The organism is Hymenobacter montanus, assembly GCF_014699115.1.
GTDB classification, from domain to species: Bacteria; Bacteroidota; Bacteroidia; order Cytophagales; family Hymenobacteraceae; genus Hymenobacter; species Hymenobacter montanus.
In genome coordinates this window covers 56,546-160,650 of the sequence record NZ_JACXAD010000011.1, presented here as the reverse complement: position 1 = coordinate 160,650, position 104,105 = coordinate 56,546, and the positions used below count along the sequence as shown (strand labels likewise).

Sequence of the window (104,105 nt, the reverse complement as noted above, 5' to 3'; positions counted from 1 at the left end):
CCCACTGCGCATCCGTTAATTCGTATCGTGCTGCCATCCCCTAAGTTAAGCTCCAGCACTTTTCAGACACTGCCTAATCACTCGAAATTTTGCTCGTGTTACTTACACGCCAAAAGAGTATGTAGAAGGATAAATGGAGGGCAGGGGCGGGCACACCAGCGATATGCAAATTCGGCATCACCGCAAAGGAAACGCCCCGCCACCCTCGCATGGGCCTGCTGCTTCTACGGGTTGTTTGTGCCAGCGGCCGTGCGCGGAACGGGTGAGGCAGGGTTTCTTACAGGGCTCACTGACCCGAGGTGAGGCGGCCGCCCGCTGGGGGTGCATGGGGCAGTGGCTGCCGGCAGGGCCCGTACCTGAACGTGAGGTACGACTCGTAGTAAGTACGCGAAACGCTGGCCACTCTGGGCTGCACGGCCGCCCACAGCCGCCCCCGTCGAAGAAATCCAAGCGAAAAAAGCCGACCAGAAAGCCCGCACTGGGTCGTCGAGCGCACCATAGCCGCCCCAACGGCTTCGTCACTTATCCGAATGTACCAACGGGGCCCAAAACTACCTGCCTCTGCGCTATTTTAGTCTCTACCCAAATCGCCGGGAACCGTTGCCTATTTGGATAGAATTTAGGTTGCCTGGGGTTGCCGAGGAGTAGAAAAGAGCGAAATGAGATCGTTCGTGATTCTGACCCGAATAGGTCGTCAGCTTTTCCGGTACCTGGCATGGGGCCGGCGCAATTTGCGCTATCAGTCAGTTTATCAGATAATAAGCATTTTCCGGCAGTTTCATTTGCCCCCGAAAACGTTGGGCCGGACCAATGTTACGGGTACTTTTCCAGGCTGCCGGAGCGTTGATATTTCGGAATCGATTGCTAAATTGTATGTTTACCTTTTATAACTCTTTGCGCCATGCCTGCTGTCGTTCGCGCCACCACCGATTTCTTCGACCAACTGACCAACGACTTGTTATTGTTGCGGGTCACGGCTCAGCAGCGTTTTCGGCCCCTGAGTGCGGAAGAGTTAAACCGCCGCCCGGGGCCCAGCCGCTGGAGTGCCGGCCAGTGTCTGGAGCACCTTAACATTGTCGGGGGCTACTATCTACCCAGCATTGCCCGGCGCATTGCGCAGGCCCAGGCCCGCGGGTCCAAGCCACCACCTACCATTAAGCAGGGCTTTTTTGGCCGGCGCATCGTCAACGCCATGCGCACGCCGGTGAGTACTAAGGCTTACACCACGCCCCAGCGCTACGCCCCCACCGGTAACCGTCTGCCCCGCACCGTAGCCGAGGTTTTCAGCCGTCAACTCGACGAACTGCTGCGGCTGGTGCTGCTGGCCCGGCAGGTAAATGCCAACGCCGTGCTGATTCCTAACGCCGGGTTCCCACTGCTGTTCCTGCGCCTGGCCGATCTGCTCGAAATCCTGGTGGCCCACATTCAACGCCACGTAGCCCAGGCCGAAGGCGTGCTGGCGGGTAACAGCGTGGGCGCCAAAGCATCCGCCGCCTAGTTGTATTGTCCCTCTCGGCTCAGCCATAAAAAACCCGCCCTGTAGGGCAGGGCGGGTTTTTACGGTGTTACCAGCGTTGGGAGATGGTGGGCAAAAAAGTGGTCCTGCTAAGCGCGGCAAATCATCTGGTGCCCTACCGGGGGCAGCGAAAGCGGAGCCGCGGTAGCACGGCAGAACTGCTTCGTTAAGCTAGTTAGCCAACCCAACCGCTACAGTCCCCGCGCTGGGAGAAGCAGCTAATTGCTACGCTTACTTGCCACTAAGGAAGTAGTTGGCCGACAGCTGGAAAACGCGGTGGTGACTTTGGGTATCCGTAGCATTGCCGTTAGAGTCGTTGGGTTCGAAATCAGTCAGGCCCAAGCCGTAGCCCAGGTGGGCCTGGAACGGACCTACCCGATAGCCTACCCCAGCATTAAGGCCAAGATCAATCCGGCGGGCAGTTGTGGTTATCGTGGGAAGGGAGCCGCCACCACCATTGACGCTTAAGTTATTATTGGTGCTCTGCCTGTCGCCGTACTCTACGATTAATGAGCCAGAGTAACGGTTATTAAGATAGGCTAATCTCGGGTTGGTGCTATTGAACTCTACGCTATACGAGCCGCTACCGCCTACTCCAGCGGCCACGTACGGCCCGGCAAACAACTGGAATCCTTCTGCTCCACCCAGGGTGTACACCATGTTCAGAGGCAACTCAAGGTAATTGAGCTTGGTGGTGGTAGTAATCGTAGCGGTATTTACGTAGGGGAGGTCACTGTAATCGCGCAAGGACACTTCTGATTCCACGCCTTTTTGCGAAAAAAGCAGCGAGGGTTGAAAGGAAAGCTTTTCAGTCAGGCCGATGCTCAGGGTGCCGCCTGCCTGAACGCCCACAAGGGATTTGTTTTTCAAATTGAACCCACTGGGCACGCCAGTGATCGATACCGAAGATACGTTCAGCCCCAAGCGGGGGCTAAACTGGACTGACTGGGCTCGGGAGGAAATAGTGGTCCCAGCAGTAACTAGCGCTGTTAGCAGCAGTGCAGAGGAAAAGTGCTTCACAGTAAAAAAGAGGTGCTTGTTAAAAAAGAAAGATTTTTTTGTGCTATTAATCGAAGGGCAGCAACAGCCAAAATTGGGCCAATCTGGTATGAGGTTCGATTTATCAGCCCTTCGTTTTTAAATTTGCAACCTTGCTCCCGACCTCCGCGTGCTAGCCACGCTGGACGAAACTACCGACTCGGGCGGCACCAATGGCCCGGGGCATCCCCTTGCCTGGTACCAAGCCTGCGCCGGAGGGCAGGCCTTTTACACCGCCGGTGGCCATACCGACGACAGCTACCGGGAGCCGCTATTTCTGCAGCACCTGCCAGGGGCATCCGGTATGCCTTGGGGGAGTAGAGCCTGAGACAGTAGGACGTTCGCGCCAAAGCGGGGCTGGGTGTGCAATAAAAGCTGATTCGGCATCTTTGAGACGTCAACCTAGCCCAAAGCTTAGCCCATGCGTTTTTTCCTGCTTGCCTGTCTGTTGCTGACGCTCATTTTTGGCGCCGATTCGGCGGCCCCCGCGCCTCCCACGCCCTACCAGGCCCAGTGGAAAAAGATTGACGAGCTTCTGGCCAAAAGCCAAACCACTACGGCCGCTCCGCTGGTGGAGGCCCTTTATCGGCAGGCCCGCAAAGAGCAGAACACCCCCGCTTACGTGCGGGCCCTGCTCTACAAGATCCGCCTGCTGCAAGCCAAAGAGGAAGATGAAAGCGAGAAATCCATTGCCCTGCTCGAGCGGGAGCTGCCCACGGCTAGCTTTCCGGCCCGGCCCATTCTGCACTCGCTGCTGGCCGGGCTGTACACCAGCTACCTGAACCAGAACCGGTATCGTCTCTACCAGCGCACCGCCGGAGCTGGCGCCACTACCGGCCCCAACCCGGCCGCCGATGGCGGCACCGGCCTGGCCACCTGGGACATGAGTAAGCTGGGAGCCGCCATTGTGCGGCACTACTACCAATCGGTGGAGGATTTGCCGCCGCGGCAGCTTACGACGCCGCTGGCCGCCCTCGGCGACCTGGCCCTGGGCGGCGATGCCGAAGGCCGCTCTCTACGTCCTACGCTCTACGATTTGCTGGCCCAGCGCGCCATCGAGGGCTTGAAAAACCAGGAGCTGTACGTGACCCGGCCCGAGCAGCAGTTCCAGCTCACCGACCCTGGGCTGTTCGGCTCGGCGCAGGAATTCGCGGCCCTGCGCCTGCTGGCGCCGGATGCCGACTCGCTGAACGGCCAGGTGCACGCCCTGCACCTGTTGCAGCGCCTCACGGCCTCGCGCCAACAGCTGGCGCCCGCCGACCAGGCGGCCCTGGCCGATGTAGACTTAGCGCGCATCGACTACCTGCGCAGCCTCACCCAAGGCAGCGACTTGGCCGAACAGTACGAGCCGGCCCTGGTGCGCCTGGCCGAAACGTACCGGGCGCTGCCCATCAGCACGGAGTTCATGGCGCGCCGGGCCGAGCTGCGCCGCGAATCCGATGCCGTGGCCGCCGTGCAGCTGGCGCGGGAGGCCGAGGCTCGGTTCCCGAAGTCGCGCGGGGCGGCGCGGGCCCGCGCGCTACGGGAGGATATTGAACGGCCGGAGCTGTCGTTTTCGGCCGCCGAGGTGGTAATTCCCAACCAGCCCTGGCGGTTAGACCTGGTAACTCGCAACGTGACCGCCCTGCACGCCTGGGCGTATCCGGTTTCGCTGTCGGAGTGGGAGAGCCTGCAAAGCCACGGCCCCGCCGAGCGCGACAAGCAGCAGCGCCGAATTGCCAGCCGTCCGCCCGCGGCAGCCTGGGCCATTCCACTGCCCGCGCACCCCTTAGATTATCGGGAGCAGAAGCAGGCGGTGGCCGGAAACGCGCTGCCAGCCGGGCGCTACCTGATTTTGATCAGCAACCAAGCCGGGCAAGCCCTGGTGCGCCGCCCGGACCTGGTTACCAGCTTCGGCCTGCTGCAAGCCAGCGAGCTGAGTGGCATAACTCAGCGCGACCATGCCACGGGGGCCTTGCGGCTGCTGCTTCTGCACCGGCAGAGTGGCGCGCCGCTCGCGGGCGTGCCGGCCCGAGCCAGCTATTCCTTCTACAATGAGGCCAAGCGCCAACAGCAGAGCCGCCGGGGACCGATAGCGCAGACGGACGCGACGGGTGAAGTGCAGCTGGACGGCGATAACCCCGGGGGCTACAGCCCGGGGTCGGCGCGCCTGGCGGCCGTCTGGGCGTGGCGCGGCACTGATACCCTGGTAATGAATCAAATAGATGGCTACTACCGCCCCGCTGGCAACGAGGCGGAGGTACCCCAGCGCCGCCCGTTTCTCTTTACCGACCGCGCCATTTACCGGCCCGGCCAAACGCTGTACTTCAAAGGAATACTGACTGAGAGCCTGGGTGGCAAGGCCCGCCTGTTGGCGGGCCAGGCGCTGAGCGTACGGCTGGTCGACGTAAATGGCCAGACGGTGCAGACGCTGTCCTTTACCACCTCGGAGTTCGGGTCGTTCCACGGGTCGCTGGTGCTGCCCACGGGGCTGCTCAACGGCGAAATGAGCCTGCAAACCGACCAGGGAGAAGTGCGCTTCGCGGTGGAAGACTACAAGCGCCCGACCTTTTTGGTGACCATCGATCCGGTGCCTGGTCAGCCCCAGCTCGGCCAGCCGCTCGCCGTGGCAGGCAGCGCCCGCGCCTACGCCGGGCAAGCCACCGATGGCGCCAAAGTAAGCTACCGCGTGACGCGCCGCGCCCTGTGGCCCGTGTTCGAGTACGGCCTGCGAGGTGGCTTCTACCCTCCTAATGGAGGCGAAACGCGCGAGATTGCCCACGGCCTCACCACCACCGATGCCGAGGGGCGCTTCAGCCTCAGCTTTACGCCGCCCCGGGCGCCTAAGCCGCCGGGCTACCGCGGCTGGGAGCCGGGCTATTTATTTGAAGTAACGGCCGACGTAACCGACGCGGCCGGCGAAACCCGCACGGGCACCCGCAGCTTCGTCGTTGGCCCCAACCCGCTCAGCTTGCAGCTCAGCGGCCCCCACGAGGTTGATAAGCAGCACTTGCCCACCTTCACGCTGTTGAGCAGCAACGCTACGGGCGAGCCCGTGGCCGCCGCCGGCACGCTGCGCCTGCTGGCCCGCCGCTACCGCCCCAACCCGCCGGGCGTACCCGGCCCGGCCCCCGAAACCGAAGAAGATGAAGCCGCACCGGAGCTGGTCGCCACCTTGCCCTTCGATACCCGAAGCGGCCGGGACCTGAACCTGGCGGCCACCCTGCGGGCGCTGCCCCTGGGCCGCTACCGCCTCGAAGCCCGGACTGCCGGAACGGACTCGGCCCGCACCAGGCACGACTTCACCCTCTACGATTCGCAGGCGACCACCATTCCCTACTCCACGCCCGACTGGTTTGTGGCCCTCGCGGATACAGTAGCTCCCGGCCAGCCCGCCACGGTGCTGCTGGGCAGCAGTGCGACGGGCGCCCGCCTGCTGCTCGAAGTGGAGCGCGGGGGCAAGCTCCTGCGCAAAGAATGGCTGACGCTCCAGCCGGGCGAGCAACGGCGGCTTACCGTGGAAAGCGGCCCCGCCGCGGCTAGTGGGCCGCTCTATGTGCACACCCTGCAAGTGCACGACAACCAGCTGTACCGCCACCAGGCTACGGTGGAGGTGGCCGAAAAGCCCCAGCCGCTGAAGGTGGCCATCAGTACCTTTCGCGATAAGCTCCAGCCCGGCCAAAAGGAAACCTGGCGCGTGACTATCCAGCAGGCCAACGGCCAGGCGGCCGAGGCCGAGCTGCTGGCCACGCTGTACGACCAGAGCCTGGATATTTTCCGCCCTCATCAATTTCCAGGCTTGGAGTTTGGTGCCGGCTACCATCCCGCGTGGTTTGGCTGGCAGGGCGAGTTCACCCGGGTGGGGGCCCAGCCCTTGTTCGAACCAGGGTATTCGGGACCCGCCATGGTGGTTTATCCAGCCCTGAACACCTGGGACGGGCTGCAAGACAACTTTGTCGGGTATGGCGGCGGCCGGCGGGGGCCCTTGAGGCGGGCCATGGTCGGGCGAGCGGCCGGCGCCCAGCTCAGTGAAGTGATGGTCGCTGATGCAAATGCGGCCCCCGCGCCAATGGCTTCCGCCGCGGGAGCTACTTCGTCCGCCTTGCGAAAGGGGCTAGACGACGCGCGAACTATTGCGGGGGGTAATGCAGTCCGCCCGCCCGCGCCCGACCTGACTACCGTGCCTACGCGCACTGACTTCCGCGAGACGGCTTTCTGGCAGCCGGCCTTGCACACCGACAAAAACGGTGACATCGTGCTCGAGTTTCAAATGCCGGAGGCCGTGACGCGCTGGCAACTGCTGGCCCTGGCCCACGACAAGAGCCTGCACACCGGTCGACTCGCCCGGCAGCTCGTTACCCAGAAAGAAATTCAGATTACTCCCAACGCGCCGCGCTTTTTTCGGCCGGGCGACACCTTCACCTTTCCGGCCAAGTTCTCCAACCTGACCGACCATCCCACTACCGGCAGCGCGCAGCTATTTCTGCTCGACGCCGCGACTGGCCAGGACCTTAGCCGCCAGCTATTGAAAAGCCCGGCCCAGCAAGCCGTGTCGGCCGACGCGCACCAGAGTACCGCCCTGGGCTGGGAAATCAGCCTGCCCGCCGATTTTGCCCCGGCCGCCGTGACCTATCGGGTAGTGGCGAGCACTTCGTTTCCGGCTGGCGGGCTGAAGTCCGTGGAAGGAAGTAAGGCCCAGAAAGGCAAAAAAGGCCTGGGCACCGACGCCGGACCAGCGGCCACCAGTTATACCGACGGCGAGGAAAGCACCCTGGCCGTGCTGCCCAACCGCCTGCTTATTACCGAGCGCCTGCCGCTGCCCATCGTGGGCCCCGGCTCCCGCACATTTGAGCTGAGCAAGCTCACGGGCCCCGGCAGCCCCACGCGCCGCAACTACAGCCTCACGCTGGAGATGACGGCCAACCCCGCTTGGTACGCCGTGCAGAGCTTGCCCTACCTGGTAGAGTACCCCTACGAGGGCTCCGAGCAGGTATTGAGCCGCCTGTACGCCAACCTGGTAGCGGCGCAGATTCTGAAGTCCAACCCCCGCTTCAAAGCCGTACTGGCGGAATGGACCCGGCAGGCACAAAGCGGCACTGCGGCCCAGAAGAACGCCCTCGCCAGCAAGCTAGCCCAAAACCAGGAGCTGAAAAACCTCTTGCTGCAAGAAACGCCCTGGGTGCGCGACGCCCAGGGCGAGACCGAGCGTCTGGCCCGCCTCACCGGGCTGTTCGATGAAGTGCGGCTGAAGGCTGAAACCAGCCGCGCCTTGCTCCAGCTGCAGCGCATGCAGCGGCCCAATGGGGCATTCCCCTGGTTTGAGAAGATGCCGGACGACCGCTACATCACGCAGCTTATCGTGGCCGGCTTTGGCCGGCTGAAGAAGTTGAATGCCTTCGATGCCGGCCAGGATGATACTGCCCGCGGCATCTTGCAGAATGCCCTGCGCTACCTCGATGAAGCCACCGCCTTCGACTACGCCGAGCTGCGCCGCCAAAAAAACGTGAGGCTGGCCGACAACCACCTCAGCGACCTGGCCATTCAGGCCCTGTACGCCCGCAGCTTTTGGCGGGAGCAGCCTATCGCGGTGGCAGCCCGCCCGGCGTATGCCTACTACCGCGAGCAGGCCGCTAGGTTCTGGCCCAGCCAGCCGCGCTACCTGCAAGCTCAGCTGGCCCTGGCGCTGTTCCGCGAAAGCCCCGCCGCTCCGGCGGTCTCGGACATCCTGCGGGCCCTGGCCGAGAATGCCCTGCACTCGCCCGAGCTGGGTATGTATTGGAAGGAAGTGCGCGGCGGCTACTACTGGCGCGAGGCGCCCACCGAAACCCAGGCCACTCTTATCGAAGCGTTCGACGAAATAAAAAACGACCAGAAAGCTGTGGACGAGATGAAGCTCTGGCTGCTCAAGCATAAGCAGACGCATCACTGGGAAAGCACCCGTGCCACCGCCGATGCTTGCTACGCCCTGCTGCTGCGGGGCTCCGACTGGCTGGCTCCCACCCAGCCGCTGCAGGTCACCGTTGGCGGCCAGCCCGTGCAGGCCGAGGCGGCGCAGGCGGGCACCGGCTATTTCAAAACCAGTTGGTCGGCCGCCGAGGTCCAGCCCGCCCTGGGCAAGGTTACCATTACCAAGCCCGACGCGGGCGTGGCGTGGGGGGGCCTGTACTGGCAGTACTTCGAAGACATCGACCAGGTGACTCCCGCCGCTACGCCGCTCAGCCTGGAGCGTCAGCTCTACCGCGAAACCCGCACGGCCGGGGGGCCGGTGCTGGAGAAAATCAGCGCGGCCACGCCGCTCAAAGTCGGCGAAGCGCTGGTGGTGCGCCTGGTGCTGCGCACCGACCGCGACCTGGAATACGTGCAGTTGAAAGACCAGCGCGCTGCCGGCTTAGAGCCCATCGGCCCAACCAGTGGCTACCGCTACCAGAATGGGTTGGGCTATTACGAGTCGCCGCGCGAGGCGGCGACCAATTTCTTTTTGAGCGCCGTGCCGCGTGGCACGCACGTGCTGGAGTACCGGTTGCGCGCCGCCCAGGCCGGTAACTTTTCGGGGGGGCTGAGTGAGGTGCAGTGCCTGTATGCGCCGGAGTTTGGCGCGCATTCGGCGGGCTCGCGGCTGCAGGTTGCCCGGTAGCCAAAAGAGTACTAAATATCCACTTAGGCTGTTTAAAGGGCCTTCTGAGCGTTTAAAACAGCCTCGGCCTTGCATTTAACCAGGGGAAGCTGTAGCTTTGTCTTATGTTCGGTTTATAATTATCACTTATGAAGCACCTATTTGTTCTCTTTTCGCTGCTCCTAACCTGGAGCACTGCCCAGGCTCAAACCGAGAAACAAACGCCGGTTTCAAAGCTGCCCGGTGAAGAAAATCTGAGCTTGCGGGAGCGGGCCGAGCGGGATTTTCTGATGCCGGTGCGCCGCAAAAAGATCGTAGTTGAAGCACCTAAAGGCAGCATCGAGGACAATACGGCCGCTCCCGAATCGGACGCCACGGCCCACTACAGCGACGTGGCCGATGAGGCCACCATGCCGGTCCATACTACTCGCAGCTACGAAGCTCGCCACACCGAGGCCCTGGCCGCTCGCCGCGAAGAGGCCCGCGCCGAAGCCCGGGTAGAAGCCCGTGCCGCTCGGTACAGTCGGGCGGCCCGCTACAGCCGCAGCACCAGAGCCAGCTCCCACAAAGCGGCTGCGCGTCGCAGCAAGGCGAAGGCTGGGGCTCACGCAAAGACCAGCAAAGCAAAAGCATCTAAGAAAGCCAAGCACACCGCCGCCAAGAGCAAGAAGCGTAGCACGACTCATAGCAAGGCTAAGAAAAGCGCCACGCATAAATCGACGAAGAAAAGCGCTTCCGCAAAATCCAAAAGGAAAGCCAGGCACCGCCGCTAACCAGCGTGCTTGATCGACAAACAGCAACGCCCGGTACTTACGTGCCGGGCGTTGTTGTTTGTCCGTACGCGGCTGTTTGGCGAATGCATCTGCCCATCGCCCCTACTTAGCTTGCCAGCCCACGTGGTTTAAGTAGCCGGTCACAAGTCCTGGTCTAGCAAAAGGCGGTCCTGCTCATCTGGCGTCCGCGGAGCCGAAGCAGCTCTCCCGCTTCGTAGAACAACGCTGGCCAAATGGGAGAGCTTCGGTTCGGCTCAGCAGGGTGTTCTGGTAGAGGCCGCTGACAGCGCCACACGGCCTTAAGCCGCCTGAGTCGCCATCGGCGACGGGTGCGAAAGCCCTGTGCTGAACGAATACTTCGGGCATCGTACGCAAAAAAGCCAGGCTACCCCAATGGGCAGCCTGGCTTTTTTGCGCAGAAATTAAGGGTCTTACCGGTGGTTGCGGACGATGAAGTTGTTGAAGGTGGCGCTGTTGCCCTCGGCCCCTTGGGCCACCAGCGCTATGCGCACGCCCCGGTCCCACGGCGGCAGGTAGGTACCGTTGAGGCTGAAGCTGTCGGTTGGCAGGGGCTGCCAGGTGGCGCCGTCGGTGCTGTAGGCGAAGCGGTAGCGCTGACCACCCCACACCTCCAGGCGCAGGGTAATGGTATCGCAGGGATCCACAAAGACCTGCACGAGGCACTGCTGCTTACCGCTTTTCACGTGCCAGATTTGCACCTGGCCGTTGCCGGCCATTAGGGCCAGGGCGTTGTACGGGTCACCGACGGCGGCCAGGCCCGCGAAGGTATCGGTGGGCAGGTTGGCAAAATCGAGGGTGGTGGCGGCTTTGTAGGTAGCCACGTGCGTGCGGCGGGCAACCAGCGCCCCGAGGCGCGAAGCGCCGGCCTGCAAGTGCAGCTGGCCGTCGCGGACCTTGGTGGTGGGCTGCTGACCAATGGGCCACTGCCACTCCAGGCCCAGGCGGTCGCCTTCGAACTCTTCGGCAATGTTGAGCTCACTCACGTTGGTAAGTGGAGCGGCCTGCGGGCTGCGGCGCTCAAACTCGGGCCAGCCTTCGGCATTCCAGGTGAACTCGCTGAGGAGGCCCTGCCGGCCCACGAACTCGTGGCTGGCGGCGAGGTAGGCGTGGTGCAGCAAGAACCAGCGGCCATCCATTTCGGCGACGGTGCCGTGGCCGGGGCATTTCCAAACCTCGTTGCGGTCGAGGATGGGGTTCTGGTCGTACTTCTCCCAGGGGCCGAGCAGGTTGCGGGACCGGGCTACCCCGGTGGCATAGTTGCAGCCCTTTCCGCAGCAGCTGTTACCAGCGTAGAACATGTAGAAGTAGCCGTTGTGCCGCACCAGGGCCGAACCCTCGACCAGGGGCCCTTCCCAACGCACGTCGTTGCCGAACAGCTCAGTGGCTTCACCAATCAGGGCCGTGCGCTCGTCGTTCAGGCGCTGCGCCCAGATTGGGGTATCCTGGTGGCAGGAGTTGCCGTCCTCTTTCCAGATGAGGTAGAGGTCGCCATTCTCATCGGGCATGGCAAAGCCGTCGATGGAGCCGGCCTCCTGGCCTACCAGCGGGCCATGGTCGTGGTAAGGGCCTTCGGGAGAGTCGGCACTGGCGACGGCCACGCAGAGCATGCCCCCTTTTTTGCGGGCAGTGTAATACACGTAAGTGCGCCCGTTTTCCTGGTAGAACTCCGGCGCCCAGAAGTTGGAGCCGGCCCAATCGGGCAGCTTATCGGGGAAAACGTGGCCCACCAGCTCCCAATCGAGCAGATTTTTAGAGGTAAACAGTGGAAACACCGCCCCCCACTCCGCCGAGGTCGCGCTGGCCCAGTAAGTGTCGCCAATCTTGGTGACAGTGGGGTCGGGAAAGTCGCCGGGCAACACTACCTGGTCGTAGGACCGACGGGTTACGGGAGCGATTTCCGGGGAGACGCTGCTGGCGAGGCGGGTTGCCAATTCTAGTTCGATGGACACGGGTGGAGGTACAAAGAGGTTAGGCAAAAAAGCTGATTCTGGAATAACTCAGCATTCCAGACTGAAAGGTAAGGAACCGAAACAAAAAGGCGGGCAAAAATGTGACTTTTCTGGATGAACCCCCTAAAGCAATCGGTGAATGAATAATTCCACCGGGCGAAAGATACCAGGGTAAATACGTAGACTTTTCTTCGCTCAGCGGCCTGGTACGAGCCAAATTCACTATGTTCAAATGTAGGCAGAGCAGCTAAGCACGGAAGCATAATTCAGGCCAACCTGGTTTTATGGCGAAGAGGAAGAGAGTAAAGAATTTGACTATTTCAAGAAAGTTCAGGTAGGGCAATAGTGTCCGAAACTTAACGAGAACACTAAGTAATGGAAAGCCGAATAAATAATCACGCTTTGGCCGTCGCGGAGCAACAAATCCCGTAGCTGGTCATTCGGATAAGCTGGACATTAAAGAAAATAGGCATCTCTAAGAGAAGCAGAAAATCGCATGAAGGCGCCAGCTATAGAAATTGGGTTGCCAAGTGATGTTTTAGCCAACCAGCGGGTATTTCAGAGGGTGAGGGTAGGGGAGTGAGGTAGAATTTGCCGAGTACTAGCAAACTGTACTTTACAAGCAGTAAGCGTAGCTAACGACATCTAGTGGAGTGCTACAGCTATCTAGCGCGGTCTTAAGGCAGCAAGGGCGTGTCGGCGCTGCTCAATCAACGGTGAGGCGCTGACCAGCCCGACCGATGAGGACGCGTGGAGCTGGCCCTGGCTTGCAGTACACTGTCCGTGGTGAGTGTTTTACCAATTATTAAGCAAAAAGCCTCAATACGCAATGTATTGAGGCTTTTTGCTTCAATTATGTAGCCGCGACGGGAATCGAATTACCTAATAAAAGCACCTTGTTTACAAGGTGTTACCCTCATCTGTTCATCAGCTGGGGCAGAAACGGGGCCACTTTCCATCAAATGCCACCGCACCTCTCCCTTATCGAAGCCCCGCGCCTCCAAAGCCTCGGCTGGTGGAATGATCGGGGCTTTGTCGTGAATTACTTGTGCTGAACTTGAAAACTGAGCGCTGTTATCGCTAGTAGGTTTCGGTTTACGATAAGTACGCCCGCGACAAGTATCCCTTAACCTCGCCCGTCGTTGTGCTCACCTTCCCCATTCCGCATTGGTGAGTTCCTGCACTGTTACCACATCATTGCGTTCCAGGACTCGAACAATGGTAGACTCAGCGGATGAAGCCGCCCGCAGGTTGAGCGTTGTAGCGGCACTAGCCATGTCTCCTCATTGGATGCCTAACAAAATGGGGGCTGGTGCTACTTCGGCTAGCCGCCTCAGAAAGACCTCTCCGATTAGCTTTTAGGTTTTCATAAGCTACTGATTTGATGTATAAGTTTGAGTTTTCGTACCTCCTTTTCTGTGTCACAAGCGAACATGCAAGCACTGTTACGCCTCAAGGCTTGGCAACTTTTTCTTCTTTTGTTTGGGGTTCCAATGGTGCTCCAAGCAGTGGTTATTTCGGCGCTTTTTACAGAAAGTGAAATTCTGGACCCCTGGGCTGTGGTGGGCCTCCTGTTCGTCGCATTCCTGACCTTAGGACTGCTGCTGGTGTGGGTGTATGCTCTGGGTTCCCACCTCTACCGCCGGCTGCCGGCCACGACAGTGATGAGCCTGACCCGGTTTCGAATCGCCGTCGTGCTCCCAGTCGCATATGTATTCCTGCTCCTGCTATACGCTGGAAACGTCTTCCGCGAGGGGTCACAGGTCAGTGTGAATGGGTTTATTACTCTGTTTGTGTTGCTTCACTTGTCGTCCATGGCGTGTCTGTTCTACTGCCTCTACTTCACCGCTAAAGCCTTAAAGACGGTGGAAAGAAATGCTCCCGTACCCGTAAGTGAGTACTTGGGAGAGTTTTTCCTGCTGTGGTTTTTCCCGGTTGGTATCTGGGTCCTACAGCCACGCGTCAACCGCTTGTTTGCCGCACCTCCGTCGCAAACGCCCGGCTAAATAAGCTGGGTTTGGTTGTTCGCTTCCTGTTCACAAAGAAGGTGCTTTTGCTTATCCTAATACTGAACGGGGGAATAGCGTCAAATACTGACAGGTATTGTGGGTCACCTTGCTTTTCTTTTTGACGTAGCTACGCACAAAGCTTATCCAGTCTCCATTAATCATTGGCTTGGTTAAAAGGGTAGTCTAAAAGGTGCTAGCAATTGCGGTAGCGGGCGGTAGTGTGGCGCATGAGGTGGGTAGAGCTGACAAGCTACGAAAAGGCTTCACGTCATCGACTGAGAAACTCATGGCCAATAACCTGAATTTGTCCCATAAACTGTCCTACAAACGAAAGAAAAGGCCGTTTGCAATCTGCAAACGGCCTTTTATGTAGCCGCGACGGGAATCGAACCCATATCAAGCGTTTAGGAAACGCCTATTCTATCCGTTGAACTACGCAGCCTGCAGTCAGCTGCCGCAAAGATAAGCCATTGAGAGCGGAGGCAAGATTCCCTTTAGTTATTGAAATAAAAAGAGCAAGTAGCGGTAAGCAGTCATTCTGAACGAAGCCATGGCTTCGGGTTCGCCCATAAGAGCCCGGCGTCCCACGAATAAAGTTGAGAGCCCTTGTAACAGTGGGCCAACACTCCTTACCGACCATCCTGATAGCTCAGCAAGCAGATAATCCACTCCTGGCATTGCTGCCAAGCCGGTGTCGCACGAGCTTTCTGGTCGGCAACCGGGCTGTTCGAACGATACCTCAACGCCTTTATTATGCATTACTACTCTACTTGCTGGCCTTTTGTCACGCTGATGGCGCGCTACCTCGAACAAACTGCAAGCGGTCATGCCCGTGAGTGGGGCCGTCAACGGCGACGTATTTCGCTTGCCTGCGCCACGTGCTGGAGCCGACGTTGCGGGTGGGCGACGTGGTCGTGCTCGACAACTTCCCCACCCACAAAGTGGCCGGTTTGGCTAAACTCATCGCAGCCCGTGGGGCCCGCCTGCGGTAGCGGCCGTCCTATTCGTCCGATTTTAACTCTATCGGATTGGTCTTCAGCAAGCTCAAAACCTGGCTGCACACGGCCCAGGCCTACATTCGGGAGGTCCTAGAGGACGTCATCGTGGCCTCCGACGGCTGGCTAACCAAGCAGGACGCCAAAACCCGGTTTGGCCATCATGGCTAGTATGTACACTAACCTGACGCTCTAGTTAGTCTTATAATATTTATTGCTTATCCACTTGCCCCGATAGGTGTATCGTACGATGTAAAACCCTTCTTGCATCTGGTCCAAGATGTGCTCCAAATCTTGCTTTGAGATGCGCTCAAAGTTCTTGATTATCTGCAATGAGGAATTTAGGACATTGACATTGGTCAGTTCGGCAGATTCGGGTATCTCCAATGCCTGATTCTCTTTAGCAACGGTTTGTTGATGAGCAATGTCAGTACCAGGCGCCGGTCGGCAAATATTGCATACATTTATATGTATGGGTATTAGGCCGCTGTTCTCATTGTTGCAGGGCGGATCCAGCCTCACTGGGTTTATCCAATGTGTGAGACCGATAGAATGAGTTATGACGTTAGGGTTGGTGGGGTTGATATCAGAAGTCTTGTAGCAAATAAATTTTCCTGGCTTACCTACTCCAGACTGGCCAAGTATTTCAAGATTTGAATCGTCAGCAACTTCAGTACCCGAGAATATCTCATCAGGAACTATTAGACTAGTGTTAATAATGGGTCGGTCTGCCCCTCGCCATTTTACAACCTGAATATTCCATTTGTTATTCTGCCAGAAAATACGATATATTTTGTTTTTAGGCCCAGTGAAGAATAGCGAAGACTCATCATCACTCCATTTCATACCGCCGGTTACGAAGGTATTATTCGCGTACCAAGAGCCAGGCTGTTCTGTCATTCTAGTATACATGGAGATATCAGATGGAGCCGGGAAGCCAAGTTTTGCGTATTTCCAAATCCAGTGAGATGGGTTTGTCCAACTATCCATGTAAATATGTGATATCTCGTTGTCGGTGTCTTTATAAAACAAAACGTTACGCGTTTCGCTCCATTCTAATTCTCCAGCAACGTTGGCCGGGGCCGTTTCTGGATTGACGGTTACGACAGGGCCCCAGGCCCATTGTGCAGTAGGGAACGACCAGGTGTCGCGGAAAATATGATGTATCTTATTATCAGTGGTCTTGTAGAACAATGCTTGCCGATTTTCACTCCAGGTTAATTCGCCATCCACATTAGTAGGCGCAATTTGATAAGGCGAACTAGCCGCATTTTGAAAGGGGGAGCTTTCGTAGTTCCATCGACCATTCTGGTAAATGGAAATCGCGGAAATTCCGCCGCTGGTATTCTTATAAAACAATCGATTGCCAGCGGCATTCGTTACCAAACTACCTGCGACATTGTTTGGGGCATCAGCTGATAGCGGCGCGTTGACCCAGCCATGCGTAGGGCTCCAGTCGTCATAATAAAAATGGGAAATTCCGCCGGTGGTATTTTTGTAAAATAAAACCTGACGAGTCTCATTCCAGACCAAGTCTCCGTCCACATTACTCACGCCGGCAACAAAGTTCTGTTGATAAGCCCATTGGCCAGGGCTCTGCTGGTACATGGTAGATACCCCACTGCTCGTATTCCTGTAAAATAACCGGTCCATTGAGCCATTTGCTACCAGATTACCTGCTACATTAGCAGGAGACGTATTTGTTAGCTTGATAGCTCGCTTAGGTTTAAAAACTTTGATATATTCAATATCCAAATTGGCAGCTAAGCCAGGCGATGCATTACTATGAACTCCTAAATTAGTAATAAGCTCCATAGCATTAAAGGTCGCGTCGTTGTTATAGGGGCTAGTCAAGGTATATAGCTCCGTGCCATCCAGATAAAACGTGATAGTCGTGGGAGTCCAGATGCAGGTCCAGGTATGAGAAGCTAAAGCAAAGTAACCGGGGTAATCAGCTTGAAAATGGATTCCGCAGTTTTGCGGATTCGAATTGTTGCCATAATGGACACTTGAAAACATTTTGCTCTTATCAATTGAATATATCTCGAATATATCTAATTCCGGGGGCCAGGCATGTGTACCATTCAGCCAGAAAGCCGGTGTTGTGCCAACTTCAGGAGGTAGTTTACACCGTATCTCAAACATTCCATTTAAGAAGCCTCTATCATTGCCTGTTGTATAAAAGTTGTCGCGATAGGCATCTTTACTCCTTAGCATTCCGGAACTGTATCTATATCTATCCCCCGTCAACTCACACGTATGGTCTTGCTCACTGGCTGATATTCTGAGACCACTAGGAAATGTGTTAAGCAATGACATCGCATTTGTGCCGTTATACCATTCCCTGATGGTGCTATTCGAATTGGGAATTGCGTTTGCACAATAGGTGCTGGTAGGATGATATTCTGTTTCCCAATGATTTGTTGTGATACTACTAGTAGATGGATAATTAAAATAGTCTTCAAATAATATTTCCCAGTCATCATAACGTAGAACGACAGGAGCATCAATGTGTAAGCTTTGGCTTCGGCTTATTTGAATTGCACCGAACGTGAGCAGGGCGAAACAAAGAGATGTTTTCATTAAAATGAGAAAAAGGGGTGTCGCTGAATATATAGAGCTTTTATGAGTTGGTAGAAAATATTAAGCATTATATTGCAATCATAATGCTTTTCGCACTAGGGAAATTTTGATAGTAAAATTCACCATAAAGAAAAATGCATTCTCGCTCAGGCCCGACGGAATAATAAATACACCTTATTCGTTATATAATTGAACCGTTAGGTGTCAAAGTTGATGTTGTCGCAGGTAAGACTCAATAACAGAGTCTCTGGAAAAAGCAAAAGCCGTTTCATGAATGAAAACAGCTTTTATAGTAGTCAGGACAGGAATCGAACCCATATCAAGCGTTTAGGAAACGCCTATTCTATCCGTTGAACTACGCAGCCAGTAGTCAGCTGCCGCAAGGATAAGCCATTGAGAGCGGAGGCAAGATCCTGGCCCCTCTGCTACCGCTATGCGGCTCTGGGTTAGCAAAGTGGTAAACACTCTACTAACCCAGAGCCGTTATTTCTACGACTTACGTAGCTTAACAGCGACAAATTACAAAAAAAAACGCTTGTAATACAAAAATATTTCTACGACTTGTACAGCAGCGCGATGGCGAACGACAGCGCGGTCAGGATTAGCCCGACCATGAAAATGGTGTAGCTGGTGCGCAGCAGGTTGTATTTGCGCGATAACACCTCGCCGAGGTAGTACACGTCGGTTATCATGTTGGTGTAGATGGCTTCCTTCTGCCGCATGATCTCGCGCATGCCGCCCTGGAAATTATCGAGGCTGAGCTTGGTGAAGTTGCCGAAGAACAGCAGGTTTACGCGGCGGTTGGTGGCAATCTGGGGGCTTTTCTTCAGCCACTTGAAAGCCGTCACGTCGGGCTGGGCCGAGAGGATGGCCGTCGTGACCGACCCCAGGGCCGTGGCCAGCAGGATGCTCACCGGAATGCTGAGCACGGGGTTGTTGCCCATCAGGGGGGCCAGGGCGCCGGTTTTGCCCATCTTGGCGCCTAGGTAGGTGATGATGACCGAAATCAGCACGGCGTTGAGCTGAATCATCATGCTGGCCTTCTTGTCGGCCATATCACTCAGCTTCATGTGGTTGCCATACATGGTCCGGAACATGGTCTCGATGCCGCGCTTGGGCTCGGCAAAGGTTTCGTTCTGGGCCTGGGCCTTCTTTTTCCCCTTCTTCTTGGTCTTTTTCAGCTCGTCGTGCTGCCGGGCCACGTTGGCCTTGAAGGCCTTCCGGTAGCGGGCCTTGCCGGCTGTGGACTGGTACTTGTGGGCCAGCATGAAGTCGAGCTGCTGCTCGGCCCATTCCGGGCTCGAATAGCTTTTGCCCAGCACCAGCTCCCATTCGGTGCGCAGCAGCTCGGCGCTGGCCTGGAAGTCCTCACTGGCCAGGTTGCTCATGTCGGCGTCCACGAGCAGCCGTTGCAGCTCGGTGGTGGGCGTCGCGTCGCGGTGAGTGGCTTTGATGAGGTCGTTGATGAGCTGCACGCGGCCGGGGGCCACGCCGTGCTCGGCCAGCCAGGGGGCGGCCCGCTCCGCGCTCCGGAACTCGTGGCCGTCGTATACGTCGAGGTAGCCAACGTCATGAAACCAGGCGGCCAGCAGCAGAGCCTCGGTGTCGTCGGGGCTAAGGTTGGCGGCGGGCGCCAGGCTGCGACACTCCTTGACCACGGCTTCGGTGTGGCGCAGCGAGTGATAGGTGAGCTTGGCCGACAATTCCTTCGTGAAAAGGTCGGTGACGTAGGCTTGGGCCTCTTTCACCAGGGGCGAGGCTTTGGCTTTGGGCTGCTTGTCGGCCTCGGCGGGAGAGGGCTCACTGGCCGCCGGGGGGGCGGGCGTACGGGGTTCCACCGATTCGGCCGGCGCGGCAGTTTCGACGGAATAGGGGGTGGTTTCTTTCATAATTAGGTGAAGCTACGGCCGGTGCATCGGACGGGCTTACCCACATAGAACGCGAAGCACCGGGCGGAAGTTGAAAACGGCGGCCTAACCGCACGGCGACGCTTTGCGTAACGGGCCTACGCGACTGTTTCCACGACGGTCGTACGTTTACAATACTATTCCCGCGGCGGGCTTCTGCACCCCACCCACTCCTCAGTACTATGCCCTTGTTTTTCCGCTTTCGACCCGCGCTGCTGCTATTCTGCGCGGTTTTGGCGTTTCCACTGCGTACCCTAGCCCAGGGCGAGTCCAGCCAGAACCCGCACGTTTCGCGCCCTAACTACCGGCGTGGCGGGCTCGGCTGGGAAAGTAAGCTGCCCCCCGACAGCACCCGCATCCGCTACACGGTATTTTTGATTGGTGACGTGGGCAACCCCATTCCCCGGGAAAAGGGCGGCGAGCCCTCGCTGAACTTCCTGCGCAAGAAAATTCTGGAAGCCGGGGCCAAAAGCACCACCATCTACCTCGGCGACAACGTGTACGAGTACGGCATGCCGGAGGAAGGCGCTTACGACCGCCAGGAGTCGGAGCGCCGCCTGCGCGACCAGATCGACGTGCTGCGGGGCTACCCGGGCGAGAAGTACATGATTCCCGGCAACCACGACTGGAAGCAGGGCCTGAGGGGCGGCCTGGAACAGGTGCTGCGCGAGCAGCGCTACGCCGAGTACTACCTGGCCAGCGACTCGGCGGCGTTCTCTTACACGGGCGACTTCATTACGCCCAGCAACGGCTGCCCCGGTCCCTACGAAATCCGCCTGCAAGACGACCTGGTGCTGATTACGGTGAACAGCCAGTGGTTTCTGACCCGCCGCGACGAGCGCCCCTACGGCGCCGGCAACGGCTGCGGCGTGGAGGACGAGACGGACTTCATGGCCCAACTAGAGGACATCATTGCCCGCAATAAAGACAAGAACATCATGGTGGTAGGCCACCACCCGCTGTTTAGCGACGGCATCCACGGGGGCTACTTCACGCTTAGCGACCATATTTTTCCGCTCAGCATCGTGTACAAGTACGCGTTCGTGCCGCTGCCGGTCATTGGGTCGATTTACCCCTTTGCCCGCAAGTACGGCGGGATCAGCCAGGACCTGGCTTACCCGGCGTACCAGGCCTATAAAAAAGGGCTGATGGACATTTTCGACAAGTACCCCAACATCATTTACGCGGCTGGCCACGAGCACAATCTGCAGTACTTCAAGGAGGGCACCACGCACTGCATCGTGAGTGGCTCGGGCTGTAAAACCCAGCACGTGAAGCCCGGCCCTGGCGGCCGGGCACTGTTTTCGGACAAGGAGAAGGGCTGGGCCCGTGTGAACTACTACGACGATGGCCAGGTGTGGGCCGAGTACTACGTGCCCGTGGGCAACGGCGACAAGGCCCGCCTGGTGTTCCGCACCCCGCTCTATGCCAAAACTACCCGCGACGTGGTCACGACACCGCCGGCCCCCGTCACGCCCCTTGAGAAGAAGAAAAAAAAGGAAAAGAAGGACTACGCCGTGGTTAAGCCCCCGGTGCCCGCTGCCCGACCCGACTTTCGCGACAGCAGCGTGGTGGTGGCCGTGAACCCCGGCTACAACAAGCACGGCCGCTTGCATAACTGGCTGCTGGGCCAGCACTACCGCCAGGAGTGGGCCACGCCCGTAAAGTTTCCGCTGCTGGACCTGGCCCACGACAAAGGTGGCTTGGTGCCCTACAAAACCGGCGGCGGCAAGCAAACGGCCTCGTTGAAGGTGCGCAACGAGGCCGGCCACAACTTCTCGCTGCGCGGCATCGACAAGGACCCGGCCGCCGTGCTGCCGGAAGCCTTGCGCACGGGCTTCGCCAAGGATGTTTTGCAGGACCAGGTGTCGGCCCAGCACCCGTACGCCTCGTTTGTGCTGCCGCCCCTGGCCTCGGCGGCGGGCATCCTGCACACCAACCCGGTGCCGGTCTACATTCCGCAGGACCCCCTGCTGGGCCAGTACTACAGCGCGTTCTCGAACCTGCCGGCGGCCCTGGAGGAGGATCCCAAGGACGACCAGAGCAACGTCGCCAGCCTGGGTAACGCCAAAAACCTGGTGGGCACCGAGAAAATGCTCGAACGCCTGCTCGACGACAACGACAACAAGGTCGACCAGGTGGCCTTCGCCCGCTCGCGCCTCTTCGACATGTGGATCGGCGACTGGGACCGCCACGAAGACCAGTGGCGCTGGGTCGAGGTGAAGAGCAAGGACGGCGACCGAACCTACACCGCGGTGCCCGAAGACCGCGACATTGCCTTCTTCAAGGCCGATGGGGTGCTGCCCTTTCTGATCAGCCGCAAGTTTGCGGTGCGCAACTTCCAGAACTTCGGCTACGACTACGCCGACTACAAGGGCCTGAACCAGACCGCCCTGAGCAACGACCGCACCTTTATGGGCGGCGTAACCCAGGAGCAGTGGGTGGCCCAGGCCCAGTACCTGAAGGAGCACCTGACCGACGCCGTGATTGAGCAGGCCTTCCGCGAGAAGTGGCCCAAGGAGATTTACGACCTGCACGGCGCCGAAATCGTAGCCAAGCTCAAAAGCCGGCGCGACCTGCTGCCCGACCTCGCGGCCAAGTACGCCAACGTGGTGGCTAAAATCGTGGAAGTTAGGGGCACCCGTAAAAACGAGCGCTTCACCGTGGACCGCCTGCCCAACGGCGACGCCCACGTGACGGTTCGCAAAATCACGAAGGAAGGCAAGGTGACCAAGGTGCTGTACGATCGGGTGCTGGAGCACCAGGTGACCGACGAGCTGCGCCTGTACGGCATCAGCGGCAAGGACGTGTACGAGGTGAAGGGCGACGTGAAGAAGGCCATCAAGCTACGCATCATCGCGGGCACCGGCCGCGACACCATCGTGGACCGAAGCCACGTGGCCGGCTTCCAGCACCGCACCCAGGTGTACGACGCCGACACTGGCAACGTCATCATCCCGAGCCGGGAAACCCGCCTGCGCCTCGAGCCCGGGGTGGATGTGAGCCGCTACGACCACCCGAAGCGGTTCGACCTGAAAGACTACCGCCTCAACTACACCGGGCCCGCCCTGTTCTTCGGCTATAACATCGACGACGGCGTGCTGGTGGGGGGCGGGGTTACGCACCGGCGCTACGGTTTCCGCCGCCAGCCATTCTCCTCGGAGCAAACGCTGGCGGCCAACTTTGCTCCGGCCCGCTCGGCCTATAACCTGCGGTACACGGGGCAGTTTACGCGCCTGTTTGGCCGGAACGACTTGCGCGTGGTGGCCCAGTACTACGGCCCGCAACTGCTCTATAACTTCTTCGGCCTGGGCAATAATACCGCCAACCTGGCCACCGAGGACGCTAACCGCGCCCGGGTTACCAACCAGACCGTGAACTCGGCTTACCGCGTGCGCTTCACCAAGCTCACGGTGGCACCCACGCTGGAGCGCAACCTGTTCAGCTTCCTCAAGCTGGGCGTCGGGCCACAGTACGAGCAGTTTCGGGTAGAGCAGGACCCCCTCGGCTCGGTTATCCGCGACAGCCTGACCCGGAACGGCGACCTGACGTACGAGAACCGCCATTTTGGTATTCGAGCCTCTGACTTCCAAACCAACCAGTACCTCGGCGGCCTGCTCTACCTCAACCTCGACGCCAGCTCCTCGCCCAAGAACCCGCGCATCGGCATCCGCTGGTATAACGAGTTCCAGTACAACTTTCAGCTCAATGGTGAGCAGCTGCGGTTTGGCCGCCTCAGCTCAGAGGTGCGGGCCTACCTCACGCCCAACCTCCCGTTCCAGATTACGTACGCCGGCCGCATCGGCGTGGCCCGCAACATCGGCGACTACCGCTTCTACCAGGCCAACACCTTGGGTGGCACTACCAACCTGCGGGGCTACCGCCGCACCCGCTACGCCGGCCGCAGCAGCCTGTACGGCAACTTCGAGGCGCGGCTGCAAATTCTCACGTTCAATGCCTACCTCTTTCCCGGCAAGCTGGGCATTCTGGGCTTGGCCGACGCGGCCCGCGTGTATTCCGACCAGGACATGCGCACGGGCCTCGGCGCCTTCCACACCGGAGTTGGGGGCGGGGTGTACGTCGATATTCTCAAGCAGGCCGTGATCAACGCAACGTATTCGGTCGGGGAGGAGAAGCTGGTGTTCGTGGGGTTTGACTTCCTGTTTTAGGGGGCCTCTTTTAAAGGAGCATCACGTGCTCCCTCCGGAGCTTGTTCCCGGTAAGCTGGAAGCACGAAGCCTTCAGAGAAGGGGCGCCAGCCGACTAGATAGCGCTACCGCAACTGCTGGACGGTTGGTGATGTACCAGCTACGGGTATGGGCCACCATTAAGATCGAAGAGGCAGATGGAGAGAGTAAGCTAGCCCGCCTCTTCCTTGTTGATTTGATTTTAAATCAGTCCTGTTTATTGCGTGAATCGTGATATATTTTGGCGTAAGACTTGGTGCTGACATAAAGGTGGTAAAACGGCTTATGCCCTAAGATGTGTACAATATTATGGCTTTTTAGAGGCGCGGGTATAGTGGTATGGGGTTAGCATCAACTCTGGTAATGAGTTGACTTTATTACAAATAACGCAGTGTTCGGTACTTTTTATTAGCATATAATGGTGTGGTAAGCGGTAAAGCTTAAGAAGGTACCGATGCCAGGATGTGAGGATAATTAAATTTTTTCCTAGCTTGGCCGTCGATAAATATCGTTTCTCTCTTCTCATTTTCGTTCTATTTACCACAGCTACATGAAAAAAGTATACCTCTCCGCGCTAGCCATTCTGGGCAGTGCCGGATCTTTGCTGGCGCAAAACACGATTGAGAGTCTGGCAACCAGCCAGCCCAAAGACCTGACTCCCCCGGCTATCTCCCGCCGCGCCTGCGGTGCCATGGACGTGCTGGGAGCCCAGATGGCCGCCGACCCGGCCCTGGCCCAACGCATGGAAGCCATTGAAGCCCACACCCGGCGCGTTATCGCAGCCCAGGGCCTGAACCGCTCGGTGGCGGCAACGGGCATCATCACCATTCCCGTGGTCGTACACGTGTTGTACAACACCGCTGCCCAGAACATCTCCGATGCCCAGGTGCAGTCGCAGATCGACGTGCTGAACGAAGACTTCAACAAGTTGAATGCCGACGCCGCTAACACCCCCGGCGTTTTCACCGCCGCCACCGTGGGGGTGCGGTTTGCGCTGGCCACCCGCACGCCCACCGGGGCCGCCACCAACGGCATCATTCACAAGCAAACCAAGGTGACCTCCTGGAGTACCAACGACGCCGTGAAGAGCTCGAAGCGCGGCGGCGACAACCCCTGGGACGCTTCCCAGTACCTCAACCTGTGGGCCTGTAACCTGGGCCAGGGCCTGCTGGGCTACGCGCAGTTTCCGGGCGGCTCGGCCAGTACCGACGGCGTGGTAATCCTGTACTCGGCGTTTGGGAGCCGGGCCAAGTACTCCGCTGGCACCTACACCACCACCTACGACCTGGGTCGTACCGCCACCCACGAGGTGGGCCACTGGCTGAACCTGCGCCACATCTGGGGCGACGACAACGGCGCTTGCACCGGCTCCGACCTGGTCGACGATACCCCCAACCAGGGGGCGGAGAACTACGGCTGCGCGGCCTTCCCCCACGTGTCGTGCTCGAACCAGGGCGACATGAGCATGAATTACATGGACTACACCGACGACAAGTGCATGTACATGTTCTCGCCCGGCCAGAGCGCCCGCATAAACGCCGTGCTGGCGGCCGGCGGTCCCCGCGCTTCACTGGCTACTTCGACCGGCGCGGCGCGCTCAATGGCCGCCCTTAAGTCAGTGTCGCTCTACCCCAACCCCGCCGCTGAGGCGCTCAACCTGAGCCTGCCGGCCGGAGCCGACGCCGCCCGGTACGCCGTGCGCGTGTACGACATGAGCGGCCACGAAATGACCGGAACCCGCTACAACGGCCGCGGCCAGGTGGAGGTGGGCGCCCTGCCCAAGGGCTTGTACTACCTCACCATCGGCAACGGCAGCGAAACCATCCGCCAGCGCTTCGAGAAGGAGTAATTGCTGATAGCAATGGTTTATCGGTCCGTGTACCGGGCGCAGCCGGGGAACCTCACCCCCGGCCCCTCTCCTCAGGAGAGGAGAGCCTGACGACAGGGACACGCACCGATAGACTGCTCTAGCAGCCGTTTGTTGGAGTCGGCCAGAGTACTAACATCGCCCTCAGAAAAGGCCCTGGCTGGATAGTCAGGGCCTTTTTTCGTTGGGGTGGTGGCTTCCCGCTCGTTGGGAATTAGTGCGGTGAAAGGTCCACATCGGGGCCTTCCGTAGCGGCACTCCTTTGGGAGTTTCTTATTACTGGCAACGAGCGAATCATCACAGCAGCCGTTGCTTATTGCCTGCCACTCAAGTTCTACGCTTCGCCACTGGCGCCCACTATAGAGGCCCCTGCTGCGGAAGCGGCAGGGGGTTCTCTTTGCCTTATTGCTCAATATTGGTTAAAACTTGAAGGCGTAAGTTTACCTTCGTGCCTTTACTTCCCGAGGTGATTAAATAATCTTTTTAACCGCCTTTAAGCTATGTTTTAAATGGTTCTTCCTTCCGAATCCCAACAGTTCTTAAAAGACCTGGACCGCCGCCTCTGGAACTCGGCCGACCAGCTCCGCTCCAACCTCGACGCTGCCGTGTACAAGCACATCGTGCTGGGGCTGATTTTTCTGAAATACATTTCGGATTCCTTTGAAGACCGACGGGCTGAGCTGAAGCAGCAGTTTGCCGACCCTGACAGCGACTACTTTTTGGGCGAGGAGCTTGCGCCGGAGCTACTGAAAGCAGAGCTGGAAGTGCGCGACTACTACACCGAGAAAAATATCTTTTGGGTATCCCCGCGCGGACGCTGGCAGTTTCTGCAAGCCAATGCCAAGCTGGCCCCTGGCGAGCCGGTAATTGTGCTGGATGGACCGCCTCTGATTGAACCCGGTAGTGTGACCAAAGACAACCCAAAGGGTGAACCGGAAAAATTCAAGGGCCTCGACATTCTGCTCGACCGGGCCATGCAGGCCATTGAAGACGACAATCCGAAGAAGCTGAGAAACGTTCTGAACAAGGATTTTGCCCGCTTGCAGCTTGATCCCGATAAGTTGGGTCGCCTGCTTGACTTGGTGGCCGGCATCCCATTCAACCACGGCGAGTTGCGTGCCAAGGATATTCTGGGGCACGTGTATGAATTTTTCCTGGGTGAGTTTGCCAGCGCCGAGGGCAAGAAGGGCGGGCAGTACTACACGCCGCAGTCGGTGGTGTCGCTGATTGTGGAGCTGCTAGAGCCTTACTCGGGGCGGGTGTACGACCCGTGCTGCGGCTCGGGGGGATTTTTTGTGCAAAGCGAAAAGTTCATCGAGCAGCACGCCGACAAGCAAACCTTCAATCACAAGGAGCGCAAGAAGGCGGTAGAAGAGCGCAAGCGGCAAATCGCGGTGTATGGGCAGGAAAGTAACCCCACCACCTGGCGGCTGGCCCAGATGAACCTGGTGATTCGCAACATCGAGGCCGACATTCAGTTGGGCGATACGCTGCTTAGTGACAAGTTTCCGGACCTGAAGGCCGACTTCGTAATGGCCAACCCGCCTTTCAACCTCAAGGACTGGGGCATGGAGCAGGTGCGCGACGACCGCCGCTGGGCCGACTACGCCACGCCGCCCAACGCCAACGCCAACTTTGCCTGGATACTGCACATGCTACACAAGCTGAATGCGACGGGGCGCATGGGCTTGCTGTTGTCCAACGGCTCGATGTCGTCGAACACCAACACGGAGGGTGACATCCGGCGCGAGCTCATCAAGGACGACCGCATCGAGTGCATGGTGGCCCTGCCCGGCCAGCTCTTCACCAATACCCAGATTCCGGCCTGCATCTGGGTGCTCAGCAAAAGCAAGGTAGCCCGCGATGGCCGCCGCGACCGGCGCGGCGAAGTCCTGTTTATCGATGCCCGCGAGGTGGGCTACATGAAGGACCGGGTGCTGCGCGACTTCACCCAAGCCGACATTGAGCGCGTGGCCGAAACCTTCCACCACTGGCAGCGCGGCACCGGGTACGCCGACACGCCCGGCTTTTGCAAGAGCGCCACCCTAGCTGAAATCGAAGCCCACGACTACGTGCTGACGCCAGGTCGCTACGTGGGGGCCGAAGCCAAGGAGCGCGAAGGCGAGTCGTTTGAAGTGGTGATGCCGCAGCTAGCGGCCCGCCTGCGCGAGCAGTTCGCAGAAAGTGCGCGGCTGCAAGGGGTTATTGAAGAGAATTTAATTGGGTTGGGTTATGGCGAATGAGTGGCCGGTAGTTACCATAGGGGATATTGCAGACACCAAAAAAAATGCCCTTGTAGGCGGCCCTTTTGGTTCTAATTTAGTATCGAAAGATTACGTCAAAGAAGGGGTGCCTGTAATTCGCGGGCAGAATATGGGTTCGCGCCAAATTGGTGGTGACTTTGTGTTTGTAACAGAAGAAAAAGCTCAAGCACTTGCAGCGAATACTGCCCGTCCAGGTGATTTAATTTTTACTCAAAGGGGCACTCTTGGACAAGTTGCATTAGTGCCTCATGGCTTATATGATACTTACATAGTATCACAAAGTCAGATGAAGCTAACACCAGACCCCCAGAAGGTAGACTCGCTTTTTCTGTATTACATTTTCAGCTCTCCGGAACAGCTAGCTTACATTGATGCTCACGCCATAAAGGTGGGTGTACCTCATACAAATTTGGGTATCCTGCGCAATACACCCGTTATTCTGCCCCCGCTGGCAGAGCAACGCCGCATTGCCCACATCCTTGGCACCCTAGACGACAAAATCGAGCTAAACAGCCAACTAAACGCCACCCTAGAACAACTGGCGCGCACCCTTTTCCAGTCATGGTTCGTGGATTTTGACCCGGTGCGGGCCAAAGCCAGCGGCGAGCCGGAAGACAGCATTTGCCGCCGCCTCGGCCTCATGCCGGAATTGCTGGCGCTGTTCCCAGCAGCGTTGGAGGATTCGGCGATGGGGGAGATTCCGGTGGGGTGGAAAATAAAAACTGTGGAGGAATTGGCTAAACGCGTCGCAATGGGCCCGTTTGGCTCATCAATTAAGGTTTCCACATTTGTACCTGAAGGAGTGCCCGTAATCAGCGGCCAGCACCTACGCACCTTTATGCTAGAGGACAGTAGCTTCAATTTTGTTACGGAGGAACACGCGCAGCAACTCAATAAAGCCGCTGTACAAAGAGGGGATATTGTGTTTACACATGCAGGTAGTATTGGTCAAGTAGCATTGATTCCGAATGCTTCACAATATGACAGATATATCCTCTCACAACGGCAATTTTTCCTTCGGCCCGACACTACGGTGACGTCAGCTAATTACTTGATTTACCATTTCAGCTCCGACGCAGGGCAGCATCAGATATTAGCAAACACTTCTTCGTCAGGGGTGCCGTCTATTGCTAGACCGGTATCCTATTTGCGCTCAATTAAGATGCTTTCACCAGATAAAAGCACTCTTGACGCGTTTGATGATTTTATAACGCCAATACATTCTTTGATTGAAACAAATAGGGCTGAGATGAAAAATCTTGCAGTCTTACGCGACGAACTCCTGCCCAAACTTCTATCCGGCGAAATTCGCCTAAACTAATGCCCCATGAAGCGGCTGATACGCGAGTTTGAGGAGCAGGTGCGGGCCGATTTGGCTGCTGATGGTGACGTGCAGATTGGTGGCGTGAAGATGAGTCCGTTGGCCATTTTGGACCCAGGCTCTCAAACTTACTATGCAGAGTACCTGCGCTGGCGTGATGAGGAATGGCTACCCGGTAGGTTTGCGCGCTTGCGCACTATTTTGGCATTAGAGCCGCCTCACAACGAAGCGCGCTTTAAACGTCTGATTAATGCACTCGAGCGGCAACAGGTAGCCGCTTTTGTAGGAGCAGGTATGTCGCTTTCGTCAGGTATGCTGTTGTGGTCCGATTTCCTGCGCAAGCTGCGTGAAGCTCCACCTGAGGCTAAGCGTTGCTCTATTGGCGAACTGGAAAATCTACTGAGCGATGCGAATATGAATTATGAGGCAGCGGCTGACCTCGTACACAAGCATATGGGGCGTCGTTTATTCATGGACCATATGCGCACTCACTTTGATGTGTCACCGGACGCTATACAAGGGCCAGTACACTTGTTGCCGCATCTATTTCACCGTTGGGTATTCACAACAAACTACGACAACATTCTGGAGGACGTTTACGCAAGTGAGGGGTATGATTTCAAATTTGTTTTGCATGGTAATCAGCAATTAGAAAATGTCCAGCAATACTATGATGATACCAAACCTGCGCTAATTAAACTGCATGGCGATGAGCGTTATCCTAGCCAACGCGTATTTCTTAGTAAAGAGTACAAGCAAGCTTACGCCGCACGAAGCTATTTGCGCCGCGAGCTAAGTCGGGTAGCTGGGGGCAAGAGTCTGTTATTTATGGGCTGTAGCTTGGCGCAAGACCGCACTATGCAGGTGTTAAAAAAAACTGCTAAAGCTGATACTGGACAGCCCGAGCATTTTGCATTTCTGCCTTTGCCTACTGATGCTGATTGGTTGCGTGAAAGGGAAAGCTTTTTGACCGACCACGGCATTTATCCTATTTGGTATGATGCACCCTCTCCGGCCGACCATGATGATGCTATTGAAGCTTTGCTGGTGGGGCTACTACGGGAGAGAAAAAAACTATAGTTTATTGCCATGGCGCTTATATCCGAAGATGCCCTCGAACAACTCGCCGGTACCTGGTTTGAAGAAACCGGCTGGCAGGTAGCGCACGGCCCCGACGTAGCCCCCCACACGCCCGACGCCCTGCGTGCCAGCTTCCATCACACCAGCCTGGCCGGCCGGCTGCTGGCTGCCCTGCGCCGCCTCAACCCCACCCTGCCTGAGGCTGTGGTGCAGGAAGTGGCCGAGCGCGTGGTGCGCGCCCAGCACCCCAACGCCACCGAAAGCAACCGCCTGCTGCACGGCTGGCTCACCGACGGCGTACCCGTGGACGTGCCCAGCCCCTCGGGCGAAATGCGCGGCGACCGCGCCTGGCTGGTGGACTTCGACGACGTGGAGCGCAACGATTGGCTAGTGATAAGCCAGTTTACCGTAGTTGCCAACCGCCGCAACCGCCGCCTCGACCTCGTCGCTTTCCTCAATGGTCTGCCCGTAGCTGTGATTGAGCTGAAAAACCCACTCGACCGCGAGGCGGACGTGTGGGCTGCCTTCGACCAATTGCAAACCTACCGCCAGGAGCTGCCCGATTTGTTTCTGGCCAATGTGGCGCTGGTGGTGTCCGATGGCAAGCACGCCCGCGTGGGCTCGCTCACGGCCGACAAAGAGCGGTTTATGCCCTGGCGTACCATCCTGGCCGAGCGGGACCAGCGCAACCTGGAATTTGAGCTGGAAACCGTAGTGCGCGGCTTTTTCAAGCCCGACTTGTTCCTGGATTACCTGCGCCACTTCGTGCTGTATGAGCCTGGCGCGGATGGGCACCTAATTAAGAAAATTGCTGCCTACCACCAATTTCACGCCGTGCGCACAGCTGTGGAGGCTACCATCCTGGCCGCCCGGCAGCCAGATATTATACTGCCGATAGTGCACGACGAGCCCGCGCCCTACGCCGGCCGGCTACCGGGCCGGGAGGCCATTGAGCCCGGCTCGCGCAAGGGCGGCATTGTGTGGCACACCCAGGGCTCGGGCAAAAGTATTTCGATGGCCTGCTTCGCGGGTAAGCTGCGCCAGCAGCCCGAAATGCGCAACCCCACACTGGTGATCGTGACTGATCGTAACGACCTCGACGATCAGCTGTTTCAGCAGTTCGTGTACGCCAAGGATGTGCTCAAGGAAATGCCCGTGCAGGCCCCAACTCGTGAGCAGCTGCGGGCGCTGCTGGACGCCCGGCCTTCGGGTGGCATCTTCTTCACCACCATCCAGAAGTTCACCCCGCTGCCGGGCGAAACCACCTTCCCCCAACTTTCCGACCGCACCAACATCGTGGTGATTGCCGACGAGGCCCACCGCTCGCAGTACGGCCTGAGTAGCAAGCTGGACCGGAAGAGCGGCAAGTACAAAACCGGCTTCGCCAAGCACCTGCGCGACGCCCTGCCGCTGGCCACCTTCGTGGGCTTTACCGGCACCCCGCTCGAAACCGACGATGTGGACACGCGCCAGGTGTTTGGCCCCTACGTGAGCATCTACGACATAGAAGATGCCGTGCGCGACAAGGCCACCGTGCCCATCTACTACGCCAGCCGCCTGCCCGACATTGAGAAAATCAAGGACGAGGAGGAAATCGTAGAGATAAACGAGGAAGCCGAAGAAATCGTGGGTACCGACGCGGCCGACATCGCCCACCGCGAAGCCGAAAAGATATACGCCACGCGCCGGGAACAAGTCTTTGGCACCCCAGCCCGCATCGACCAGATAGCAGCTGACATCGTGACGCATTTCGAACAGCGCTCGGCCGACGGCAACATCGAGGGCGGCGGCAAGGCCATGATAGTAGGTATGAGCCGCGAAATCTGCGCCCGGCTCTACACGGCCATCGTGAAGCTGCGCCCCGAGTGGCACAGCGACGATGAGAAGCTCGGAGTCATCAAGGTGGTGATAACCGGCTCAGCCGCTGATAAGGAGCCGGTGCGGTCGCACCTCTACGCACCGGGTGTGCGCAAGCTGTTTGAGAAGCGCTTCAAGAACCCAAAGGACCCGCTGCGTCTCGTCATCGTGCGCGACATGTGGCTTACGGGCTTCGACGTGCTCAGCCTACACACCATGTATATCGACAAGCCCATGCAGGCCCACAACCTTATGCAGGCCATTGCGCGGGTCAACCGGGTATTCAAGAATAAGTCGGGCGGCCTAGTTGTCGATTACATTGGCATTGCCACTGAACTAAAGCGCGCCCTAAAAACCTACACAACCGAGGGTGGCAAAACCAACCCCGGTGCCACCGGCAGTGACAAGCTGACCATCGACCTGGACCGCGCCCTGACGGAGCTAAAAGAGGCTGTGGGCGACGTGCGCCACTTGTTGCACAAAGTCGAGTACCGCAACACCTTCCTTGACGAAAGCCTGCAACGGCTGCGCGAGGTTAGCAACCACATCTTGGAACTGCCCGACGACGAACGCAAGAAATTTTTCGACAAGGTGCTAGCGGCAGGCAAAGCCTTTGCCCTATGCAGCACCCTACCGGGAGCGCAGGAGCTGCGCGACGAATTGGCCTTTTACCAGGGCGTGCGTGGCTTTATCAGCGAAAGCAGCACCCCCGAAAGCAAACTAGACCGCAACCAGAGCCGCTACCTGCTGAAGCAACTGCTCGACCGGGCCGTGCAGCCCGTAGGGATGCAAGATATCTTTACGTTAGCCGGTGTGAATTCGCCCGACGTGAGTATGCTATCAGATAACTTCTTGGCCGAGATGCGCGACCTACCCCAGCGCAACCTAGCCATTGAGCTGCTGCAAAAGCTGTTGCACGACCAGATTCATTCCCGCACCCGCACCAACATCGTGCAGCAGCAGCTTTTTACTGAGCGGCTGGACAAAACTTTGGAAAACCACCGCAACCGGGTTATCCAAAGCGCCCTGCAACTGTCTGACTTAGTAGATAGCCTAGTGTTACTCGCTCAAGAATTGAGGGATGCCGATAATCGGGGTGATGCTTTGGGCCTTAGTTCCGCCGAACTAGCCTTTTATGATGCACTGAATGACAATGGCAGCGCTGGCACGCTAGGCGATGATATTCTGCGCAAGATTGCTGCTGAGCTGCTAGATAAAATTAAGCGCAACACCGGCATCGACTGGCAGAAGCGCGAGAGCGTACGCGCCCGCTTGCGCAATCTGGTTCGCATTACGCTTCGGCGCCACAATTATCCCCCAGACAAGCAGGAAAAAGCCATTGATTTGGTGCTAGAGCAGGCTGAGCGGATGGCGGACGTAATTACTTTCTCAGAAGAGTCTGTTTAAGCATGACTACCTCGTTGCTGCGCCGCTAGATTCTTCATCCCCGGCCACCACTCCCGCCGCTGGGGTAGCCGCAGTTCCTGCCCCTCGAAGCGGCGTGCGCCGTAGTCACCGCTGCTGAGCTCGCCGAAATCTTCGGCCACGCGCACGCGGTAGTCGGCGTCAATCCAGAACAGAGAATTACTATAGTCGCGAGAGCAACTCAAATAGTGGCTGGTTGACGTAGTAATGTGACGTTACCTGTTTGTGCTTGATGAGAATGCCATCTTTGGCCAGTTGATTCAGATAGCTGGCCGCAGTGGGCCGGCTTACGTTCAGCTCCTGCTGCAAAAATTCAATACGGGTGTAGGGATGGCGAAACAAGTTGTTGAGCAGGTCCTGGCTGTAAAATTTATAGGTGCGAATCCTTTCCCTGGTGTTTTGCATCAGTTCGCGCATCTCTCTAATTAGAACGATGCTTTCGCGAGCCGTTTCTTCGACGCCGGTTAGCATATAGAGTAGCCAGGGCTCCCACGCGCCGGTGTCGCGCACGGCTTGCAAGTATTGGTAGTAATCTGCTTTGTTGTGCGTAATGAACCGGCTGAGGTACAACACCGGAATATCGAGCAAGCCTTTCAGCACCAAATACAGAATGTTGAGGATTCGTCCAGTGCGTCCGTTGCCATCGTAAAATGGGTGAATGCTTTCGAATTGAAAGTGCAACACGGCCATTTTCACTAAGTGGTCTATATCATGTAGGGAATCGTCGTTGAGGTATTGCTCAAGGTTGCCCATTAAGGTCAATATGGCGGCTGAGTCTTGTGGAGGGGTGTAAACGACTTGGCCTCGCTGATTTTTCAACGTAGTCCCTGGCAGCTTGCGTTAGCCTCCATTGTCACGTTTCAATTCTTCCTGTATTTGCGCGATGTGGTTTGTGCTCAGGAAGCCAAACTGTTTCACCAGCCGGGTGCCTAGTCGCAACGCCGAAGCGTATCGTTGCACTTCTTTGGCTGCTTGGGTCTCGCCCAGGTGCAGCTCGGCATTATACAGTTCATCGTGGGTGGTAATGATGTTTTCGATGGCTGAGCTGTCTTTGGCTTCTTGTAAGGGCAGCGTATCCAAAAGGATGCTCTCGTTAGGAATGGCCGAAACCAAGCCCTTAAGTTCAGCAAGTGCGCTGTGAGCGCCCGGTAGCTTTTTTAACACTGCCCGCGTCTCCAATTCTTCACTAGGTGGGAGCAAAGAGGGTTGCCAAATAGCTTGCATTGAATGAACTGCCAGAGGAATAGCTGCTCCAGCTTTGTAAAGAAAAGTCGTTTTTCTTTACAAAGGGTTTCACTATCTGTAAAAGAAACGCAACTTTCTTTACAGAGCTTGCTTGGCGCTAGCCTGCTGCTCCAGGTTCTCCTGCCTCGGCCACCACTCCCGCCGCTGGGGCAGCCGCAGCTCCTGCCCCTCGAAGCGGCGCACCCCGTATTCGCTGCCGCTGAGCTCGCCAAAGTCTTCGGCTACGCGCACGCGGTAGTCGGCGTCAATCCAGAACAGGTGGCGGTCGAAGGCGCGGTGCAGGTTGGGGCACAGGGCCACGCCGTTGGGCAGGGTGTCGTCGTGGCTCAGGGCCCAGGGCACGATGTGGCAGGCGTCGAGCAGGGGCACGGGGCTGCTGCGGGTGCTGAGCAGCTTCAGACCCGATACGGCGCAGGTGTGGTCGTAGGCTTCCAGCACCAGGCGCTTGAACAGGCTGCTGCGCACCGTCAGGTCGAGCTCGTCGGTGGGGCGGAGGTGGGTGCGGTAGAGGGCAGCCGGCTCCTCCAGCATCTGGCGGCGGATGGTGCCCAGGGCCTCCTGCCCAGCGCGGGGGCGGTAGCGGCCCTGAGTTTGGGGGAAGTAGCGGGTGAGTAGCGCCTGGCGCAAGGCCGCCCGGGCGGTCGGGGCTTGCAGCAGCAGCCAGAGGTCGGCGTCGAGGGCCGCGTAGGCCACCACGTCGCGCAGGTGGCGGAAGCTGCGGACGGAATTAGAGGTGGTGAGCAGGATTTCGAGGCCGGGCCAGGTGTGCAGGTGCCAGAAGCCCTCGGAGCGCAGGTGGTAGAAGGGCAGGGCGAAGTTGGCGGCCGTGAACCGGGGCGAGGTACTGAGGTCGGCGCAAATGGCTTTGAAGGCCGCGATGAGCTCGGGCGTGATTTCGATGCGGTTCTCCGTAATGGAGCCGTCGGCGATGCCTTCGAGCACAGCCAGCAGCAGGGCGGGCTTGTAGGGCGCTTCGCCGTGCTGGCGGCTGGTGGCCACGCGGAGTTTCTGGAAGCGGCGAAGGTAGGTGGGGAGCATCGCCGCCGAAGGTAATTGCCGCGCCCAAATGGACGCAACCCGAAGGCAGTTATCCTTACTCTAGAGCCGTTTCCCATTCAGCGTATGCACCATCTGGCTCCCCTCTCCTGTGGAGAGGGGCCGGGGGTGAGGTTTCACCGGCTACTTCCAGTGCAGTGATCTGAGAAGCGCTAACAGTAATATTACCAACAAGCCCTCGCCATCATGGGCTTTGGGCTTCCAGCGAACCGGGGCCGCGGATGAGGCTACTACGTTGGAGGCTGCTGCATAACCTTTTCACAACACCCGGGGTAAGCAAACTGCCGTTAGCTTCGCCGTATGAAAACCCTTTATCTTCTTCGCCACGCCAAGTCCAGCTGGAACTTCGATGAGCTAAGCGACCAGGAGCGCCCGCTCAACGACCGGGGGCGCGACGACGCCCCCACGATGGGCAAGGCCCTGGCCAAACGCAACATCCGCCCCGACCTCATCGTGAGCTCCCCCGCCGTGCGCGCCATGAGCACGGCCATGCTGGTGGCCCGCGAGATGCAGTACTCGCACGAGAAAATCGTGGTGGAGCCCGGTATCTACGGGACCGACGTCGCCGGCTTGCTCGCCATCATCCGCAACCTGCCCGACGCGGCCGACTCAGTGCTGCTGGTGGGGCACAACCCGACTATTACCGACACGGCTAACGAGCTGTCGCCCTCGGCCCTGCCCGACATGCCCACGGCCGCGGTGGTTTGCCTGCACTTCGACTGCGACCAGTGGGAAGCCGTCAGCAAGGCCAACGCCGAGTTTTACTTCTACGACTACCCGCGCAACGCGAGCTAGCCGCTTGCCGGGTAGTTGAGTGATGAAGAAGATGGGATTTTCCCTCCTCCTCACCCCATCCGGTTGTTCTCTCTTGCTCCCGCCACCCCCTTCCAATGAAAACGCTCTCCCGTGACCTGAGCTGGCTGCGCTTTAACGCCCGCGTGCTGCAAGAAGCTCAGAGCCCCACCGTGCCGCTGTTGGAGCGCCTCCGCTTCCTGGCCATCTTCAGCAGCAACCTGGACGAGTTTTTTAAGGTGCGGGTAGCCACGCTGCGGCGGCTGGTGAAGCTGAAGAAGAAAACCCGCGCCAAGCTCGGCGAGCGGCCCAAGCGGCAGCTGCGCGAGGTGCTGGCCGAGGTGTACCGACAACAGCAGGAGTTCGGCGTTACGTTTCGGGAGCTGCTGTTGCCCGCCCTCAACGTGCAGTGCATCCACCTGCTGAGCGAGGCCGAGCTGACCGACCAGCAGCGGGCGTGGACGGCCACCTACTTCCAGGAAAAGGTGCGCGACCTGCTTTCGCCCGTGGTGCTCGACGATACCCTGCACCACCTCTTCTTGAAGGACCAGACGGTATACCTCGCGTTCCACCTCCGGCAGCCCCGCGACCGGAAAGTAGCTCCCGACACCCAGCGGGTGCTGCTGATGGAGCTGCCCACCAAGCGGCACGGGGGGCGCTTCGTGCGCCTGCCCGACGAGGGCGAAGAGCGCTACGTACTGTTCCTGGACGACGTGATTCGGGTGGGTGCGCCCGCCCTTTTCCCCGCCTACCAACAGGTGGCCGTGAATGCCGTCAAGCTCTCGCGCGACGCCGAGCTGGATATCGAAGAGGAGGTGTCGGGTAACCTCATGGAGAAAATCCGCAGCAGCCTGGCCAAGCGCGCCACCGGCTTCCCGGCCCGGCTGCTTTACGACCCTGCCCTGCCCGCCGAGGCGTTGCGAGCCATCAAGCAGAAAACCGGCATCGGCGACGAGGAGCTGGTGGAGGGCGGCCGCTACCACAACTTCCGCGACTTTTTTGGCTTCCCCGATTTCGATGAGCCGAGCTTTCGCTATCCCGCTTGGCCGGCGCTGGCGCACCCCACTTTGCCCCGCACGGGCAGCCTGCTGGCCGCCATCAGCCGGCGCGACCACCTGCTGCACCTGCCTTACGAGGGCTTCGACTACGTGACGCGCCTGCTGCGCGAAGCCGCCACCGACCCGGCCGTGGGGGCCATCAGCATTACGCTCTACCGCGTGGCCAGCAAGAGCAAGGTGGTCAAGGCCCTGCTGAAAGCCGCCCGGCGCGGCAAGCAGGTAACGGCGGTGGTTGAGTTGAAAGCCCGGTTTGATGAGGACGCTAATCTGTTTTGGGCCGATAAATTGCAGCGGGCCGGGGCCCACGTCATCTTCACGCCCCCCGAGCTGAAGTGCCACGCCAAGCTGCTGCTCATTGCCCGCCGCGAGGCCGACGATACGGTGCGCGAGTACGCCTACTTCAGCACCGGCAACTTCAACGAAAGCACCAGCGGGCTCTACACCGACCACGGCCTGTTCACGGCCGACGAGCGGCTGACCCGCGAAGCCGCCCGTGTATTCGACTACCTGCGCGACCCGCGAACCGCACCCGAGTTCGCCCAGCTCCTCGTAGCGCCCTTCGGCCTGCGCACCAGCCTCAACGCCTTGATTGACTACGAAATCAAGCAGGCGAAAAAAGGCAAGGAAGCCTACGTCATCCTCAAGCTTAACGCGCTGGAAGACCGGGGCCTGATTGACCGGCTCTACGCCGCCAGCGAGGCCGGGGTCCGCGTCGAGCTTATCGTGCGGGGCATCAGCTGCCTGATCCCGGGTCAGCCGGGCTTCAGCGAGCACATCAGCCAGCGGGGCATCGTGGACCGGTACCTGGAGCACAGCCGGGTGTACGTATTCGCCCACGGCGGCCAGGAAAAGGTCTTCATTGCGTCCGCCGACTGGATGACCCGCAACCTCGACCGGCGGGTGGAGGTGGCCTTCCCCATCCTCGACGAGGCCCTGCGCGCCGAAGTGCGCCACCTGCTCGACCTGCACCGCCACGACAACGTAAAGGCCCGCGACTTTGAGAACCATTTCATCCTGCCCAAGGATGAAGAGAAGCCCCTGCGGGCTCAGGAAGCCACTTACGCCTGGCTGAAAAAGCTGAAGCGGCGTAAGTAATTCTACGGCAGCTTGAGGCTGTCGGGATGCTGACGCGTATCAAAAAACGTGATTATTTCGACGTTCTCGCCGGAAATTCGGTAGTACAGCGCCGTGAATTTATTCAGTCGGTAACAGTACGTGTTCGGGTGATCGGCCACGGCTTGGTACTGCACGGCATCGGGCGAGGAAATACGGTCGATTGCGGTGGCTATTTCGCGCAGGTAACGTAGTACGGTTCGCGCATCACGGTTTTCTTCCAGCCATTGGACCTGTTTTCGGTAATTCGCGTTTGCCCTTGGCGACCAGATTATTGCCATTACTAGCGGCCATATTTGAGCCAGATATCGGTCATAACCTGTTCGTGAGGTATGCCTTCGCCGACATCGAGCTGGCGGATTCCTTCCGCTACCGCCGCGGCTTCCTCGCCGCTGAGCACGGCGGGAGGCAAAGTAGCTGACCGTTGGGCGGCCAGCAGTGTGTAAACAGCTTGCAAAACCGATTGATTCTGGATGGTATCAATTAGCTCGTGCAATTCACTTCGCACATCAATTGGGATAGAAGTCATAACAAAGCCAGTTGTTTGAGTTTAAAGATAAGTCAATAAGTGGAAGTTCCGTATTTGGAACCCAGCATCGCGAAGGCGCAGTTGCTGGCTTAACGTGTGCCAGTAAGGAGCCAGCAGGGAAATGAAGTGCTACAATGCTCCCCATCATCTGGCTCCCCCTCTCCCCCGGAGAGGGGGCCTGCCCCGCAGGGGTCACGTGAGGCCCCCTCACACCACCGCCCCGCCGCAGCTCGAACCGCTCCCCGCCGTGCACCCGTAGCAATGCTGATTAACCACGATGGCCCGCTGCCCCAACGTGGCCGCGTCGAAGTCCCGGATGTGCCGCACGGGGCTGGCCACGGTCAGGTCGAGCATCTGGTTGAAGTCGCAGTCGTACAAACCGCCATCCCAACCCACGGAAATGGTGGTCCGGCACATCACACCCGCCGCCGCCACCGGGTTGAAGGCCGTGACCAGCTTTTCCAGGTAGCCGGCGTAGTTTTTTGACTCAATAAGGTAGTCCAGGTAGCGGCTCACCGGAAGGTTGGTGATGGCGAACAGCTCGTTGAACACGATGCCAAAATCTTTCAGTAGTACCCGTTTAAACTGGTCTTGCAGGCCCTTCTGCGCGCCCGGCAGGAAGGCGCCCGCCGGGTTGTACACCAGGTTCAGGACCAGGCCTGAATCGGGCTGCCCGTAGCCGACGGCATTCAGCATTTTCAGGGCTTTGATGGAATCGTCGAACACGCCGTCGCCGCGCTGCCGGTCGGTTTTGGCGGCGCTGTAGAACGGCAGGGAGCTGACCACTTCCACCCCGTGCCGCCGGAAAAACTCGGGCAGGTCGTAGTACTTTTTGTTCGCTACGATGATGGTGAGGTTGCAGCGCACCAGCACCTTGCGGCCCAGCTTGCGGAGTTCTTCCACCAACCAGCGGAAGTTCGGGTTCATCTCGGGGGCGCCGCCGGTCAGGTCCACCGTGGGAATGTCCGTTTGGGCCAGCGCGTCGAGGCAGAGCTGCATGGTCTCCCGGGTCATGATTTCCTGGCGGTCGGGGCCGGCGTCGACGTGGCAGTGGCGGCATACCTGGTTGCACATCTTGCCCACGTTGATTTGCAGGACGGCGGGCGCCACCGGCCGCAGCGGAAATAGGCCCGCCCCGCGCAGCTTCTCGTGAAACAGCGGCAGGTGCAGCGTTTCGGCCACTTCGGTCCGGAGTACCGTGAGCTGGAAAGCCGGGTCGGCCAATTGGTGGCCGTTGGCCTTGAGAGACTTCATGATGGGCAGGAGGGATAAGGGCGACGAGGGAATAAGAGCAGATGCGGAGCTAAAGATGGCACCGCATAGCCCCATCTTCAAATAAAGATGGACGCCCCGCTACCAAGGGACTGATCTCCTCAAGCCCGGGGCATCCTGGCTCAGCAACCGCCTCATCCGTACAAGTGACGTCGGCGCCGGACGGTTGTTAGCACTACCCAGGCGCCCAGCCGCGCGAAGCTCGCAAAGCCAGCGGCCAGGCCAGCCGGGAGCGGCTGAGCGGGCCCCCGCAGGCCTAGGTCTTCTGATCAACGCCATTCGTCATATAATCTGCCCCGGCCAGGGAAAGCCAGCGTACTTTTAGCGAATGAATCGGTGGCTGTTTCAACTTGCTGCTTGGCAGCGTAATGCGGTATTTTATGGGCTGCTTTTCCTGGTGGTAATCGGGTTTAACTGGCCGGGGCTGCAGGAGCTACTAAAGACGCAGCCTGATTTCTTATGGCGGTTCCTGGGGTTCTACACTTTCTGCTACCTGCTCTGTTGGGTGCACAATTGGGGCTTGTACGAGCGGCTTTTTCGGCGGCAGCGGTATGGTGCTTACCTGCTTGGCTGCGCGGGGACCCTTAGTCTGTGGACCGTAGCCTGTGGGCTAACGGACTGGCGCCGGCCCACTAACTGGTTGAATATCTTCTTCAGCGGCTTGCTGGTGATGTTATTTGGCTGGGGACTGTACCTGATTTACCACGTTGTTTTTCGGGCGCAACAGCAGTTGCGCAACGACTTAGCCAGCACCCACGCCGAGTTGGCCCTACTCCGGGCCCAGCTCAACCCCCACTTTCTCTTCAACGCCCTCAACAACCTCTACGGGGTGAGCGTGAGTACGCCCGACCGGGTGCCCGAGTACGTGGTGCTGCTGTCGGAGCTGCTGCGCTATCAGATTGAAAGCAGCCGGCAGCACCGGGTGAGCTTGGCGGAAGAGCTGCACTTTATCGACCAGTTCGTGCGCTACGAGCGCGAGAAGCTGGGCAACCGCGGGCAGGTGACCTGGTTGGCCGATGCTCCTCGGACGGTGCTGCGCATTGCCCCGCTGCTGCTGTCTCAGTTCGTAGAAAATGCCTTCAAATACGGGGGACAGCTGGCGCACCCCGTAGTGAGCATCGAGGCTACTCTCGCGGGCAACGAGCTGCGGTTTCATTGCCGAAACACCTTCAACGCGAGGCTGCGGGCGGCTACTACTTCCACTAAAACCGGCCTGGCCAACACTCGCCAGCGCCTGGCTTTGCAATACCCCCACCATACGCTCACCATTCAGGAATCCGATTCAGTATTCGACGTGCACCTTTGCCTAACGCTATCCCATGATGAGTCCTGAAACCCGCGTTCTGAATTGCCTGGTCGTGGACGACGAGGCCCCCGCCCACGAAGTCATGAAAAGCCATTTGGCCAAAATTGAGCAGGCCGAGCTGGTGGGGCAGTGCTACAACGGCACCGAAGCCTACCAGTTCCTCCAAACCCGTGCGGTCGACGTCATATTTCTCGACATCGACCTGCCTGAGCTCAACGGCGTGGAGCTGCTGCGCAGCGTCCCCATCCGTCCCGCCGTGGTCCTGACCACGGCCCACACGAGCTTCGCGCTCGAAGGCTACGAGCTGGGCGTGGTAGACTACCTGCTGAAACCCATTGGTTTCCCACGCTTTCTGTCGGCTTTCAACAAAGTGCTGGCCCGCGTTTCCGGGGCCTCTGCCTTACCGGCCGCGCCGTCGCACGTTACGGTGAGAGCCGATGGCCTGCCGCGACAGGTGGCGCTGGCCGACCTTCACTACCTCGAAGGCAAGGGCAACTACGTGCGGCTGCACTTGCCCGAAAGCAAGCTGGTGGTGCTGCAAACCATGCGGCAGTGGGAGGAAAGTCTACCCGCCGCGCAGTTTTGCCGGGCTCACAAGTCGTTCATCGTCAACTTAAATCATGTGGCCCGGCTGGAGGGCGACGAAGTGGTGCTCACCAATGGTTCCCGCATCCCCTTGGGCCGCAAGTTCGCCGCCCTACTGGCTGACCGCCTCCGCACCCAACGAGGTTGATCAAGTCCTTCCCCGGGCTGGACGAACGGCGTTTGTACTATTCAAATGGTTTTTGTCATTATTATGAAAACGAGGGAGAGAGAGTTCCGTTAACAGGGCCTCCACCAACCTCATTTTCTGACCTATGAAACCTAACGCCCTGTTACCCCTTGCCCTATTGGCTTTGAGCCTGATCGGCTGCAACAAGAAATCCGATGATCCTAATCCCACCCCGCCTCAACAAGAACTGAGCCCTCAACAATTAATCGAGCGGCTTTCCACAAAGGTAGTCACGCTCAATACGGTTGACCCCGCCGGCCCGACCACCGACCTGGAGGCGCTCTCGCCCCTTCTGCGAGACAAGCAGGTTATCGGCGTGGGCGAAGCGACCCACGGCACCAGCGAGTTCAACAAAATGCGGGCCCGCCTCTTCCGGTACGGCGTAGCTAACTGGGGCCTCAAAATGGTGGCCGTGGAGATCCATTTCGGCGCCGGGGTGGCTCTGGACAACTACATCCGCACGGGACAGGGCAACCTGGCCCAGATCCTGCGAAACTCGGGCTACTGGATCTACACCACCGATGAATTCGCGGCCCTCGTGGAATGGATGAAGAACTACAACGTGGGCAAGACCGAGGCCGAGCGGCTCAAGATTTACGGGGTCGACGCGCAACCTCAAGGCGCGGTGAATTCGGTGAACTGGCTGCAAGCCTACTTTACCAGCAACGCCCCTTCTTACGTCAGCGCCTTCGACCAGGCCACGGCCGGCATCCGCCAGGGATATCCGGAGTTCAACGGGTTAACCCCGGAGCAGCAGCTCGCGCAGGGTGCGGGAATTTTCCGGCAATACCAGGACCGCATCAACGGGGTGATAGCCTACCTCACCACCAACCAGGCGGCCCTAACGGCCCAAAGCGGCGTTGCCACCTACCGGTTGGCGGTGCAACACGCCCAAGTGCTGTTGCAGGGCATGACTCAGGGTGGTCTTGGCTACGCTGGGAGTGCGTACCGCGACGAGTACATGGCCCAGAACCTGAAGTGGGCTTCGGAATACGAAAACAACGCGAAAGTAATGGTGATGGCCCACAACGGGCACATTGAAAAAGGGATGTCGCCCGGCGCCGGTGGACCTCAGAAGTGGATGGGCACCAACCTGAAAGAGCTGTACGGCAACCGCTATTACGCCGTGGCCCTCTTTTTCAACGAGGGCAGCTTCCGGGCCAGCACCCCCAGTGGCAACCAAGCGTTTACGCTACGGCCCCTCCCTCAAAGCTTCACGGCGGCTTTGTCAATGATGCAGAAGCCTCTGTTTTTTATGGACATCGCCAGCGTGTCGCAGGATGCCGCGCTTCGGAGCGCCTTAGATCAGCGCTATTTATTCTACAATCCGGGCGCTATTTGGGCCAGTGGTCTTGAGGACGTCAAAGCTGCGCAGGGCATCAATTTAGTCCAGTATTGCGACGGCGTTATCTACGTCGACAAAACTACGGCTACTACCGTACTGTTGTAGCTCCGGCCAAACGGCGCCCCAGCTCGCTACCGCCGGTGACGGCGGCTCTCGGCAGGGGTAGAGAAGACAACTAAGTAGATTGAGGAGGTGCCGGGTGCGCGTCGGTGACGTGCGCCCGGCACCATCTGCTTTATGCCCAACCCAAAACCACGGCTCCCGATATGGTTTAGCGGTAGAAGCCGTGCTCCTTGTTGAGCAGTGGCGGCAGTGCCATTTAATCATGGTGGCACAAAGGCTGGCGGGCTATTTACCGCGCTGTTTGAGGGAGTAGGATACCGCTCAACTAGTTTCACCAGCTCGTTAGGGGCACTGCGCGATTCATTTTGCCGCGTGCACTGGTATCTTCATAAAATGATGAAAGCAACTACCCTTGCCACCTTCACGCTGGCTGCCTGTATGGTGGCTCTTATGGCTTCTGCCTCACCCAAGGCCATCCCCGCTGTGCCGCCGGCAGCCGTTGCAGCCTCCGCCGTGGCGTTCGACCACGGCGCGTATGATAAGCTGCTGAAAAAGTACGTCAACGAGAAAGGGCTGGTCAATTACAAGGGCTGGAAGGCCGACCAAAAGGAGCTCAACGACTACCTGGCCTTGCTGAGCAAGAACCCCCCGGCTGCCAACTGGAGCAAAGCCGAGCAGATGGCCTACTGGATCAACGCCTACAACGCCTACACCATCCGCCTCATCCTGGACCATTACCCCGTGCAGAGCATCAAAGACATTGGGCCGAAAATCCAGATTCCTTTCGTGACCACACCCTGGGCCGCCAAGTTCTTCCGCATTGGGGGCACCGCGATGAGCCTGGACAACATCGAGCACGCCATCCTGCGCAAGAAGTACGACGACCCGCGCATTCACTTCGCACTGGTGTGCGCCTCCATTTCGTGCCCTCGCCTGCGCAACGAAGCGTACACCGCCAGTCAGCTCGACCGCCAGCTCGACGACCAGGGCCGTGATTTTCTAAATAACCCGGCCAAGAACAGGCCCGGTCAAGAAGCGGCCCAACTCTCGAAGTATTTCGACTGGTACAAAGGCGACTGGACCAAGAATGGCCAGTCGGTGGTGAGCTGGGTCAATCGGTATGCCACCACCAAAATGGAGAAAAATACCAAGATCTCCTATCTGGACTACAACTGGCAGTTGAATGAGCAGTGAGGTGGACCCGACGCAACGATCATCAACAGAACCCTCTAAAGAATTTCGTCATCCGCCTGCTGCCTTAGTACCCGCAATAAAAATAGCCAGCTCGTCATACCAGGCAGGGCGTCCGGCTCGCGGCGTTGCGCGAGGGAAGTACTCGGCCACGCCGGAGGCTGCGTTCCTGGCTTGATAAGGCCCGGGCCCGACCTGGCGAACGATGGTCACGTTTCGGTCTGTTTCAGATAAGTGCTTAACGACGGACGCCCGCCTTCTCCAGCAGCTTGCGGGGGGGCGTGATGAACAGTTCCAGGCCGGCGTAGGGAGCGCCATTGAGCTTCGAATCGATGATTTTTTCGCGGTCGGCGTTGGTGCGGTCAAAGGCGTCGAAGGCGTAGTTGTAGCGGTAGCCGGCCTCGGCACCCAGCCACAGGAAACTGAACAGCTCCCGCTCCCAGCGCAGGCGGAATTTTACCTCGGTTTCGCGCAGCTCCAGGGTGCGGAGCGGGACTTTACTGACGTCGGAAGTGCCGTCGGGGTTTTTGCGTTCCAGCGGCGTACGGCTTAGGTGCACGATGTAGTTGAGGCCGTCGACGGAGTAGCCGGCGTATAAAAGTGAGTTGGAGTTGACGTTGTAGCGCAGCGTGACGCGGGCGGGTGCCAGGGCCTCCACGCCCCAGCGGGGGCTGAAGGTGCGGTTGTAAACCACGGCGGGGTATAAGCTGAGCCGCCCGAAGGTGTAGCCATACTGGAAGCCCACGCCCCACGAAAAGTTTGGGCTGCGCTTCCAGCCATAAATAGCTTCGGCCGTGAAGCGGGAGTAGTCGGATCGGGTAAGCTCCTTGGAGGTATAGTCGCCGCTCAGCTCGCCTTTTATCCGCACCAAATACCAGTGTACGTCATCGACGGGCCGGATGACCGCAATCTGGGCCGCCGTGCTTTTCAGTCCTTTGTTTTCGATGTTGTCGTAGAGCTCGTAGGAGGTGGGCAGCTGGGCAAACTGAAACTCTTCCCGCTCGTAGCTCAGGCCCACGATGACCTTCAGGTGGGGGCGGTTCCAGGCCGGAATGTAGCCCTTGATGGACAGGCGGGCATTTTTAGTGGCCTCGGTGCTGAAATCCTTGAGGCCCGCTACCTGCGCCGAGGAGGACACCCCGAAGCGCGGCATGCGCTCGTAGCGCACGACGAGCCCCTTGCTCGGCCCCATGCCCAGCACGGAGGGGTTGGCAAAGCGCCGCTGGTTGCCCAGGTTGTTGGTGGCCGTATCCGTGGCCGTGGGCGCAGGGGGCGGGTACACCTGGCCGCACGCCAATTCAGAGGCTTCCAGCAGAACGAATCCCAGCAGCCCAATGCGAATTATTGAGTGACAACGCATACGTAAAAGCGAAATGAACCAGTGCGCTCCCCTTACGCGAAAAAAACAATCGTGGCTATTCATTTTCATAAATAGCTGAGGGAAAGATATTTTATTGCCCGTCCCGCCCGGCCGCTTAGCCATTCTGCTCGTTCACCGTCTGGTAGGGGTAGCGCTGCTGGTGCAGCGCCACCACCCGCCGGGCCAGCAGCTCGCGGAGCTCTTCGAGGTTGGTGCGCTCCTGGGCCGAGATGAACACCACGGGGTCGTGCAGCTTGGCCATATAGGTGGCTTGCAGCTGCGCCAGCGGCGGGCGCGGGGCGGTACCATCGTCCTCGGCCTCGCGTACTTCGCCGAAAGGGTCGTGCTGCGAATCGTCGGGCTTGTACTGGTCGATTTTGTTGAACACCAGCAGCACCGGCTTGTCGGCCGCGCCGATGTCGGCCAGCGTGTCGTTCACCACCTGAATCTGCTCCTCGAAGCCGGCGTGCGCAATGTCGACCACGTGCAGCAGCAGGTCGGCTTCGCGAATTTCATCGAGCGTGCTCTTGAAGCTCTCGATAAGCCGGGTGGGCAGCTTGCGGATAAACCCGACCGTGTCGGAGAGCAGGAAGGGCGTTTGGTCGAGCACAACCTTGCGCGTGGTAGCGTCCACGGTGGCGAAGAGCTTGTTTTCAGCGAACACGTCGGCCTTGCCCAGCACGTTCATGAGGGTGCTCTTGCCCACGTTGGTGTAGCCCACCAGGGCCACCCGCACGAGGCCGCCGCGGGCTTTGCGCTGCGTATGGCTCTGCCGGTCGAGGTCTTCGAGCTTGTCTTTGAGGAAGGCAATCCGGTCGCGCACGATGCGGCGGTCAGTTTCAATTTCCGTTTCCCCCGGTCCTTTCATGCCCACGCCCCCGCGCTGCTTGTCCAGGTGAGTCCACAGGCCGGTGAGGCGGGGCAGCAGGTACTGGTACTGGGCCAGCTCTACCTGGGTGCGCGAAGTGGCGGACTTGGCCCGCAGGGCGAAAATATCAAGAATCAGCAGCGAGCGGTCCACGATTTTCACCAGCAGCTCGGCCTCCAGGTTGCGCAGCTGCGAGGGCGAAAGGTCGTCGTCGAACACCACCATGCTGGTGCCCTCGTGCTGCACGTAGGCCTTGATTTCGGCCAGCTTGCCTTCGCCCACGTAGGTGCGGATATCGGGCTTGTCGAGGCGCTGCACGAAGCGCTTGGTGGCGGTGGCGCCGGCCGTTTCGATAAGGAAAGCCAGCTCGTCGAGGTATTCGGTGGTTTGGGCGTCGGACTGGCGCCGCGGGGGCACGGCCACGAGCACGGCCGTTTCCTGCTCCTTAGCGGTATTGTAGGCGCCGTTGTTCTTGGCGGCTACGTAGCCCGGCTTGGCGTTGTCGGTGGTGAAGTGCCGGGTGCTGCCGCCAGGTTTGCGGCCGCCGGAGGTGGGTTTGTTTGCCATATGGAGAGTTAAGTAGCTAATGGCTACGCGTAGCTGCTGGAAGGGTTATCCGCTAAGTTGTCGCATTTTTGGCATTGAGTAAAAGTTTGATCCAAAACTTTATCCGACGGAGACTGATCTTATCCTCTCACTACTCTACGAAAAGCCTCTCTACGCTGCGGTGCTAGCTAAGGGCAGCTTTTAAGAGAGGCTGGCCTTTTGTTATGGGCGGCCCCTAAAACAAACCAAATACAACGCCCCGGCCTGTCCAGGTCTGGCCCTCCTAAAACGCAAAGCCGCGCCGGTCAAGTGACCGGCGCGGCTTTTTGGCCGCCGCTCAGCCCCGGATAGGGAAAGCATGAAAACCGGCTGCTCCAACTACTGCAACGGAAGCTGCCCAGATCGGGGAAGGCCCAGGGTTGTAATTGAGGCTTTGGGGAAGGCGAAATCAGACTTTGAACAATGCTGCTATCGGCTTACCTGGAAGCGGGCGGTAGTCAACCCGCTTTCCGAGGTTGTGTGGATGTAGTAAATACCTGGTGGCAGCCTGCGCACATCTACTTTGGTTTGTCCGGGCTGCAAGTTCACGCGTTGAACTTCACTCCCTAAGCTGTTATAAATGCGGGCGCTATATGCTTTGCTTTGGGCTACGATGACGTGCAGGTCCTCACTGACTGGGTTCGGATACACTTCCAGCGTAAACTGCTTCCGAGTGGTGGCAGCCTGACTACCCGCTTGCGTACTCAGCAGCCGGTCACCTTCAGCAGATCGGGCGTTGACGCTGCAGTCCGCAATCACTGCTCTAAAGCTGCCGCCGCCACTGCCATCCACAAAAAAACCAGGATTCAATACCACCTCGTTACCGGATTGGTATACCACCCCGAGGCCAGTAGAAATTGGGCCGCTCCCTACTACCGCACTGCTAGCTTTGTACCGGCCACTGCTGGTCAAGGGCTGAGAAATGAACAACTGATTCGGGCAGGCAGTAAAACTCTGGTATGGGCCGCCATCCGCAAATAGCGCCTGCGCGCGGTCTTTTTGCCCGGTTGTGAACATGAACATGCAAGGATCATTGGTATAATCCATGTAGTTCATGAACATATCGCCACTGGTCGTATTGCCGCAGGTAAGATGGGGAAACGCGGGACAGCCAAAGTTGCTCGTCTGCTGGGTGGGCGTATCCGCCACCAGGTCATTGCCACAATATGCATCGCCCCAAATGTGCCTCAGATTAAGCCAGTGACCCACTTCGTGGGTCGCCGTGCGGCCCAGGTGGAAGGGAGCCACTGCTGAGCCGCCACGGCCAAAGCCCGTGGTAGTGATAACCACGCCATTGGTGCTGGCCGCCCCGCCCGGAAACTGCGCGTACCCCAGAATGCCACCGCCGATGTTACACACCCACAAGTTAAGATACTGGCCGGCCGGCCAGGCGTTTAAACCACCGGTGCTGGTGCTTTTCATGTCGTTGCTGGTGCCCCAGGTGGTTCTGGTGCTCGGTTTTCGCTCAATGCCCGTCGTGGGGTTGCCGTTGGGGTCGAGGCTGGCCAGCACGAATTGCAGCTCCATATCGGCCGCTAGGTTGGCGAAGGCCGCCGGGGTGTTGCTCACATCGGCGTTGAGCTTGCGGAAGTCCTCATTCAGCACGTCAATCTGGGATTGGATCTGAGCATCGGAGACGTTCTCGCTGGGCGTTCTATAAAGTACGTGTACCACCACCGGGATGGTAATGATAGAAGCTAGTGCCGTACGGTTGGTGATATCAAGCTGGTACTGCCGTGTCTGCTGCTCAATCGCCGTCATTTGCTGCTGGATATCAGGCGTAGCATTCTGATACTGCTGCTCATAATCCGACCCGCAGCTTCGCTGGCCCAGTGCTGGGGCCATTGCAGCCAGGGCCAGCCCCAGGGATAGCCCAAACACCATCCGCAACGATTTAACCCGGAATCGTTGGCATAGGGCGGTGCTAAGGAAGTCCTCGTGCGAGGCTTTAGCGTAAAGTATATCTATCATGAGGAAGGTGCGTAAGGTGTTTCATGTCTGTTTCTCGCTAGAAGCTGGGCTATCTTTTCAAGACCTGTACTTCTTTTTGCAAGACCTCATTCGCCTTCTTTAACTCTTGTAGTTGCTTATCCTGCTCGATGAGGTAGAGGGTAAGCTCCTCGATCTTTTTGAGGAGGGTCGCATCCATTTCGCCCAGATTGATGCCGTCTTTGCCCACTTGGGCAGCCGAGGGAACTTCGGGAAGGTGAGCGTTGGCTTTGATGTAGCTTTCTACTTCGGAGAGGGAACGCAGACCATACGTTTCGGCAAAGACAAAATCGGGCCAGTTCGCATTCAGCTTCACCGTCATCGAAGTGGCGATAGCAGAGCCATTTACACCGAGCTTATAGCCTTTGGTGTCACTGGTATTTATCCCAACGTTTCCATTTCGGTCAAAGCTGATTTTAGCGGCGACACTTTCACTGCCCGCAAGAGCATGGCCTCCTGTTTTAAAAGAAAGCGTTCCAAATGCATCATTTTCAATCCACCAGACCCAGGACGTAAGATTCCCTCCGACTATTGAGCCCGTTGGGCGATACAAACGGATGGAAGGATTATCATCAACTTGATTGAATGAGATCTTAGGTATGTTATTCCAGCCACCAGGATTGATATCCAGCCTCCCCAAGGGAGTTGGGGTACCGATACCCACATTACCATTTGAGGTAACAAACATTCTTTCTGCGGCATTTGTAAAAAATCTAATTCCGGCAGATCCAGACAAATTAGCTACTGCAGCACCAGCTTCTGTATACCAGCCCAGAGAATAATGGCCAATGTTGCGACCATTGTAGGAAAAATTATCAGCTTGATTAAATCCAATTGAGTTTTCAAGGGAAATGTGTATACTCCCATCTACGTGCAATTTCTGGTAAGGGACTGTCGGAGAAGAAATACCTATTCCCACGCTCCCAGTAGTATTGGTATTATATATGGTACTACTGCCCGTTGCTCCCGTAGGAGTCCACTGGGCAAAGCCTGTCAATTGTACCGCGACAAGAAGCACTCCGGTGCAGAAGATTTTTTTCATTTTTGAGGGTTTTTAAGGTGAGCGATTGGGTTAGGTTAGTGCCCATGTAGTGAGCTGAGTGGAGGAGTAGAAACGAACGGTAGGTGCGCGGGCACGGCCGAAGTGACGGATGGCATCAATCCCGAAAGCCGCCAAGGTGCAATAGGGCACGAGCTGGTTGGAAGGGCCAGTATTTTCAACTGGCTCCTGTTAGCTACGCGGAGCTATTCTGGGTCAATGGTTTCAAAGGTAGATATATAAATAATTGATTTACAACAGCCGATATGTAAATTTTTCTATTTGCCCACTATTAGCCTTAGTTAAAAGCTGTGGAAGCTGGACCAACGCCAGATGTAAACATTGACCCACAATGATTTGAGAAGTTGGGGTGTCAGCCAAGTCGGTTATCACACCTGGCACTGCCCGGAGCGCATCAAGGCCAAAAAAACTGGCCTGTGCCAATCACGATGCCTTGGTAGACGGCGTTAAGTATTGGCTAATCACCATGGGGCGCATCTATTACCCATAGCAAGCACTGGGCAGCCAATTAGCAGGCGCGCCCTAACATCATGCCTCCCGATCGGGCGTTCACCCCAACGTTAACTCAGTGGGTGGCCGAATTGGCTGTGGTGGATGCGGCCCTGGCTGGTGTTTGCAGCTGAGACCCAATCAAGTCCGCTACTTTAATAAATATGAAGTCTGAGGCCAGATGATACGAGCGGAGCGTCATAGTTGTCGGGCCAAGCGCAGGGTGGTACGGACGTGCCCGCGCCCCGTTCTCTACTCCCGTTGAGACTGGGCCTTGAGGTGCTTGCCATCGATGGGGAAACAATAACTATTTTCAGATAGCCGCCAAACAAAAAGCCCGCCGCCCGGGCCTGGTTGCTGCCGGCTCCTGGCGGGCTACTTCAGCGTGAGGGAGTAGGCTACTACCTGCTGCACCTGAGCCGGTGTGAGCACCTTGCCAAAGGCCGGCATCTTACCCATGCCGTTCGTAACCAGGTAGGTGCGCCCGAAGGCGTTGAGGTTGCTCTTGGTAAGGTCGTGGGCCCCGTTGAGGCCGCGCTTGCCGTTAGTGCCGTGGCAGCGTACGCAGTTTTTTTGGTAAATAGCCTGGCCCGGCTCCAGCGGTGGTTTGGCCAGCGTGGGCGGGGCCGGCAGCAGCAAAAGCAGCGAAAAAGCGGCAAGTTGAAGGTTCATAACCAGGATAACACACAATCGGGCCCCAAAGTACCAGGTAAGCAACGAATATCACGGCCGGGCTGCCGAAAGAGCGAAAGGTGGAGTCCACCAAGCCGGGATACCGCCCGGGGCCCGACCTTTGCCTCTAGTTTCCCACCCACGCTCCACCACTTTGCGCGTCGCCATCGTTATCAATACCAGTTGGAATATTTGGAATTTCCGCGCCAGCCTCGTGCGGGCCTTGCAGGCCGCCGGTCACGAAGTGCTGGCTATTGCCCCGCCCGATGACTATTCGGCGCGCCTCGAAACCGAGCTCGGCTGCCGCTTCGTGCCCATCCTCATGGAGAACAAGGGCACTAACCCGGTGAAAGACGCGGCCCTCACCTTCCGCTTCTACCAAATTTACCGGCGCGAAAAGCCCGACGTAGTACTCCACTACACTATCAAGCCCAACATCTACGGCAGCATCGCGGCGCGGCTCGCCGGCGTGCCCAGCATCAACAACGTGAGCGGCCTAGGTACCGTGTTCATTATCAAAAACTTCGTGAGCCGGGTTGCGCGAGGCCTCTATCGTTTTGCCTTTCGCTTTCCCCACAAAGTGTTCTTCCAGAACGGCGACGACCGGCAGTTGTTCCTCGACCACGGCTTGGTGCGGCCCGAAATTACCGACTTGCTGCCCGGCTCGGGGGTCGACGTCAACAAGTTCCGGCCCGCGGCGGAGTTCACGCGCCAAACCCCCTTTGTATTTCTGATGGTGGCGCGGGTGCTGTACGAGAAAGGGGTGGTGGAATATTTCGAAGCGGCCAAGGCCGTCCGGGCCGCCGTGCCCGGCACCCGCATCCAATTGCTCGGTGGCCTCGACGAGGCGGGTGGGGTGGGCGTTCCCCGGGCCACGTTCGAGGACTGGCTGCGCCGCGGCGACATCGAATACCTGGGCCGCTCCGACGACGTGGCCGCCCACCTGCACCGGGCCGACTGCGTAGTGCTGCCCAGCTACCGCGAAGGCACGCCCAAAACCCTGCTCGAAGCGGCGGCGGTGGGCAAGCCCCTTATAACGACCGACGTGCCGGGCTGCCGCGAAACCGTGGTCGATGGTCGCAACGGCTACCTCTGCCAGGTGCGCAGCGGCGCCGACCTCGCCGCCAAAATGCTCCAGGTGCTGGCCTTGCCCGAAGCCGACTTGCAGCGTATGGGGTGCGCCAGCCGCCACCTGGCCGAAACCAGATTCGATGAGCAGTTGGTGTTGGATAAGTACCTGACGGCAATTGCTGAGGTGCAAGTGGCCTAGTGGGCGCAGCAGTACCCTTCCCCCGGTGGCGGAGCACCAAGGCGGCATCGCGCCAAAATAGGCGGCGGGTTTGGCGTAAAGGTTCTTTTTAACTCTCTACCTTTGCGCCGATGGAAGTAAAGCAGTATGCCTTGGCTGGTCTGGTCGAGTTTGTTCCCCGTTTGTTTGCCGACGACCGGGGCGTGTTTTTCGAAACGTTCAGCGCCCGGCTCATGGCCCAAGCCGGCGCCGATGCCCAGTGGGTGCAGGACAACCAATCCAAGTCTAAAAAAGGCGTGCTGCGCGGCTTGCACTTCCAGCGCCCGCCCCACGCCCAGGCCAAGCTCGTGCGCGTTGGCCAAGGCCGGGCCCTCGACGTGGCCGTGGATTTGCGCAAGGACTCGCCAACCTACGGCCAGCACCAGCTCGTGGAGCTGATAGCCGAGCGGGGCAACATGCTCTACATTCCCGCCGGCTTTGCCCACGGTTTCATGGCGCTGGAGGACGATACCATTTTTCTCTACAAGTGCAGCGACTACTACGCGCCCAGCGCGGAAGGCGGCCTGCGCTGGGACGACACGGACCTGAACATTAGCTGGGGCACCGAGGTCGCGCCCCTGGTGTCGGGGAAAGATCAGGAATTGCCCTTGCTGAAGGACTTCATCAGCCCGTTTTAGCAGCCTGGTCCTTACGAGTAGTGCCCAGCAAGAGCAGACACACTCCCAATTAGAGCAGCTCGACCAGCGTTTCCAGCGCCATGCCGCGGCTGCCCTTCACCAGCACCTGCTGGCCGCGCACGGGGTGCTGGCGCAGCCATTCCGCGGCCTCAGCCTTAGTAGCGAAGTATTGGATGTGGTCGGCCGCGCTGGCGGCGGCAGCCATCTCGGAGCCAATCAGCAGGATGGTGGGCAGGGGCAGCCGGGCCAGCAGCTGGCCCAGTTGCTGGTGCTCCAGCGCGCTATCCTCGCCCAGCTCGAACATGTCGCCCAGCACCACGAGCTTGGTTTGCCCGGCGGCCACGGGGCGCGCCGCGAAGCTGCGCACGGCGGCGGCCATGCTGCTCGGGTTGGCGTTGTAGGCGTCGAGTAGCAGCTCGTTGTGGGGGGTGCGCAGCAGCTGCGAACGATTGTTTTGCGGGTTGTAGTGGGCCAGTGCCGCCGCTATTTTCTGGGGTGGAATGTTAAAGTGCAAGCCCACGGCGGCGGCGGCGGCCAGGTTCGGGAAGTTATAGTCGCCGGTGAGCTGGACGGCAACATCGGTGCCGTCGGGCAGGCGCAGAGCCAGGGTGGGCTCGGTCGCCAGCAGCGTAACGGGGTAGGTGTCGTCGGGCCCGGGGTAGGTGAGGCGCGTGGGCACGGCCGCGGCCAAGCCGGGTAGCTTGGGGTCGAGGGTATTCACAAAAACGACCCCGCGGTCGTGGGCCAGGTAGTCGAACAGCTCGCCCTTGCCTTTGGCCACGCCTTCGGGGCCGCCAAAGCCTTCGAGGTGGGCCTTGCCGATGTTGGTGATGAGGCCGTGAGTGGGCTGCGCCCATTCGCAGTAGGCCGCGATTTCGCGCTGGTGGTTGGCGCCCATCTCAATCACGGCGAATTCGTGCTCGCCGGGCCGCAGACGCAGCAGCGTGAGGGGCACGCCGATGTGGTTGTTGAAGTTGCCGACCGTCGCCAGCACTCGAAATTGTTGGGCCAGCACGGCCGTGAGCAGTTCCTTGGTGGTGGTTTTACCGTTCGAGCCGGTGATGGCCAGCACCGGAATAGCGCATTGCTGGCGGTGGTGCCGGGCCAGCTCCTGCAGGGCCCGCAGTGGGTCGGGCGCGAAGGTGTAGCGGGCGGGGTCGGTAGCGGCCAGCTGGGCGTCGTCGACCACGGCGTGGCGGGCGCCTTTGGCCAGGGCCTGCGCCGCAAAATCAGCTCCCCGAAAGCTGGGGCCATTCAACGCAAAAAACAGCGTGCCCGGCTGGTGCTGGCGCGAGTCGGTACTGACGTGGCCTCCCGCGGCCAGGTAGTGGGAATAAAGCAGCATGGGCTGAATGGTAAGAGCAAACCGAAGGGTAATTTGTTACAAATATGAATACTCAACCACGCTCACACGCGAAACGCGCGCGATATTCGTTACTAGTAGTTGCTGATGGCTGGTTGTTAGGCGCTATTCTAACTGGCGACCGAAATGCCCAAGCCAGCTGAGCCAGCCAAGCGCTGGCAACCACCAATCCGCCCGTTACCAGCGGCTAATCATTTAAACTGAATCGTTGAGTCCATGCTCCGTTTTACTACTCTTTTGCTGGCGCTGCTGGCTTTTTCGGTTGTTGCCCGGGCCCAGGCGGGCGCGGGATTTGGGTTCGAGTACCGGCCCGTGGCGAAGGTGGTGCAGGGTACCGATACGCTCGGTAATGCCTGGGCCGGGGGGCTCAATACGCCGCAGTTCAGCACCATCGACCTGAACAACGACGGGCAAAACGACCTGTTCGCCTTCGACCACGAAAGTAGCCGCTGCTATACCTTTCTGAGCGTGGCGGCTCCGACCGCGCCGGGCGGGCGCCGGTGGCAATATGCCCCGCAGTACGAAGCTCTTTTTCCCGCCGACCTGCGCCAGTGGGCCCTCCTGCGGGATTACGACTGCGATGGCCGGCCCGACCTGTTTACGTACATCAACGGCGGGGAAATCCGGGTGTTCCGCAACGTGCTGGTTGATGGGCAGCCCAGCTTCCAGCTCAGGACCAACCAGATTCGGTTTTCGGGGCCCTTCGCGGGCACAATCAACCTCACCATTGGCGGCTACAACCTGCCGGCTATCCAGGACGTGAACGGCGATGGCAAGCTCGACATCATGACCTATGACTTCATCAGCGCGACCACCATTGAGCTTTACCTCAACAGCAGCTCCGGCCCCTGCGGTAACGCGCTCGACTTCACCCAAGTTACCGGCAACTGGGGCGGCATTCAGGCGTGCAGCGGCTGCGGCAGCTACCAGTTCAACGGCCAGCCGTGCTTTACGGCCCGCCCCACCCACACCGGCGGCCACAGCCTGCTGCTGCTCGACCTCGACGGCGACGGCGACCAGGACGTGCTCGATGGCCGCGACAATTGCCCCGAGCTTACGCGCCTGCTCAACCAGGGCACTACGCTGGCGCCCGTGCTCACGCCGGCCGGCATCAGCTCGAACTTCCCTTCGGCCGCCACCCCGGTGCGAGTGCCCGTGTTCCCCGCGGGCTATTCCTTCGACGCTAACTTCGACGGTCGCCCCGACCTGGTGGTGGCGCCCAACATGGTTAACAACGTTGCCGATCAAGTGAGCCTGCGCGGCCACGTGCAGCTATTTGAGAATACCGCCGCCACTGGCGCGCCCAACTTCGCCTATCGCCCGGCCGGCTTCCTGCAAAGCGACATGCTGGACGTGAGCGAGGGAGCTGCTCCCGCCATTGGCGACCTCGACGGCGACGGCTTACCTGACCTGCTCGTGGGCAACCACGCCGACCGCGTCAGTGGTGTATACCGGGCCGCCCTGGCGTACTACCGCAACGAGGGCACCCGGGCCCGGCCCGTGTTTCGCCTCGTCACGGCCGACTACCTCGGACTGGCCGCTCAACAGTTGCAGGGCCTCAAGCCCGTGCTGGTCGACCTCAACCGCGACGGGGCCCTGGACCTGGCCTACGGAGCCTGGAAGGCGTCAGGCAACGCGCTGTACTACATTCTGAACACGGCTGCGGCCGGTCAGCCCGTGGCGTTCAACGCCGCCAACGCCGTCAGCCTGAAGCCCCAGGGAGCCCCGCTGAGCGGCGTGCTGCCCCGTACGCGGGGCGACATGCCCTGCTTCACCGATGTGGACAATGACGGCTACGTCGACCTCCTCGTTGGCACCAACGAGGTCTCGGAGCCGGGGATGAGCCTGCGTTATTTCCGCAACCGGGGCACTGGTCCCCTCGACAATGCCTTTGTGCTGGCGAACAATGATTTCGGCGGCATTCGCGAAGCCGGCGGGGCGCGCCCCGATAACCTAAGCCCCACGGTAGCCGACTTCGATGGTGACGGCACCCTCGACCTGGTCACCGTCGATGCTACCGGGCTGCTGCGATTTTTCGCCAACTACCGGGCCCAGACCGGTACTTTCACGGAGCGCACCAACTTGCTCTACAACCCCATCAGCGGCCAGTACGAGTCCACCCGGCTAGGGCTGGGCATCTACTCTCACAGCGCCCTGACCACCGCCGACCTGAACGGCGACGGTGCCCCCGAGCTATTGATCGGAACCCAGGCCGGCGGCATCCTCAGCTACGGCACCCGCAACCGCATCGTCACGGCGCGCCAGCCCGAGGCGGCGCGGGCTTTGGCCCTGAGCATCTACCCCAACCCCACCACGGCTACCGCCACCGCCGAAACAGCCACTCCCACCCGCCTCACCCTGCTCGACCTAACCGGCCGGGTGGTGCGAACCCCGGGCCCGGCCCAGCGCCGCCACGCGCTAAACCTGGGCGGCCTGGCCGCTGGCGTCTACCTCGTGCGGGTGGAAGGCCACAATGGGGCAGTGACCACCCAGCGGCTGTTGGTGCGGTAGGTGAGGAGACAGTGCGCCTCACCCCCAGCCCCGGTTCGCTGGAGGCGCGAAGCCCCAGGAGGGGGAGCCAGATGACCAGGACGCGGAACGGAGAAAGGCTCTAAGTCAATTATAAAGAGCACTGGCTCTGCACGGAGCCCGATATCACACTATATAGGCACTCGTACAGAGATAGCCGAAAACTTAAATCCGTTTACAGTTCCGTACCCTAGTTGTCAGGCTCCCCTCTCCTGTGGAGAGGGGCCGGGGGTGAGGTGCCCTGGCCGCAGCCGCAACACGGGCTAAAGCCCCGGCAGCTCAAACGGGTCCGCGTCGCTTAAGGCCGTAAACTTGGCCCTGAAGTCCTCCAGCTCCGCCCGGCGCAGCGTATGGGTGAAAATCCCGGGCTGGTTCTCCGCCTCCAGCAGGTAGTTGCCCCGCGCGTCGAGCAGAGCCGATTCGCCCGCGTAATCGTGGCCCAGGCCGTCGCGGCCGATGCGGTTCACGCCTAGCGCGCAAGCCACATTTTCGATGGCCCGGGCCCGAAGCAGCGTCGTCCAGGCGGTTCGACGCACGGCAGGCCAATTGGCCACGTACAGCAGTAAGTCGTAGGGCTGGCTGCGTTGGTTGCGGCTCCAGACCGGGAAGCGTAGGTCGTAGCACACCAAGGGGCAGATGCACCAGCCACGCCACTGCTCTACGAGGCGAGTGGCGCCGGGCGTGTACACGTGCTGCTCGCCGGCTAGCGTGAACAGGTGGCGTTTGTCGTAGGTACTCAGGCGGCCATCGGGCCGCACCCACAGCAGGCGGTTATAGTAAGTGTCGTTTTCCCGAATGATGATGCTGCCCGTAATTACGGCCTGGTGCGCGGCGGCCCGCTCGCGCAACCAGGCCACGGTTGGGCCCGCCATGGTTTCGGCCTGGGTCGCGGCCTCCATGCTGAAGCCGGTCGTAAACATCTCCGGCAGTACGATGAGGTCGGTCGGCCCAGTTAATTGCGCCAGGTGCTGCTCAAGGGCCGCCCGGTTGGCCGCCGCATCGTGCCAGTGCAAGGCAGTTTGAATAAATGAAACGGTCAGGTCAGGCATGGGGTAGCAACGAATGTTCGGGTCGATGTGACGACTGTGCTTGGACGAGCCGCAGGCAGGGCGCGCAATTTAACTGCTTGAGCAGAAGCACCCGGCTAAAAGCCGGTCATACTGCTCCCCCGCCTGCTGAAGACCCTTCAGGGTCGTTCTATATTTATGCTTTATGCGTTTATGCGGTTACCTCTGTATGCAGGATCACCTCAGCAACAATGAGCCGTACGGTGGTCTGGCTACCGTAGCTTGGCCGCCGCCGTTTCCAGGGTAGTGGCCTCCTTCGCAAAGCAAAACCGAATCAGCCCCTCATCGAAACCATCGTGGTAAAAGGCGGATATCGGCACCACGGCCACGCCTTTCTCACGGGCCAGCTGCTCGGCAAAGGATCGGTCGCCGGCTGCGGAAAAAGCCCCGTAGCGCGCCAGTTGAAAATAGCCGCCGGGCACGGGCAGCAGGTCCCAGCCCGTGCCGGCCAGCAAGCTGCGAAAAGCGTCGCGCTTTTGCTGATAAAATTCGGCCAGGCCGCGGGCGTGGGCATCGGTCGCGTCGGCGGCCAGCACTTCAGCCAACGCGTATTGAGTGGGCGTGCTCACGGCGAAAGTAAGGAACTGGTGTACGCGCCGCACCTCGGCCGTAAGGGCGGGTGGGGCAATGCAGTAGCCGACTTTCCAGCCCGTGGCGTGGTAGCTTTTGCCGAAGGAGGAGAGCACGAAGCTGCGCGCGCGCAACTCCGGGTGCTGGCGGGCGCTCATGCGCGGAGCGCCATCGAACACGAGGTGCTCATACACCTCATCGCTCAGTACCAAGGCGTTGGTGCCGGCCAGGACAAGGGCCAGCGCCTGCCAGTCGTCGGCCGTGAAAACGGCGCCGCTGGGGTTGTGGGGGGTGTTCACCAGCACCAGCCGCGTGCGGGGCGACACCGCCCGGCGCACCGCGTCCCAGTCGGGCCGGAAGTGGGGGGAGGGCAGGCGCACGTAGCGCGGCACGCCCCCCTGGAGCCGAATGGCCGGCCCGTACAGGTCGTACGCCGGCTCGAACACCAGCACTTCATCGCCGGGCCGCACCACGGCGGCCAGCACGGCATACAGGGCCTCGGTGGCTCCGGCCGTAATGGTAACCTCCGTGGCCGGGTCGGGCGCGGGCGCTTCGGGGTGCCGCCGCCCGACCTGGGCGGCAATGGTCTCGCGTAGCTGCGGCAGGCCCGGCATGGGGGCATACTGGTGGTGGCCCGGCGTGCGGGCGTGGCGGACCAGAGCCTCCAACAGCTCCTGGGGCGGGTCGTAGTCGGGGAAGCCCTGGGCCAGGTTGATGGCACCGGTTTCCTGGGCCAGCAAGGTCATCTGCGTGAAAATGCTAACGCCAACGTCGGGCAGCTTGGATTGAAGCAAGGTGTTGGGGTGATGGAGTGTTAGAGCGATTATCAAGTCAGTGTACAGTTTTTCAAGAATTAAAAATGAAGAATTAAAAATCTGCTGGTCAATTTTTAATTCTTCATTTTTAATTTTTAATTCTCTTCATCCCCTCATCCTCAAAAACTACAAATAAATCAGAAACGTCGTCCCCTCGCCCACGGTGCTGGTTACTTCCAGCCGGCCGCCGTGAATTTGCACGATGCGGTTCACCAGGTAGAGCCCCATGCCCGTGCCGTCGACGTGGGTGTGGAAGCGGCGGAACAGCTGGAAGAGCTGCGGCCCAAACCGCTCCATGTCGATGCCCAGGCCATTGTCCTGCACCGTGAGAACGGGGCGGCCGGATGCGGCCTCGGGCGTGCTGCTAAGGCGGATACGCGGGGGGCGGTCGGGCGCGGCGTACTTGAGCGAGTTGCTGATCAGGTTGAAGAGCAGGCTTTGCAGGTTAGGCCGCACGAAGGTTACTGCCGGGCAGGTGGCGAAGTCCAGCTCAAACGCCGCGCCCGACTGCGTCACCTGGTCTTGCAGGCTATTGATGACTTCGGCCACCAGGGGGGCCAGGGCCACGGTTTCGGCCGGAACTTCCTGTTGCTGGCGCTGCCCCCGCACGATGGCGCTCAAGTCGTCGATGGTGCCAAAAATCTGGGCCAGCGCCCGCTCGAAGTAGCTGATGAGCTTAATGGCCTCGGGGTCGCGGAAGTAAGCCGTGCGGGTCAGTTCCTCAAAGATGCCGGCCATGTTGTTGATGGGCTGCTTCAGGTCGTGCGAGGCGGTGTACACGAAGTTGTCGAGGTCCTCATTAGTCCGCATCAGGCGGGCGTTCTGGGCTTCGAGCTGCTCCTGCACCTGCTTCACCTCGTGCACGTCGGTGTTGGCGCCCACCCATTCCGTGATGGCGCCGGTTTTGTCGCGCAGGCACTCGGCGCGGGTCAAAAACCAGCGGTACTGGCCCTGGTGGTTGCGCCAGCGGCTCTCGCCCTCGAACGGCTCGCCGGTGGCCAGGCTGTGCTGCCAGCGCTGCAGGGTAGGAGCCAGGTCGTCGGGGTGCAGAAAGTGCTCCCATCCCCAGCCCTGCAGCTCCTCGAAAGTGCCGCCCGTGAAATCGTACCAGCGCTGGTTGTAGTAGCTCGTCGCGCCGTCGGGGTTGGCCGTCCAGGCCATCTGGGGCAGGGTTTCGATCAGCTGCTGGAAACGGGCCTGGCTCGTGAGCAGCTGCTCCTGCAGCACGCGCTGCTGATGCACGTCGGTGTTGGTGCCGTACCACTTCAGCACCTGGCCCCCGTTGGCCCGCCGGGCCTGGGCCTGGCCCAGAAACCACCGGTATTGCCCGTCGTAGCGGCGCAGGCGAAACTCGGCCTCGTAGTAGCGCTGGCTGGCAATGGCCTGGGCCCAGTTGGCCTGCATGTCGGCCCGATCGTCGGGATGCACGAAGCTGAGCCAGTTAACGGCCCCGTTTTTCTCCATCGACTCGCCCACGTAAGCTGCGGTGCGGTGGTTGAAGAAGTCCACGGTGCCGTCGGGTAAGGCGGTCCACACCTGCTGCGGAATGCTCTCAGCCTGGATGCGCAGCTCTTCCTCACTGGCGCCGAGCTGGGTCTGGAGCTGGCGCAGCTCCGTTACGTCGGTGTTGGTGCCGCACCAGCGCACCACGGCCCCCGTGGCCGCGTCGCGGATGGGCCGGGCCCGGCTCAGGAACCAGCGGAACTGCCCATCGTGGCGCCGTAGGGGAAAGGTATCTTCCCAGGGCTGCCCCGCCGCGATGCACTCGAGGTAGCGCTCGTTCACGCCCTCCACCAGGGCGGGGTCGTGCACTTTCATCCAGCCCCAGCCTTGCATTTCCTCGGCCGACGAGCCCGTGTACTCGTACCATTGCTGGTTGTACCAAAACAGGCTACCCGTGGCGTCGGCCATCCAGGCAAGTTGGGCAATGTTGTCGGCCAGGGCGGCAAAGTCTTCGCGGCTGCGCGCCAGCTCGTGGGTGCGCTCGCGCAGCTCGTGCACATCGAGCAGGTAGCCGTAGCGGCGTACCAGGCGGCCGGTGGCATCCAGCTCGGGCACGGCCTCGGTCAGAAACCAGCGGTACTGGCCGTCGGCTCCGCGCAGGCGCACTTCCATCCGGCCGTTCTGGGCCAACTCTATGCTTAGCTGAATCAGGCGTAGGGCTTTGGGGCGGTCGTCGGGGTGGAGCGCCTCCCGCCAGTGGGCGTCGACCTCCGCCCAGGGCCCCCCGGCGGCCTGCCCGGTATACTGATACCACTGGGGGCTGACGTAGAGGGTCTCGCCCTGGCCATCGGTGATGAAGGTGATAATGGGCAGGGCTTCGGCTTGCCGGCGCAAGCGGGCGTCGGCGGCCTGCACCTCGGCCTGCAAGACATCGGCTTCGCGCCGGGCCCTCACCTGCTCAGTGACGTCCACAATAAACACCATCAGGCCGATGATTTGAGATTCGTCGTCGCGCCGGCCTTGGCAGGTCAGGTTGAGATGAGCGGTCTCGAACTGGCCCGTGGCGGAGTCGTAGAGCTCCAGCGGAACTTCCTGGCCCACGAAGGTCTCCCCAGTCCGGTACACTTGGTCGAGCAGGGCCCCGAAGCTTTGTTCCACCACTTCCGGCGCGCAGTCGCCCAGGCGCTCGCCCAGCCGGGCGCGCTGGCCGAGCAAGGCGTCGAAGCCGGGGTTGGTGTACGCGAAGCGATGCTCCGGCCCGGTGGTGGTGGCAATTAGGGTCGGGCTTTGGGTGAGAATCTGGGTAAGCTGCTGGTCTTTGAGCTCGAGTTGGCGTTGGGCCTCCCGCAGCTCATGGATGTCGAGGTTGGTGCCAAACCACTGGCGGGGCCGGTCGGCCGCCTGCGCCTCGGCCAGCGGCTCGGGCACCCCCTGGCTGGTGAACCAGCGGTATTGCCCATCGTGGCGGCGCAGGCGGAACTCGTACCGCCACGGGCCGCCGACGGCCAGGGCCTGGGCGTACGCGACTTGCACCCGCAACTGGTCCTCGGGGTGCAACGACCGCTGCCACACCTCATCGAGGGGCTCGGCCGGGTCCGAGCCGGTGTACTCGTGCCACTGCGGGCTGATGTAGAGCACGTTCCCGTACTCATCGCTGATGAACGTGATGGAAGGCTGGCTTTCGGTTACGTGGCGCAGGCGCTGGTCGGCGGCCTGGGCCGTGGCCTGCAGGGCCTCAGCCCGCTGGCGGGCCAGCACCTGCTCGGTCACGTCGATGCCATAGCTGAGCACGGCGCTCACCGGTTGGTCGTCGGCCGCGCGCAGCGGGAGCATGCCCGTATTAAAATAGAACAAGCGCGATTCGCCCGTGTCGGAGTCGGTGAAGGTGATGGCCTGTTCCAGGGCATGGAACGCTTCGCCGGTTTCGTACACCCGCAGCATGGTTTCCTGCCCGTGGCCTTGCTCGTTCATTTCGGGCATTATCTCGTGGCGGGGGCGGCCCAGTTGGAGGCGGGAGCCCATCAGCCGCTGCATTTTAGGCAGCACCACACTGGGCCGCAGCTCCGGGCCTTCGTACACGCCCAGCACCAGCGGCAGCTCGTCCAGGATGCGGTGCATACGCTGGTCCTGTTGCTGCAGCTGGGCCCGAATCTGGCGCTGCTCGTGTACGTCGGTGCAGGTGCCGAACCACTCGGTCACTTGGCCGGTAGCGTCGCGCAGGGGCTGCACCTGAGTCAGAAACCAGCGGTACTCGCCGTCGTGGCGGCGTAGGCGATACTCCAGCTCGTAGTAGCTCCCTTCGGCCGCGGCTGTTTGCCAGGCCGCGGCAGCTGCGGCGAAATCGTCGGGGTGGATAATGGTGGCCCCTAGGTGCTCCGGGCCGGGCTGCTCGGTCGGGCAGCCGGTGTAGTCGCGCCAGCGCTGGTTCACGTACGTGCTCCGACCCGTAGCGTCGGCCCGGAACACCAGCTGCGGAATAAACTCGGTGAGCAGCCGAAATTGCTCTTGTTGGCGTTGGTTTTCGGCCGCCAGGGCCTCGCTGCGCAGCCGGGCCTGCACCTGCTCGGTCACATCGAGGCTGTACGCCAGCACGCCCGTGGGGGTGCTGCCCGCGTCCAGGAGTGGCAGGTAGCCGAAGTTGTTGTAGTGCTCACGCAGGACGCCCGTGGCGGGGTCGAGCAGGAGGCTGCGCTCTTCGTGGCCAACAACGGGTTGCCCGGTGGCGAGCACCTGCCGCAGTACTTCCAGATAGCCCTGCGCGGCAATTTCCGGCAGGCATTCGGCCGCTGGCCGGCCCATTTGGGTGCGGGGCCCCATCTTTTGCCGGGCAGTAGCCGAAAGAAACGTAAAGGTCAGGTCCGGCCCCTCCATGGTGGTGATGGTCAGCGGCAACTGGTCGAGGATGCGCTGCATACGGGGTTGCTGGCTCACATCGAGCAGGTGCACCAGGACGTAGCGCAATGCGCTGGTTGTTGAGTCCGACGCCGGCACGGGGTGGAGCGTGGCTTCCCAATACGTGGGGGCTGAGGCCCCGGCCAACGGCTGCTCGTCGGCCCACTCCGGGGCCAGTACTTGCCGGGTGCCGGCCTGCGCGGCGAGCAGCCCCCCCGCCCAGGTGGCGGGGGGGGCTACCCGGTTGTCGACGGCCGCCAGCGCGGCGGGCAGGGCTACCAAGGGCTGACCGGTTAATGCCGCTACCGGGCCGAGCAGGGCTGCCATAGCGTTGTTCAGCGCCAGGATGGTGCCATCCGGGGCCAGCGCCGCGTAGGGGGCGGGCAGGGCGGCGAATAGCAATTCAAAATCCAAGAGTTGCGGAGTAGGGGCGGGCATGAAGAGCAGAATAACAAAAAGCAGCCGGCCGCGCACGGCTTCTATTTTCAAAGATAAGCTCTCATCCCGGGCCTGCGGTTACTGGCCGCCAAAAGCCCCGAGCCGGCGCAATTTGCCCCTTCCCCACTTTCTGTCGTCTTTAAATTTGGTCCGCGTAAGAGTCCTCTCCTTCGGCTTGCCGAACCATTGCATCTCTCAAGCCAACTGCGCAGAACCGCAAAAAGCCCGCCGGGCTAATGAGGCCCGGCGGGCGTTAAAATTGGAAGAGGACAAGAGCCACGGCTGTCAGGGCTTGCGTGCCAGCCGCGGCAGAGTTGGGCCGGGGCTTACGTTAAGTTGAAAGCTGCCCGTCTTTAGGCAGGGGAGTATCAAAGCGGATTTTTTAATTCTTCGGGAAAAGCCTGCTTCACGTGCTCCACCTTGGCTGCCGATACGTGGGCGATGTAGGGGTTTTCAGGGTGAAGGCGGTAGTAGCCCTGGTGGTAGGCTTCGGCGGGCCAGAACTTTTGGAACGGCACGACCTGAGTTACGATTTTGCCGCTATACTTCTTCGACGCATTGACTTTGGCAATGGTCGCTTCCAGCACTTTCTTTTCCTCGGGTGTGCGATAGAATGCCGCCGAGCGGTACTCAGGGCCGACATCGGGGCCCTGACGGTTCAGCTGGGTGGGGTCGTGCGAGGCCGTGAAGAAGATGTCGGCCAGCTTCTGGTAGCTGATAACCTTGGGGTCGTAATAAATCTGCACTGTTTCGGTGTGGCCCGTGGTTCTGGTGGCCACCTCTTCGTAGCTCGGGTTGGCTTTGGCGCCGCCGGCGTAGCCGCTCACCACCTGCTGCACGCCTTTCAGCTGCTCAAACGCTTCTTCCTGCGCCCAGAAGCAGCCGCCGGCAAACGTGGCGATGGCCAAGCCGCTTAGATTAGCTGGCGCGAAGCCAGCCGTGGACCGGGGCGGGTTTTGCGCATCGGCCGATTGCGGCGAGCCGCAGGCAAACGTGAAAGCCAATGCACTTAACCCAACAAGGGATTTCAATCGGTTTTTCATGGATAAGATGGGAATAGTACCGGAAGCGGTGGTTTGGAGTGGCAAGACCCCGGGTGAAACCTTACGGCGTAGTCTGTACTCTACGAATTTAAACCCGGTTTAGCTTGCGACTGTTTTGCAACTATACACGCGGAACACGCAATTGGTGTCGGGGGCTGAGCTGATACTGCGAAATTGCCCGGAGGACTTTCGTGGTACCGGCTGCTGGTCCGCGCCAGGGGCCCCGTCAGCTCTGCTTTCCCTAAACGTGCTCAACCGTGAGTGAATTCAACTCGTGGAACAACAGAGGGGTTCCTGACCGGAAACGTGTCAGCGCTGCCATTTAGTTGGGGAGGCAGCGTAAGTAAAAGCGGTGTTACAGCGAAGATTCCTGGTAGCTGGCGGGGTAAGTATTAATCCCTGATTTATAAGCAACGAGTATTTTTTACTACTGATAGGGGTAAATAGTTCTACTGGTTCTGCTTTTTTCGCATCCTTTGCTACGTATTTCCCGTAGCCACGCGCACTGCCCTCTTACCGCCCGCTATGTCGTTGCAAACATTACTCGAAGCCCCTCACATTACCATTGCCTATGACCATCAGCATGAGTGGCTGCACGCAGATTGGCACGGCCCCCAGGACTTGGCCAGCGTGCAGCACGGGGCTATGGAAATGCTGCGGCTGCTGCAGGCCCAGCGCTGTCATAAAGTGCTGAACGATAATACCCGCGTAACCAGTATGTGGAGCGAAGCCGCCGAGTGGGGCGGCACCGAGTGGTTCCCGGCCATGGCGGCGGCGGGCCTGCAATATTTCGCCTGGGTGTACTCAACCAACGTCTACAGCCGCTTGTCCACCGACCTTACCCTGCAGTTCACGGCGGGGGGGCCGGTGGTAGCCACATTCGACGACATCGAGACGGCCAAAGCCTGGCTGGTGCAAATGTAGCCGGCCGCGCTAGCCAAACCTGAACCTATTTGCCGTATTTTTGTCTGAAGGTCGAGGTGTAGTAACTTTTCTGCCGCCTCCATTTTCAGTCTTCTATGGCCCCAGCTCCCACTGCTTTTACCGTTGCCACGGCTACCGAGCCGCACCGCGTACGCACTCGCCAGATCATCAAGGCTCACCCCGAGGTGAAGCAGCTGATGACCCGCAATCCCATTACCTTCCTCATTGGTTTGGGCTGCGTGGCGGCCCAGATTGCGCTGGCCTACCTGCTGCGCAACCAGGCGTGGTACTGGACCATTCCCGTGGCCTACCTGGTGGGGGCCTTTTTCTCGCACACCCTGTTTGTGGTAATTCACGAGGCCGCCCACAACCTGGTCTTTAAAAAGCTGTGGCAGAACGTAGCCACCGGCATTCTGGCCAATTTCCCGTCGGTATTTCCTACGGCTATCAGCTTCAAGAACTTTCATATTAAGCACCACGTGTTCCAGGGCGTACACGAGCTCGACGCCGACTTGCCCGACTGGTACGAGGCCAAGCTGATTCACAACTACAGCATCGGTAAGGCCATCTGGTTGTTTTTCTTTCCGCTGTTTCAGGTGATTCGCACGGCGCGCTGCCGCGAAGTGGCTACTATCGACCGGTACGTGGTGGCCAACATCGTGGCCCAGGTTGTTTTCGACGCGGCCATCGTTTACTTCTTCGGCTGGACGGCCCTGCTCTACCTCTTCCTCAGCTTCTGGTTTTCGGTGGGCTTGCACCCCCTCGGCGCCCGCTGGATTCAGGAGCACTACCTCACCCTCAGCCCTGAGCAGGAAACCTACTCCTACTACGGCCGCCTCAACGGGATCAACCTCAACGTGGGCTTCCACAACGAGCACCACGATATGCCCAGCATTCCGTGGAACAACCTGCCCAAGCTCAAAAGCGTGGCCCCGGAGTTTTACGAGCCCTTGCTGGCGCACACCAGCTACACCAAGCTCTTTTTCAAGTTCTTGTTCGATCAGGAAATCAGCCTCTACTCCCGCATCACGCGCAGAGACCGTGGCACGGCCACGCTCAAAGACAGTAGCGTGCCGGATAGGGACCTGATTTCCGCGTAAGAAGTGCTGATAAGCATAAAAAGCGGCGGCTCCGTAGGGGAGCCGTCGCTTTTTTAATGCCGCGCAAATGTAACTGAGCCGCAGGTCGCCAGAGCGTGTCAGCTGCCCGGCCTCCCCCCAACTCCGCAATAATTTAGTAACTCGTGCTTTGGTTGAGAGCTGGCGTTGCGAGTCGAATTTGCCGGCGCGTCAACCAGGAAAGCCAACCACTGAGCTGTGAGAAAGCTGCTGTCCTTTTCTATTGCTACTTGCCTCTTGGCAATCAGCGCCTGTAAGATAAATCACAATTCATCCGTGAATCCACTTTCGTATAAGACCCTCGATGGCAAGGCTCCGTTGGTAATCGCGCACCGCGGAGCTTCGGGCCTGCTGCCCGAACACACGCTCGAGTCGTACCAGCGGGCCATTGACGACGGGGCCGACTTCATCGAACAGGACTTGGTGCTGACCAAAGACCAAGTGCTAGTTTGCCGGCACGAGCCCATGTTGTCCGGCACGACCAATGTGGCTGACTTGCCCCAGTTCGCGAATCGTAAAACCACTAAAACCGTGGACGGTGTGGCCTACAACGACTGGTTTGTCAGCGACTTCACTTTGGCGGAGCTCAGAACTATTAAAGCCAGGCAGGCCTTGGCCGACCGGCCCCAGCAGTTCAACGGGCTCTACGACATCCCCACCTTCCAGGAGGTTATCGATTTGGCCAAAGCGCAAACCCGCGCCAAAGGCCGGACCATCGGCATCTATCCCGAAACCAAGCACCCCACGTTCCACGAGGCCCTGGGACTGCCCCTGACTAGCAAGCTGCTGGAAGCGCTCGACGCCGCGGGCTGGAATAACCGCGCCGCCCCGGTGTTTGTGCAGTCGTTTGAGGTCGCCAACCTGCGCGCCATTCGCACCCAGTACCAGTCGACGGTGAAAACGGTGCAGCTGCTGGATGCCACCGACGTGGACGCCAGCGGCAACCTGACGCTGGTTGCGCCCGCCGCGCAACCCTACGATTTCGTGGTTGCGGGCGACCAGCGCACCTTCCTGGATCTGACCACCGACGCCGGGCTGGACTTCGTGAAAACCTATGCCACCGGTATTGGCCCCTGGAAGCCTTACATTCAGCCCTACACGCCCACGGCCAAGCTGCCCCCCACTACCCTTATCAAGCGGGCGCACCAGCGCGGGCTGCTCGTACACGCCTTTACGTTCCGCAACGAGCCCCGGTACCTGCTGCCCGCTTACCAAAATAATCCCACCGCCGAATACAAGCATTTCTACGATCTGGGCCTGGATGGCGTATTCTCCGACTACACCGCCACGGCAGTAGCAGCCAGGTAATCAGCAAGGTGAGTAAGCTTCGGATAGAAGTGCGGTGGCTGATTTTGGAGTGGTATTCTGGCCCCTGTATCGAGCATCAGGTACTCCTCTGCTGGGGCTTCGCGCCTGCAATTAGGGTTGTCCCCGGTAGGATTTGACCTACTGGGGACAACTCCGCAGGTCTCCCGTGAGGTGCCCGTGGCCACACTAGGTCAGTGACTCATAATCATACTTTCCGCTTCGCTACCGGAGCCTTAAGCAAGCTTTTCGTAGTATGGGCACCGCCGCCTGCCGTTCTTTCGTTTTTTAGTTGTCGAGTAGCTTTTTACCAGGAGTATTACATGCGTTGTTTGCTGGGCTGCGGGCTGCTGAGCCTCTTCGTGTTCGAATCAAATCAGGCGCAAGCCCAGAGCCTGCCCATTCTTAGCCAGAACCCGCCGTCGTTGCGCTGGCAGCTAGTGCGCACCCCGCATTTTAGAGTGCTGTACGCGGGTGGGCTCGACTCGGCCGCGCAGCGCACGGCCGCACGGCTCGAGCAGTTGCACGAGCCCGACGTAGCCACCCTCGGGGTGAGCCCGCGCCCCATCAGTGTGGTACTGCAAAACCAAACGACGGTTAGCAACGGCTTCGTGACTTTTTTGCCGCGGCACGCCGAGTTTTTCACCACCCCGCAGCAGGGCCTGGCCCTCGGCACCGTGGACTGGCTCGACGGACTGGCGGTGCACGAATACCGCCACGTGGGCCAGTTTGAGAAGGCCCGGCAGGGAGTAGGCCGGGTGCTGGGCCCGCTGTTGGGCGACGGGGCCCTGGGCATTGCGGCCGTGGGCGTGCCCCAGTGGTTTTTCGAAGGCGACGCCGTGGGCACCGAAACCGCCCTCACCCGCAGCGGGCGGGGGCGCATCCCGAGCTTCGGCCTGGGGCTGCGGGCCAACCTGCTGGCCGGGCGCCGCTACAGCTACCAAAAGGCCGTGAACGGCTCTTTCCGCGACCACGTGCCCGACTGGTACGTGCTGGGCTATTTTATGACGTCGTATCTGAAAACGCATTACGGGCCCGCCGTGTGGTCGTCGGTGCTCGATACCTACTACCGGTTTCCGTTCTACCCTTTCTCGTTCTCGGCGAGCATCCGTCGTACCACCGGCCTGACGGTGGAGCAGCTCTACAGCCGCACCATGGCCGAAATCGACTCGACCTGGCGGGTGCAGCAGGCCGCCCGGCCCGCCGGCCCGCCAGTGCGCGAGCTTGCCGGGTCCGCCACCGGGCCAGTGTTTACCCAATACGAATACCCACAGTACGTGACCGACAGCACCGTGCTGGCCCTGAAAACGGGCCTGGCCTACGTGCCGCAACTGGTGCTGCTCAGCCGCCACGGCCCCGAGCGCAAGGTATTCGTGCCCGGCCAGCTCAACCTGCCCGAGATGCTGTCGGTGAGCGCGGGCAAAGCGCTCTGGCCGGAATTTCAGCCGGATGCGCGTTGGGGCCAACGCATCGCGTCGGAGCTCAAGCTGCTGAACCTGAAGACCGGGGAGCTTACCCGGCTGGGTCGCGGCGCCCGCTACACCGCCGCGGCCCTCTCGGCCGACGGCCGCCAGATTGTGGCCGTGCGCACCGATGCCGGCTACCACCACGCGCTGGTAGTGCTCGATGCCCAAACCGGTGCCGAAACCCAGGTGCTACCCAACCCGCGCAACGACTTCTACCAGCAGCCCCGCTGGCATCCCGACGGGCGCCGGGTGGTGGCCGTGGTGCTAAGCGCCGCTGGCAAAACCATTGCCGTCCTCGATCCGACCGGGGCTGATCCGGCGCGCGCTTTGCTGCCGGTGGCGAACGTAAACCTGGCCAACCCGCAGCCCTGGGGCAACTTCGTGCTGTACAACTCCTCGCAGTCGGGTATCGACAACCTCTACGCCGTGAGCACCCGCACCGGCCAAACGTACCGCGTCAGCTCCCGACCGCTGGGCGCCTACCACGCGGCGGTGTCGCCGGATGGCCGCACCCTGGCTTTTCACGACTACCGGGCCACCGGGGCGCGAGTGGTCGAGATGCCCCTCGATACCGCGGCCTGGGCCCCCGTCGAGGTCGCCCGGGCCGAGGCTCCAAGTCCCTATGCCGATGCCCTGGCGGCCCGGGAGCCGGCGGGGCAGCTGGTGCCGCGCCTGTTGGTGCGCCCCGACTCGGCGGCCCCCCGCTACGGCGTGCGGCGCTACTCGCCTTTGCACCACGCCTTCAACCTGTTCAGCTACGGGGTGGTGCAAAGCCCGTCGGGCAACGCCGTGAGCCTGGGCCTGCGGTCGCAGGATTTGCTGAACACCACTTCCGTATTTGCCGGCGTGGGCTACGACCAAGCGGAGCGCACCTTTAGCGCAACGGGAGCTTTGAGCTACCAGGCCCTGTACCCGGTGGTGGACGTGGACGTAACCTACGGCGGACGCGACGCGGCCGTGATTTACCAGGGTCAGACCTACCGCGACCAGTGGCAGTACACGCGCTTCTCGGCCGGGCTGCGCCTACCGCTGAATCTGACGCGCTCCAAGTTCCTGCGCGCCCTGTCGGTGGGTACAGCCTACCTGCACGAGCGGGTGTTCGACTACGACCTGCCCGTCCGCAAACGCTCGGAAACTGGTCCCGGCCAGCCCCTGAACGCTATTCAAACCACGGTAAGCTACGTTTCGCAGCTCAAGCGCAGTGCCCGTGACGTGGCACCTCGCCTGGGCGGCGCTTTTTTGGGCACCTGGCGCACCACGCCCTTTGCCCGCGGGTTGGAAGCGGCGCAGTGGGGGGCGCAGGTCATTGGCTACCTGCCGGGGCTGGGCCGGCATCACGCCATCCGCCTGCGGGCGGGCTACCAATGGCAAAACCAGGCGCAGTACCAGTTCGCGCCGGCCGTCTCGTTCGCGCGGGGCGAGGGTTACGTGAGCTTCGACCGTCTGCGGGTGGCCAGCCTCGATTACAACCTGCCCCTGGCCTTCACACACTGGGAGCTGGGCCGGGTGCTGTACGTGCAGCGCCTGCGGGCCGCCGTGTTTGGCGACGCGGCCCAAGGCGAGAACCGGGCGGAACCCGGCAATCGGGCCTACCGCAACGTGGGCGTCGATGCGCAGGTGCTGTTTAACGTGCTGCGCCTGCGGACGCCAGTCGAGGCGGGGGTACGGGTCGTGTACCGGACTACCCTCCGCCAGTGGGTAATCGAGCCGTTGGCGTTTGACGTCCGGCTTTAAGCCTTCGCATTTGGCGCAGCTCCATCATCGACCTGACCCTTATTGGTCAGTAGTTTACCGAAACTGCCTGCGGCTATTTAGCTCCAGCCTCTTCCAACTCCACCTTCAAACTACGTCCTAAACTGTGTTAGTATGTAGTGTAAACTGTCTCATAAAACAAAGGCATGGAAATCTATCTTGACAGCCGCAAAAAAGCGGAACAAACCTTGGTAAAACGCTATCCTGGGGCTAAAATCATTGATGTTACTTCAAAGTCAGCTGATGAGTTTGTCAGATTTAGTCCCTTTTATCCGCATGGTGGAATTCCTATTCCCTATTCAGGCGGACAAACTGCGCAGTCCGTCGAAGGAATCTGGCAGGGGCTGAAAGTATTCGAAGGAAATGATGTGGATACCGGCTGTTTTCAAAATACTACCATGAAAAACCTGAAAAGAACCGTCAGGAAATGGGGGCAGCCCCTGGGGCACCGCAAAGGTGTAAATGGGCAGGAACTATTGCCGTACCTGGAAGCCAGGCTGCAGATATACTTGCCCGTTTACAGATGGGTGCTAGCACATAAACTAACCACCGAGCTGACGGAAAAACTCAGGCAATGGAATAAAACGCAGGACTTGGTTTTACTCGATTACGAAACCAATGGGGACGTCTATAATATCAGCAAACCTTTGTCACACGCTTCTTTGATAAAAGCATACCTGGAAGAGAGCTAAGTTCGCTAAGGTCGTCCGAGTCTGTAAGAGCTTTAAAATATTAACTTACAGAGACTAATTTGCTGATTGTGAGTAGTTGGCCACCAGCTGCAAATCAAGTAGCCCAAACCCCGCTACTAACCATCTACAGCAAGGCCCGGCCAATTTGGCCGGGCCTTGTTTGGTAGCGGAATATTCTTGCCAGGTGCTACCGCGAGTTGCTGCGGCAACCCGTCTCGGACAGGTTGCTCAACACGAGGTGGGGCACCGGCAGCGGAATCGTGTTGGCGAGGCAGACGCGGAGAGGCCATTGCTGGCTAGGGTCGTTGCGGTAGGTGAAGTATATACGTTTGCCTACTTGGTTGAAGCTGGCTAGATCGTCGGTATTGACAGCGGCAATCAAGTTGTTGCCCAGCGTATCGGCAGGCAGGCCAATGGGGTAGGCAGCATCCACATTAATGATCACGCCATCCATGCACAGATCGCCGACCACCACGCCGGAGTAACACTTAGGTTGGGGCTGCGGGTCCTCGCACTTGTGGCGCTGGCAGCTAAAGAAGGTGAGCGAGAACAGCGCGAAGCTGAGGAGGAGAGGGGTACGCATCGTCAGAAAAAGGCTAGGTGGTTAAAGTACTCTAAGCCCCTGACCGGCTCCCCGTGCAATGGGTTGCACGAGCATTCACTACGCTCTGAACTCCGGCCGTAGTGGTTCCGCTTGCCCGGAAATTCGACTTTCCCTAACGGTGGAGTTTTGCGGGACTTTCGCAGTAACCCTGAAGATTAACGCCGCGAAGGCGGCGTCCTATCGCCCAAAGTTTTACACGATGGCCTTGCCATCCACGTCCGCTTCTACCAAGGAAGCTTTGGTTTTGCCGATGATGTAGCGCAGGCCCTTGTCGAAGCTGAAGTAGCTCCAGGTCCAGCTCAACAGCACCATCAGCCGGTTGCGGAAACCAATGAGGGATACCACGTGGACGATGCTCCAGGCCACCCAGGCCAGGAAGCCCTGCAGGTGATATTCCCGGCCGAAAAGCTTAATGTCGGCCACGGCGTGGTTGCGGCCGATGGTAGCCATAGCGCCCTTGTCGTGGTAGCGAAAGGGCTGCAAGGGCTGGCCGGCCAGCAGGCGGCTAAGGTTTTGGCCCAGCAGCCGGCCTTGCTGCAAGGCCGGTTGGGCCACCATGGGGTGGCCCTCGGGATAGTCGGGGCTGCGCATGGCGGCAATGTCGCCAATGGCAAAAATGTGGTCGTAGCCCAGCACGCGGTTGAAGTCGTCGACCCCGTAGCGGTTGCCGGGCAGCAGGCAGTCGGCGCGCAGGCCGCTAATGGGCGCGCCCGTAACGCCGGCCGCCCAGATGAGCGTGCGGGTGATGAGCTGCTGGCCCGTGCTGAGCGTAACGGTGTAGCCGTCGTAGGACTTCACCCGGGCGTTGAGCCACACCTGCACCCCGAACTGCTGAAGCGACTCCAGGGCCCGCTGCGAGGCATTGGCCGACATGCCCTTGAGTAGCACCGGGCCGCTTTGCACCAGATGGATGTCCATCTCCTTGAAATCCAGCTCGCGGTAGTCTTTGGGGAAGACGTGCTTGCGCAGCTCGCTCAGGGCCCCGGCCAGCTCCACGCCGGTGGGGCCGCCGCCCACAATCACAAAGTCGAGCAGGCTGTTAAGCTGCTCCCGGTCGCCGAGCTGCAGGGCCTGCTCGAAGTTCGAAAGCACGGTGTTGCGCAGTTCCAGGGCGTCTTCCACACTTTTAATGGCAATGGAGTTTTTGGCCATTTCGGCATCGCCGAAGTAGTTCGACGTGGCGCCCGTGGCCAGCACCAGGTAGTCGTAGCGCACCCGCCCAATGGAAGTTTCCACCACCTGGTCGGCCGTGTTCACGGCCATCACCTCGGCTAGCCGGAAGTAGAAGTTTTCCTGGGTGCTCAGAATCTTGCGAAACGGCGCCACGATGTCGCCCTCGTCGAGCCCGGCCGTGGCCACTTGGTAGAGCAGCGGCTGGAAAGCGTGGTAGTTCTGCTTATCAATCAGCACCACCTGCACCGGGGCCCCGGCCAGGGCCTTGGCCAGTTCCAGGCCACCGAAGCCGCCGCCCACAATCACGACGCGCGGCTTGCCGAGGTCGTCTATTTTCGTTAACCCTTCCATGCCACAAAGATGCGCCGCCCACTGGCGGCCTACTATAGCGGTGCTTACCGGGTTTTGGCGGCCGAGGTTGCTTGCCGTGAGCAAGAACGCGCGACTGGGCAGCACTCCTTGCAAGAACGGTCGGGTATAAAACCGTCGGGTTATGTGTGGTAGCGTTGATTCATCAACTTACTTAGCCGCATGAGGAAAAGGCGTCGAGTGTTGGCGAGCTTCCAGTTGCCGAATAGCCTCCGTTGCGGTCAGCACCGTGGCAAATTCATCTTGCAGACTAGCTAACGCCGTTTGGTGGATAAGCTCGGCGCTGAACGTTTCTGAATTAATGCCCCGTTTGCTGAACGTGGCGCAGGCATCGGCTACTAGAAACGTCTTGAACCCGAGATTCCTGGCCATGCGCACACTCGTAGAAACGCAATGGTCGGTGGTTAATCCAGCGAAAACGAGAGTGGTGAGTTGTGGCTCATCCAATTGCTGGCGCAGGTCGGTGCCAATGAAAGCACTGTTGACAGTTTTTTGAATAACCACTTCATCCGGCCGAGGGGCTACTTCCCGCTTGAAGGCATGGCCCGACTGCCCCGGTGCCAGCCGCGAGGCTGGGTTGGTTGAGCAGTGCTGGACATGAAAGATAGGGAGCTGGTGTTCGCGCCAGTAAGCCAACAGGCGGGCCGCGTTGGTTTCCGCTTCGGGGTTGTTGCGCTCGCCTCCCCAGTAATCAATGTCGTCGAAACCTTGTTGAAAGTCAATCAATACCAAAGCGGGAAGGGAATCGAGAGAAAGAAGCATGGAAATAGGTAGTGGTTGAGGTATTGATGAACTGTTTATGAAAATGAGGGCTGATTAGGGGCGCAGTGAAACAAGCATTCGGTGGCGGAAGACAACCAAAAGTAGGTGCCTGCCGGCCTAGTAGTCTGGACCAGTTTTTACATAATGGCTAGTCCAGCACGAGCGCTCTCACGAAGCCGCTGCTCAACCAACCTGCGCGCTGAACCAGGAGAAAACAGCAAAGCCTTTTGCCTGTACCTTGTGGCGGGGTCTATCTTCCGCCAAACTCTAAAAATTAGCTAGCCTTAGCCATGCTGCCGTATCAAACGCTCATCAGCCTAGAGCGCTCCCTGCCCGCATCGCTGAACCAGCAGATAACGGCCGCCTTTATCGGGCTTATTCTGCGGGGAATATTGCCGGCAAAAACAAAGCTGCCCGGCACCCGCACGCTGGCCACGCTCTTGGCCGTGCACCGGCAAACGGTGGTGGGCGCCTTCAACGAGTTGGAAGCGCAGGGTTGGATAGAGCAAGTACCCGCCAAGGGAACCTTCGTCAGCCCGCGGATTCCTGAAATGCAGGTTCAGCCCTGGCCAGCTCAGGCACCGGCGCCAGCCGTGGCCCGGGCCGGGTTTACGTATCCTCGGTTGCCAGCCGTGAGTCGGCCCCGCGGGTTGGCCCCGTTAATTCTGGACGGCGGCACTCCCGACCCCCGCTTGGCCCCGCTCACGGCCTTGGCGCGCAAGTACCGCACGGTATTTCGCCGCACCTCCAACCGCCATTTGTTTGGGTACACCATCCCCATTGGCAACGCGGCCCTGCGCCAGCAACTGGCCAATTACTTGCACGATACCCGGGGCATCGCCGCCCAGCCGGATAATGTCTTCATTGCCCGGGGCAGCGTAATGGCGATGTACTTAGTGGCCCAACTGCTGGTGCAGCCCGGTGATACAGTCGTGGTGGGCAACCGCAGCTACCCCGAAGCGAACCGCTTGTTTGAGTACCGAGGAGCACACCTGCAACGGGTAAGCGTGGATGAGCAAGGGCTGCGCGTCGACGAAGTAGAAGCACTCTGCCAGCGGCAGGCGGTGCGACTCGTGTACATTACCCCGCACCATCACTACCCCACAACCGTGACGCTGCCCGCCGAGCGCCGCGTGCGGCTGTTGCAACTGGCCGAGCGCCACAACTTCATTATTTTAGAAGATGACTACGATTTTGATTTTCACTACGCCAACAGCCCCATTTTGCCGTTGGCTAGCGCCGACCGCACCGGGCGGGTGTTGTACGTGGGCTCGTTAAGCAAAGCACTCGCTCCCTCCATTCGGGTGGGGTACTTGGTGGGGCCGGCCGACCTCGTGGCAGAAATGGGAAACCTGAGGTTTCTCGTCGACCACCAAGGCGACAGTATACTAGAGCAATGCATTGCCGAGCTATTCGCGGAGGGCGATATGAGCGCGCACCTAAAGCGGGCCCGCAACCACTACCAGCAGCGCCGCGACGTGTTCTGCCACCAACTGCGCGCGCACGTCTCGGAGTGGTTCTCCTTTGAGGAACCAACGGGCGGCTTGGCCGTTTGGGGGCAATTTTCGGAGGCAGTGGATGTGCCCCGCTTATCGGCTGAGTGCCACCGCGCGGGTTTGGGTATTGGCGACGGCCACCGTTACCAACTAGAAACCGAGGCCCAAGCGTCGCACCTGCGCTTAGGCTTTGCCGCGCTAACACCCGATGAACTGCTGCAAAGCGCCTCCATTTTGGCCAGGGCCTTGCGGGCTCAACCTAGCAAGGGCCAAATTGCTTAGAGGCAGCGTCAATTGTTGGCAGACCCTCTTGTTGTGTCCAGCTCGTGGTAGGCGCCTACGTTAGCCAGTTGTTGAAATTGGTCGAAGTAGGCTTGCACAGCACGGGGGCAGGGGCCGTCGCTAAAGGAATTTTCTACGGCGAAAAAGGCCCGGTTTCAGCCGTTTTGCCGCCATCCACCCCGCTGGCCGCCGAACTCTTTTCGATGCGGGCGGCGTTGGAGCCGTACTTCCATTGTCAGTCCTTCTCCCCGTTTCGCTTATGAAAATGCTGTTGCTTTGCTCCTTAGTAGTTGGTAGTGGCCTGCTGGGTGCTGCCGCGCCGGCGGTTGATACTGCCCCGGTAACCGTGGTGGTGTCCTCGCTGGTGTCGACCACGTCCACCGTACGGCTGTACTTCTACAACACGCCCGCGGGATTTTTAAAGCGGGGCAAGTGGGCGTTTTTCAAAGCAGTGAAGCCGGAGGGTAAGCGGGAGTTCACGCTGCCCGTGGACTTGCCGAAAGGGGAGTGGGCCGTGGCCATCACCCAGGATTTGAACAACAACGAGAAAATTGACAAGAACTTCATCGGTATTCCGACGGAGCCCTACGCTTTCTCGAACAACATCCGGCCCACCATCGCGGTACCTAAGTTCGAGGAGTGCAAGTTTGTGGTCGACAAGCCGGGCAAAGTCATCAGCATCGTATTGAAAGACTAAGCCCGGCGGCCTGGGCACCAAGGCCTCAGTCGCGCCGAAACGGATGCGCACCCCGCGCCAGCCGCTCTACCAGCGTAACGGCGCGGCGGACGCGGGTTTCGCGTTGCTTACCCTCGGCGACGACGCGGGCCATGGCGCGGCGGTGGGCGCCGCTGTAGGCGTTAAAAGCCATTTCAGCTTCGGGCCAGGCCGCCAGGGCCTCCGCCAGCTCGTCGGGAAGGTCGACGTGGTCAGGGTTGGGGGCGGCCGCGATTTCGATGGCCAGCTCCTGGCCCAGCTCGATGCCCAGCGTGCGGCAGACATCTTTGTTCAGCATGAGGTAGCGGCCCCCGCCCGCCAGCGGCAGCAGGCCTAGGCGTAGCGTGTGCTCCCCAATGCCCACGATGACGCGCCGGACGCCCTTACTGCCCAAGGCGTCCAGGACCTCCGGCGGCACCACGATGGTTTGCGTGGGCATGAAGCTGGGCCCACCCGGCTCCAGCACGGCGCGGAAAGCAACGGAAGCGCTCATAATCGGTTAGGAAGTTCGGATTTGACCATTACCGCGCACCAGCCACTTATAGCTGGTCAGCTCTTCCAGGCCCATGGGGCCACGGGCGTGCAGCTTCTGCGTGCTGATGCCGATTTCGGCACCTAACCCAAACTGCGCCCCATCGGTGAACGCGGTGGAAGCATTGGCGTACACGGCGGCGGCATCCACGGTGTTGAGGAAGGTGTCGAGCGCGGCCGCATCTTCCGACACAATAGCTTCACTGTGCTGCGAGCCGTGTTGAGCAATGTGGTCCAGGGCTTCGCTCAGCGAGCTCACGGTTCTAACGGCCATCTTCAGGGATAAGAATTCGGTGCCGAAGTGCGCTGCCGTCGCCGGGACCAGCAGGGCGGCCGGGTAGTGGCTGGCCAGGGCAGCGTGGGCGGGCTCATCCGCAAAAAGCTGCACTTCTGCCGTTGCCAGCGGAGCCAGCAGGGCGGGCAAATCGGCCAGCCGGTCCTCGTGGATGAGCAGGCAATCCAGGGCGTTACACACGCTCACCCGGCGGGTTTTGGCATTATGAATGATGGCTTGGCCCTTGGCTAAATCCCCCGCCGCGTCGAAGTACGTGTGCACGATGCCGGCTCCGGTTTCGATAACCGGCACCCGCGCGTTATCGCGCACGTAGCTGATGAGCTGCTGGCTGCCGCGCGGAATCAGCACGTCGACGTAGCCCACGGCCGCGAGCAGGGCCGCGGTGGCGGACCGGTCCGGCGGCAGGAGCGTGGCCACCGCCGCGGGCAGGCCGTGGCGCTCCAGCACGGGCCGGGCCACCGCCAGCAGCGCCTCGTTCGAAAAGGCCGCGTCGGAGCCGCCCTTCAGCAGGCAGGCATTGCCCGTTTTCAGGCACAGCGCCAGGCTGTCGAAGGTGACGTTGGGCCGCGCCTCGTAGATGATGCCTACCACGCCCAGCGGAACGCGCACTTTGCTCAGGTGCAGGCCGTTGGGCCGGGTTGTTTCGGCAATGAGCTGGCCCAGAGGCGAGGACCGGGCGGCTACGTTGCGCAGGTCGGCCGCCATGTCGCGGAGGCGCTCCGGGCTGAGACGGAGCCGGTCGTGGTTCGGATTGCTGGTGGGCATCCGGGCCAGGTCGCGGGCGTTTTCGGCCAGCAGAAAGGGGGTTTGCGCTTCGAGGGCCGCGGCCAGGTCGCCCAGCAGGTCATCGGTGGCGGCGGGCGCGAAGGCCGCCAGCGGGCGGCTGGCCCGCCGGGCGGCTTCAAAAATCGGTTGCAGCTCCACGGTTAAGCAGACGTAGGGATGAGAAACAAGTAGTCGTAGTGCACCAGTGGGCGCTGGTTCTGCAGGCCCAGGCGCTCCAGTGCTTTCTCCGAGCCGTACTCGGCGATGCCCAACCCCAGTAAGTGGCCGCTTTCATCGCTGAGGCGAATGATGTCGCCCTTGCGAAAGGTGCCAACCACCGCCACCACCCCCACCGGCAGCAGGCTACGAGCCTTGCCCGCGGCGGTGAGGGCCGCGCGCGCCCCGGCGTTTAGCCGCACTTCCGCCTTGGCCGAATCCTGAGAGTTAGCCAGCCACTTCTTCTTACCCGAGGCCGTTTTGCTGGGCTGAAACCAGGTATGCGGGGCCTTCTGGGTCAGCACGGCGGGTAGGATGTCCGCTGTCTTGCCATTGGCAACGTGGACGCTGATGCCCAGCTTGGCCACTTTGTGGGCCATGTGGCACTTGGTGAGCATGCCGCCCCGCCCGAACTGCGAGCGTTGGGCCGTCACGAAGTTGGCGAAGCCAGTGGCCGTGGGCGCAATCTCGGGGATGAGGCGGGAGCTGGGCAGGCGAGGGTCGCCATCAAAAATCCCGTCCACGTTGGTGAGGATTACCAGGGCGTCGGCATCGAGCTGCGCGGCAATTAGTCCGGCCAGCTCGTCGTTGTCGGTGAACATCAGCTCCGTGACCGAAACCACGTCATTCTCATTCACAATGGGAATAACCGCGCGCTGCAGCAGCTCCTGGAAGCAGTTGCGCATGTTAAGGTAGTGCTGCCGGTCGCGGAAATCTTCCTTGGTCACCAGCACCTGGGCACAGAGCAGCCCGTGCCGCCCAAACAGCTCAGCGTAGGTACTGAGCAGCTTCACCTGGCCCACGGCGGCCAGCAGCTGGCGGCTGCGCACGGCATCGGCCTTTGTCGGCAGGGTGATGAGGCTGCGGCCCGCTGCCACGGCGCCCGATGACACGACAATAACTTCCAACCCCTGCGCTTTCAGCCCGGCAATCTGGTTTACCAACTGCTCCATGCGGGCCAGGTCGGGCAAGCCATTATCCTGCGTAAGAACATTGGAGCCGATTTTAACGACGAGCCGGCGGTAGGGGAGGCGCATGGCGCAAAGATAGGAAACCCCATCTCCCACCTGTGGCTGCTCAAGTGCTGAAGAGAGCTCGCCAAGCGCTAAGGCTGGGAAGAGCCTAATACTTGAGATTTCGTGAATGCTGGGGTAGGGGGATAGAACCGCGATGGATGGAGGCTAAGGCGTCCGCGACGACGGGAAAACCCTGGTGCGTGAAGACAGAGCAGCTTGTCTGGCTAGCGAATTTTCTATTGTCTTCTGTAACTATGTTTTGTTACGCTCGTTACGGCTTTTGTTCAATTTATCTCTTTGCTGATTTCTCCCCTTTACTGACATGGAACAGATGATTCTGAAACAGTTGAAATGGTTAAAGATCTATGCCATAACCTCGACCATTGTGTTTGTCAGTTTTCTCTCGCTGGCCTTCAACCGCAGCGCTAAGCCGCAACGATTCGAAGAGATTGATGTGGAGCGCATCAACATCGTCGAGAAAAACGGCGCGCTGCGGATGGTTATCAGCAATGAGCAGCGGCAACATCCGGGTACTGTTGACGGCGGCAAAATGGGCCCGGCCCGCCAGCGGCCCGCCGGTCTTCTTTTCTTCAACAACGAAGGCGAGGAATGCGGCGGCCTGACATTTGGGGGCCGAAAACAGGCTTCGAGCATGGGTTTTTCCTTCGACCAGTACCAGAACGATCAGGTAATAGCCTTCCAGTACCAGGAGGGGCTCGAAGGCCAGCAGCGCAGCAGAAGCTACGGCCTGCGCTTGTGGGACCGGCCCGAAAACTTCACGACAGGGCAGCTCCTACAACACGTTGATTCGTTGGAGAAGCTTCATGATAAGAAAGCGTATCAGAAGGGAGTAGCCGAGCTGCAAGCCAAACGGCTTATTGGTTAGGAGCGCTTGTTTGTGGGCAAAAACAACCGCAAAGAAACCGGCCTCTTCATCCGCGACGAGTCCGGTAAGCCGCGCATCAAACTCTATGTAGACGCGCAAGGCGAGGCCAGGATAGAGATGCTAAACGCCGCAGGCGAAAAGCTGCCGTTGCGGTAACGGTCCTCGCAGCAGCGGCGCTTGCCTTGCTTTCTGGTTCCGACTGAGCTCACAGCCTTGTAGGGCAGCGAGTTGTGGAACGTAAGGGGAGCCAGGGAGCAACTGTTAAACCAGCGTGAGATACCAGGTAGCCCGCCGCACCAGGCTAGTCATGAACCAAGCCGCGCTCAAGCCATGGCCTTTGGTGATGGGTTAATCCCAGCATGATGCTGTCCTGGCTGGCGTTGGGGGCGATGACAGTTTCGACCTGAGACCTGCCTTCGTTCCAAGCTGCACCACTGCAGAAAAAGTAGCTGATTCTTAACACGTAGGGTTTAGTCCGTCAACTTTAGGGTAATCGGTTCGTAGCCAAGATACTCTTTCCACTAAACCCCAAATCGTTATGGCTCAGATTAAAGATCTTCGCGACCTGCTCGACCACGAAGTGCAGGCGATGTACAGCGCTGAGAAACTCATTGCCGCCGGCCTGCCCCGCATGATTCAAAACGCCAGCAGCAGCGAGCTGAAGCAGGCCTTCCAAACCCACCTTGACGAAACCGAGCACCAGATCCAGCGCCTTGAGCAGGTAGCAGACTTGCTCGAAATCGACGTCGATGGCGACAAGAACCTCGGCATGGCCGGCATCATCGCCGAAGGTGAGCAGGTAATGCACAAAGACGCCACGCCCGAAGCCCTGGACGCCGCCCTGATTTGTGGCGCGCAAAAAGTCGAGCACTACGAAATTGCCGGCTACGGCACGGCCGTGTACCTGGCCCAGGAACTGGGTTTCGACCAAGTTGCTACCATCCTTGATGGCATCCTCGATGAGGAAAAAAGGACCAACGGAATCCTGAATAGCCTAGCCAAAACCCTGGTGAACCCCTTGGCAGAGTAACACCAGCTGACTACCCCCGCAGGGAAGCCTCGGACTGCGAAATCCACACGCAACCCAAAGGGCGTGCTGCTGGCTCCAGTGGCTGGGCCGCATTTTTATAACATATTCCAGTATTCGTCTCCAGCATTCTTTTCCACCTTAAATTTCCTTTCCCGTGAATGAGCTGAAAACCATGCGCGACCTGCTCGCGCACGACATCCAGATGTTGTACAGCGCCGAAACCCTGGCTCTCGAAGGCCAGGCCCTGCTCGTCGAAAAGGCCAGTGACCCCCAGCTCAAAGCTGCTTTCGAGCGCCACGGCGTCGAAACTCAACAACAAGTAGCCCGGTTAGAACAAATCATGGAGCTTATGGAAGTCAAGCCCGGCCGTGAGGTTAACTCCGCTATCAAGGGCCTGATGAGCGACAGCGAAAAACTGCTCCGCAAGGAGTCCACTCCCGAAGTGCTCGATGCCATGCTCATCGCCGCGGCCCAGAAGATTGAGCACTACGAAATTGCCTGCTACGGCACGGCCGTGCGCATGACCGAGGACCTGGGCCTGAACCAGGCTGCTAAGCTGTTGCGCCAGACCTTGGAGGAAGAGAAGAAGACCGACAAAATCCTTAACGACCTGGCCAAGCAGCGCGTCAACGTGAAAGCAGAAGCCATGTAAGGGTGGCCCGTAAAACGGCCTACCCCACGCCCGTAAGTACCCCGGACCACCCAGTCGCTCGCGAGAACAACTCGTTCCACGGCGACCGGGCAGTCCGGGGTACTTACGCTTGCAAGCGAAAGGGCTAAACCTTATGAGGGCGGTAGTTGTACCTGTCTCAATCTGACTTGACCCCTACATGAAAGTTGAAATCTGGTCCGACATCGTCTGCCCATTTTGCTACATTGGCAAGCGCCGCTTCGAGCAGGCCCTGCAGCAATTCCCCTACGCCAACCGTGTGCAAGTTGTGTGGCGCAGCTTCAAGCTTGACCCCGGCTACCAGCCGGTGCCTGGTCGGAGCACGCACGAGTCGCTGGCCCACAAAAAGGGCATTTCCGTGGCTCAGGCCAAGGTCATGGCTGACCAGGTGAGCAGGCTGGCTACGGAGGTGGGCTTGCAGTACGACTTCAACCGGGCCGTGCCGGCCAATACCTTCCTAGCCCATCAACTCATTCACCTAGCGGGCCAGCACGGCCGGCAGGGGGCCGCCAAGGAGCACCTCATGGCCGCCTATTACACCAAAGGCCAGAACTTAAACGAAATTGATACGCTGGTGCAGCTGGCCACGGAAATAGGCCTCGACGCGGAAGAGGCCCGCACTGCCCTCACCAATGGCATCTACGCCGAGGCCGTGCGTCACGACGAGCACCAGGCCCACCAAATGAACGTGCGCGGGGTGCCCTTTTTCGTGTTCGAAGGCAAGTACGCCGTATCCGGTGCCCAGCCCACTGAGCTATTTGCTGAAGTGTTAGAAAAGGTGTGGGAGGAGCTCCAGCCCACTGAGCCTGCCCCGGCAATGGTCGCTAATGGGCCCGTCTGCGGACCCGAGGGCTGCAGTGTTTCCTGAGTAATGTCCGCATCAACCTCACGGGCCCCCTGTGGGACCAGCCCCGTCTCTTCCGGGAGGGGGAGCCTGACCTACATCGTTTGTAAACACAAAACGCGGTAGTCGTCGGCATTCGGTGCGCAGACTCCAGCCATCCAGTCAATGGCATTCAGCACACTGTTTTGTAGGAATTAAAAATTAAAAATGAAGAATTAAAAATCAGCTGGTCCATTTTTTAATTCTTCATTTTTAATTCTTTTCATCTATGCGAGAGCTGCTTACCTGCTCGCACCCCAGCAGTAGGTTAGCGTATAGTCGCGGATTCCTAACCGGACAAAAACAAAGGAAGCGCCTCTAGATGAGACGCTTCCTTGCCAGACGCCGAGCGTCATCGGTTGCTTTACCCAGATCGTGCAGCCTGTCGTACGGCTTGCTTACTTCACCACTTTTAACTGCTGGCTGCCGGCCGCCGTGAGTAGGCGGAGCGTGTACACCCCGGCGGGTAGCGAGCCCGTGGCCAGTTGGTGCTGTTGAGCCCCCAGGCGCAGGGTCAGGGTTTCGCGGCGCATTTCGCGGCCGAGGGCATCGAGCAGAACCAGCGTGGCGGGGCCCGCCTTAACGGGGGCCAGCTCCACGTGCAGCTCCTGGCTGAAAGGAACCGGGTAGGCCCCCACGAGTCCCAGATTAGTGTTCTGACCGTTTTTGGTTGCCAGCGCAGTACGGGAGCGCAGAAGTACATTGCTCACGTACAAGTTATTGCCGTTGTCGTTGAGGTTGGCAAAGCGCACAAGAATACGCGCCGGGCCCCCCGCCGCCAGCAGGTTGGAAAGATTCACGGTTTCCTGGCGCCAGTCGGCAACCCGAGCCGGGGCCCACTCCGAAGTCTGGAAGCCTGGTACGGTGGCTAGCGTGGAGCCTCGCTTGAGGTAGCCGGTTGGCTGGAAAGTAGTGCCGCAGTCAGTACTCACGTCTACCCGCAGGCCGTCGGAGTAGCCGGCGCCGTAGGCAGCATGGGCCACCCAGAAGCTTAGGGTCAGCTCGTTGCCAGTAGCAGTAGTCAGGTCCATTGGCGGGGTGATGAGGTAGTCCTCGGCGCCGCGCTGCGAATCGTTGTAGTCGTCGACCATTGGTACCCGGCGCGACAGCGCATCGGGGCCCACTACGTTCTGTGGGCTCAGGGCCCAGGTGAAGTTGCTGCTAGGATTCTTCACCAGCCAGCCGGCGGGCGGGAACGTGCTGGTGGTGAAGTCCTGGGCCAGCGGCAGCGCCTGCCCGTTCGTGACGGTAATCAGCTCACTCTGAGTGAGTGTAGAAGAGCCGTAGGTGTTGCTCGCCTGTAGCGTTACGTTATAGGTGCCGGGGTTGGCAAACTGTACCTGCGGGCTCTGCGACGCAGCCGAAGTGCCCCCTACGAACGTGACGCCAGCGCTGGGCGTAATGATCCAGGCCCAGGTTGTTGGGGTCGATTGGCTTTGGTCGGTGATGGTCACGGGCACACCAGGGCACACCAGCGTACGGCTGGCCTCGAACGCTATGAGCGGTGCAATCGGGCAGTTGCTGAGGCGGGCGGGCTGGTTAAGGGCGCGGGTACGGCGGCTGCGCAGCCCGTCCGAGAGTCGGATGGCGCGTACGCTGTACCACTGCTCCGCCCCGGCCCCCACATCAGGCAGCACCACGGAGGTGTTCGTTACGGTCGTTACCGAGTCCATGTACTCGGCTCCCAGTTTATACACTATATAGGCTGTAGCCGTGGCCACAGCATCCCATTGCAGGTTCACGGTGTTGGCGCACACGTAGCCGAGGCGCAGGTTACCCGGCACCGGCGAAATGGTGAGCGGCGCCACCGACTGGCTGCTGGCACTGCCGCGGGTCACGCGCACTTTCACGCGGCCCGAAGCCACGCTCGCCGGGACCGTCCAGTCGAAGTAGCGGGTGGTGGCCGCCACGGAGGCCGCAATTGGGAGCCAGGTGGCGCCATTGTCGGTGGTGTAGTCGAGGGCGAAGGGCTCGGTGCCGGCCGGGGCATCCCAGCGCAGTACCTCCGTTTCGCCCGGCACGAAGCCTTCCCCACCGAGCGGATACGTTAGCTCCACCCCGTCCTCCAGGTAGCTGTATACCAAATAGTAAGCCTGCGGGCCCTGGGGTACTGACTTACCGCGCACGGTTACGGTATAAGCGCCGGCGGCGGGGTTGTCCAATGTCACCTGCTCTACGTTGTTCAGGGAATCGAGCCCGCGGGTGGCATTGGCGTTGAGCTGCGCCACGGTGGGCCGGTGGTCGAGCACCCAGGGCTTGTAGCTCGTGCCGCCGGGCGCGGTTACCTGCAGGTCGAGGTTGTTGACGAGGTTAGTGCTGGAATTGATGGCGCCCTCGTAGTCATGCCAATAGGCCATCACCCGCAACTGTTTCTTGCCGGCCGGAATCGTGAGCGTGTGCGTCTTCGTCTGGCCCGTGGTGAGGGCATCCGTCAGATAGGTGCGCTGCTCCAGGACTCGCACGGCGCGCAGGGCATTTATGCGCCCATAGCCAAAAAGGAAGTCGGGGCCGGGGTTGCCAAGGTCTTCGGCCGTATTCAGCAGGGCTGCCTTCAGCAGGGCACTGGGAGCTTCTTGGTTGCTGTTGAGCGTGCGGTAGGCGTGCACTAGCTGGGCCGTCACGCCGGACACGCCGGGGCAGGCCATGCTGGTGCCCGTGAACACGGCGTAGGTATTCGGGTCGATGGTCGACGTGACGCTGGTGCCCACGGCGCACACGTCGGGCTTGATGCGGCCATCTTTGGCGGGGCCGCGGCTGCTGGAAGGCGCCAGGGCGTCGGTGTAAAGCACGTTGCCCACCGTTATCACGTTCTTCCCCATTTTGTGGCCCCCCGTAATGTTGCCCCAGCCCGGTCCCGCGCCGTAGCCGTAGTTATCGCCGCCGGAGTTACCGGACGAGAACACGTGCAGCAGGTAGGGCCGCTCCCGGGTTTGCTGGTCGACGGTGCGCGTAAAGCTAGTGTAACCCGCGTTGTTGCCATCCCCGTAGCTGGAGCTCGTGATGCGCACCCGCCGCCCGTCGGCATAGGAGGTCGGGACGCTGTTGATGTTGTTGGGATAGTTGAAATACTGGTTGAAAGCCGCCGTAGCGTTGCCGCGCACCCGCGGGTCGAGGTTGCCGGCCCCCATGATGATGCCCGCCACGTGGTCGCCGTGGTTGCCGCTGCTGGGTCCGGCGGCGCTCTGGTCGAAGCGGCCCTGGTAGTCGATGTGGGGCCCAATGCGGCCATCGTCGCCCTGGGCTACCACTACGCCGCGCCCATCGTAGTGGCGGCCCGCCCCGTAGTCGGTGCTGATGGCGTTGGCGCGGTGGTCGGTGCGGCCGCGGAAGTTTTCCGGCTCGGCCGGTGGCGTGGCGGGCTCCACCGTGCTCACCCAGGACAGCGCCGCCAGCCGGGCAATGTCGGCCGGCTGGCACAGCACCCGTAACTGCTGCGGAAACATCGGCTTGCCCGCCTCCTGAAACGAGGTCTGGCGCAGGGCCTGCGCGGCCTGGGCGGGCGTGAGGGTAGCGTAGTACTGCACATTCACCTCCACCAGCCCCCCGGCCCGCCGCATATGGTCGGGGATGACGTCGCGGGCCAGGTCACCGGCCAGCTTCCAGGTGGGCGACACCGGCTGCAGGCTGCGCAGCCCGACGTTCGCCAGGCGCTGGTGTGGGAGGCTGGCCGGCAGCACGGCCGTCCAGGCATTGTGCGGCAGGTAGTCGAGCAGCCGGACGCCGGCGGCGGCCAATGCTGCCTTCTGGGCTTCGGTGGGCAGTTGTTCAAACTGTAGCAGCCGGAACACTTGTCCCTGCCAGGCGTCGGGGGGAGTGGTGGCGGGCTGCCGCAGCCAATCGGTGAAATTGGCAGCGGGCGTGACGGGGCCGGTGGCCAGCTGAATGGCGTAGCGGCCGGCCGGCTTCGCGGGCTGTGCCGAAGCCAGCCAAGGTGCGAGTCCGAGCAGGGCCAGCCCCAGGAAGGAGAAGTGTTTCATGCAGAAGCGGAGCAGAAAGTTTGTTTAAGAGAAGGGGAATTTAAATATTAAGGCTAAGATACACGAATCAGCATAGCGTCGGTAGCTTGGCCTGGCATGAGGGCTGCTCTGCGCCAGGACCCGCCCTATGAGCAGGTTTTAGAGTAAATGAATTCGACGGCTTTGAAGCCAACGGGCTATTCCCTCCTACGAGAAAGGGGGCCGCTGCACGTGCAGCGGCCCCCTTTCTCGTAGGAGGGAATAGCCCGGAAAATCCTACTTCTTCGGGGCCGGCGAATTATTGGAGCCCTTGCTGATACTCTCAATGTTGGTGCTACCCGTGGCCCCACCCTGCCGGGCCGACTTCGCCGTGGAGCTGGAGCGCGAGGCCCGGGTTGGGCCCGTGGCGGGGGCCGTGTTTATTTTCTGGCCCGACCGCTGCCCGTTGCCGGGCGAATAGTTAGGCGTTTGAGTGATAGGACTAGCCGCGGGGCTGGCCGTGGTCCGGGTGGAGGTGGCTTCGGCTGCCGAATGGGAGCCCTCGCGGGAGCGCGGGGTCTGGGCCGAAGCGCTAGCCATGCTGCCAGCCAATACGGCGGCCAGGATGAGGAGCTTTTTCATGAAGGATCAAGGAAAATTGCGGAAAGGATTGCTTTACTTACGGCGTTCCGGCAACGACCGTTGGCTTAACAACTACTGCCCGGCTTAGGCCGTTACGGCTTCTTCGCTGCTGAGCTCGCTCAGCACCCCCCGGGCTTGCTGAATGGAGCGCACTTCCTCGAACGTCACAATCAACTGGTCTTTTTTCTCTTTCAGGCTGGCCGTGCGGGCGTGCGTCTGCACGTAGTTGAGAATGGTGCCGAACTGCTCGCCCTGAAAATAAGCCTTGTGGTCGTCGTCGGCCGGTAAAAAGCCCTTGAGCGTGTCGCGCTTCAGCGTGATTTTAGTGAAGCCCACCCGACAGGCTTGCCAGCGCAGGCGCACGATGTCGGCCAGCTGCTCCACTTCAGCGGGCAGGGGGCCAAACCGGTCTACCATGCTGGTCAGCAGCTTGCGCAGCTCCTCGGGCTTCTGGGCGCGGTCGAGTTTGGCGTAGAGCTGCAGGCGCTCCGACACGTTGCTCACGTACTGCTCCGGAATAAGTACCTGCTGGTCGGTTTCCACGTTGCACTCGGGGGCGCGGCCGGCGCCGGCGGCTTGTTGCAGGCGCTGCTGGCTGTTGGCGTCGCCCAAGAACAAATCGCGGAATTCCGTTTCCTTCAGCTCCTGCACGGCCTCGTCCAGAATCTGGTGGTAGGTTTCGTAGCCTAAGTCGTTGATGAACCCGCTCTGCTCGCCCCCAAGCAGGTTGCCCGCGCCGCGAATGTCCAGGTCGCGCATGGCCACGTTGAAGCCCGCGCCCAGGTCCGAGAACTCTTCCAGCGTGCTCAAGCGCTTGCGGGCATCGGCCGGCAACTGGGCCACGGGGGGCGTGAGCAGGTAGCAGTAGGCCTTGCGGTTCGAGCGGCCCACGCGGCCCCGCATCTGGTGCAGGTCGCTCAGGCCGGTCAGGTGAGCGCGGTTGATGATGATGGTGTTGGCGTTGGGAATGTCGAGGCCGCTCTCGATGATGTTGGTCGAAACCAGCACGTCGTACTCGCCCTCCACGAACTTCATCATGCGCTTTTCCAGCAGCTCGCCCTCCATTTGCCCGTGGGCGTAGGTGATTTTCGCATCGGGCACCAAGCGCAGAATCGTGCCGGCCATCTCCTCGATGTCCTTCACGCGGTTGTGCACGAAGAACACTTGCCCGCCGCGCTTGAGCTCCCGCGCCACCGCGTCCCGAATCAGCATTTCGTCGTACACGTGCAGCTCCGTTTGCACCGGCTGCCGGTTCGGCGGCGGGGTGGCAATTACGCTCAGGTCCCGCGCGCCCATCAGGGAGAAGTGCAGTGTCCGCGGGATCGGCGTAGCCGAGAGCGTAAGCGTGTCCACGTTCACTTTCAGCTCCTTGAGCTTGTCTTTAGTCTTCACCCCGAACTTCTGCTCTTCGTCAATAATCAGCAAGCCCAGATCTTTAAACTTGATGTCCTTGTTCGTGAGCCGGTGCGTGCCAATGAGAATATCGGTTTTACCCTCGGCCACGCGCTGCAAGGTTTCCTTGATCTGCTTGGTCGATTTGAAGCGGTTGATGTATTCCACCGTCACGGGCAGGGTAGCCAGCCGGTCGCGGAAGGTTTTGTAGTGCTGCATGGCCAGAATGGTAGTCGGCACCAGCACGGCAGCCTGCTTGCCGTCGGCCACGGCTTTAAACGCCGCCCGGATTGCTACTTCTGTCTTGCCAAAGCCTACGTCGCCGCACACCAGCCGGTCCATGGGGTGGGGCTGCTGCATGTCCTGCTTCACGTCTTCGGTGGCCTTGGCCTGGTCCGGCGTGTCCTCGTAAATAAAGCTCGACTCCAGCTCCGCCTGCATAAAGCCATCCGGCGAAAACGCAAAGCCCGGCGCCGTCTTCCGCTTGGCATACAGGCGAATAAGGTCGGCCGCAATGTCCTTGACCTTTTTCTTGACCGACTTTTTCTTGTTCTCCCACTCCGGCGAGCCCAGCTTGCTCATGGTCGGGGGCGCGCCCTCCGCGCCGCTGTACTTGGCAATCTTGTGCAGCGAGTGAATGCTGACCGTCAGCAAGTCATCGTCGCGATAAACCAGCCGGATGGCTTCCTGAATCTGGCCGTTTATCTCCACCTGGGTCAGGCCCGCGAAGCGCGCGATGCCGTAGTCCTGGTGGGTCACGTAGTCGCCGGGCTGCAGGGTCTTCAGCTCGCGTAGCGTCAGGGCTTTCTTCTTCGAGAACTTCCGCGTTTCCTGGGCCCGGTAGTAGCGCTCGAACAGCTGGTGGTCGGTATACACGGCCAACTGCAGCTGCTCGTCCACGTAGCCTTCGCGCAGCGCCAGCAGCAGGTGCTGAAACTTGACGTTATTGTCCAGCTCATCAAAAATCGTTCGGAGCCGGTCGGCCTGCCGCACGGTGTCGGCGGTAATGATGGTTGTAAGGTTGCGCTGCTGGTTTTCCTTCAGGTTTTTGGCCATCCGCTCGAATTCCTTGTTGAAACTCGGCTGGGGCTTGGCCGTGAACTGAAACGTATCGGCATTTTTAAAATAAAACCGCTTCCCAAATTCTACCACCGCGAACTCATCGAGCAGCTTTTTAAAGTTCTTGCCCGACTCGAACAAGTCGGCCGGCCGGCTCACGATTTGCATGCCGCCAGCCTCACTCAGCATCTGTTGGAAATTAGCTTCGGCCTTTTCAAATAGATCGGTCACCACGTCCAGCGTCTGCCGCACATCCTTCATCCAAATACAAGCCGTGCGGGGCAGGAAGTCGAAGAAGGCCTCGCGTGTTTCCTGCAGCAGTTTCGTTTGCACGTTGGGAATAATGCTGATGCTGGGCCGTGGCTCCACCGACAATTGGGTTTCGGGGTTAAACGTGCGGATGCTCTCTATTTCATCACCAAATAGTTCCAGCCGGAACGGCAACTCATTGGCGTAGCTGAATACGTCCACGATGCCACCGCGCACGGCGTACTGGCCGGCTTCGTACACAAAGTCAGTCTTCTCAAAGTCATACTCGCCCAGCAGCTCACCGAGGAAGTTCACGTCGAGCTTATCGCCAACTTTTGCGTTGAATGTGTTCTTAACCAAGCTCTGCCGGTTGATTACCTTCTCTGTCAGGGCTTCCGGGTACGTGATAATGAATATGCTGGTCCCGGTGGCGCCGCGGGTGGTGTTCAGGCGGTTCAGCGCCTCGGCCCGCATCAGCACGTTGGCGTTCTCCGTTTCGTCGAACTGGTACGGCCGCTTGTACGAGCTGGGAAACAGCAGCACCTCGGGGCCCTCCGGCAGCAAGTGTTGCAAGTCCGATAGGAAGTAGGCCGCCTCCTCTTTATCATGTAAGACAAACACGTGCGGGTGCTGTCCGTGCGCCACGGCGGCGGCTACTACGGCATCCTGGCTGCCCACGAGCCCGCGCAGGTGCAGGCGCACGCCGCTGGGGTCGGGCTTGGCCGCCCCGCGTAAGCGGGCAGCCAAGGTTTGCAACTCCGGAGAAAGCCGGTAGAGACGAAGAAAATCAGCTACTTGCACGAAATAGGGGCTGGTGAAGAGTAAATACAGTAGCCCGGCCAGAAGAGGTTCTGGTCGGGCCGCGATTTACGATACAGCAGAGCTAACCGTAAGGTTTCCGGCGGTTCTCGTAGTTTTGCGAGCAGTTGTCAGCTGCTCATTATTAGCTGTTGGTTTCAGCCTCGGCATCCGGATAGCTTATTAACTGAAAATGAATGCTTCATAACTGGTAATGCGCGGCTCTTCTCATTTGGCTATCGGCCTCATCACCGGCGTCGCCATCGCCGGGCTGGCGCCGGGTATTCCATTTTCGCTGCCCGGCATTGCCCTGGCCGGCTTTTCCAGCCTGGCACCGGACCTCGACCACCCCGAAAGCCGCCTGAGCAAGCGCCTGGGCTTCACTCAACACTACGTGCGCTGGGCTTTTGGCGCGGCGGCCTTCATTATCGCGGCGTATGCTTACCTGCAGCTGCGGCCCGGGTCCGAGCAACGACTGTACTACACGGCCGCCCTGGCTTTTGGCTTGATTGGCGTGGGCATGCAAGGCGGGTCGGCGCGGCGCCTGGCCCTGCTCTTTACCGGCCTGGCTACGGTGGTAGCGGGCCTGTACACCGAGCAGTTGTGGCTAAGCTTGCTGGGCACTTTTGTGGCGCTGGCGCCGTTTACTTCGCACCGCTCCTGGACGCACACCATCTGGGCGACCGCGCTCTGGACGTACATCGGCCATCTGGCCGACCAGCAGCTGGGCTGGCGCGGGGTTGCCTTGTTCGCGGGGGGCGGCTATGCCTCTCATCTCTTCGCCGATACCTTGACTAAGGCCGGGGTTAGGTGGTTTCTACCGATTTTCGAGTACTCTTTCAAGCTACCGCTTATCAGCACCGGCTCGGCCAGTGGTAACCTGCTGGAAGTGGCTATTTGCGCGGGATATGCCCTGTTAGTACTGGGATTAGTGGTGGGCAATACTAGTTTTTAATGGTTAGGCAGCCTTGCAAAAGCAGCCCGAACTGTAGTAATAGGCTCGTTTGGTGGGCTATACTGTTGCATAAGTCAGTTGATAATACTAGCTTCGTAATAGCTATTTCAATTTATTGTGACGTTGTTCTTAATATTTTATGTTATTATTTAGCGGTTTCATTAAACTCTACCACCTCAAATTATCGTTTAGGGCCCAGTGGGATCCCCCATTCGGAGACTGTATTCACTCGAAGTTGACGACAACCGGCAAGCATAGTTTCATCCTAATCGTCGTGGACTTACGAAATACAACTGTATCTTGCTTTGGTGATTATTCCACATGGTCTCTGTCCCCTGTCTTAACAGAAACATTTTCATAACTTTAAATTAACCGCATCACCATGAACCAGATGAACAGCCCCTTGATTCGGGTTGGTGTCTTCTATGACGGCAACTATTTTTTGAAGATCAGCGATTACTATTATTTTCAGCATGAGCGCAAAGCTCGGATCAGCCTGGAAGGGCTGCACGAGTATATTCGACATCAAGTAGCTGAAGAAGAAGATGTGGATGTGCGCTTGGCCCAGATAACCGACGCCCATTTCTTCCGTGGTCGCCTGTCGGCTACCGAGGCCCGCGACAAAGACCGCCTGTTTCACGACCGCCTGCTCGACGATATCCTGATGAATATGGGCGTGCAGACGCACTACATGGCCCTCAAAACCCGGGACGGCCGCCTGCAGGAAAAAGGCATCGACGTGTGGCTTTCCCTCGAAGCCCTGGAACTGGCCCTGCATAAAACCCTTGATGTAGTGGTGCTTATTGCCGGCGACAGCGACTACGTGCCACTCATCCGCAAGCTCAACACCGTGGGCACCCGGGTGATGCTGCTGAACTGGGACTTCAAGTACGAGGATTTCAAGGGCGAAACCCGCGTTACCCGCGCCTCGCAGCAACTGCTCGAGCAGGTGACCTATCCAATTGCCATGCACGACGTCATCGACCGCGGCCTGGAAACCCAGGATCGGGTGGTGGAAGCCCTGTTCGTGAATCAGGCCGAGCCGGCTGCTTTTGCGCCCAGCACTGTTTCCGCTCCCAAGCTGGTCCGGCCCACTGGCCCCACCGCCGCCGGCCCCGTGGGCACCATGGGCATGAGCACCATCAAAAACCTGAAGAACGGCTTTGGCTTCGTCGTGATGCCGCCTAACAACCTGTTTTTCAGCTACGCCGACCTTACCGAGGGCGATTTCAACGACCTGCGCGAAGGCGACTGGGTGGAGTTCACCGTGGGCCGCAACCACCGCGACGAAGACTGTGCTCGCAACGTACGCAAAGTGCCAGCTCCACAACTCAACGATATTGAGGATGAATACGAGCCCGTACCCATGCATACAGCTAGTGCTGAGCTCTAAAGTTCGTAATCAGCTCGCGTGAGCACGAAGCACTGGAAGGTCAGCGGAGCGAAGGTTTCGCTTTCCACCATTGCCCTGGATAATCCAAAAGCCCCGCCTCCGCCCAGAGTCGGGGCTTTTGGTAGGTAGCGCATACTGGGGCGGAGCGGCCGCTTCTTTAAGGCAGCATCAACTTGGCAAAGTCCCGCTTATCCATAGGGTAGCGGTTGAAGGTACCTAAGCCGCGGGCTACGGCCAGGTCTTCGTGGCCCGGTACCAGCCGGTAAATTACGCAGCTGCTCACCACCAGCTTGTTGCCGGCATGGTCGACGATGCCCCGGGCCAGGAGTGCATCGTGCAGATGTAGCGCGTGCAGGTAATTCATTTTAAATTCCACCGTCGATACCAGCTCCTGGGTCGTGAGGGCCAGCGAAAGCGCAGCCGCGCCCAGGGCGGCATCCATCAGGCCGGCCAGCGCCCCGCCGTGGCAGGTGTTGGGGGAGGAAAGGTGGGCTTCCTGAATGGTCATGCGGTATTCGGCTTGGCCGGGCACCGGCACGGTAAGCGCCATGCCATTGGCCTGGCCGTACTGGTTCATGCGGTTGTAGGCAGCCACCATGGCGGCCAGCTCAGGCAGGGGGCGGTTGGGGGGTAGAGCTTCGGACACGTTCGTGGATTGAAGAAGTTAAGTAGTCGGTCAAAAGTACTGGTATAGAGAAAGGCGATCCTGCTCCTGTGCGCCCGTGGAGCCGAAGCAGGACGTGCTGATAGAGGCCAGTACTTATAATCGACAGGGTTGTAGCGGCAAGTTTGCTGAAAAGTTAGTTTGTATAATTAACCCAGGTTACGGACTAGCCGGGTACGACCGCTACGCGGCTCTTACCCACCTGGCCTCTTTTACTTACTGACTTACTACCAACCTCCCACCGCTATGAGGTTAGTTCACAACTCAGGTTAACTAGGCTCGGCAGCGGGCCTTGGCGCTGCTGCTTAACAAGCTCCGACGGGCAGAGTTATCATCTTACCAGCCTAAATTCTTGGTTTTCATGCACCCGCTGCGCGCCTACCTTCACCGCTTCGTTCCGTATTTAACTGACGCCGACTGGCAACCACTGGTCGATACCCTGCGTCCGCGCCGTTTACTCCGCGGCGAACATTTCGTACAAGCCGGCGAGTACCGGCCCGAGCTGGCTTTGGTGCTCAACGGCAGCTGCCGCCTCTACTACCCCCGGCCCGATGGGGAAGAGCGCACCACTTACTTTTTCTTCGAAAACCACCTGCTGGCGGATTACCCGGGCTGCTTGACGGGCCAGCCCAGCCAGTTCAGCATTCAGGCGCTCACCGACACCGAGTTAGTAGTCTTCGACTACGCGGTGCTGCGCCAACTCTACGAGGAGCGGCCAGTGTACGAGCGGTTCGGACGCCTGGTGGCCGAATACCACCTGCTCGGTACCGACGCCCGCCTGGTCGAGCAACTGCTGCTCTCGCCCGAAGAGCGCTACCGCGCGCTGCTAACCAGCGGCAAAACCAAGATTCTGGAGCGCATCCCCCAGCATCTGGTCGCCAACTATCTTGGAGTTACGCCCGTCTCCCTGAGCCGCATCCGGGGACGGGTAGCGCGCAATCGGGGTAAGAAAACGTAGAAAGAGAGCGTGCGGCCTCAGCGCCATTTCTTAGCTTTTGTTATCGTTGGTTGGGTCTTCACAGGGGGAATTTTGGGGTGTTCATTTTACTCCCGTATCCTCTCAGCGCTCTCATGAAAACCCTACTGAAAACGGAAGAACTGGCCGAAACACTGTTCGCCCTGGTCGTCTTTGCCCATCTGCCCTATGCCTGGTGGGTGCTACCCGCCACTTTTCTGCTCCCGGACCTCAGCATGGCGGGCTACTGGGCCGGGCCTCGCGTTGGCGCCTTTTGCTACAACGTCGCCCACCACAAGGCAGTGGCCCTGGCAATAGGCGGGGGCGGCTGGTGGTTAGGACAGCCAGTGCTGCTGCTGGCGGGCACGGTGCTCCTCTTTCATAGTGCTTTCGACCGGCTGCTGGGCTATGGCCTCAAATACGCTACCTGCTTTCGGAACACGCACCTGGGCCGGGTGGGAGCAGACCAGCTGGGGTAGCCGCTGGCTCCGGCACCCCTGGTTCCCGTTGCTTGGTAACTTCCAGCCCTACGCCCACCGGAGAATCAGGCGCCGGTTTGACGCTACCCGTTGTTCTGGTCGGAAAGCTGCTTGCGCATCAGAAAGTGCGGAATCACGCCAAACAGGGTGTGCGAGGGCTCGACCACCGCATACCCAAGCCGCTGGTAGAACCCCACCGCCGACTCGCGCGCGTGCAGAACGATTTCGGTCAGCCCTGCCGCTTGGGCTTCGGCTTCGAGGGCGGCTAGTATTCGGCGGCCGTGCCCGGCCCCGGCCGCTTCCGGGGCCACGGCCATGAAGCGCACCTGGCCTTGCCGGGCCGTGACGGGCTGCAACATGCCCACGGCCAGCGCCCCGGGGTCGGCCTCGCTGTCGTTGGCCAGCAGCAGGGCGTGAATGGTGCCGGGCTCCTCGTCGGCGGGGCAGCGCTCCGAGCCGGGGGGCTGCTGCCAGGGCTGGCGCAACACGGCGTAGCGTAAGGCATAGTAGGCGGCCCAGTCGGCGGGGGTGCGGGGCGGGCGGACAGTAAGGGTAGGGGGCTGGGGCATAAGCGGGACAGTAGGCAGCGTGACGCGAGCAGGGCCGGTTCGGGTTGTTACCTTTGCGCCCCGGCTCCGGCCGCCTTCTCTTTTCAAAACTACGCCCCACCCCGTTATGGCATCCTTCGACATCGTGAGTAAAGTAGACCCGCAAACCCTGGAAAACGCGGTGAACACGGCCCAAAAAGAGCTGCAAACCCGCTACGACCTGCGCGACACCAAGGGGGGCATTGAGTTGAATAAAAAGGAGAACACCATTCTCTTATCGTCGGAAAACTCCATGCGCCTGAAGTCGTTGGAAGACATTCTGCTGGGCCGCGTCGTCAAGCAGGGCATCGACGGGACCAGCCTCGACTTTTCGGCTGATGAGCAGCCCAGCGGCGCTTTGGTAAAGAAAACCATTAAGGTGCGCGCCGGGGTCGACAAAGAGTTTGGCCGCAAAATCATCAAAGCCATTAAAGACGCCAAGGTGAAAGTAGAAGCCCAGATGCAGGACGACCAGGTGCGGGTTTCAGCCAAGAAAATCGACGATTTGCAGGCCGCCATTGCCGTGCTGCGCAAAGCCGACATCGGCCTGCCGCTGCAGTTTGTGAACATGAAAAGCTAAAAAAGTGAAGATGAGATGATGTGGAAATGTGGAGAATAATTCTATTAATTAGTCTCATTTCTCACCTTTCCACTTTCTTACATTTTCACATTCATTACTATGTACGATTTTACTGCCTTCGCCCACGCGGCCACTTGGGTTAGCCTGCTGACGCTCACCTTCATGGAAATCGTATTGGGGATTGACAACATCATCTTCATTTCGATTGTGGTGAACCGCCTGCCGGAAAGCGAGCAGGCCCGGGGCCGCACCATTGGCTTGTTGCTGGCGCTGCTGTTTCGCGTGGGCCTGCTCCTGTGCATCTCCTTTATCGTGGGCTTGCGGGCGCCCATATTCAACCTGCCGTTTCCCTGGCTTACGGAGCCGTTCGGAGTGACCGGGCGCGACATTATTCTGATGGGTGGCGGCTTATTTTTGATCTACAAAAGCACCACTGAAATCCATACCAAGCTCCAGGGCGACGAAGATGAGGGCGGAATGAACGGGGCCAAGCGGGCCACGCTGCTGAGCATCATCCTGCAAATCATTGCTATCGACATCGTCTTCAGCTTCGACTCCATTCTGACCGCGGTGGGCCTCGTCGATAATGTACTGGTGATGATTGCGGCCGTGATTGCGGCCATGGGCATTATGCTAGCCTTCAGTGGAACGGTGGCCAATTTCGTGAACAAGAACCCCACCATCAAGATGCTGGCGCTGTCGTTCCTCATCATGATTGGCTTTATGCTGGTGATGGAAGCCGCCCATAAAGAAGTGGAAAAGGGCTACCTCTACTTTGCCATGGCCTTCTCGCTGACGGTGGAAGTACTCAACCTGCGGCTGCGCAAGAAGAACAAGCCGGTGCAACTGCGCGACTCGCAGTATGATTAGCGCCGGGCGTTACCAGGCTTAAGTGTGGTTTCGAGGGCCGTATTTTGCGTGGTGGGGAAACCTCACCCCCGGCCCCTCTCCACAGGAGAGGGGAGCTGGCACGTATAGGAGAAAAGAATTAAAAATTAAAAATGAAGAATTAAAAATCGGCTGGTCAATTTTTAATTCTTCATTTTTAATTTTTAATTCTTTTCTCCTATACGAGAGCTGCTCTAGGTGATACATAAGCTACAAAGTAGTTACGCTGGCTAGCTGGTCGAGTACGCGGCGTTGCGCCAGCTCCAGTAGGCGGCGGTTTAGCTCGGCGCGGTGCTGGCGGTAGAAGATATATTCTTCGCTGCTGAATACGCCCGTGACGATCCCTACGATGGTGTAGCGCAGCTTCACGTTGCGGGTCAGCAGCTCGCTGAGCCGCCGCTGCTGGTCGGCCGGTGCGGCCGTGGCCAGTGGCAGGTGGTGGTCGTGCACGAAGTCGGCTACCACTTGCAGCAGTGCGTCGTTTTGCAGCTTGAGTACGGGGCGCAGGGTGGCATGCAGGAAGTCACCAACGGTGCTGGTAGGGCTACTGGCTGCCGCGGCCACGCTGGGACGCAGCGCCAGCAGGGCCGCATCCGGCCGTGGGGGCGTAGGGGAGGAGTCAAGGTTCATAGGGGCACAACAAAGTAGCGGCCCGTTAGTCGGCGCGGAGCAGATGTTTTGCGCCCGGGCTTATACCACGCCCAGCTTTACCAGGGCGTCCCATAGCACCACGCCGGCCGCCACGCCCACGTTAAGCGAGTGCTTGGTGCCGAACTGCGGAATCTCCACGGCCCGGTCGCACAAAGCGAGCACCTCGTCTTCGACGCCGAATACCTCGTTGCCGAGCACCAGCGCCAGCGGCCGGCCCGGCTCGGGCTGGAACTGCGGCAGCAGCACGCTGCTCGTGGTTTGCTCCACGGCCACTAGCTGGTAGCCGGCTTGTTTCAGCGCGGCAACGGCACTCACCGTTGCCGGGGCGTACTCCCAGGCTACCGACGCCTCACTACCCAGGGCCGTCTTGGTGATTTCGCGATGCGGCGGTCGCCCCGTGATGCCGCAGAGCCAGATTTTCTCCAGGGCGAAGGCATCGGCCGTGCGAAATACGGCCCCCACGTTGTGCAGGCTGCGTACGTTATCGAGCACCAGCACCACCGGGCTTTTGGGTGTACTTTTGAAGTCCGCCACCGCCACCCGGTTGAGCTCGGCCATTGTGAGTTTTCGCATAATTTATAGTGCGAACTTTGTAGCTCGCATCCTTGGTTTGACTAGAGGTGGTACGCTTTGAAGCGGCTGAGAAACTGCCCCCGCCTGGCCCCGGGCTGCTTATTTACTTTCCAAAAACGCGAACGACAAAGTTCGTGCAACTTGCTCCTTTGCCTTGTCTGCTCCCAAAAAACAGTTCACGATAAAGTCCGTTGGGCCCGACCACATCACGCCCGGCTCGCCGGTCGATACGCCCCTGATGAAGCAGTACTACCTGCTCAAGCAGCAGCACCCCGGCGCGGTGTTGCTGTTTCGGGTTGGCGACTTCTACGAGACTTTTGGTGAGGATGCCATCACGACCAGTCGCATTCTCGACATCACGCTCACCAAGCGCGGCGGGGGTACGCCCAACGAGATTGCCCTGGCGGGTTTCCCGCACCACGCCCTCGACAACTACCTGCCCAAGCTGGTGCGGGCGGGCCAGCGCGTAGCCATCTGCGACCAGCTCGAAGACCCCAAAGCGGCTAAGGGCCTGGTCAAGCGCGGCATCACCGAGCTGGTGACGCCCGGCGTGAGCATGCACGACAACGTGCTGGAGCGCCGCGCCAATAACTACCTCACCGCCATTCATTTCGGCAAGTCGGAGGCGGGTATCTCATTTCTCGACATCAGCACCGGCGAATTTCTGGTGGCGCAGGGCACGCTCGATTACCTGAGCAAGCTGCTGCAAAACTTCAGCCCGGCCGAGATTCTGTTTTGCAAAAAGAGCCGCGGGGAGTTTGAGCAGCACTTTGGCCCCAACTACTGCACTTACGCCCTGGATGAGTGGGTGTTCGGCAACGATTACGCGTACGAGACCCTCACCCGCCACTTCAAAACCAATTCGCTGAAGGGCTTTGGGGTTGATGCCCTGAAGGAAGGCATCGTGGCAGCCGGCTGCATCCTGCACTACCTGGCCGAAACCAAACACTCCGACCTCGGCCACGTCGCCAGCCTGGGCCGGCTGGAGGAAGACAAATACGTGTGGCTCGACCGCTTCACGGTGCGCAACCTGGAGCTGGTGCAGGCCCAGCACCCGGGGGGCGTGCCGCTCATCGACGTGCTCGACCAGACGCTGACGCCCATGGGTGCCCGCCTGCTGCGCAAGTGGATCGTGCTGCCCCTGAAGGAAGTCAGCCAGATTCAGCGCCGCCTCGACACCGTCGCGGCCCTGGTGGCGGACGAGGAATTGCTGGGCGACCTCACCCAGCACCTGCGCCAGATCAACGACTTGGAGCGCCTCATCAGCAAGGTGGCCGTACGCCGGGTGAACCCCCGTGAGCTGCTCCAACTGGCCCGGGCCCTGGAAGCCATCGCGCCCATGCGCGAGCGGCTGGCGGCCTCCGGCGTGAAGGCCCTCGTGAAGCTGGCCGACCAGCTTAACTCCTGTGACAATCTGCGCCAGGAAATCACCACTAAAATCAAGCCGGATGCCCCCTTGCTCACCAACCAGGGCGGCGTGTTGAACAGTGGGGTCGACGCTGAGCTGGACGAGCTGCGTGAGCTGGCTTTTTCGGGTAAGGACTACCTGCTGCAGTTGCAGCAGCGCGAGCAGCGCAACACTGGTATTTCGTCGCTGCGCGTGGCCTACAACAAGGTATTTGGCTACTACCTCGAAGTCACCAACGCCCACAAAGACAAGGTGCCCGCGTCCTGGATTCGCAAGCAAACGTTGGTGAACGCCGAGCGCTACGTAACCGAGGAGCTGAAAACGTACGAGGAGAAAATCCTCAATGCCGAGGAGCAGCTATTCGCGATTGAGCAGCGCATCTACACCGATCTGGTGCTGGCCGCACTCGACTTCGTGCCCCACATTCAGCAAAACGCCCGCGCTATTGGCGTGATGGACTGCCTGGCCAGCTTTGCCCTCACGGCCCGGCAGCAGCGCTACGTGCAGCCGGTAGTAAACGACGGCGCCGTGCTCGACATCCGGGCGGGCCGCCACCCGGTTATCGAGCGCCAACTGCCGCCCGGCGAAAGCTACATTCCCAATGATATCTGCCTCGACCAGCACGATCAGCAAATCGTGGTGATAACGGGCCCCAACATGGCCGGCAAATCGGCCCTGCTGCGCCAGACGGCCCTGATCGTGCTGCTGGCCCAGATTGGCTCTTTCGTGCCCGCCGACGCCGCCACGGTGGGCATCATCGACAAGATTTTCACGCGCGTGGGGGCTTCCGACAACCTGAGCAAGGGCGAGAGTACCTTCATGGTGGAGATGACCGAAACCGCGTCTATCCTCAACAACCTCTCCGACCGCAGCCTGGTGCTGATGGATGAGATTGGCCGGGGCACGAGTACCTATGACGGCATCAGCATCGCCTGGGCCATCGTGGAGCATCTGCACAACAACCCTAAGGCCAAGGCCAAAACCCTGTTTGCTACTCACTACCACGAGCTTAACCAACTGGCCGACGAGTGCCCCCGGGTTCGCAACTACAACGTGGCCGTAAAGGAAGCCGACGGGCGCATCCTCTTCCTGCGGAAGCTGCAGGTGGGAGGCTCCGAGCACAGCTTCGGCATTCACGTGGCGCGGCTGGCCGGCATGCCCACGTCGGTGGTGCTGCGCGCCAATGAAATCATGCACCACCTCGAAGTGGAGCGCACCAGCGCCGGGGCCGAAGACGACGTGCCCACGGAGTTCGATGATCTGCTGGACGACCTAAGCACGCGTAACGGGCAGCGCCGGCCCGGCAGCCGGGGGACGGACGCCGTTGAAGTTGTTCCGGATTCGGAGGCGGGGGCTGCTATTCCGCGCCCGCGGGCTACCTCGGCCGTGGCGACGGCACCGCGCCCCACGGTGCAGCTCAGCATGTTCGAGCCCGCCGACCCGGCGCTGGAACGCATCCGCGAGCTACTCCAGCACCTCGACGTGAATGCCCTGACCCCTATCGAGGCATTGATGAAGCTGAATGAGCTGAAGCTCGCGCTGGGTAAAGCGTAAATTTTTTGCTCTGAAAATGAGCAAAAAAGGCCCGGCCAGGGAAAATTTCCAGGCTTATCCCTTGCCTGGCCAAAAAAGACCCTTACCTTTGTCGAACCATTCAGCGTCATGGTAATGACACTGAACCTCCCGCGAGAGTAGCTCAGTTGGTAGAGCGC

The 104,105-nt window shown here is 59.8% G+C and carries 76 protein-coding genes and 2 tRNA genes (1 of these 78 cut by a window edge); 42 read left to right on the top strand and 36 right to left on the bottom strand.

Annotation, left to right across the window (positions count from 1 at the left end; translation table 11 throughout):
* Positions 1-901 precede the first annotated feature (901 nt).
* Positions 902-1,498 carry a DinB family protein gene (locus IC235_RS11730; RefSeq protein WP_191005363.1) on the top strand — a complete coding sequence of 199 codons (597 nt, stop codon included), beginning with the start codon at positions 902-904 and terminating at the stop codon, positions 1,496-1,498.
* Between the two features lie 249 nt (positions 1,499-1,747).
* Here the strand turns inward: IC235_RS11730 and IC235_RS11725 are convergent, their stop codons facing one another.
* Positions 1,748-2,536 (bottom strand): outer membrane beta-barrel protein, encoded by a 789-nt coding sequence (locus tag IC235_RS11725; protein WP_191005362.1) that lies wholly within the window; start codon positions 2,534-2,536, stop codon positions 1,748-1,750.
* Between the two features lie 148 nt (positions 2,537-2,684).
* Here IC235_RS11725 and IC235_RS11720 point away from each other — a divergent pair, with 148 nt between their 5' ends.
* The 3 genes from IC235_RS11720 (at position 2,685) to IC235_RS11710 (ending at position 9,919) form a co-directional block, all read left to right on the top strand.
* On the top strand, positions 2,685-2,882 hold the full coding sequence (locus IC235_RS11720) for a ThuA domain-containing protein (protein WP_317173565.1): 198 nt from the start codon (positions 2,685-2,687) through the stop codon (positions 2,880-2,882).
* A 93-nt stretch (positions 2,883-2,975) separates the two neighbouring features.
* Entirely contained in the window at positions 2,976-9,167 is a 6,192-nt protein-coding gene (locus tag IC235_RS11715) for an alpha-2-macroglobulin family protein (protein ID WP_191005361.1), read from the top strand.
* A gap of 128 nt (positions 9,168-9,295) precedes the next feature.
* A complete protein-coding gene (locus IC235_RS11710) occupies positions 9,296-9,919 on the top strand; it encodes a hypothetical protein (protein WP_191005360.1) in 624 nt (207 codons plus the stop codon).
* Positions 9,920-10,350: 431 nt separating this feature from the next.
* Here the strand turns inward: IC235_RS11710 and IC235_RS11705 are convergent, their stop codons facing one another.
* Together IC235_RS11705 and IC235_RS22825 are read right to left on the bottom strand one after the other, a co-directional pair.
* Positions 10,351-11,889: a family 43 glycosylhydrolase gene (locus IC235_RS11705; RefSeq protein ID WP_317173564.1), complete on the bottom strand. Its 1,539-nt coding sequence runs from the start codon at positions 11,887-11,889 to the stop codon at positions 10,351-10,353.
* A gap of 1,148 nt (positions 11,890-13,037) precedes the next feature.
* On the bottom strand, positions 13,038-13,166 hold the full coding sequence (locus IC235_RS22825; protein ID WP_394355266.1) for an SH3 domain-containing protein: 129 nt from the start codon (positions 13,164-13,166) through the stop codon (positions 13,038-13,040).
* Positions 13,167-13,307: 141 nt separating this feature from the next.
* Here IC235_RS22825 and IC235_RS11700 point away from each other — a divergent pair, with 141 nt between their 5' ends.
* Positions 13,308-13,895, top strand: a complete 588-nt coding sequence (locus tag IC235_RS11700) for a hypothetical protein (protein ID WP_191005359.1) — start codon at positions 13,308-13,310, stop codon at positions 13,893-13,895.
* 373 nt (positions 13,896-14,268) lie between these two features.
* On the opposite strand, the gene IC235_RS11695 is transcribed toward IC235_RS11700, so the two are convergent.
* Positions 14,269-14,340 (bottom strand) — tRNA-Arg (locus IC235_RS11695).
* Positions 14,341-14,734: 394 nt separating this feature from the next.
* Here IC235_RS11695 and IC235_RS22625 point away from each other — a divergent pair.
* On the top strand, positions 14,735-14,890 hold the full coding sequence (locus tag IC235_RS22625; protein ID WP_191005358.1) for a hypothetical protein: 156 nt from the start codon (positions 14,735-14,737) through the stop codon (positions 14,888-14,890).
* A gap of 36 nt (positions 14,891-14,926) precedes the next feature.
* Positions 14,927-15,064 carry a hypothetical protein gene (locus IC235_RS11685; protein WP_191005357.1) on the top strand — a complete coding sequence of 46 codons (138 nt, stop codon included), beginning with the start codon at positions 14,927-14,929 and terminating at the stop codon, positions 15,062-15,064.
* 21 nt (positions 15,065-15,085) lie between these two features.
* Here the strand turns inward: IC235_RS11685 and IC235_RS11680 are convergent, their stop codons facing one another.
* Positions 15,086-17,476 carry a family 16 glycosylhydrolase gene (locus tag IC235_RS11680; RefSeq protein ID WP_191005356.1) on the bottom strand — a complete coding sequence of 797 codons (2,391 nt, stop codon included), beginning with the start codon at positions 17,474-17,476 and terminating at the stop codon, positions 15,086-15,088.
* Positions 17,477-18,030: 554 nt separating this feature from the next.
* Positions 18,031-19,365 (bottom strand): Pycsar system effector family protein, encoded by a 1,335-nt coding sequence (locus IC235_RS11675; RefSeq protein ID WP_191005355.1) that lies wholly within the window; start codon positions 19,363-19,365, stop codon positions 18,031-18,033.
* 200 nt (positions 19,366-19,565) lie between these two features.
* Between IC235_RS11675 and IC235_RS11670 the strand changes: the two genes are divergently transcribed.
* The 6 genes from IC235_RS11670 to IC235_RS11645 all read left to right on the top strand — a co-directional run bounded on the left by IC235_RS11670 (position 19,566) and on the right by IC235_RS11645 (position 33,366).
* Entirely contained in the window at positions 19,566-23,552 is a 3,987-nt protein-coding gene (locus IC235_RS11670; RefSeq protein WP_191005354.1) for a metallophosphoesterase, read from the top strand.
* A gap of 568 nt (positions 23,553-24,120) precedes the next feature.
* The gene (locus IC235_RS11665; RefSeq protein WP_191005353.1) at positions 24,121-25,419 is read left to right on the top strand and encodes a M43 family zinc metalloprotease; all 1,299 of its coding nucleotides are present in this window, start codon (positions 24,121-24,123) and stop codon (positions 25,417-25,419) included.
* Between the two features lie 527 nt (positions 25,420-25,946).
* Entirely contained in the window at positions 25,947-27,680 is a 1,734-nt protein-coding gene (locus IC235_RS11660; protein ID WP_191005352.1) for a class I SAM-dependent DNA methyltransferase, read from the top strand.
* Positions 27,670-29,022, top strand: a complete 1,353-nt coding sequence (locus IC235_RS11655) for a restriction endonuclease subunit S (protein ID WP_191005351.1) — start codon at positions 27,670-27,672, stop codon at positions 29,020-29,022. The genes IC235_RS11660 and IC235_RS11655 overlap by 11 nt, the downstream gene beginning before the upstream one ends.
* A 6-nt stretch (positions 29,023-29,028) precedes the next feature.
* Positions 29,029-30,102, top strand: coding sequence for an SIR2 family NAD-dependent protein deacylase (locus IC235_RS11650; protein ID WP_191005350.1), 1,074 nt, complete (start codon positions 29,029-29,031; stop codon positions 30,100-30,102).
* Between the two features lie 9 nt (positions 30,103-30,111).
* Positions 30,112-33,366, top strand: a complete 3,255-nt coding sequence (locus IC235_RS11645; RefSeq protein WP_191005349.1) for a type I restriction endonuclease subunit R — start codon at positions 30,112-30,114, stop codon at positions 33,364-33,366.
* Here IC235_RS11645 and IC235_RS11640 read toward each other — a convergent pair.
* The 4 genes from IC235_RS11640 to IC235_RS11630 form a co-directional block, all read right to left on the bottom strand.
* Entirely contained in the window at positions 33,363-33,569 is a 207-nt protein-coding gene (locus IC235_RS11640) for a hypothetical protein (protein ID WP_191005348.1), read from the bottom strand. The genes IC235_RS11645 and IC235_RS11640 overlap by 4 nt on opposite strands.
* Positions 33,547-34,203: a Fic family protein gene (locus IC235_RS22115; protein ID WP_223847234.1), complete on the bottom strand. Its 657-nt coding sequence runs from the start codon at positions 34,201-34,203 to the stop codon at positions 33,547-33,549. Before IC235_RS22115 ends, IC235_RS11640 begins: the two co-directional genes overlap by 23 nt.
* A gap of 21 nt (positions 34,204-34,224) precedes the next feature.
* Positions 34,225-34,608 carry a Fic/DOC family N-terminal domain-containing protein gene (locus IC235_RS22110; RefSeq protein ID WP_223847233.1) on the bottom strand — a complete coding sequence of 128 codons (384 nt, stop codon included), beginning with the start codon at positions 34,606-34,608 and terminating at the stop codon, positions 34,225-34,227.
* A gap of 99 nt (positions 34,609-34,707) precedes the next feature.
* Complete coding sequence (locus IC235_RS11630) at positions 34,708-35,667, bottom strand: HNH endonuclease (RefSeq protein ID WP_191005347.1); 960 nt, start codon at positions 35,665-35,667, stop codon at positions 34,708-34,710.
* Positions 35,668-35,985: 318 nt separating this feature from the next.
* On the opposite strand from IC235_RS11630, the gene IC235_RS11625 reads away from it, so the two are divergent.
* Both IC235_RS11625 and ppk1 read left to right on the top strand, forming a co-directional pair.
* A complete protein-coding gene (locus IC235_RS11625) occupies positions 35,986-36,480 on the top strand; it encodes a SixA phosphatase family protein (protein ID WP_191005346.1) in 495 nt (164 codons plus the stop codon).
* A 95-nt stretch (positions 36,481-36,575) separates the two neighbouring features.
* Positions 36,576-38,630 (top strand): polyphosphate kinase 1, encoded by a 2,055-nt coding sequence (gene ppk1, locus IC235_RS11620; RefSeq protein WP_191005345.1) that lies wholly within the window; start codon positions 36,576-36,578, stop codon positions 38,628-38,630.
* A gap of 2 nt (positions 38,631-38,632) precedes the next feature.
* Here ppk1 and IC235_RS11615 read toward each other — a convergent pair whose 3' ends face one another.
* The 3 genes from IC235_RS11615 to arsS all read right to left on the bottom strand — a co-directional run bounded on the left by IC235_RS11615 (position 38,633) and on the right by arsS (position 40,431).
* Positions 38,633-38,929: a type II toxin-antitoxin system RelE/ParE family toxin gene (locus IC235_RS11615; protein ID WP_191005344.1), complete on the bottom strand. Its 297-nt coding sequence runs from the start codon at positions 38,927-38,929 to the stop codon at positions 38,633-38,635.
* Positions 38,930-38,931: 2 nt separating this feature from the next.
* Positions 38,932-39,177: a hypothetical protein gene (locus IC235_RS11610; RefSeq protein WP_191005343.1), complete on the bottom strand. Its 246-nt coding sequence runs from the start codon at positions 39,175-39,177 to the stop codon at positions 38,932-38,934.
* A 207-nt stretch (positions 39,178-39,384) separates the two neighbouring features.
* A complete protein-coding gene (gene arsS / locus IC235_RS11605) occupies positions 39,385-40,431 on the bottom strand; it encodes an arsenosugar biosynthesis radical SAM (seleno)protein ArsS (protein ID WP_191005342.1) in 1,047 nt (348 codons plus the stop codon).
* A gap of 346 nt (positions 40,432-40,777) precedes the next feature.
* Between arsS and IC235_RS11600 the strand changes: the two genes are divergently transcribed.
* The 4 genes from IC235_RS11600 to IC235_RS11585 all read left to right on the top strand — a co-directional run bounded on the left by IC235_RS11600 (position 40,778) and on the right by IC235_RS11585 (position 45,129).
* Positions 40,778-41,782 carry a sensor histidine kinase gene (locus IC235_RS11600; RefSeq protein WP_191005341.1) on the top strand — a complete coding sequence of 335 codons (1,005 nt, stop codon included), beginning with the start codon at positions 40,778-40,780 and terminating at the stop codon, positions 41,780-41,782.
* Positions 41,769-42,488, top strand: a complete 720-nt coding sequence (locus IC235_RS11595) for a LytR/AlgR family response regulator transcription factor (RefSeq protein ID WP_191005340.1) — start codon at positions 41,769-41,771, stop codon at positions 42,486-42,488. Before IC235_RS11600 ends, IC235_RS11595 begins: the two co-directional genes overlap by 14 nt.
* Positions 42,489-42,612: 124 nt before the next feature.
* Positions 42,613-43,977 (top strand): erythromycin esterase family protein, encoded by a 1,365-nt coding sequence (locus IC235_RS11590; RefSeq protein WP_191005339.1) that lies wholly within the window; start codon positions 42,613-42,615, stop codon positions 43,975-43,977.
* Between the two features lie 351 nt (positions 43,978-44,328).
* Complete coding sequence (locus IC235_RS11585; protein ID WP_223847232.1) at positions 44,329-45,129, top strand: DUF547 domain-containing protein; 801 nt, start codon at positions 44,329-44,331, stop codon at positions 45,127-45,129.
* A gap of 235 nt (positions 45,130-45,364) precedes the next feature.
* On the opposite strand, the gene IC235_RS11580 is transcribed toward IC235_RS11585, so the two are convergent.
* The 5 genes from IC235_RS11580 to IC235_RS11560 all read right to left on the bottom strand — a co-directional run bounded on the left by IC235_RS11580 (position 45,365) and on the right by IC235_RS11560 (position 52,149).
* Positions 45,365-46,486 carry a DUF6268 family outer membrane beta-barrel protein gene (locus IC235_RS11580; protein WP_191005338.1) on the bottom strand — a complete coding sequence of 374 codons (1,122 nt, stop codon included), beginning with the start codon at positions 46,484-46,486 and terminating at the stop codon, positions 45,365-45,367.
* Positions 46,487-46,601: 115 nt separating this feature from the next.
* The gene (gene hflX / locus IC235_RS11575) at positions 46,602-47,921 is read right to left on the bottom strand and encodes a GTPase HflX (RefSeq protein ID WP_191005337.1); all 1,320 of its coding nucleotides are present in this window, start codon (positions 47,919-47,921) and stop codon (positions 46,602-46,604) included.
* Positions 47,922-48,368: 447 nt separating this feature from the next.
* Positions 48,369-49,910, bottom strand: coding sequence for a T9SS type A sorting domain-containing protein (locus tag IC235_RS11570; RefSeq protein ID WP_191005336.1), 1,542 nt, complete (start codon positions 49,908-49,910; stop codon positions 48,369-48,371).
* Between the two features lie 49 nt (positions 49,911-49,959).
* The gene (locus tag IC235_RS11565; protein WP_191005335.1) at positions 49,960-50,970 is read right to left on the bottom strand and encodes a hypothetical protein; all 1,011 of its coding nucleotides are present in this window, start codon (positions 50,968-50,970) and stop codon (positions 49,960-49,962) included.
* A gap of 882 nt (positions 50,971-51,852) precedes the next feature.
* A complete protein-coding gene (locus tag IC235_RS11560; protein ID WP_191005334.1) occupies positions 51,853-52,149 on the bottom strand; it encodes a c-type cytochrome in 297 nt (98 codons plus the stop codon).
* 154 nt (positions 52,150-52,303) lie between these two features.
* On the opposite strand from IC235_RS11560, the gene IC235_RS11555 reads away from it, so the two are divergent.
* Both IC235_RS11555 and rfbC read left to right on the top strand, forming a co-directional pair.
* Entirely contained in the window at positions 52,304-53,419 is a 1,116-nt protein-coding gene (locus tag IC235_RS11555) for a glycosyltransferase family 4 protein (RefSeq protein ID WP_191005333.1), read from the top strand.
* 110 nt (positions 53,420-53,529) lie between these two features.
* On the top strand, positions 53,530-54,075 hold the full coding sequence (gene rfbC, locus IC235_RS11550; RefSeq protein WP_191005332.1) for a dTDP-4-dehydrorhamnose 3,5-epimerase: 546 nt from the start codon (positions 53,530-53,532) through the stop codon (positions 54,073-54,075).
* Positions 54,076-54,124: 49 nt separating this feature from the next.
* Here the strand turns inward: rfbC and IC235_RS11545 are convergent, their stop codons facing one another.
* Entirely contained in the window at positions 54,125-55,420 is a 1,296-nt protein-coding gene (locus IC235_RS11545; RefSeq protein WP_191005331.1) for a UDP-N-acetylmuramoyl-tripeptide--D-alanyl-D-alanine ligase, read from the bottom strand.
* A 234-nt stretch (positions 55,421-55,654) separates the two neighbouring features.
* On the opposite strand from IC235_RS11545, the gene IC235_RS11540 reads away from it, so the two are divergent.
* Positions 55,655-57,949, top strand: a complete 2,295-nt coding sequence (locus IC235_RS11540) for a T9SS type A sorting domain-containing protein (protein WP_191005330.1) — start codon at positions 55,655-55,657, stop codon at positions 57,947-57,949.
* Positions 57,950-58,230: 281 nt separating this feature from the next.
* On the opposite strand, the gene IC235_RS11535 is transcribed toward IC235_RS11540, so the two are convergent.
* From IC235_RS11535 to msrA, 4 genes are all read right to left on the bottom strand, one after another.
* Positions 58,231-59,016 (bottom strand): amidohydrolase, encoded by a 786-nt coding sequence (locus tag IC235_RS11535; protein ID WP_191005329.1) that lies wholly within the window; start codon positions 59,014-59,016, stop codon positions 58,231-58,233.
* A gap of 230 nt (positions 59,017-59,246) precedes the next feature.
* Positions 59,247-60,398: a methionine aminotransferase gene (locus tag IC235_RS11530; protein WP_191005328.1), complete on the bottom strand. Its 1,152-nt coding sequence runs from the start codon at positions 60,396-60,398 to the stop codon at positions 59,247-59,249.
* 147 nt (positions 60,399-60,545) lie between these two features.
* Positions 60,546-65,243 carry a PAS domain-containing protein gene (locus tag IC235_RS11525; RefSeq protein WP_191005327.1) on the bottom strand — a complete coding sequence of 1,566 codons (4,698 nt, stop codon included), beginning with the start codon at positions 65,241-65,243 and terminating at the stop codon, positions 60,546-60,548.
* A 317-nt stretch (positions 65,244-65,560) separates the two neighbouring features.
* Positions 65,561-66,235, bottom strand: coding sequence for a peptide-methionine (S)-S-oxide reductase MsrA (msrA, locus tag IC235_RS11520; RefSeq protein ID WP_191005326.1), 675 nt, complete (start codon positions 66,233-66,235; stop codon positions 65,561-65,563).
* A gap of 525 nt (positions 66,236-66,760) precedes the next feature.
* Between msrA and IC235_RS11515 the strand changes: the two genes are divergently transcribed.
* The 5 genes from IC235_RS11515 to IC235_RS11495 all read left to right on the top strand — a co-directional run bounded on the left by IC235_RS11515 (position 66,761) and on the right by IC235_RS11495 (position 73,492).
* Entirely contained in the window at positions 66,761-67,159 is a 399-nt protein-coding gene (locus IC235_RS11515) for a hypothetical protein (protein ID WP_191005325.1), read from the top strand.
* A gap of 95 nt (positions 67,160-67,254) precedes the next feature.
* Positions 67,255-68,259, top strand: a complete 1,005-nt coding sequence (locus IC235_RS11510; protein ID WP_191005324.1) for a fatty acid desaturase — start codon at positions 67,255-67,257, stop codon at positions 68,257-68,259.
* A gap of 294 nt (positions 68,260-68,553) precedes the next feature.
* Complete coding sequence (locus IC235_RS11505) at positions 68,554-69,585, top strand: glycerophosphodiester phosphodiesterase (protein ID WP_317173563.1); 1,032 nt, start codon at positions 68,554-68,556, stop codon at positions 69,583-69,585.
* A 320-nt stretch (positions 69,586-69,905) separates the two neighbouring features.
* The gene (locus tag IC235_RS11500) at positions 69,906-72,782 is read left to right on the top strand and encodes a TolB family protein (RefSeq protein ID WP_191005322.1); all 2,877 of its coding nucleotides are present in this window, start codon (positions 69,906-69,908) and stop codon (positions 72,780-72,782) included.
* 164 nt (positions 72,783-72,946) lie between these two features.
* Positions 72,947-73,492, top strand: a complete 546-nt coding sequence (locus tag IC235_RS11495) for a DUF6939 family protein (protein ID WP_191005321.1) — start codon at positions 72,947-72,949, stop codon at positions 73,490-73,492.
* Positions 73,493-73,679: 187 nt separating this feature from the next.
* Here the strand turns inward: IC235_RS11495 and IC235_RS11490 are convergent, their stop codons facing one another.
* From IC235_RS11490 to IC235_RS11480, 3 genes are all read right to left on the bottom strand, one after another.
* A complete protein-coding gene (locus tag IC235_RS11490) occupies positions 73,680-74,075 on the bottom strand; it encodes a hypothetical protein (protein ID WP_191005320.1) in 396 nt (131 codons plus the stop codon).
* A gap of 213 nt (positions 74,076-74,288) precedes the next feature.
* Positions 74,289-75,620, bottom strand: a complete 1,332-nt coding sequence (locus IC235_RS11485) for an NAD(P)/FAD-dependent oxidoreductase (RefSeq protein WP_191005319.1) — start codon at positions 75,618-75,620, stop codon at positions 74,289-74,291.
* A gap of 168 nt (positions 75,621-75,788) precedes the next feature.
* Entirely contained in the window at positions 75,789-76,400 is a 612-nt protein-coding gene (locus tag IC235_RS11480) for a cysteine hydrolase family protein (RefSeq protein WP_191005318.1), read from the bottom strand.
* Between the two features lie 290 nt (positions 76,401-76,690).
* Between IC235_RS11480 and pdxR the strand changes: the two genes are divergently transcribed.
* A complete protein-coding gene (gene pdxR, locus IC235_RS11475; protein ID WP_191005317.1) occupies positions 76,691-78,178 on the top strand; it encodes a MocR-like pyridoxine biosynthesis transcription factor PdxR in 1,488 nt (495 codons plus the stop codon).
* A 259-nt stretch (positions 78,179-78,437) separates the two neighbouring features.
* Positions 78,438-78,875: a DUF2141 domain-containing protein gene (locus IC235_RS11470; RefSeq protein ID WP_191005316.1), complete on the top strand. Its 438-nt coding sequence runs from the start codon at positions 78,438-78,440 to the stop codon at positions 78,873-78,875.
* A 25-nt stretch (positions 78,876-78,900) separates the two neighbouring features.
* On the opposite strand, the gene IC235_RS11465 is transcribed toward IC235_RS11470, so the two are convergent.
* Genes IC235_RS11465 through proB form a run of 3 tightly spaced genes read right to left on the bottom strand, consistent with a single transcriptional unit; the run spans position 78,901 to position 81,737 of the window.
* Entirely contained in the window at positions 78,901-79,386 is a 486-nt protein-coding gene (locus tag IC235_RS11465) for a YdeI/OmpD-associated family protein (RefSeq protein WP_191005315.1), read from the bottom strand.
* Between the two features lie 6 nt (positions 79,387-79,392).
* Positions 79,393-80,643, bottom strand: a complete 1,251-nt coding sequence (locus tag IC235_RS11460; RefSeq protein WP_191005314.1) for a glutamate-5-semialdehyde dehydrogenase — start codon at positions 80,641-80,643, stop codon at positions 79,393-79,395.
* Positions 80,644-80,645: 2 nt separating this feature from the next.
* Positions 80,646-81,737 (bottom strand): glutamate 5-kinase, encoded by a 1,092-nt coding sequence (gene proB / locus IC235_RS11455; protein WP_191005313.1) that lies wholly within the window; start codon positions 81,735-81,737, stop codon positions 80,646-80,648.
* 301 nt (positions 81,738-82,038) lie between these two features.
* Between proB and IC235_RS11450 the strand changes: the two genes are divergently transcribed.
* The 5 genes from IC235_RS11450 to IC235_RS11430 all read left to right on the top strand — a co-directional run bounded on the left by IC235_RS11450 (position 82,039) and on the right by IC235_RS11430 (position 85,170).
* Positions 82,039-82,602 carry a hypothetical protein gene (locus IC235_RS11450; RefSeq protein ID WP_191005312.1) on the top strand — a complete coding sequence of 188 codons (564 nt, stop codon included), beginning with the start codon at positions 82,039-82,041 and terminating at the stop codon, positions 82,600-82,602.
* Between the two features lie 12 nt (positions 82,603-82,614).
* Positions 82,615-82,758, top strand: coding sequence for a hypothetical protein (locus IC235_RS11445; RefSeq protein ID WP_191005311.1), 144 nt, complete (start codon positions 82,615-82,617; stop codon positions 82,756-82,758).
* 382 nt (positions 82,759-83,140) lie between these two features.
* Positions 83,141-83,632 carry a YciE/YciF ferroxidase family protein gene (locus IC235_RS11440; RefSeq protein WP_223847231.1) on the top strand — a complete coding sequence of 164 codons (492 nt, stop codon included), beginning with the start codon at positions 83,141-83,143 and terminating at the stop codon, positions 83,630-83,632.
* Between the two features lie 154 nt (positions 83,633-83,786).
* Entirely contained in the window at positions 83,787-84,284 is a 498-nt protein-coding gene (locus tag IC235_RS11435) for a YciE/YciF ferroxidase family protein (protein WP_191005310.1), read from the top strand.
* Positions 84,285-84,462: 178 nt separating this feature from the next.
* Positions 84,463-85,170 carry a DsbA family oxidoreductase gene (locus IC235_RS11430; RefSeq protein WP_191005309.1) on the top strand — a complete coding sequence of 236 codons (708 nt, stop codon included), beginning with the start codon at positions 84,463-84,465 and terminating at the stop codon, positions 85,168-85,170.
* 413 nt (positions 85,171-85,583) lie between these two features.
* Here the strand turns inward: IC235_RS11430 and IC235_RS11425 are convergent, their stop codons facing one another.
* The 3 genes from IC235_RS11425 to mfd all read right to left on the bottom strand — a co-directional run bounded on the left by IC235_RS11425 (position 85,584) and on the right by mfd (position 93,263).
* Entirely contained in the window at positions 85,584-89,162 is a 3,579-nt protein-coding gene (locus IC235_RS11425) for a S8 family serine peptidase (protein WP_191005308.1), read from the bottom strand.
* Between the two features lie 255 nt (positions 89,163-89,417).
* On the bottom strand, positions 89,418-89,762 hold the full coding sequence (locus tag IC235_RS11420; protein WP_191005307.1) for a hypothetical protein: 345 nt from the start codon (positions 89,760-89,762) through the stop codon (positions 89,418-89,420).
* Positions 89,763-89,846: 84 nt separating this feature from the next.
* On the bottom strand, positions 89,847-93,263 hold the full coding sequence (mfd, locus tag IC235_RS11415) for a transcription-repair coupling factor (protein ID WP_191005306.1): 3,417 nt from the start codon (positions 93,261-93,263) through the stop codon (positions 89,847-89,849).
* Positions 93,264-93,474: 211 nt separating this feature from the next.
* On the opposite strand from mfd, the gene IC235_RS11410 reads away from it, so the two are divergent.
* Entirely contained in the window at positions 93,475-94,215 is a 741-nt protein-coding gene (locus IC235_RS11410) for a metal-dependent hydrolase (protein WP_191005305.1), read from the top strand.
* A gap of 382 nt (positions 94,216-94,597) precedes the next feature.
* The gene (locus IC235_RS11405; protein ID WP_191005304.1) at positions 94,598-95,608 is read left to right on the top strand and encodes an NYN domain-containing protein; all 1,011 of its coding nucleotides are present in this window, start codon (positions 94,598-94,600) and stop codon (positions 95,606-95,608) included.
* A gap of 157 nt (positions 95,609-95,765) precedes the next feature.
* Here the strand turns inward: IC235_RS11405 and IC235_RS11400 are convergent, their stop codons facing one another.
* On the bottom strand, positions 95,766-96,254 hold the full coding sequence (locus IC235_RS11400; protein WP_317173562.1) for a PaaI family thioesterase: 489 nt from the start codon (positions 96,252-96,254) through the stop codon (positions 95,766-95,768).
* Positions 96,255-96,633: 379 nt separating this feature from the next.
* On the opposite strand from IC235_RS11400, the gene IC235_RS11395 reads away from it, so the two are divergent.
* Positions 96,634-97,230, top strand: a complete 597-nt coding sequence (locus IC235_RS11395; RefSeq protein ID WP_191005303.1) for a Crp/Fnr family transcriptional regulator — start codon at positions 96,634-96,636, stop codon at positions 97,228-97,230.
* A 113-nt stretch (positions 97,231-97,343) separates the two neighbouring features.
* Positions 97,344-97,706 carry a DUF4260 domain-containing protein gene (locus tag IC235_RS11390; RefSeq protein ID WP_191005302.1) on the top strand — a complete coding sequence of 121 codons (363 nt, stop codon included), beginning with the start codon at positions 97,344-97,346 and terminating at the stop codon, positions 97,704-97,706.
* An 83-nt stretch (positions 97,707-97,789) separates the two neighbouring features.
* On the opposite strand, the gene IC235_RS11385 is transcribed toward IC235_RS11390, so the two are convergent.
* The gene (locus tag IC235_RS11385; RefSeq protein ID WP_191005301.1) at positions 97,790-98,275 is read right to left on the bottom strand and encodes a GNAT family N-acetyltransferase; all 486 of its coding nucleotides are present in this window, start codon (positions 98,273-98,275) and stop codon (positions 97,790-97,792) included.
* A gap of 106 nt (positions 98,276-98,381) precedes the next feature.
* Here IC235_RS11385 and IC235_RS11380 point away from each other — a divergent pair, with 106 nt between their 5' ends.
* Both IC235_RS11380 and IC235_RS11375 read left to right on the top strand, forming a co-directional pair.
* The gene (locus IC235_RS11380; RefSeq protein ID WP_191005300.1) at positions 98,382-98,873 is read left to right on the top strand and encodes a YajQ family cyclic di-GMP-binding protein; all 492 of its coding nucleotides are present in this window, start codon (positions 98,382-98,384) and stop codon (positions 98,871-98,873) included.
* A 99-nt stretch (positions 98,874-98,972) separates the two neighbouring features.
* Entirely contained in the window at positions 98,973-99,743 is a 771-nt protein-coding gene (locus IC235_RS11375; RefSeq protein WP_191005299.1) for a TerC family protein, read from the top strand.
* Between the two features lie 228 nt (positions 99,744-99,971).
* Here the strand turns inward: IC235_RS11375 and IC235_RS11370 are convergent, their stop codons facing one another.
* Positions 99,972-100,391, bottom strand: a complete 420-nt coding sequence (locus tag IC235_RS11370; protein ID WP_191005298.1) for a hypothetical protein — start codon at positions 100,389-100,391, stop codon at positions 99,972-99,974.
* A gap of 60 nt (positions 100,392-100,451) precedes the next feature.
* Positions 100,452-100,985 carry an RNA methyltransferase gene (locus IC235_RS11365; RefSeq protein ID WP_191005297.1) on the bottom strand — a complete coding sequence of 178 codons (534 nt, stop codon included), beginning with the start codon at positions 100,983-100,985 and terminating at the stop codon, positions 100,452-100,454.
* Positions 100,986-101,223: 238 nt separating this feature from the next.
* Here IC235_RS11365 and mutS point away from each other — a divergent pair, with 238 nt between their 5' ends.
* Together mutS and IC235_RS11355 are read left to right on the top strand one after the other, a co-directional pair.
* Positions 101,224-103,947, top strand: a complete 2,724-nt coding sequence (gene mutS / locus IC235_RS11360) for a DNA mismatch repair protein MutS (protein ID WP_191005367.1) — start codon at positions 101,224-101,226, stop codon at positions 103,945-103,947.
* A gap of 131 nt (positions 103,948-104,078) precedes the next feature.
* Positions 104,079-104,105, top strand: a tRNA-Gly gene (locus IC235_RS11355) (it continues 49 nt past the right edge of the window).

Bases quoted from the DNA above. Each gene is read 5' to 3' on its own strand.
- IC235_RS11365 (WP_191005297.1), bottom strand. From the start codon at position 100,985: ATGCGAAAACTCACAATGGCCGAGCTCAACCGGGTGGCGGTGGCGGAC.
- IC235_RS11540 (WP_191005330.1), top strand. From the start codon at position 55,655: ATGCTCCGTTTTACTACTCTTTTGCTGGCGCTGCTGGCTTTTTCGGTT.
- IC235_RS11625 (WP_191005346.1), top strand. From the start codon at position 35,986: ATGAAAACCCTTTATCTTCTTCGCCACGCCAAGTCCAGCTGGAACTTC.
- IC235_RS11510 (WP_191005324.1), top strand. From the start codon at position 67,255: ATGGCCCCAGCTCCCACTGCTTTTACCGTTGCCACGGCTACCGAGCCG.
- IC235_RS11710 (WP_191005360.1), top strand. From the start codon at position 9,296: ATGAAGCACCTATTTGTTCTCTTTTCGCTGCTCCTAACCTGGAGCACT.
- IC235_RS11650 (WP_191005350.1), top strand. From the start codon at position 29,029: ATGAAGCGGCTGATACGCGAGTTTGAGGAGCAGGTGCGGGCCGATTTG.
- msrA (WP_191005326.1), bottom strand. From the start codon at position 66,235: ATGAAAAACCGATTGAAATCCCTTGTTGGGTTAAGTGCATTGGCTTTC.
- IC235_RS11485 (WP_191005319.1), bottom strand. From the start codon at position 75,620: ATGGAAGGGTTAACGAAAATAGACGACCTCGGCAAGCCGCGCGTCGTG.
- IC235_RS11470 (WP_191005316.1), top strand. From the start codon at position 78,438: ATGAAAATGCTGTTGCTTTGCTCCTTAGTAGTTGGTAGTGGCCTGCTG.
- IC235_RS11370 (WP_191005298.1), bottom strand. From the start codon at position 100,391: ATGAACCTTGACTCCTCCCCTACGCCCCCACGGCCGGATGCGGCCCTG.
- IC235_RS11715 (WP_191005361.1), top strand. From the start codon at position 2,976: ATGCGTTTTTTCCTGCTTGCCTGTCTGTTGCTGACGCTCATTTTTGGC.
- IC235_RS11430 (WP_191005309.1), top strand. From the start codon at position 84,463: ATGAAAGTTGAAATCTGGTCCGACATCGTCTGCCCATTTTGCTACATT.
- IC235_RS11390 (WP_191005302.1), top strand. From the start codon at position 97,344: ATGAAAACCCTACTGAAAACGGAAGAACTGGCCGAAACACTGTTCGCC.
- mutS (WP_191005367.1), top strand. From the start codon at position 101,224: ATGAAGCAGTACTACCTGCTCAAGCAGCAGCACCCCGGCGCGGTGTTG.
- IC235_RS11570 (WP_191005336.1), bottom strand. From the start codon at position 49,910: ATGATAGATATACTTTACGCTAAAGCCTCGCACGAGGACTTCCTTAGC.
- IC235_RS11615 (WP_191005344.1), bottom strand. From the start codon at position 38,929: ATGGCAATAATCTGGTCGCCAAGGGCAAACGCGAATTACCGAAAACAG.
- IC235_RS11660 (WP_191005352.1), top strand. From the start codon at position 25,947: ATGGTTCTTCCTTCCGAATCCCAACAGTTCTTAAAAGACCTGGACCGC.
- IC235_RS11580 (WP_191005338.1), bottom strand. From the start codon at position 46,486: ATGCGTTGTCACTCAATAATTCGCATTGGGCTGCTGGGATTCGTTCTG.
- proB (WP_191005313.1), bottom strand. From the start codon at position 81,737: ATGCGCCTCCCCTACCGCCGGCTCGTCGTTAAAATCGGCTCCAATGTT.
- IC235_RS11425 (WP_191005308.1), bottom strand. From the start codon at position 89,162: ATGAAACACTTCTCCTTCCTGGGGCTGGCCCTGCTCGGACTCGCACCT.
- IC235_RS11545 (WP_191005331.1), bottom strand. From the start codon at position 55,420: ATGCTGCTTTATTCCCACTACCTGGCCGCGGGAGGCCACGTCAGTACC.
- IC235_RS11480 (WP_191005318.1), bottom strand. From the start codon at position 76,400: ATGCTTCTTTCTCTCGATTCCCTTCCCGCTTTGGTATTGATTGACTTT.
- IC235_RS11440 (WP_223847231.1), top strand. From the start codon at position 83,141: ATGGCTCAGATTAAAGATCTTCGCGACCTGCTCGACCACGAAGTGCAG.
- IC235_RS11670 (WP_191005354.1), top strand. From the start codon at position 19,566: ATGCCCTTGTTTTTCCGCTTTCGACCCGCGCTGCTGCTATTCTGCGCG.
- hflX (WP_191005337.1), bottom strand. From the start codon at position 47,921: ATGGCAAACAAACCCACCTCCGGCGGCCGCAAACCTGGCGGCAGCACC.
- ppk1 (WP_191005345.1), top strand. From the start codon at position 36,576: ATGAAAACGCTCTCCCGTGACCTGAGCTGGCTGCGCTTTAACGCCCGC.
- IC235_RS11490 (WP_191005320.1), bottom strand. From the start codon at position 74,075: ATGCGTACCCCTCTCCTCCTCAGCTTCGCGCTGTTCTCGCTCACCTTC.
- IC235_RS11465 (WP_191005315.1), bottom strand. From the start codon at position 79,386: ATGAGCGCTTCCGTTGCTTTCCGCGCCGTGCTGGAGCCGGGTGGGCCC.
- IC235_RS11515 (WP_191005325.1), top strand. From the start codon at position 66,761: ATGTCGTTGCAAACATTACTCGAAGCCCCTCACATTACCATTGCCTAT.
- IC235_RS11610 (WP_191005343.1), bottom strand. From the start codon at position 39,177: ATGACTTCTATCCCAATTGATGTGCGAAGTGAATTGCACGAGCTAATT.
- arsS (WP_191005342.1), bottom strand. From the start codon at position 40,431: ATGAAGTCTCTCAAGGCCAACGGCCACCAATTGGCCGACCCGGCTTTC.
- pdxR (WP_191005317.1), top strand. From the start codon at position 76,691: ATGCTGCCGTATCAAACGCTCATCAGCCTAGAGCGCTCCCTGCCCGCA.
- IC235_RS11675 (WP_191005355.1), bottom strand. From the start codon at position 19,365: ATGAAAGAAACCACCCCCTATTCCGTCGAAACTGCCGCGCCGGCCGAA.
- IC235_RS11500 (WP_191005322.1), top strand. From the start codon at position 69,906: ATGCGTTGTTTGCTGGGCTGCGGGCTGCTGAGCCTCTTCGTGTTCGAA.
- rfbC (WP_191005332.1), top strand. From the start codon at position 53,530: ATGGAAGTAAAGCAGTATGCCTTGGCTGGTCTGGTCGAGTTTGTTCCC.
- IC235_RS22825 (WP_394355266.1), bottom strand. From the start codon at position 13,166: ATGGCTAGTGCCGCTACAACGCTCAACCTGCGGGCGGCTTCATCCGCT.
- IC235_RS11665 (WP_191005353.1), top strand. From the start codon at position 24,121: ATGAAAAAAGTATACCTCTCCGCGCTAGCCATTCTGGGCAGTGCCGGA.
- IC235_RS11405 (WP_191005304.1), top strand. From the start codon at position 94,598: ATGAACCAGATGAACAGCCCCTTGATTCGGGTTGGTGTCTTCTATGAC.
- IC235_RS11380 (WP_191005300.1), top strand. From the start codon at position 98,382: ATGGCATCCTTCGACATCGTGAGTAAAGTAGACCCGCAAACCCTGGAA.
- IC235_RS11375 (WP_191005299.1), top strand. From the start codon at position 98,973: ATGTACGATTTTACTGCCTTCGCCCACGCGGCCACTTGGGTTAGCCTG.
- IC235_RS11645 (WP_191005349.1), top strand. From the start codon at position 30,112: ATGGCGCTTATATCCGAAGATGCCCTCGAACAACTCGCCGGTACCTGG.
- IC235_RS11565 (WP_191005335.1), bottom strand. From the start codon at position 50,970: ATGAAAAAAATCTTCTGCACCGGAGTGCTTCTTGTCGCGGTACAATTG.
- IC235_RS22110 (WP_223847233.1), bottom strand. From the start codon at position 34,608: ATGCAAGCTATTTGGCAACCCTCTTTGCTCCCACCTAGTGAAGAATTG.
- IC235_RS11535 (WP_191005329.1), bottom strand. From the start codon at position 59,016: ATGCCTGACCTGACCGTTTCATTTATTCAAACTGCCTTGCACTGGCAC.
- IC235_RS11420 (WP_191005307.1), bottom strand. From the start codon at position 89,762: ATGAAAAAGCTCCTCATCCTGGCCGCCGTATTGGCTGGCAGCATGGCT.
- IC235_RS11655 (WP_191005351.1), top strand. From the start codon at position 27,670: ATGGCGAATGAGTGGCCGGTAGTTACCATAGGGGATATTGCAGACACC.
- IC235_RS11595 (WP_191005340.1), top strand. From the start codon at position 41,769: ATGATGAGTCCTGAAACCCGCGTTCTGAATTGCCTGGTCGTGGACGAC.
- IC235_RS11630 (WP_191005347.1), bottom strand. From the start codon at position 35,667: ATGCTCCCCACCTACCTTCGCCGCTTCCAGAAACTCCGCGTGGCCACC.
- IC235_RS11730 (WP_191005363.1), top strand. From the start codon at position 902: ATGCCTGCTGTCGTTCGCGCCACCACCGATTTCTTCGACCAACTGACC.
- IC235_RS11590 (WP_191005339.1), top strand. From the start codon at position 42,613: ATGAAACCTAACGCCCTGTTACCCCTTGCCCTATTGGCTTTGAGCCTG.
- IC235_RS11495 (WP_191005321.1), top strand. From the start codon at position 72,947: ATGGAAATCTATCTTGACAGCCGCAAAAAAGCGGAACAAACCTTGGTA.
- IC235_RS11410 (WP_191005305.1), top strand. From the start codon at position 93,475: ATGCGCGGCTCTTCTCATTTGGCTATCGGCCTCATCACCGGCGTCGCC.
- IC235_RS11450 (WP_191005312.1), top strand. From the start codon at position 82,039: ATGGAACAGATGATTCTGAAACAGTTGAAATGGTTAAAGATCTATGCC.
- IC235_RS11600 (WP_191005341.1), top strand. From the start codon at position 40,778: ATGAATCGGTGGCTGTTTCAACTTGCTGCTTGGCAGCGTAATGCGGTA.
- IC235_RS11385 (WP_191005301.1), bottom strand. From the start codon at position 98,275: ATGCCCCAGCCCCCTACCCTTACTGTCCGCCCGCCCCGCACCCCCGCC.
- IC235_RS11585 (WP_223847232.1), top strand. From the start codon at position 44,329: ATGATGAAAGCAACTACCCTTGCCACCTTCACGCTGGCTGCCTGTATG.
- IC235_RS11395 (WP_191005303.1), top strand. From the start codon at position 96,634: ATGCACCCGCTGCGCGCCTACCTTCACCGCTTCGTTCCGTATTTAACT.
- IC235_RS11680 (WP_191005356.1), bottom strand. From the start codon at position 17,476: ATGAAAACATCTCTTTGTTTCGCCCTGCTCACGTTCGGTGCAATTCAA.
- IC235_RS11560 (WP_191005334.1), bottom strand. From the start codon at position 52,149: ATGAACCTTCAACTTGCCGCTTTTTCGCTGCTTTTGCTGCTGCCGGCC.